This window comes from Winogradskyella sp. 3972H.M.0a.05 (assembly GCF_040493455.1).
Lineage (GTDB): Bacteria > Bacteroidota > Bacteroidia > Flavobacteriales > Flavobacteriaceae > Microcosmobacter.
Window position 1 is genome coordinate 230,686 of the sequence record NZ_JANFDA010000004.1, and the last position, 115,343, is coordinate 346,028.

107 protein-coding genes and 1 tRNA gene (2 of these 108 only partly in view) are annotated in these 115,343 nt (G+C 35.9%); 58 read left to right on the forward strand and 50 right to left on the reverse strand.

Translation table 11 applies throughout. The annotated features are described in order from the left end of the window. Both NCE97_RS10135 and NCE97_RS10140 read left to right on the forward strand, forming a co-directional pair. A protein-coding gene (locus NCE97_RS10135) for a hydroxymethylglutaryl-CoA reductase, degradative (RefSeq protein ID WP_353779010.1) crosses the window boundary here: on the forward strand, positions 1 to 1,016 show its 3' portion. The gene continues 277 nt to the left of window position 1, outside the view; only the last 1,016 of its 1,293 coding nucleotides appear in the window; its start codon lies off the left edge, out of view; the stop codon is at positions 1,014 to 1,016. A gap of 43 nt (positions 1,017 to 1,059) precedes the next feature. After that, entirely contained in the window at positions 1,060 to 2,337 is a 1,278-nt protein-coding gene (locus NCE97_RS10140) for a GYDIA family GHMP kinase (RefSeq protein ID WP_353779012.1), read from the forward strand. Positions 2,338 to 2,391: 54 nt separating this feature from the next. On the opposite strand, the gene NCE97_RS10145 is transcribed toward NCE97_RS10140, so the two are convergent. The 7 genes from NCE97_RS10145 to NCE97_RS10175 all read right to left on the reverse strand — a co-directional run bounded on the left by NCE97_RS10145 (position 2,392) and on the right by NCE97_RS10175 (position 10,116). Further along, positions 2,392 to 4,548: a peptidylprolyl isomerase gene (locus NCE97_RS10145; RefSeq protein WP_353779014.1), complete on the reverse strand. Its 2,157-nt coding sequence runs from the start codon at positions 4,546 to 4,548 to the stop codon at positions 2,392 to 2,394. A 97-nt stretch (positions 4,549 to 4,645) separates the two neighbouring features. Continuing rightward, entirely contained in the window at positions 4,646 to 5,935 is a 1,290-nt protein-coding gene (locus NCE97_RS10150; protein ID WP_353779015.1) for a hemolysin family protein, read from the reverse strand. A 3-nt stretch (positions 5,936 to 5,938) separates the two neighbouring features. Next, positions 5,939 to 6,130: a hypothetical protein gene (locus tag NCE97_RS10155; protein WP_353779016.1), complete on the reverse strand. Its 192-nt coding sequence runs from the start codon at positions 6,128 to 6,130 to the stop codon at positions 5,939 to 5,941. 28 nt (positions 6,131 to 6,158) lie between these two features. Next, complete coding sequence (gene lptC, locus NCE97_RS10160; protein ID WP_503066069.1) at positions 6,159 to 6,716, reverse strand: LPS export ABC transporter periplasmic protein LptC; 558 nt, start codon at positions 6,714 to 6,716, stop codon at positions 6,159 to 6,161. Further along, entirely contained in the window at positions 6,717 to 8,060 is a 1,344-nt protein-coding gene (locus NCE97_RS10165; RefSeq protein ID WP_353779020.1) for a hypothetical protein, read from the reverse strand. It lies immediately after the preceding gene. Between the two features lie 20 nt (positions 8,061 to 8,080). After that, positions 8,081 to 9,388, reverse strand: a complete 1,308-nt coding sequence (gene bamG, locus NCE97_RS10170) for a BamG family beta-barrel-assembly machinery protein (RefSeq protein WP_353779021.1) — start codon at positions 9,386 to 9,388, stop codon at positions 8,081 to 8,083. Next, complete coding sequence (locus tag NCE97_RS10175; RefSeq protein ID WP_353779023.1) at positions 9,385 to 10,116, reverse strand: type III pantothenate kinase; 732 nt, start codon at positions 10,114 to 10,116, stop codon at positions 9,385 to 9,387. The genes bamG and NCE97_RS10175 overlap by 4 nt, the downstream gene beginning before the upstream one ends. Before the next feature lie 101 nt (positions 10,117 to 10,217). Between NCE97_RS10175 and NCE97_RS10180 the strand changes: the two genes are divergently transcribed. Beyond that, positions 10,218 to 10,290, forward strand: a tRNA-Phe gene (locus NCE97_RS10180). A gap of 45 nt (positions 10,291 to 10,335) precedes the next feature. On the opposite strand, the gene NCE97_RS10185 is transcribed toward NCE97_RS10180, so the two are convergent. Genes NCE97_RS10185 through NCE97_RS10200 form a run of 4 tightly spaced genes read right to left on the reverse strand, consistent with a single transcriptional unit; the run spans position 10,336 to position 14,154 of the window. Then, positions 10,336 to 11,469, reverse strand: coding sequence for a TonB-dependent receptor (locus NCE97_RS10185; RefSeq protein WP_353779025.1), 1,134 nt, complete (start codon positions 11,467 to 11,469; stop codon positions 10,336 to 10,338). A 3-nt stretch (positions 11,470 to 11,472) separates the two neighbouring features. Then, a complete protein-coding gene (locus NCE97_RS10190) occupies positions 11,473 to 11,676 on the reverse strand; it encodes a hypothetical protein (protein WP_353779026.1) in 204 nt (67 codons plus the stop codon). Between the two features lie 46 nt (positions 11,677 to 11,722). Then, positions 11,723 to 12,586, reverse strand: a complete 864-nt coding sequence (locus tag NCE97_RS10195) for a sugar-transfer associated ATP-grasp domain-containing protein (protein ID WP_353779027.1) — start codon at positions 12,584 to 12,586, stop codon at positions 11,723 to 11,725. Between the two features lie 2 nt (positions 12,587 to 12,588). Further along, on the reverse strand, positions 12,589 to 14,154 hold the full coding sequence (locus NCE97_RS10200; protein WP_353779029.1) for a 7TM domain-containing protein: 1,566 nt from the start codon (positions 14,152 to 14,154) through the stop codon (positions 12,589 to 12,591). Positions 14,155 to 14,245: 91 nt separating this feature from the next. Here NCE97_RS10200 and NCE97_RS10205 point away from each other — a divergent pair, with 91 nt between their 5' ends. From NCE97_RS10205 to NCE97_RS10265, 13 genes are all read left to right on the forward strand, one after another. Next, entirely contained in the window at positions 14,246 to 14,755 is a 510-nt protein-coding gene (locus NCE97_RS10205; protein ID WP_353779031.1) for an RNA polymerase sigma factor, read from the forward strand. 53 nt (positions 14,756 to 14,808) lie between these two features. Next, on the forward strand, positions 14,809 to 15,732 hold the full coding sequence (locus NCE97_RS10210) for a FecR family protein (protein ID WP_353779032.1): 924 nt from the start codon (positions 14,809 to 14,811) through the stop codon (positions 15,730 to 15,732). A gap of 3 nt (positions 15,733 to 15,735) precedes the next feature. Beyond that, entirely contained in the window at positions 15,736 to 18,123 is a 2,388-nt protein-coding gene (locus NCE97_RS10215) for a TonB-dependent receptor domain-containing protein (RefSeq protein ID WP_353779034.1), read from the forward strand. Between the two features lie 101 nt (positions 18,124 to 18,224). After that, positions 18,225 to 18,560, forward strand: coding sequence for an arsenosugar biosynthesis-associated peroxidase-like protein (locus NCE97_RS10220; protein ID WP_353779035.1), 336 nt, complete (start codon positions 18,225 to 18,227; stop codon positions 18,558 to 18,560). A gap of 11 nt (positions 18,561 to 18,571) precedes the next feature. Then, the gene (gene arsS / locus NCE97_RS10225) at positions 18,572 to 19,636 is read left to right on the forward strand and encodes an arsenosugar biosynthesis radical SAM (seleno)protein ArsS (protein WP_353779036.1); all 1,065 of its coding nucleotides are present in this window, start codon (positions 18,572 to 18,574) and stop codon (positions 19,634 to 19,636) included. A gap of 6 nt (positions 19,637 to 19,642) precedes the next feature. Continuing rightward, positions 19,643 to 20,137, forward strand: coding sequence for a rhodanese-like domain-containing protein (locus NCE97_RS10230; protein WP_353779037.1), 495 nt, complete (start codon positions 19,643 to 19,645; stop codon positions 20,135 to 20,137). A 27-nt stretch (positions 20,138 to 20,164) separates the two neighbouring features. Then, positions 20,165 to 20,779 (forward strand): TIGR04282 family arsenosugar biosynthesis glycosyltransferase, encoded by a 615-nt coding sequence (locus NCE97_RS10235; RefSeq protein WP_353779038.1) that lies wholly within the window; start codon positions 20,165 to 20,167, stop codon positions 20,777 to 20,779. Continuing rightward, positions 20,772 to 21,584, forward strand: coding sequence for a purine-nucleoside phosphorylase (locus tag NCE97_RS10240; protein WP_353779039.1), 813 nt, complete (start codon positions 20,772 to 20,774; stop codon positions 21,582 to 21,584). The genes NCE97_RS10235 and NCE97_RS10240 overlap by 8 nt, the downstream gene beginning before the upstream one ends. A 1-nt stretch (position 21,585) precedes the next feature. Continuing rightward, positions 21,586 to 22,554, forward strand: coding sequence for an arsenosugar biosynthesis arsenite methyltransferase ArsM (gene arsM, locus NCE97_RS10245; protein WP_353779040.1), 969 nt, complete (start codon positions 21,586 to 21,588; stop codon positions 22,552 to 22,554). Between the two features lie 137 nt (positions 22,555 to 22,691). Further along, positions 22,692 to 25,823 (forward strand): TonB-dependent receptor, encoded by a 3,132-nt coding sequence (locus tag NCE97_RS10250; protein WP_353779042.1) that lies wholly within the window; start codon positions 22,692 to 22,694, stop codon positions 25,821 to 25,823. A gap of 19 nt (positions 25,824 to 25,842) precedes the next feature. Beyond that, a complete protein-coding gene (locus tag NCE97_RS10255; protein WP_353779044.1) occupies positions 25,843 to 26,724 on the forward strand; it encodes a sterol desaturase family protein in 882 nt (293 codons plus the stop codon). After that, a complete protein-coding gene (locus tag NCE97_RS10260; protein ID WP_353779045.1) occupies positions 26,721 to 27,596 on the forward strand; it encodes a DUF547 domain-containing protein in 876 nt (291 codons plus the stop codon). Before NCE97_RS10255 ends, NCE97_RS10260 begins: the two co-directional genes overlap by 4 nt. After that, positions 27,589 to 28,332 (forward strand): TIGR04283 family arsenosugar biosynthesis glycosyltransferase, encoded by a 744-nt coding sequence (locus NCE97_RS10265; RefSeq protein WP_353779046.1) that lies wholly within the window; start codon positions 27,589 to 27,591, stop codon positions 28,330 to 28,332. Before NCE97_RS10260 ends, NCE97_RS10265 begins: the two co-directional genes overlap by 8 nt. 5 nt (positions 28,333 to 28,337) lie before the next feature. On the opposite strand, the gene NCE97_RS10270 is transcribed toward NCE97_RS10265, so the two are convergent. Then, complete coding sequence (locus tag NCE97_RS10270; RefSeq protein ID WP_353779048.1) at positions 28,338 to 29,108, reverse strand: metallophosphoesterase family protein; 771 nt, start codon at positions 29,106 to 29,108, stop codon at positions 28,338 to 28,340. A gap of 231 nt (positions 29,109 to 29,339) precedes the next feature. Here NCE97_RS10270 and NCE97_RS10275 point away from each other — a divergent pair, with 231 nt between their 5' ends. Next, complete coding sequence (locus NCE97_RS10275; protein ID WP_353779049.1) at positions 29,340 to 30,641, forward strand: prenyltransferase/squalene oxidase repeat-containing protein; 1,302 nt, start codon at positions 29,340 to 29,342, stop codon at positions 30,639 to 30,641. A gap of 61 nt (positions 30,642 to 30,702) precedes the next feature. Here NCE97_RS10275 and NCE97_RS10280 read toward each other — a convergent pair whose 3' ends face one another. From NCE97_RS10280 to NCE97_RS10295, 4 genes are read right to left on the reverse strand one after another with little or no spacing between them, the layout of a single operon-like run. Further along, a complete protein-coding gene (locus NCE97_RS10280) occupies positions 30,703 to 31,968 on the reverse strand; it encodes a POTRA domain-containing protein (protein ID WP_353779050.1) in 1,266 nt (421 codons plus the stop codon). After that, positions 31,968 to 32,969 carry a glycoside hydrolase family 113 gene (locus NCE97_RS10285; protein WP_353779052.1) on the reverse strand — a complete coding sequence of 334 codons (1,002 nt, stop codon included), beginning with the start codon at positions 32,967 to 32,969 and terminating at the stop codon, positions 31,968 to 31,970. Before NCE97_RS10285 ends, NCE97_RS10280 begins: the two co-directional genes overlap by 1 nt. Positions 32,970 to 33,006: 37 nt before the next feature. After that, positions 33,007 to 33,882: a hypothetical protein gene (locus NCE97_RS10290; RefSeq protein ID WP_353779054.1), complete on the reverse strand. Its 876-nt coding sequence runs from the start codon at positions 33,880 to 33,882 to the stop codon at positions 33,007 to 33,009. A gap of 41 nt (positions 33,883 to 33,923) precedes the next feature. Further along, a complete protein-coding gene (locus tag NCE97_RS10295) occupies positions 33,924 to 34,631 on the reverse strand; it encodes a DUF547 domain-containing protein (protein ID WP_353779056.1) in 708 nt (235 codons plus the stop codon). Between the two features lie 207 nt (positions 34,632 to 34,838). On the opposite strand from NCE97_RS10295, the gene NCE97_RS10300 reads away from it, so the two are divergent. The 5 genes from NCE97_RS10300 to NCE97_RS10320 are packed head-to-tail and all read left to right on the forward strand — an operon-like array spanning position 34,839 to position 40,405. Beyond that, positions 34,839 to 36,143 (forward strand): NAD(P)/FAD-dependent oxidoreductase, encoded by a 1,305-nt coding sequence (locus tag NCE97_RS10300; protein WP_353779057.1) that lies wholly within the window; start codon positions 34,839 to 34,841, stop codon positions 36,141 to 36,143. A gap of 1 nt (position 36,144) precedes the next feature. After that, a complete protein-coding gene (locus tag NCE97_RS10305) occupies positions 36,145 to 37,734 on the forward strand; it encodes a 4Fe-4S binding protein (protein ID WP_353779059.1) in 1,590 nt (529 codons plus the stop codon). Further along, entirely contained in the window at positions 37,734 to 38,213 is a 480-nt protein-coding gene (locus tag NCE97_RS10310; RefSeq protein WP_353779061.1) for a toxin-antitoxin system YwqK family antitoxin, read from the forward strand. The genes NCE97_RS10305 and NCE97_RS10310 overlap by 1 nt, the downstream gene beginning before the upstream one ends. After that, on the forward strand, positions 38,210 to 38,914 hold the full coding sequence (locus tag NCE97_RS10315; RefSeq protein WP_353779062.1) for a glycosyltransferase family 2 protein: 705 nt from the start codon (positions 38,210 to 38,212) through the stop codon (positions 38,912 to 38,914). The genes NCE97_RS10310 and NCE97_RS10315 overlap by 4 nt, the downstream gene beginning before the upstream one ends. Beyond that, positions 38,915 to 40,405 carry a cellulose synthase family protein gene (locus NCE97_RS10320; RefSeq protein WP_353779063.1) on the forward strand — a complete coding sequence of 497 codons (1,491 nt, stop codon included), beginning with the start codon at positions 38,915 to 38,917 and terminating at the stop codon, positions 40,403 to 40,405. A gap of 1 nt (position 40,406) precedes the next feature. On the opposite strand, the gene NCE97_RS10325 is transcribed toward NCE97_RS10320, so the two are convergent. Further along, the gene (locus NCE97_RS10325) at positions 40,407 to 40,865 is read right to left on the reverse strand and encodes a COG2426 family protein (RefSeq protein WP_353779065.1); all 459 of its coding nucleotides are present in this window, start codon (positions 40,863 to 40,865) and stop codon (positions 40,407 to 40,409) included. A gap of 151 nt (positions 40,866 to 41,016) precedes the next feature. On the opposite strand from NCE97_RS10325, the gene NCE97_RS10330 reads away from it, so the two are divergent. Next, on the forward strand, positions 41,017 to 42,399 hold the full coding sequence (locus tag NCE97_RS10330) for an MptA/MptB family glycosyltransferase (protein ID WP_353779220.1): 1,383 nt from the start codon (positions 41,017 to 41,019) through the stop codon (positions 42,397 to 42,399). On the opposite strand, the gene NCE97_RS10335 is transcribed toward NCE97_RS10330, so the two are convergent. The 9 genes from NCE97_RS10335 to NCE97_RS10375 form a co-directional block, all read right to left on the reverse strand. Next, positions 42,380 to 42,682 carry a hypothetical protein gene (locus tag NCE97_RS10335; protein WP_353779066.1) on the reverse strand — a complete coding sequence of 101 codons (303 nt, stop codon included), beginning with the start codon at positions 42,680 to 42,682 and terminating at the stop codon, positions 42,380 to 42,382. The genes NCE97_RS10330 and NCE97_RS10335 overlap by 20 nt on opposite strands. A 311-nt stretch (positions 42,683 to 42,993) precedes the next feature. After that, positions 42,994 to 43,812, reverse strand: a complete 819-nt coding sequence (locus NCE97_RS10340) for a pseudouridine synthase (RefSeq protein WP_353779068.1) — start codon at positions 43,810 to 43,812, stop codon at positions 42,994 to 42,996. A 52-nt stretch (positions 43,813 to 43,864) separates the two neighbouring features. Beyond that, entirely contained in the window at positions 43,865 to 44,812 is a 948-nt protein-coding gene (locus NCE97_RS10345) for a carbon-nitrogen hydrolase family protein (protein WP_353779069.1), read from the reverse strand. A gap of 1 nt (position 44,813) precedes the next feature. After that, entirely contained in the window at positions 44,814 to 45,716 is a 903-nt protein-coding gene (locus NCE97_RS10350; protein WP_353779070.1) for a geranylgeranylglycerol-phosphate geranylgeranyltransferase, read from the reverse strand. 45 nt (positions 45,717 to 45,761) lie between these two features. Beyond that, positions 45,762 to 46,691, reverse strand: coding sequence for a mevalonate kinase family protein (locus tag NCE97_RS10355; protein ID WP_353779071.1), 930 nt, complete (start codon positions 46,689 to 46,691; stop codon positions 45,762 to 45,764). Positions 46,692 to 46,728: 37 nt separating this feature from the next. Further along, complete coding sequence (locus tag NCE97_RS10360; RefSeq protein WP_353779073.1) at positions 46,729 to 47,082, reverse strand: four helix bundle protein; 354 nt, start codon at positions 47,080 to 47,082, stop codon at positions 46,729 to 46,731. A gap of 15 nt (positions 47,083 to 47,097) precedes the next feature. After that, positions 47,098 to 48,225 carry a diphosphomevalonate decarboxylase gene (locus NCE97_RS10365; RefSeq protein ID WP_353779075.1) on the reverse strand — a complete coding sequence of 376 codons (1,128 nt, stop codon included), beginning with the start codon at positions 48,223 to 48,225 and terminating at the stop codon, positions 47,098 to 47,100. 43 nt (positions 48,226 to 48,268) lie between these two features. Then, entirely contained in the window at positions 48,269 to 48,808 is a 540-nt protein-coding gene (locus NCE97_RS10370; protein ID WP_353779077.1) for a DUF1697 domain-containing protein, read from the reverse strand. A 3-nt stretch (positions 48,809 to 48,811) separates the two neighbouring features. Beyond that, entirely contained in the window at positions 48,812 to 50,023 is a 1,212-nt protein-coding gene (locus NCE97_RS10375) for a BaiN/RdsA family NAD(P)/FAD-dependent oxidoreductase (protein WP_353779078.1), read from the reverse strand. A gap of 70 nt (positions 50,024 to 50,093) precedes the next feature. On the opposite strand from NCE97_RS10375, the gene NCE97_RS10380 reads away from it, so the two are divergent. Continuing rightward, positions 50,094 to 50,939: an SdiA-regulated domain-containing protein gene (locus NCE97_RS10380; RefSeq protein ID WP_353779079.1), complete on the forward strand. Its 846-nt coding sequence runs from the start codon at positions 50,094 to 50,096 to the stop codon at positions 50,937 to 50,939. Positions 50,940 to 50,946: 7 nt separating this feature from the next. Here NCE97_RS10380 and folK read toward each other — a convergent pair whose 3' ends face one another. Beyond that, complete coding sequence (gene folK / locus NCE97_RS10385) at positions 50,947 to 52,074, reverse strand: 2-amino-4-hydroxy-6-hydroxymethyldihydropteridine diphosphokinase (protein WP_353779080.1); 1,128 nt, start codon at positions 52,072 to 52,074, stop codon at positions 50,947 to 50,949. Positions 52,075 to 52,146: 72 nt separating this feature from the next. Between folK and NCE97_RS10390 the strand changes: the two genes are divergently transcribed. The 4 genes from NCE97_RS10390 to NCE97_RS10405 all read left to right on the forward strand — a co-directional run bounded on the left by NCE97_RS10390 (position 52,147) and on the right by NCE97_RS10405 (position 56,601). Next, positions 52,147 to 52,851: a queuosine precursor transporter gene (locus NCE97_RS10390; RefSeq protein ID WP_353779081.1), complete on the forward strand. Its 705-nt coding sequence runs from the start codon at positions 52,147 to 52,149 to the stop codon at positions 52,849 to 52,851. 73 nt (positions 52,852 to 52,924) lie between these two features. Beyond that, a complete protein-coding gene (locus tag NCE97_RS10395) occupies positions 52,925 to 55,534 on the forward strand; it encodes an AsmA-like C-terminal region-containing protein (protein ID WP_353779083.1) in 2,610 nt (869 codons plus the stop codon). 188 nt (positions 55,535 to 55,722) lie between these two features. Further along, the gene (rpsU, locus tag NCE97_RS10400) at positions 55,723 to 55,917 is read left to right on the forward strand and encodes a 30S ribosomal protein S21 (RefSeq protein ID WP_353779084.1); all 195 of its coding nucleotides are present in this window, start codon (positions 55,723 to 55,725) and stop codon (positions 55,915 to 55,917) included. A gap of 54 nt (positions 55,918 to 55,971) precedes the next feature. Next, the gene (locus NCE97_RS10405; protein ID WP_353779085.1) at positions 55,972 to 56,601 is read left to right on the forward strand and encodes a LysE family transporter; all 630 of its coding nucleotides are present in this window, start codon (positions 55,972 to 55,974) and stop codon (positions 56,599 to 56,601) included. Positions 56,602 to 56,677: 76 nt separating this feature from the next. Here NCE97_RS10405 and NCE97_RS10410 read toward each other — a convergent pair whose 3' ends face one another. Then, entirely contained in the window at positions 56,678 to 57,085 is a 408-nt protein-coding gene (locus NCE97_RS10410; protein WP_353779086.1) for a hypothetical protein, read from the reverse strand. A gap of 236 nt (positions 57,086 to 57,321) precedes the next feature. Then, positions 57,322 to 58,116: a DUF2797 domain-containing protein gene (locus NCE97_RS10415; RefSeq protein ID WP_353779087.1), complete on the reverse strand. Its 795-nt coding sequence runs from the start codon at positions 58,114 to 58,116 to the stop codon at positions 57,322 to 57,324. Between the two features lie 42 nt (positions 58,117 to 58,158). On the opposite strand from NCE97_RS10415, the gene NCE97_RS10420 reads away from it, so the two are divergent. Continuing rightward, positions 58,159 to 59,688, forward strand: a complete 1,530-nt coding sequence (locus NCE97_RS10420; protein ID WP_353779089.1) for a GH3 auxin-responsive promoter family protein — start codon at positions 58,159 to 58,161, stop codon at positions 59,686 to 59,688. A 135-nt stretch (positions 59,689 to 59,823) separates the two neighbouring features. Beyond that, positions 59,824 to 61,062 (forward strand): TolB family protein, encoded by a 1,239-nt coding sequence (locus tag NCE97_RS10425; RefSeq protein ID WP_353779091.1) that lies wholly within the window; start codon positions 59,824 to 59,826, stop codon positions 61,060 to 61,062. Between the two features lie 217 nt (positions 61,063 to 61,279). On the opposite strand, the gene NCE97_RS10430 is transcribed toward NCE97_RS10425, so the two are convergent. Further along, entirely contained in the window at positions 61,280 to 63,673 is a 2,394-nt protein-coding gene (locus NCE97_RS10430) for a sodium-translocating pyrophosphatase (RefSeq protein WP_353779093.1), read from the reverse strand. Positions 63,674 to 63,785: 112 nt separating this feature from the next. Beyond that, positions 63,786 to 64,313, reverse strand: coding sequence for an inorganic diphosphatase (locus NCE97_RS10435; protein WP_353779095.1), 528 nt, complete (start codon positions 64,311 to 64,313; stop codon positions 63,786 to 63,788). Between the two features lie 135 nt (positions 64,314 to 64,448). Here NCE97_RS10435 and NCE97_RS10440 point away from each other — a divergent pair, with 135 nt between their 5' ends. The 5 genes from NCE97_RS10440 (at position 64,449) to NCE97_RS10460 (ending at position 70,068) form a co-directional block, all read left to right on the forward strand. Then, a complete protein-coding gene (locus tag NCE97_RS10440) occupies positions 64,449 to 66,668 on the forward strand; it encodes a M1 family metallopeptidase (protein ID WP_353779097.1) in 2,220 nt (739 codons plus the stop codon). Between the two features lie 4 nt (positions 66,669 to 66,672). Next, the gene (locus NCE97_RS10445; protein WP_353779099.1) at positions 66,673 to 67,254 is read left to right on the forward strand and encodes a Crp/Fnr family transcriptional regulator; all 582 of its coding nucleotides are present in this window, start codon (positions 66,673 to 66,675) and stop codon (positions 67,252 to 67,254) included. Between the two features lie 54 nt (positions 67,255 to 67,308). After that, positions 67,309 to 67,704, forward strand: a complete 396-nt coding sequence (locus NCE97_RS10450) for a hypothetical protein (protein WP_353779100.1) — start codon at positions 67,309 to 67,311, stop codon at positions 67,702 to 67,704. Between the two features lie 137 nt (positions 67,705 to 67,841). Continuing rightward, on the forward strand, positions 67,842 to 68,573 hold the full coding sequence (locus NCE97_RS10455) for a DUF2268 domain-containing putative Zn-dependent protease (RefSeq protein WP_353779102.1): 732 nt from the start codon (positions 67,842 to 67,844) through the stop codon (positions 68,571 to 68,573). A 118-nt stretch (positions 68,574 to 68,691) separates the two neighbouring features. After that, positions 68,692 to 70,068 (forward strand): hydroxymethylglutaryl-CoA synthase family protein, encoded by a 1,377-nt coding sequence (locus NCE97_RS10460; RefSeq protein ID WP_353779103.1) that lies wholly within the window; start codon positions 68,692 to 68,694, stop codon positions 70,066 to 70,068. Here the strand turns inward: NCE97_RS10460 and NCE97_RS10465 are convergent. Both NCE97_RS10465 and NCE97_RS10470 read right to left on the reverse strand, forming a co-directional pair. Further along, on the reverse strand, positions 70,065 to 72,575 hold the full coding sequence (locus NCE97_RS10465; protein WP_353779104.1) for a DUF5686 and carboxypeptidase-like regulatory domain-containing protein: 2,511 nt from the start codon (positions 72,573 to 72,575) through the stop codon (positions 70,065 to 70,067). The genes NCE97_RS10460 and NCE97_RS10465 overlap by 4 nt on opposite strands. Before the next feature lie 66 nt (positions 72,576 to 72,641). Then, the gene (locus tag NCE97_RS10470) at positions 72,642 to 73,619 is read right to left on the reverse strand and encodes a pyruvate dehydrogenase complex E1 component subunit beta (protein ID WP_353779222.1); all 978 of its coding nucleotides are present in this window, start codon (positions 73,617 to 73,619) and stop codon (positions 72,642 to 72,644) included. A gap of 154 nt (positions 73,620 to 73,773) precedes the next feature. Here NCE97_RS10470 and NCE97_RS10475 point away from each other — a divergent pair, with 154 nt between their 5' ends. From NCE97_RS10475 to NCE97_RS10495, 5 genes are all read left to right on the forward strand, one after another. Next, positions 73,774 to 74,520, forward strand: a complete 747-nt coding sequence (locus NCE97_RS10475) for an electron transfer flavoprotein subunit beta/FixA family protein (protein ID WP_353779106.1) — start codon at positions 73,774 to 73,776, stop codon at positions 74,518 to 74,520. Positions 74,521 to 74,538: 18 nt separating this feature from the next. Then, complete coding sequence (locus tag NCE97_RS10480) at positions 74,539 to 75,501, forward strand: electron transfer flavoprotein subunit alpha/FixB family protein (RefSeq protein WP_353779107.1); 963 nt, start codon at positions 74,539 to 74,541, stop codon at positions 75,499 to 75,501. A 111-nt stretch (positions 75,502 to 75,612) separates the two neighbouring features. Then, positions 75,613 to 76,224, forward strand: coding sequence for a bifunctional nuclease family protein (locus NCE97_RS10485; protein WP_353779108.1), 612 nt, complete (start codon positions 75,613 to 75,615; stop codon positions 76,222 to 76,224). A gap of 11 nt (positions 76,225 to 76,235) precedes the next feature. After that, the gene (locus NCE97_RS10490; RefSeq protein ID WP_353779110.1) at positions 76,236 to 77,960 is read left to right on the forward strand and encodes a NupC/NupG family nucleoside CNT transporter; all 1,725 of its coding nucleotides are present in this window, start codon (positions 76,236 to 76,238) and stop codon (positions 77,958 to 77,960) included. A gap of 182 nt (positions 77,961 to 78,142) precedes the next feature. Continuing rightward, positions 78,143 to 78,967 (forward strand): thymidylate synthase, encoded by an 825-nt coding sequence (locus NCE97_RS10495; RefSeq protein WP_353779223.1) that lies wholly within the window; start codon positions 78,143 to 78,145, stop codon positions 78,965 to 78,967. Positions 78,968 to 79,023: 56 nt separating this feature from the next. Here the strand turns inward: NCE97_RS10495 and NCE97_RS10500 are convergent, their stop codons facing one another. Next, the gene (locus tag NCE97_RS10500) at positions 79,024 to 79,317 is read right to left on the reverse strand and encodes an isoamylase early set domain-containing protein (RefSeq protein ID WP_353779111.1); all 294 of its coding nucleotides are present in this window, start codon (positions 79,315 to 79,317) and stop codon (positions 79,024 to 79,026) included. 286 nt (positions 79,318 to 79,603) lie between these two features. On the opposite strand from NCE97_RS10500, the gene NCE97_RS10505 reads away from it, so the two are divergent. Genes NCE97_RS10505 through lspA form a run of 3 tightly spaced genes read left to right on the forward strand, consistent with a single transcriptional unit; the run spans position 79,604 to position 81,963 of the window. Then, a complete protein-coding gene (locus tag NCE97_RS10505) occupies positions 79,604 to 80,530 on the forward strand; it encodes a dihydrofolate reductase (RefSeq protein WP_353779112.1) in 927 nt (308 codons plus the stop codon). A gap of 35 nt (positions 80,531 to 80,565) precedes the next feature. After that, positions 80,566 to 81,459, forward strand: a complete 894-nt coding sequence (gene fabD, locus NCE97_RS10510) for an ACP S-malonyltransferase (RefSeq protein ID WP_353779113.1) — start codon at positions 80,566 to 80,568, stop codon at positions 81,457 to 81,459. Positions 81,460 to 81,462: 3 nt separating this feature from the next. Beyond that, positions 81,463 to 81,963 carry a signal peptidase II gene (gene lspA / locus NCE97_RS10515; RefSeq protein ID WP_353779114.1) on the forward strand — a complete coding sequence of 167 codons (501 nt, stop codon included), beginning with the start codon at positions 81,463 to 81,465 and terminating at the stop codon, positions 81,961 to 81,963. 61 nt (positions 81,964 to 82,024) lie between these two features. Here the strand turns inward: lspA and NCE97_RS10520 are convergent, their stop codons facing one another. From NCE97_RS10520 to NCE97_RS10555, 8 genes are all read right to left on the reverse strand, one after another. Beyond that, a complete protein-coding gene (locus NCE97_RS10520; protein WP_353779115.1) occupies positions 82,025 to 82,198 on the reverse strand; it encodes a hypothetical protein in 174 nt (57 codons plus the stop codon). 147 nt (positions 82,199 to 82,345) lie between these two features. Continuing rightward, positions 82,346 to 83,266 carry a hypothetical protein gene (locus NCE97_RS10525; protein ID WP_353779116.1) on the reverse strand — a complete coding sequence of 307 codons (921 nt, stop codon included), beginning with the start codon at positions 83,264 to 83,266 and terminating at the stop codon, positions 82,346 to 82,348. Between the two features lie 13 nt (positions 83,267 to 83,279). After that, positions 83,280 to 84,023: a hypothetical protein gene (locus tag NCE97_RS10530; RefSeq protein WP_353779118.1), complete on the reverse strand. Its 744-nt coding sequence runs from the start codon at positions 84,021 to 84,023 to the stop codon at positions 83,280 to 83,282. 19 nt (positions 84,024 to 84,042) lie between these two features. Then, positions 84,043 to 85,518, reverse strand: a complete 1,476-nt coding sequence (locus NCE97_RS10535) for a RagB/SusD family nutrient uptake outer membrane protein (protein ID WP_353779119.1) — start codon at positions 85,516 to 85,518, stop codon at positions 84,043 to 84,045. 9 nt (positions 85,519 to 85,527) lie between these two features. Continuing rightward, complete coding sequence (locus NCE97_RS10540) at positions 85,528 to 88,617, reverse strand: SusC/RagA family TonB-linked outer membrane protein (protein WP_353779121.1); 3,090 nt, start codon at positions 88,615 to 88,617, stop codon at positions 85,528 to 85,530. A 590-nt stretch (positions 88,618 to 89,207) separates the two neighbouring features. Then, entirely contained in the window at positions 89,208 to 90,773 is a 1,566-nt protein-coding gene (locus NCE97_RS10545; protein ID WP_353779122.1) for a helix-turn-helix domain-containing protein, read from the reverse strand. Positions 90,774 to 90,950: 177 nt separating this feature from the next. Continuing rightward, the gene (gene galE / locus NCE97_RS10550; RefSeq protein WP_353779123.1) at positions 90,951 to 91,970 is read right to left on the reverse strand and encodes a UDP-glucose 4-epimerase GalE; all 1,020 of its coding nucleotides are present in this window, start codon (positions 91,968 to 91,970) and stop codon (positions 90,951 to 90,953) included. Beyond that, positions 91,963 to 93,117: a DegT/DnrJ/EryC1/StrS family aminotransferase gene (locus tag NCE97_RS10555; protein ID WP_353779124.1), complete on the reverse strand. Its 1,155-nt coding sequence runs from the start codon at positions 93,115 to 93,117 to the stop codon at positions 91,963 to 91,965. The genes galE and NCE97_RS10555 overlap by 8 nt, the downstream gene beginning before the upstream one ends. Before the next feature lie 230 nt (positions 93,118 to 93,347). Here NCE97_RS10555 and NCE97_RS10560 point away from each other — a divergent pair, with 230 nt between their 5' ends. Both NCE97_RS10560 and NCE97_RS10565 read left to right on the forward strand, forming a co-directional pair. Then, the gene (locus NCE97_RS10560) at positions 93,348 to 94,508 is read left to right on the forward strand and encodes a 3-deoxy-D-manno-octulosonic acid transferase (RefSeq protein WP_353779126.1); all 1,161 of its coding nucleotides are present in this window, start codon (positions 93,348 to 93,350) and stop codon (positions 94,506 to 94,508) included. A 106-nt stretch (positions 94,509 to 94,614) separates the two neighbouring features. Beyond that, the gene (locus NCE97_RS10565) at positions 94,615 to 94,995 is read left to right on the forward strand and encodes a hypothetical protein (RefSeq protein WP_353779127.1); all 381 of its coding nucleotides are present in this window, start codon (positions 94,615 to 94,617) and stop codon (positions 94,993 to 94,995) included. 72 nt (positions 94,996 to 95,067) lie between these two features. On the opposite strand, the gene NCE97_RS10570 is transcribed toward NCE97_RS10565, so the two are convergent. The 5 genes from NCE97_RS10570 to NCE97_RS10590 all read right to left on the reverse strand — a co-directional run bounded on the left by NCE97_RS10570 (position 95,068) and on the right by NCE97_RS10590 (position 102,350). Next, on the reverse strand, positions 95,068 to 95,814 hold the full coding sequence (locus NCE97_RS10570; protein WP_353779129.1) for a succinate dehydrogenase/fumarate reductase iron-sulfur subunit: 747 nt from the start codon (positions 95,812 to 95,814) through the stop codon (positions 95,068 to 95,070). Between the two features lie 8 nt (positions 95,815 to 95,822). Beyond that, the gene (locus NCE97_RS10575; protein WP_353779131.1) at positions 95,823 to 97,835 is read right to left on the reverse strand and encodes a fumarate reductase/succinate dehydrogenase flavoprotein subunit; all 2,013 of its coding nucleotides are present in this window, start codon (positions 97,833 to 97,835) and stop codon (positions 95,823 to 95,825) included. Between the two features lie 15 nt (positions 97,836 to 97,850). Next, positions 97,851 to 98,510, reverse strand: coding sequence for a succinate dehydrogenase cytochrome b subunit (locus NCE97_RS10580; RefSeq protein WP_353779132.1), 660 nt, complete (start codon positions 98,508 to 98,510; stop codon positions 97,851 to 97,853). Positions 98,511 to 98,603: 93 nt separating this feature from the next. Further along, the gene (locus NCE97_RS10585) at positions 98,604 to 99,467 is read right to left on the reverse strand and encodes a hypothetical protein (protein WP_353779134.1); all 864 of its coding nucleotides are present in this window, start codon (positions 99,465 to 99,467) and stop codon (positions 98,604 to 98,606) included. Between the two features lie 39 nt (positions 99,468 to 99,506). Next, the gene (locus tag NCE97_RS10590; protein WP_353779225.1) at positions 99,507 to 102,350 is read right to left on the reverse strand and encodes a VPS10 domain-containing protein; all 2,844 of its coding nucleotides are present in this window, start codon (positions 102,348 to 102,350) and stop codon (positions 99,507 to 99,509) included. A 266-nt stretch (positions 102,351 to 102,616) separates the two neighbouring features. On the opposite strand from NCE97_RS10590, the gene NCE97_RS10595 reads away from it, so the two are divergent. The 3 genes from NCE97_RS10595 (at position 102,617) to NCE97_RS10605 (ending at position 104,559) form a co-directional block, all read left to right on the forward strand. After that, a complete protein-coding gene (locus tag NCE97_RS10595; RefSeq protein WP_353779136.1) occupies positions 102,617 to 102,829 on the forward strand; it encodes a hypothetical protein in 213 nt (70 codons plus the stop codon). Positions 102,830 to 102,955: 126 nt separating this feature from the next. Then, a complete protein-coding gene (locus tag NCE97_RS10600; protein ID WP_353779137.1) occupies positions 102,956 to 104,248 on the forward strand; it encodes an aminopeptidase P family protein in 1,293 nt (430 codons plus the stop codon). Between the two features lie 17 nt (positions 104,249 to 104,265). Next, on the forward strand, positions 104,266 to 104,559 hold the full coding sequence (locus NCE97_RS10605) for a DUF2188 domain-containing protein (RefSeq protein WP_353779138.1): 294 nt from the start codon (positions 104,266 to 104,268) through the stop codon (positions 104,557 to 104,559). Here NCE97_RS10605 and brnQ read toward each other — a convergent pair. Together brnQ and NCE97_RS10615 are read right to left on the reverse strand one after the other, a co-directional pair. Next, entirely contained in the window at positions 104,556 to 105,854 is a 1,299-nt protein-coding gene (gene brnQ, locus NCE97_RS10610) for a branched-chain amino acid transport system II carrier protein (protein WP_353779140.1), read from the reverse strand. The genes NCE97_RS10605 and brnQ overlap by 4 nt on opposite strands. Further along, entirely contained in the window at positions 105,855 to 107,405 is a 1,551-nt protein-coding gene (locus NCE97_RS10615) for a serine hydrolase (RefSeq protein WP_353779141.1), read from the reverse strand. Positions 107,406 to 107,491: 86 nt separating this feature from the next. On the opposite strand from NCE97_RS10615, the gene NCE97_RS10620 reads away from it, so the two are divergent. The 3 genes from NCE97_RS10620 (at position 107,492) to NCE97_RS15945 (ending at position 108,895) form a co-directional block, all read left to right on the forward strand. Next, positions 107,492 to 108,271, forward strand: coding sequence for an alpha/beta fold hydrolase (locus NCE97_RS10620; RefSeq protein ID WP_353779143.1), 780 nt, complete (start codon positions 107,492 to 107,494; stop codon positions 108,269 to 108,271). A gap of 57 nt (positions 108,272 to 108,328) precedes the next feature. Beyond that, the gene (locus NCE97_RS10625; RefSeq protein ID WP_353779145.1) at positions 108,329 to 108,613 is read left to right on the forward strand and encodes a DUF1660 family phage protein; all 285 of its coding nucleotides are present in this window, start codon (positions 108,329 to 108,331) and stop codon (positions 108,611 to 108,613) included. Positions 108,614 to 108,679: 66 nt separating this feature from the next. After that, positions 108,680 to 108,895, forward strand: a complete 216-nt coding sequence (locus NCE97_RS15945) for a DUF1660 family phage protein (protein WP_503066097.1) — start codon at positions 108,680 to 108,682, stop codon at positions 108,893 to 108,895. Here the strand turns inward: NCE97_RS15945 and thiL are convergent. Beyond that, the gene (gene thiL / locus NCE97_RS10635) at positions 108,879 to 109,931 is read right to left on the reverse strand and encodes a thiamine-phosphate kinase (protein ID WP_353779147.1); all 1,053 of its coding nucleotides are present in this window, start codon (positions 109,929 to 109,931) and stop codon (positions 108,879 to 108,881) included. The genes NCE97_RS15945 and thiL overlap by 17 nt on opposite strands. 141 nt (positions 109,932 to 110,072) lie before the next feature. Here thiL and NCE97_RS10640 point away from each other — a divergent pair, with 141 nt between their 5' ends. The 7 genes from NCE97_RS10640 to NCE97_RS10670 form a co-directional block, all read left to right on the forward strand. Continuing rightward, the gene (locus NCE97_RS10640) at positions 110,073 to 110,285 is read left to right on the forward strand and encodes a hypothetical protein (protein WP_353779148.1); all 213 of its coding nucleotides are present in this window, start codon (positions 110,073 to 110,075) and stop codon (positions 110,283 to 110,285) included. Between the two features lie 152 nt (positions 110,286 to 110,437). Beyond that, entirely contained in the window at positions 110,438 to 110,767 is a 330-nt protein-coding gene (locus NCE97_RS10645; RefSeq protein WP_353779149.1) for a HesB/IscA family protein, read from the forward strand. A gap of 11 nt (positions 110,768 to 110,778) precedes the next feature. Then, complete coding sequence (sufB, locus tag NCE97_RS10650) at positions 110,779 to 112,227, forward strand: Fe-S cluster assembly protein SufB (protein ID WP_353779150.1); 1,449 nt, start codon at positions 110,779 to 110,781, stop codon at positions 112,225 to 112,227. A gap of 11 nt (positions 112,228 to 112,238) precedes the next feature. Continuing rightward, the gene (locus NCE97_RS10655) at positions 112,239 to 112,649 is read left to right on the forward strand and encodes a hypothetical protein (RefSeq protein ID WP_353779152.1); all 411 of its coding nucleotides are present in this window, start codon (positions 112,239 to 112,241) and stop codon (positions 112,647 to 112,649) included. Continuing rightward, a complete protein-coding gene (gene sufC / locus NCE97_RS10660) occupies positions 112,650 to 113,402 on the forward strand; it encodes a Fe-S cluster assembly ATPase SufC (RefSeq protein ID WP_353779153.1) in 753 nt (250 codons plus the stop codon). It abuts the gene before it with no gap. A gap of 12 nt (positions 113,403 to 113,414) precedes the next feature. Then, positions 113,415 to 114,728, forward strand: a complete 1,314-nt coding sequence (gene sufD, locus NCE97_RS10665) for a Fe-S cluster assembly protein SufD (protein WP_353779154.1) — start codon at positions 113,415 to 113,417, stop codon at positions 114,726 to 114,728. A 34-nt stretch (positions 114,729 to 114,762) separates the two neighbouring features. Beyond that, positions 114,763 to 115,343 carry the 5' end (the start) of an aminotransferase class V-fold PLP-dependent enzyme gene (locus tag NCE97_RS10670; protein WP_503066095.1) on the forward strand. It continues 649 nt past the right edge of the window, so 581 of the gene's 1,230 nt are visible here — the first part of the coding sequence; the start codon lies at positions 114,763 to 114,765; the stop codon falls past the right edge of the window.

The window sequence follows — 115,343 nt, forward strand, 5'->3', positions numbered from 1 at the left end:
CAAAATTCTGGTTAGATCGAGGTGGTTTTAAGGCTGAAGTTTTGTCAACTACAAAAGTAGGGCAAGTCCATTTCACATACTCTGGAAACAGTGAAACATTATTCGACAGTTTCGAATCAATTAAATCCATAATCATTAGTGATGCTAAACCAATCACTAAGAACATGGAGGCCAGAGGTGGTGGTATACTAGACATTCAGCTTAAGGATAAAACGGTTTTGATGGCTAATTACTACCAATTGCATTGTACGTTTGAAACCTTAGATGCCATGGGCGCTAATTTTATTAATTCTTGCCTTGAGCAATTTGCAAAGACTCTAAAGCGTGAAGTAGGCTGTAGCCTTGATGGTGATCTGAATATTACTATGAGTATCCTATCTAATTATGTGCCTGAATGTATTGTTAGAGCCTCAGTGACCTGTAAGGTTGAAGACCTCAATGAAGACCCAAACATTACTGCTGAAGATTTCGCCACAAAGTTTGTACAGGCAGTCAAAATCGCAGAAGTTGAACCTTATCGTGCGGTGACTCACAATAAAGGTATTATGAACGGTATCGATGCTGTGATACTTGCTACAGGAAATGATTTTAGAGCAATTGAAGCTGGCGCTCATGCTTATGCGGCAAAAGATGGTCAATACAGTAGTTTAACACATGCTTCTGTTGAAGATGGTATTTTCAAATTTTGGATTGATATTCCTTTGGCGTTAGGAACTGTTGGAGGTTTAACACGTCTTCATCCTTTAGTGAAGTTCTCACTTCAGCTTCTAGGCAACCCATCGGCTAAAGACTTAATGAAAGTTGTTGCTGTGGCTGGTTTGGCTCAAAACTTTGCAGCATTGCGTTCTTTAACAACGACAGGTATCCAGCAAGGGCACATGAAAATGCATTTGATGAATATTCTTAATCAGGTTGAAGCTAATGATTCTGAAAAATCTACTTTACTTGATTATTTTAAGGACAAAACTGTATCTCATAGCGCTGTAATACAGGAGATTAATAAATTGAGAAATTGAGGACACTCGGTGTCTGAGCGGAGTCGAAGACACCATTAATTTTATGCCAAAAGGATTCGTATATATTCTAAAATGCTCAGATGGCTCTTATTATACAGGGAGTACAATTGATATTGAAAAACGTTTATTAGAACATCAATCTGGTCATGGTGCCAATCATACAAAAAAAAGACTTCCTGTTACTTTAGTTTATTTAGAAGAACATCAACGAATTGACGAAGCCTTTTTGAGGGAGAAACAGATTCAAGGCTGGAATAGAACCAAAAAAGAAGCTCTTATAAATAATAATTCACATAAACTCCCAGAACTATCCCTTGCATATAGAGATATCATCTCTAAAAAAGGAGGCTTCGAGAACCTCAGCCTCCAAGATCAGGAATACATGGTGACTGAGGCTCTCGAAGGCACTAATCAGAAAAACACCTTCTTTAGCAACGGCAAGTTATTACTCACAGGTGAGTATCTTGTTTTGGATGGTGCATTATCTCTTGCTTTACCAACTAAGCCAGGTCAATCTTTGTCTATTGAATCTCTAGATAAGCCTGAAATCCATTGGAAAAGCATTGATCAAAAAGCTAACGTTTGGTATGAAACTGTTTTCTCTATAAGTGATGACAGAATTCTAAGTCAGAATGACGATAAAGTTTCAAACAGGCTTGTTCAGATTTTTAAAGCTTTAAAAGTATTAAATCCTGATTTCTTTGATACAACTTCAGGTTTCAAAATTGAAACCCATTTAGATTTCAATCGAGAATGGGGACTTGGAACCTCTTCAACATTAATAAATAATCTAGCGACTTGGACTAAGGTTGATGCCTATGAGCTACTAAAACTTACTTTTGGAGGAAGTGGTTATGATATTGCTTGTGCTCAGCACAATTCTGCAATTACTTATCAACTTATCGATAATACTCCGATAGTTACTCCAGTTGAATTTAACCCTGAATTTAAGGAGCACTTGTATTTTGTTTATTTGAATACAAAGCGAAACAGTAGAGACGCTATAAATCAATACAAGCAAAAGCGACCTATTTCACCTTCTGTAATTGATGACATAAATAGTATTACTGAAGAAGTAATTCACAGTACTAGTCTCACCGAATTTGAAAGACTAATCAGTAAACACGAAAACATTATTTCCAAGATCATTGAACAAGACACTGTAAAATCAGTTTACTTTTCAGATTTTGATGGAAGCATTAAAAGCCTTGGAGCTTGGGGAGGTGATTTCGTTTTAGCAACTTCTAGAACTAACCCTGAAGCGTATTTCAAAAGCAAAGGCTTCAATACTATTATACCCTATTCTGATTTAATTCTATAATAAAAAAAGGCTCCACAAATTGTGAAGCCCTTTAAACTAGTGTTTAGTTAGTTATTAATAAAACGTTGCTCTATTGTCTTCGATATCCGCTGCATCTTTTAAAGCATTCAACACTTTAGATTGTGCTCCGTTTGCTCTGGCAGTTGTTAATCGTTTAACAATAGCTGAATAGTTATCTAGTTTAGTATAGTCATTAGCCTTAGTAACTTGCACTAAGTATACGCCTTTCTCACCATCAATAAGTTTAGAAGTTTCTCCTTCTTCTAGTCCAAATGCAGCACCAACAACTAATGGTTCTTTACCTGCTCCAGCTAGCGTTGGGTTCTTCATATTTAATGCTGCAGCCGTACGCTTTGGTTGCCCTTGGTTTTTAGAGACTTCCTCAATTGTACTAGCAGTAATTTTATCTCTAATAAGCTTAGCCTTCTTCTCGTTTCTGATTTTATTAAGTATAACTGGAGAAGCACTTTCTGGGTTCATTAAACCTTCCTTATTCTCTTTAACTAGTTGTACTACTACAAATCCTTTACCAGGAATAGAGAAACGCTTGTAGTCTCCTACTTTAGACTCATCTTCAAAAGCCCAACGTACAATCTGTCTTTGATTTCCAAGACCTGGAATATTTTCTTCCAATTCTTTAACCGTTACTGGTCTTACCGTTAACTCTCTTTCTTTTGCTAACTCTTGGAAGTCTCCATTTTGTAGTGCCAACTCAAACTTCTGTACATCGTTAAACACTTTATCTTCTGTAGCTGTAGAAGGCTCTATTTTCTTAGCTAGTGTAGCTAGTTTTAAAGCTCTACTCTTATTCTTTTGATCTAAGATTTCAATAACATGGAAACCGAAGTTAGTTTGTACGACATCCATATCTCCTACATTGTTTTCGAACTCAAAATCATTGAATGGCTTTACCATAGTACCTTTTGGGTGGAAATCGTATTCACCACCTTTATCTTTACTTCCAGGATCTGATGATAATTCTTTAGCTAAATCTGCAAACTTTGATCTGTCGCTTTTTACAACATTAAGAACACTATCTGCTAATTTTTCAGCTTCAGCTACAGTTCTTGTTACATCTGGACTTGGATTTTGTACGCCAATATGAGATATTAATATGTGTCTTACTTTAACCGAATCTGGTAATTGCTTTGACTCAATTACCTTAGTCAATTTGTAAAACTCTCCCTCTTTGTATGGCCCATAGTATTCGTCTACTTCAAGGTTGAATATGCTATCGCTAACTGCTGCAGGTACCTGAGATTTGTTAACATAATTATCAACGAATTTAATGTCAGAATTAAGGTTTATATAATCTGCGATATCAGTTGCTTCTAACATTCCTACGATAGTGTCCGTATATACAACGCCATCTTGCTCAGTAGATTCAACTCTCGTTTTTAAAGCATTAAGAATTCCTGCTTGGATATCTTGCTCATCTTGTTCTGAAGCAATTTCATTGAATTCAACGAAAGCAATTTCTCTGCTTTCTTCAACTTTGTATTCATCTTCGTTGTTCTTAATGAAATTAGTGAAGTCTGATTTAGTTACTTCAACTAAACTGTCATTAATTGTTGTATAAGGCACATAAACAAAGCTAAGATCTACAGTTTTAGATTCTGACTCATACTCTGCTTCTGCTTCATTGATCGTTGCAGAAACTCCTGCTTTGACCATGTTGTAGTAAGATGTTCTTAGTCCTCTTGAAGCAATGCTTTGCTCATTATTAACCCATTCGTCGTAGTTTATTTGAAAGTTTCCAAGTGGAGCTCTATTTGGCTTGATTTCCTGAAGGTTAGCTATAAACTCGTTCAATCTATTTTCATCAAAAACTCCTGCTTCATTTTGAAACTCAGGGTAAGAGGCAAAATTGGTTTTAAGCAACTCTCTCATTTGATCTTGCTCTACTGATAAGCCTAATTCCTCAAACTCTCCATTCATGATTGCTGTTTCTACCTCTTGATTCCAGATAGAGTTTACAGCTTGTAGGGAAGAACTGTTAGGTCCAAGACGTCTTTGAAAGTTCTCAACGCGCAACGCGAATTGATCTCTTTTTATATCTGTTCCGTTAACCGTTCCTACTACATCCTGAGAATTTCCACTGAATGCATCAGTATTTCTAAACAAGTCTGCTAATACAAAAGCAAATAATGCCATTGCAATTACCAATATTAAAACTAATGAACGCTGTCTAATTTTATTTAAAACTGCCATTGTATCGTATTAAGTTCATTTAAATAAGTGTGCGAAAATAGTATTTTCCAGCTAATTAAAAAAGCAGAATAACGGTTTTTGACCTCCTATTAACGTTTTATTCGAGGGAAAGTAATTCTAGTCTTACAACATCGATTTTTGTTGACGAAACCTCAACGATTCTAAATTGAAATTGTTCTATGGTAACAACATCATCTTTTTGCGGAATCTCTTCGGTTACATTCACTATAAGTCCGCCCAAAGTTTCATATTGCTCACTTTCTGGAAGCTTAAGTTTGTATGTTTCATTAATGTAGTCTACTTCTAACCTAGCCGAAAGCATGTACACGTTTTCTTCTATTTGTTGGTCTATAAGCTCTACCGAATCGTGTTCATCTTCAATTTCACCAAAAAGTTCTTCTATAATATCTTCAACAGTCATAATACCAGAAGTCCCTCCATATTCGTCTATAACCACAGCTATACTACGACGTTTCTTGGTAAGGATATTCATTACATCCTTTACATACATGGTTTCCGGCACAAACTCTACTGGTAATAAAATAGACCTGATACTTCTCGGTTTTTTAAATAATTCGAAAGCATGTACATATCCTAAGATATCATCAATTGAGTTTTTGTACACCAATATTTTTGAACAGCCTGTTTCGATAAACATCTGGCTAAGATTTTCAATAGATTCAAAAATATCAATCGCAATGATTTCTGTTCTAGGCACCATAACCTCTCTGGACTTCACATCCGAAAACTCAAGGGCATTTTGGAAAATCTGGATTTCATTATCTACCTCATCTTGTTCTTCAACAGATTCCATTTGCTCACTGATATAATTCCCTAGTTCTACTTTGGAAAACGCTAGCTCTACCTTATCGCCTTCTGTCTTAAAAAATTGTTTCAATACAGCATCCGAAATCCAAATGACAAAATCAGAAATGAGGTAGAACAATACATAAAATACATACGCTGGAAGTGCAAATAATTTAAGTAGTGTATTGGCGTAAATTTGAAAGAATACTTTTGGCAAAAACTCAGCAGTAAGTAGGATTACCATTGTAGATATTAGTGTCTGAGAAAACAACCTTAAATCCGTAAGTAGGTAATCAATAAATTGATACGATGTCGGCAACATACTTTGAAACCAATTCACCAGAACATCACCCATCACAAAGCCATAAACCACCAGAGCTATATTATTACCAATAAGCATAGTGGTAATAAATTTTGAAGGTTTGGCCGTTAGTTTTTGAAGGATTTTCGCAAGAAAGCCATCTTGCATTTTTTCAATCTCAATGTGAATCTTGTTGGAAGACACATAGGCAATTTCCATTCCTGAAAAGAATGCAGATAGCAATAAAGAAAGGATTATGATAAGTATACTATAATCCATGGCTTAAGGCTTTCGCCTATCTTCAAATTTTCTTCTGAATTTTCTTCTGAAAAAGAACATAAATATTGCCAATGCTGTAAATAACAATGACATGTATGATCGACTTCTATTCTCGCTCCAATGCTCTATAGCATCCCATAAAAACAATGCTGCGAAAAATATATATGCAAATTGAAAAAACTTTAAAAGTTTCATTGATTATTTTTTGATGGTACAAAGATAGCTAATTCTCTATTTGAAAATCACTATCATTCATTCCAAGTATTTGGATGTCCTTGAAATCGATATCCGAGTCTAAGTGAAGTCCTAATGTATTTTGTGTAGTAGAGCGCATACGGAAAGGCTTATCTGTAAAAATCCACTCCAATTTTTCGTTATAATACAACTGCTCTGTAAATAGTGTGTCTTTATTGTATGTTGCCAAAACGACATTTCCCCTTAGGTCAATAAGGTTCTTTTCAATATAGTTAACTGCATAATCAGACGTGACTACAGTTTGATTTTGGTCTTTATCAAATAGGATGAGACGAATACCTTCAGGAAATTCGAAATACCCAAAATCCATGTTGGAATAGTCGAGCATTTTTGGGCTTATTAGGTTCGCCGTGATTTTACCAGAATCTGTATACTTCAAGTTGATATGATCAGCAATTCCGACGGGTTCATTTTGCAAAACACCTATTTGCTGAACTTCTTTGAAGTTATTTTTACACTGAAAAAACAAAGCCATAGTGAATACCATGGCTAAGTTTTGTAATATGTGTTTTGTTTTCAATCTCATTTATAGGCTTGGTACTTTTACCGATCTTCCGATCCAGCATCCAATTTTGATTGTTTTACCAGCCATATCTTCATTGAAGATATCTGCTCTAGAAGGTGCTTTAGCTTCATAGTTACCAGCTTTTACGCCTGCTTTTTTAAGCTCATTAGCTGCTAACCAGAATACTGCTCTCTTGTTAAAGTTTGTATCTCCACATCTGTTAGCACTTTTAGCATACATAGCTGCAATAGAGATGTGAGGTTTTTTATCAGACGGGTTAAGCTTTAAAGCTTCCGTGTAATATTGTCTAGCTTTGCCATAGCTACCCTTATCCTTGTACTCTCTAGCAATCTTTTTGTAAAGTTTTGCTTTTTTGAAAGGATCTGTTTCTAAACGTACTGTTTCATCAAAATACTTTTGCTCTCCAGTAAGTAAGTATAGATAGAATGATGTACTAGCATTAGGCTCTAAGCTGTGCTTTTGCTCCACCAACTTTACAAATAAAGGATCTTCTTTACATCCTTTAGCATACATTCTGTTCATTGCACGTTGTAACCAAACGTTATCATTCTTATTGCTTTCAAAATTCTTGTCGTATAGTGGAATTAAAACTTCACAGTTAGCTCTGTCTCCAAGCTTTTGATCCATACTTCCAGAAATCTTAGCATAGTTTTCTAGGTAGCTTGAGTATTGCTTCTTGTATCCATTCTCTTTCTTAGTTAATGCTGTTCCAGCTTCTTCCTTTTGCATTAACTTGTTTAATCCATCAGAATTCTTTTTTACTTCTTCTTCTACCTTCTCATTAACATCATCGTACTTATCGAACATTGCCTGAGCAGGTTGTTTTCCAGCGTCAAAAAGATCTACCACTAAAGAAAAGTAAGTATACAATCTCTGCGGGTGCTTGAAGTTAGCTTTGTCTGTTTTGAATGCGCTATCAAACTCATCGTACAAGTTTTGGTCACTTAATCCTAAGTCTTTCTTGTACTTATACTTAATCTGAGCAATCTCACTTAAAACGTCTCCTTTTTTGTAGTACTTAGTAAAGTACTGATTTCCTTCTCCCAGTAGCTTCACAAGATCATTGATGTAAGCTACCTTCTCTGAACCAGAAGCATTTTTAATTTTGTGGTTTAATATCTTCTCACCATATTGATATATGGCTCTGTTGAATTTAGGGCATTTCTTTCTTACTGCCATCCATGGCTCATAAGCTTCATCATATCCTTTAGGATCTTTCTTTCCTTTTTTTGCAGCATCAGAGAACAGAGTAAGGTTCGTCATACATTCTTCATCCTGTTGTGCAAAACCTATATTAAAGGTTATAAGAAGGGCGGCTAATAATACAGTAATTCTCGTTTTCATCTTCTTAATTATTATTATCGTTAGTTAAATTTTCGTTTCATAAACCATCTATCATTCAAAGATAAACTTATATTAAGGTTAAAGAAATTCTCTTGTATTAAATTTTGGTTAGTAGTTCCGCGCTGTCCAAACTCAACACCAACATTTGCATTTGAGAATAATCTTCCAACTGGTAATCCAACTCCAAAAGATATGCCAAACTCATTTATGGACTCATTATTAATATTTAGACCAGTCCCTTCAAAACGGAATCCTGCTCTGTAAACCACTCTTTTAAAGTAACTTGAAAATGAATTATAATCTGGAATGTAAAATCCGCCAAAGGCTACAGAAGACGCATTCTCAAACGTTGAGTTTGCAATATTAAAGATTGGATTTGCAAACTTCGATGTGTTTTGATAGGTATATTCAGCTCCTGCAAACCACTTTCTAGGCTGACCAATTCCCGCTCCAACTGATAATCTTGAAGGTAACGTTAGGTCTGTTTTATTTAATCCGTTTGCAACTAAATCTGCGTCAATAGTGTTAAACACAAACTCCTGTCCTGTAATATCATTGATAACTATTGTTGAAAATGACCTGGTATTATTCGAAGTTAGGTTACTTTCTGGCGTATATGTAGCTGATGCCATTAATTCTAACTTCTCGGTAAGCATATCTGTATATGCGATACCGAAATTGACATTCAGTCCACTTAAGTCTGATCGGTTGTCTTCCCTAGTTTGAAACTGGGTTAATTCTCCTTGGTCATCATAAACAAACTCGATTACTGTATTCTGAACGTTACCAAAATTATAGCTCACATCTGCTCCTATCCTTAGGTTTTCAGTAATCTGGTATCCAAGCCCCACAAAGGCTTTGTTGAGACCTCCTTCGCCACGATATCTATTCTCTGCATCACCAGCATCGTTAAGCGATTCTAACTTATATCCTACAGAAGTATAGGGCAACAATCCAAAGCCTAGTCCAAATTTACCCATTGGAACATTTAGTGCTAAATAATCGAATGTTGTTGCATTAGCTTTCTCACTTCCTGAAGCGGCTTCAAGATTAAGATCACTATAACTAGCTCCGACAGCAAATTTCACTGGACGACTTTCATTATCAAAAAGCTTAATATTTTTCCCTGTATAATACGCTGGGTTTCTTAAGTTAAGGTGAATACTATCGGCATAAACGCTTAAACCTCCCATGCTTCTGTTTTCAACTGTTCCTCTAAACTTCAAGGAACCAATACCATAAAAAGAATAAGGAGAAGCTGTACCTTCTTGCGCATTGATATTGAGCGCAAAAACACATATAAAAACTACAATAAGTTTTTTGATCATTCGTCTAAGTTATATTCTAAAATAAAGTTCAAACCTTCCAAAAGAAAATTCGAGTTGGCAAATATGCCACTTTTTAATTGGTTAGACAAGAATTCGGCATCTCCGCCTGTTAAAATAACTGTTAAATCCTTGTGTTTTTGGGAATATTCTTTAACAATCCCATCAATTTCATTAACAATCCCATAGACCACACCAGAGTGTATTGAGTTAGCCGTTGAGTCTCCTATGAGATTTTTGGGTTGCTCTGTTTCCAATAACGGAAGATTTGCAGTTAAATTATTTAATGCTCTATATCGCAGCCTAATTCCAGGCGAAATTGCACCTCCTTGATATTCATTTTTACTATTAATAAAATCATATGTAATGCATGTGCCTGCATCTATAATAAGCGCATTGGTATTAGGGAACTGTTGTACAGAGGCACTTACCAAAGCGATACGGTCTACACCTAATGTCTTTGGTGTTGCGTAATTATTTTTGAAAGGGACTTTAGTGTTATTATCAAGAATTAAAACATTCAGCTCCCGTTGTAATGTATCGACTTTTGCTTTGGGTAATTTCCCGACGGATGAAATGATGGCCCTTTCAAACTCATCAAATTTTTTGAGTGTAGTTCTTAATCCTGAAATAAATCGCCTTGTTTTTGAAGTGATCTTATCTACTAATTGACCATCTTTAAAAACAGCAAATTTCACATAGGTATTTCCAACATCAATGATGAGATTCATATGTCTTTTGAAAGCTGTAAATTTACGAAAGCGATTTTTTATATTTTTATTTTTGCCAATAATAAAAATGCGCATATATTTGCATCCGCATTTATGCAACTGGTACCTTAGCTCAGTTGGTAGAGCAACGGACTGAAAATCCGTGTGTCCCTGGTTCGATTCCTGGAGGTACCACTTTAAAACCCAGACAAATTTGTCTGGGTTTTTTGGTATATAGTCTTAAAATCCCCACTTTAATCCTAGACCTATATAGTGGTTTTCATAACTTCTGAATGCAGTCGATGTTACTGCTGTTTGGTTAGAATCTCGATTAATGCTCGAAGCAGTAAGTGTTAGAAAAAGATTCTTATTTAGACGCCTTTCCAAGTCAACATAAGCCGTGAAATAATCATATTGAATATTTTCTGTTAATAGTCCTTCATTGGTATTGGCCTGCAAATCGTTGTAGACTCTATTACGATAACCTACTCTAGCCTTTAATTTCCAATCTCCTGTTTTATATGAAGTACTGAGTGTGGGTGACCATTGGAAATAACTTGCATTACCTTGAGTAGTATTATCATTTCGCTTCATAATACTAAACTCTGGCTCTACAGACCATTGTTTTGTTATTGGAAATTCATAAAATGCTGTTCCGGAAATATACTGCCACTTGCGATTAGTGATATTAGCTCCAGTCAGTGAACGCTCATCATAGATACGATTTTGATAGTTTAGTATTACTCCATACTTATGCAACTTATGATTACTCCAAAACACATTTTTTGTTTCTAGCATTGCAGTTAATGCATTGTACTGAAAATCTCTGGTTTCTGTTGGATCGTAATCTTTATGAATAAAACCAACTTCTAGATAAGTTCTATTTTGTTTTATGGGTCTAAAGTGCAACCCCGTTGTGAGGGTATAGCGTTTATAACTAAACGGAGTTCTCAAAAATGCTTCATCATTATTAATAATATTTTGCTCCTTAATCTGAAACTCTAAATCTGTTTCCCATCTCGTATGCCCAACCTCGCTCGACTTAAATTGATAGTTTAGTGCTGTCGTGAACTTATATCGATTAAAATCCTGTTGCTCAAAATATAATCGATTTCTTGTTGACGCATTCCAACGTAATTTGTTTTTAGAAGCCTTGTAAGTGTAGCTTACATATCCATTAACATCTTGATAAAAACTATTTTGCCACAGATCGTCTCTGTTCATTAGTTCATCTTCTATTTCTAAAGTTTTTGGATTCTTCAGAATATTAAACTCATATCCAGATTGTGTTTCTAATGAACCTTTCCAGTTCTGAGCATTGATCTTAAATGCAGATAGGCCAATCAAAGTAAAAAGGAGCTGTTTTGTATTCATAGATTAGTCATTTTTGGTATAAGCGATTACTGAACTATTTTTTTCATCAATCGAAACCACAACTTCAGATGATGATTGTTGTACATCTACTGTTACTACAATTGGACTATTAATTTTTTCATCCATTATGTTATGAGAACTAATCGATAAGCCTAGCACAATTACTAATAAGGCTAAATATGGTATTGGGGATTTTTTAAATGTCATGATTTGGTGTTTTATGATTTTACTCTTTAAGTTGTTTACTCTTATTTTACCCTACCTGCTGTAGTGTTTTTTTTAATCCTGTTTTATTTACTAGTTGAATTCCAAGACCTGGACGTACATTCACTTCCATAATCATAGGTCCTTTTTTTGCATCTAAAACAATATCTACACCCAAATAATTCAATGGGAAGTGTTTGGATGTTTCAATTGAGATTTTTAAAATTTCTTCCCAAAATGGAATTGCCTTTCCTGCAATTAGAGATTGACTGTCTGGATGTAAGTCCATATAGTGACTGCCATCATAACCTTGAGTTAAGACACCATTCTTCATGTCAATTCCAATTCCGATTCCTCCTTGATGTAGATTTGCCTTTCCATTAGACTTCTTAGTAGGCACTCTAAGCATAGACATCAAAGGCTTTTGATTGAGTAGAATCACTCTAAAATCTGGTACTCCAGATGGGTAAATCTCATGGAAAAATGGATGTGGCTCAATACATTCCTCTATAAGTACTCTATCTTTTCCGCCAAGTGAATAAATACCCATAATGATATTTGCCATGTGATGATAAACCTGTTCATCTTCAATTACTTTACCTCCCGAAACCCAACGTCCTTCTCCATCTTTCCTTAAAATCTTTATTCCGCCACCTCCAAAACCCTTTGAGGGTTTTATGGCCAAAGTATCATAAGCATCTAGAGTTTTCCATACGGACACAATATCACCTATCCGCTCTATAACTGCATAGGTTTTTGCACAGGGTATATTGTATTCATGTAGAATAGTTTTTGACATCACTTTGTCATCAGCAAGCTTATAATGCTTTCTCGGATTATTAGGATAAATAAAAGACGCATTGCGTTCATTAATCCCTAAAACTTCCTGAATTCGTTTCTTTTTAAACCACATACTCAACTAATTAAGAATTGAAATCTTTTGTATTCAGACAATCGCAATCCGATCCACTTACCAAGCAATAAGGTTATAGCCAATACAACAAAAACCATTTCTGGAAAGACAATAAAAAAAGACTCCACTGCTTTGGATACTATAATCACATAACAAAGTGTAGTAGCTAATAACGTTTGGAATAATATCTTGAATGAATCCAGATAACCCTCCTCCACCACAGAGCGTGTAAATTGCTGTGATACCAAGGCTAAAACAATAATTGGAAACAAAGTGAATTGGGTTAACGCTTCTATCTTAAAATAGGCGCCAATTAGTGTGCTAAATAAAATCCATAATATGGTAAAGGTTAAAATGATGGTAAGTTTGGGTGTGTATAAAATCCCCCAAAGATCTAACACATAAGATAGCAACCCAATGACGCCTATAGTAGCTACAAACAACAAGATTCCTATATAAAAATCTGTTGAGGCTAATGAAAACGCAATAAGAATAGATAAAAATGTTCCAAAAGTTTTAATTCCTAAAACATTTCTGAACACAGCAATTATAAGCCCACAAATAGGAAACAGTAAAAGCATCTTTAAAATATCATAAGAGATAATTTTTTCCTCTATCAGCATCCAAATTGGAGATACTTTTTTAGAAAATTCGGCACTATAAAAGGCATTGATATAAGTGTTGGTTGTTTTCTCTTCTATGGCATAATTGTAATTGAAGTCGGAATTAGCACTTCTAGTCAATAATACCTCATCTCCATTATAAATTTCCAAGAAATTAGCTGGTAAAAATGCAAAGTGCCCATTGAGTGTATCAAAAGGAATCCATTGATCACCCACTAAAATCTCTGCCCAAAGGTGTGAAGTTTTCTTATTAGCATTTTCCAAAATAAGCCCTCCTTTAGTTCGCGCAGAAATTCCTAAACTCCTAGCTAATGCAACAAAAAGTCTCGACTTTCCATTACACGACGCTTTATTTGACTTTAAAGTTGCTAACGCTCCTGTAGATTTACTTACAGATATTTTTGGTATTGCATAGCAGTAATCAAATAGAGCTTTTAACGTCGATTTTAAGTTTGGTTTATCCTGAATCAAACGTTTTGCCAAAGTTTCAATCTCTAGATGGTCGCTTTCAATTAAGTGTTCCGATGCTATATAATCGCTATTAGAACTATAACCCGATAACAAAAGAGACTCATCCAATTCATACTTTATGGCTTTTCCTTTATACAGAAACTTATAAGCTATAGTGCTAAATTTATCAGAGGTCACTGAACGCCAGATAGCTCTTGAGTTTTCAGCATGCTCCTCTTCAAAATCAAAATAATCGGACTGTACATGAACTTCAGAAATCTTCTGACGCTGATTGCTTTTCGGTATAAAGGTTTTTAAGGATAGTGGTTTATTGTCTTTGGGATTGATATAAAACTGATACGTGACTTCATAGATCTTTTGTGGAAGAAATTTATCATAAGACCCATAAAGTTTTACGCCTTTATAGATAAAAACAGAAAGCGGAAGGATAATAAAAACCCAAACCGTTAGTGTATACATTTTTTTTGAGATCATGGTTAGATTCATTTTTGACCTTAAAACCGTCATCTGCTTTTTTACCCTACCCCTTTGAAAAAAAATTATCTTTGTTTCAAAAGAATCACCTTTGAAAGAATCATCTGTTTGCGAAGAGCATGTTTATAATGCTGTTTACGAAGAACATTCGCAATACTTATACAATTTTGCGTATTATAAATGTGGCGATACAGCTAAAGCAGAAGATATTGTTCAAGAAGCTTTTATACGATTATGGAATAATTGTGCTAAGGTTATTTTCGAAAAAAGCAAGGCTTATCTTTTTACGGTAGCCAATAACTTGTTTCTAAATCATGTTCAGCATCAAAAAGTAAGACTCAATTATCAAAGGCAAGCAACAAGTACTTCTAAAACTAACGAGAATCCAGAGTTTTTAATGGAAGAAAAGCAGTTTATGCATAAGCTAGAAGCTGCGATTTCTGAACTCACTGAAGCCCAGCGCGAAGTGTTTTTAATGAATAGAATCGATGGCTTAACTTACAAAACCATTGCTGAAACGCTCAACATTTCTCAAAAAGCTGTAGAAAAACGAATGCATAAAGCACTGGTTCAACTCAGGGAAAAAATTGGAAATATTTAGCACGAGGTAGGGTAAACCGAGTTTAGACAGTTATAAGGTCAAATAACAGGCGTATGAATAAAAAAATACATAACGATGATACTTTTTTAGCACGTTGGCTCTCTGGCGAACTATCGCCTGAAGAACAAGAAGCCTTCGAAGCGTCTGAAGACTTTAAAGCATTCAATGCTATTGCAGAACGCTCGCAGCAGTTTTCGATTCCAAAGTTTGATAAGAACAAAGTAAAATCTCAAATAGATAGTGCACGATCTTCTAATAAGAGTACGCCAAAAGTAATTAAACTAAGACCATTATATTGGACAAGTGGTATTGCAGCATCTATCGTGCTTTTCATCACTGCATACGCGTTATTCTTCAATAACATTGAGCACACTACTTCTTTTGGGGAGCAAGATACCTATGCTTTAGCAGATGGAACTACAGTACAACTAAATTCTGGCTCTACTCTAAGTTACAAACGTTGGAATCCTTTTGGGAATCGTAATGTTTCTCTAGATGGGGAAGCTTATTTTAAAGTCACTAAAGGCGATAAATTTACAGTAAAAACCGACCAAGGTTCTGTCTCTGTGCTAGGAACAGAATTTAATGTTCAGACACATGATCAAAATTTTGAAGTCAATTGTTATGAAGGTAAAGTTCAGGTAACGACTACTCTAAAACAGGTGATTTTAACTCAAAACAAAAACTTCAGACTGAGTAACAACCAAACTGAAGAATGGATTTCCCAAGAAGCGCAACCAACTTGGATCAGTGGCTTAAGTTCATTTAGGGATTCAAGTTTAGAAGCAGTAATAAAAGCACTAGAACGTCAGTTTGATGTCAAATTCACTTATGACGATTCTATAAGACCAGAACAATTGTTTACTGGGAGTTTCAAGAATGATAGTTTGGACATTGCTTTAAAAACCGTTTTTGTTCCTTTCAACATTTCTTATGATGTTATAGATTCTAAAACCATAAAATTGTCTTCAAATTAATCTATGAAGCGTTACTTATTGATTTTATTCACAAGTCTGTCTTTCGCCTTAACCTTTGCTCAGAAAAGTTTTCAGTACACCATGGAAAACAAGCCTTTGACATTGGTTCTAAAGGTCATTGAAACCAACTTTAACGTTACCTTTTCTTATAGCAATGAAGTTGTGAAAGATAGTTATGTTACTATAGTTGGTGACTTTACTTTAGATGAAATTATAGACAAGCTTAATGCTGAAACTCCTTTTACTTTTGAAGCTGTAAGAGCCAATAGCTATATCATATACAAAACTAAAGAAAATGCTTTCCCAGATGATGAACTGAGCTTAATCGCTCTAGACAATGTATTTATCAGCGCCTATATTGCCCAAGGTATTGACAGGGAATCTAGCGGAGCTATTAATGTTAAAACCGACAAACTCAATACGCTTCCTGGAATGGTGGAACCAGATGTAATGCAAACGGTTCAACTTCTTCCAGGAATTATCAGCAGTAACGAGTCTGCAACAGATTTACAGATTAGAGGTGGAAGCGCTGATCAGAATCTAGTACTCTGGGATGGTATTAAGATGTATCATACAGGTCACTATTTCGGAATGTTTTCCGCATTCAATCCATATGTAACCAATAGCATAGATGTCTATAGAAGTGCTACTCAAAGTCGATTTGGCGATCGTGTTTCCGGGATTGTAGATATTCAATCCAAAAACGATATTCCTGAAAATATTAAAGGTGGATTTGGATTTACTATGACTCATGCTGATGCGCTTTTAGAACTCCCAATAGAACAAGAAAAGTTAGCAGTAATTGTATCTGCAAGACGCTCTTACAACGATTGGATATCAACCTTTACAGCAGACAACTATTTTGATCGTGTGTTTCAAAGTACACGAATTTCCACAAACACTAATCTTGTTCAAGGAGACGAGCAGTTTAGAGAACTTAATAATGAAGTCACTTATTTAGACAGCAATTTGAAAGTACTCTGGAAACCAAGTGATAAAGATGATATCTCTGTCAGTGCCTTGTATGTCAAAAACGATTTGGATTATGCTATCGAAGATGTAGAAGATGAAAACGTATCTTCAGATCAATTAGATCTCAAAAATCAAGGCGCTTCATTGCATTGGAAACGCCAGTGGAATAACAAATGGCAGCATCAATTTCAAACTTATATTTCTGACTATAATTCTAATTATGTTTTTAATGAGAATGAAAATTCTGTGTTAACCGAAAGCAATAGACGTTTTAATCAAGTTAAAGATTTTGGTATTGCATTAGAAACCCAATACAAACTTTCCGATAATGATAATATTTCTGGAGGCTACCAATTTTATAACACTAAGATTGATTATACATTGTCTCAATTAGATGATATTGAAGAAGACTTTCAAGATGCATCTTCTAACTCCCTAAATTCTCATAACTTGTTTGTAAACTATGAAAAAAAATGGGAGAATTTTATTCTAAACTCTGGTGTAAGAAGTACCTACTTATCATCCTTAGAAAGGGTCTATATCGAACCAAGAATTAATTCCACATACAGCTTCAATAAGCATTTTAAGTTAAATGCATCTGCCGAAGTAAAACACCAAGCAATTAGCCAATTTATTGAGTTTGATGCGCCTTTACCTCTAGAAAACACTATCTGGACGGTAGCTGATAATGAGGATAACTTTGTAATTCGCAGTAAACAATTCACTTTAGGGTTTCTTCTGAATAAGAACAATTGGCGAATCGATGTTGAAGGCTATTATAAGAAGCTCGACAATCTGTCTTCTTATCTGAGAGGTTTTAATAATGCTAATGCAGCAAATAATGATGTCTTCTCTAAGGGTGATGGTGAAACTATCGGTATAGACATTTTGGTGAAGAAAAAAATTAACGACTACAATACCTGGGTAAGTTACACCTTAAGTAGAACACGTCAACAATTTCCAGAAATTCAAGACGGTAAGTTCCCAAGCCTATCGGACAAGACACATAGTTTTAGGTGGATACATCAATACAAATGGAATAGTCTAGAACTCTCTCTAGGATGGCAGTACAGTTCTGGAAACCCATTCACGAGAGCTCTTAGTATTGCCGAAGATGATGACAACGATTTCTTTATCGAGTATGAAAGCAGGAATAACTCGAGATTAAAAAGTTATCATCGTTTAGATGCTTCAATAATGTATCATTTTGACATGTCTAAAAACAACAATCTTAGAGGACAACTAGGTCTTTCGTTTATAAACATCTTGAATCGAAAAAACGAGCTTAACAAAACTTATCAGATTGACGAGGTTGATAACGCTCCAGATCCTGTTACTATTAACGATTTGCAAATTCAAGAAGAAACTAATTTTGGACTCAAATTCACACCAAACATTGTCCTTAGAGTTTGGTTTTAAAATCGCTTAGTAAAGTTTTTACTTTTTCTGTAAACATTGCCATTTAAAATCGACATTATATTGTATATTGATTTTTCGTTCAAAAGTCAAAACAATTAATTATGTCAAAATCATATTACGACCCAGCAGATCTTAGAAAATTTGGAAACATTACGGAATGGAGTGAAGAGTTGGGCAACAAGTTCTTTGATTACTATGGCAAAGTCTTCGAAGAGGGTGCTTTGTCTGCACGTGAAAAGTCTTTGATTGCATTAGCGGTAGCCCATACCGAACAATGCCCTTATTGTATAGATGCCTATACAAAAGATGGATTACAGCGTGGTGTTACTAAAGAAGAGATGATGGAAGCCATACATGTTGGTGCAGCTATAAAAAGTGGTGCTACATTAGTTCATGGCGTTCAAATGATGAATAAAGTAAATAAACTAGACGGATAATTTTATATCTGATGACTAAACTAAAAACACAATCTTTACGCAAACGCGAAAGCGAACTCGCCAATAGTAAACGACAATTAGAAATACTATCTAATGGTATTTTTCAAAATGGTGAGTTACCAACTTTTAAGGATAAGATAGCCGAGACCAATCAATTTCCGTTGAAAGCTCAAAAACTGGAAATCCTTCAGATTAATGTTGGATACATGTGCAATCAGGTTTGCGAACATTGCCATGTGGATGCAGGTCCAGATCGAAAAGAAATAATGACACGTGAGACTATGCAAGAGTGTTTGGAAGTCATCAAAAAAACAGGTGCGCATACACTAGACCTTACTGGAGGTGCTCCAGAAATGAATCCAGATTTTAGATGGTTTGTTGAAGAAGCTGCCAAGGCTGGAATCAAAGATTTCATTGTGCGTTCTAACCTCACCATTATTAGAGCCAATAAAAAATATTACGATTTACCTGAATTCTTTAAGAAACATAACGTCCATGTTGTGTCTTCAATGCCTCACTGGACAAGAGGCAAAACTGATAAGCAACGTGGCGATGGTGTTTTTGATGCATCAATACAGGCCTTAAAGGATCTCAATGCAGTGGGTTACGGTATGCCAGATAGTGATTTAAGACTCGACTTGGTTTACAATCCATCAGGAGCGTTTCTACCAGGAGATCAAATGTCCATGGAAAAAGATTTCAAAAAGGCTTTGATGGAAGATTTTGGAATTCAGTTTCATAATTTATTCGCTATTACTAATCTACCAATTTCAAGGTTCCTAGATTATCTTATTGCTTCAGAAAACTACGAAGATTATATGTATCAATTGGTTGATGCCTTTAATCCTTCGGCAGTGGCCAATGTAATGTGTACTAACACGCTTTCTGTGAGCTGGGATGGTTATCTATACGATTGCGATTTCAATCAAATGTTGAATCTCCCTGTAAATAGTAAAGCAAAACACATTTCAGAATACAATGAAGAACTACTAGAAGGTAGAAATATCGTTATCTCTCAACACTGTTATGGCTGTACTGCTGGAGCAGGAAGTAGTTGCCAGGGAACTGTAGCTTAATTCTCTTTGAAAACACTTTTATTCTACATATTCACAGCGCTTTCATTTATGAGTTTCTCCCAAGAATCCATTAATGATATCTTAAAGAAGTTCAATTCTGAACGTATCCCTTATATTTCTGTTGAAGAATTGGCAAAGTCAAACACCAATACTATTATCTTGGATGCTCGTGAAAAAAGAGAGTTTGACATCAGCCATATTAAGAACGCTGTTTTTGTCGGATACGATAATTTTGATTTAGAAGCAGTAAAAAACTCACTACCAAATAAAGATCAGCAAATAATTGTGTATTGCACATTGGGTGTTCGGTCAGAAGATATTGCAGAAAAGCTAGACAGTATCGGTTATACTAATATTTATAACCTTTATGGAGGAATTGTAGAATGGAAAAATAAAGATTTTAAGGTTTATGATTCCAAGGAAAAAGAAACAGAAAATGTCCATGTCTGCAATGAATATTGGAGCCAATGGTTGAAGAAAGGAATAAAAGTCATTGATTAGCACCTAATGCCTAATGCCTAATGCCTAATGCCTAAAAATAATCTAATAATAATATTCACGAGAAACCCAGAGCTTGGTAAAGTAAAGACAAGGCTTGCTAAAACTATTGGAGACGAATCGGCTTTAAACATCTACCGCTTTTTACTCGAGCACACGGAGAAGGTAATTAGAAACATTGATTCCGATAAAGCTGTTTATTATTCAGTTAGTATTCGAAGCAATGATATGTGGCAGGATGATTTGTATTTAAAATACAAACAAGATGGAAACGATTTAGGTGAGCGTATGCTTAACGCCTTCCAAAATGCTTTCAACGATAATTATGATAAAGTAATCATTGTAGGCAGTGATCTTTTCGACTTAGAAGAAAAGCATATTCAATCCGCTTTTAACGCTTTAGACAATAATGATGTAGTCATTGGACCTGCAGAAGATGGTGGCTACTATTTGCTTGGCATGAAGACTTTACACGCAAAAGTCTTTCAAAATAAACAATGGGGAACAGAAACGGTTTTTAATGACACCATTGATGATTTAAAAAACGAAAGCGTATTTTTGTTAGACGAATTAAATGATGTTGATACTTACGACGATATTAAAAACAACAAAACACTAAAAAACTTCATCTTACAGAATGATTAAATATATAAACGAGACTGTAGAATACTTACAGGAAAAAGGGTTCGAAAACCCTGAAATCGGAATTATATTAGGAACTGGCTTAGGACAATTGATAGATCACTTAGACATCATCAAAGAAGTAAGCTATAATCACATACCAAATTTCCCTACAGCAACTGTAGAGTTTCATAAAGGGAGACTCATTTACGGTACTCTTGAAGGTAAAAAAGTAGTCGTCATGCAAGGACGCTTCCATGTATACGAAGGCTACACCTTACAAGACGTAACTTACCCAGTTCGAATTATGGAAAAACTTGGTATCAAAACACTTTTGGTATCGAATGCAGCTGGAGCAATTAACCTTGATTATAAAAAAGGTGAGTTAATGCTTATTGAAGACCATATCAATTTACAAGGTAGTTCTCCATTAGCATTTAAAGGCGTTGAAGAACTTGGCGAGCGTTTTGTAGATATGAGCGAACCTTACAATGTTGAAGTAAATTCGAGATTCAAGAGTATTGCAAAAGACAAAGGCATCACACTACATTCTGGTGTTTATGCTAGTGTTGTAGGGCCACAATTAGAAACCAAGGCAGAATACAGAATGTTGAGGATTATTGGCTCAGATGCTGTGGGAATGAGTACTGTTCCTGAAATTATTGTTGCCAATCATTTAAAATTAAATGTCGCTGCTGTGTCAGTTTTGACAGATGAATGCGACCCAGATAATCTGGAACCAGTTAGCATTCCAGATATAATGGCTGCCGCTGCTGAAGCAGAGCCTAATATGATAACACTATTTAGAGAATTAATTAAGACCTTATAATATGAGTTATTTAGAAACCACTCACGATGTATATAAAGAAGCTGCATTGACTCCAGATGTTGGATTATGCTGCACTACAAATCCTATTTGGGAACTACCTGGATTGAAAATTCCAAGGATCATGCAAGAGATGAATTACGGATGCGGTAGCACTGTACATGCTAGAGATCTTACGAATAATCCCAAAATGCTTTATGTTGGTGTTGGAGGCGGAATGGAATTGCTTCAATTTTCATATTTCAATCGTCAAAAAGGTGGTGTTATCGGTGTAGATGTTGTTGATGAAATGCTTGAAGCATCTCGTAAAAATTTCAAAGAAGCCGAAGCACAAAACGATTGGTTCAAGAGTGAGTTTGTAGATTTAAGAAAGGGCGATGCTATGAATCTTCCTGTTGAAGATAATAGTATAGATGTAGCTGCTCAAAACTGCTTGTTCAACATTTTTAAAGAAGAAGACCTTAAGAAAGCTATCGCTGAAATGTACCGCGTCTTAAAACCTCATGGTCGTTTGGTAATGAGTGATCCAACTTGCGAGCAAGAAATGAACGAAGGACTTCGTAATGATGAACGTCTTAGAGCATTGTGCCTAAGTGGTAGCCTTCCGATAAAAGACTATGTGAAGATGCTTACTGATGCAGGTTTTGGCACTATAGAAATTAGAGCTCGCAAACCTTATCGTATTCTTGACCCTAAACATTACGACACAGACGAATTAATATATATTGAATCTATAGAAGTCGCTGCAATCAAAGATCCTATGCCAGCAGATGGCCCATGTGTATTTACCGGTAAAGCTGCAATTTATTTTGGTGATGATGATTTTGTAGACGATGGTAATGGTCATATTCTTTTAAAGAACCAACCTCTTGCCATTTGTGATAAAACTGCCAATGCTTTAGCATCACTAGGTAGAGACGATATTTTTATCAGCGAATCCACGTATCATTATGATGGTGGCGGTTGCTGCTAAACAATTAAAATACTTTTCATTAACCTCTCCTGTATTATCTTGGAGAGGTTTTTTTGTGAAAATTTTATAGGAATTAGTGTAAGGTCACCCTGTGAGCTTTGACTATATTTTCTAGATTCAAAATCAAAAACCTTTTAATGAGATTTAACCATTTTTTCTTTGCTCTTTTTTTATGTTTTACCGTTTCCAGTTTTTCTCAAGAAACTACAGGGCGTTTAGAAGGAAAAGTTACAGATATAAATAATTTAGCTATTGAAACCGCAACAATTTTGGTTGTTGATACGGATACCAACTTCAAGTACGGTAGTGTTTCACAAGCTTCTGGTTATTACTTAGTAAATAACCTTCCACCAGGTAATAATTATAAAATCGAAGTAAGCTTTCTGGGCTATAAAACAGAAGTAAAAGAAGAAGTTACAATAAGTCTGGGCGCTACAACGATTAAAGATTTCATCCTTAAAGAAGACAATGAATCTCTGGATGAAATTGTCATTGAAGTCGACCGTAACGGATTGAAAAAGGATAATGAGCAACTAATCTCAAAACGTCTTATTGCACAGACACCAACAATTAATAGAAGCATTCAAGATTTAACCAGAAATCTACCTGAAGCTAACCTCAATTCTTTTGCTGGTGCTAGTAACCGTTTTAATAATTTGAACATCGATGGCATTGCTAATAATGATGTCATAGGATTTCAGGAACCCGCTAGTGGTGCAGCAGGATCATCTGCTAATGGAACTCCAGGCAGCTTATCTAGAACTCAACCAATAGGCTTTGGTGCTATTAAAGAGTTGTCTGTAAAAACTACTCCTTTTGATGTTAGTATTGGTAATTTTATTGGTGCAAACATCAATTTGGTTACCAAAAATGGAACCAACAAAACCAAAGCAGATGTATACGCATTTGGAAATAACCAAGCTGTAATTGGTAAATATGCCGATGGTATTAGGCAAGATGTGGAAGACTTCTATGACGTACAGTTTGGAGCAAGTGTTGGTGGCGCTATTAAAAAGGATAAGCTATTCTACTTTGTCAATTTTGAACAGGCGTTAAGCAACCTTCCTGTATTGAATGCTCCTGGTAGCTCATCTTCAAATATTAGTTTAGAAACTATAGAACTCATTTCTAACACGCTTCAAGATCGCTATGGATATGACCCTGGAACATTTACTTCTTCGGAATTAAAAACTGCCAGTACAAAACTTTTTGCAAGGTTAGATTATAACTTATCCGATAAGCATAAGCTTACATTGCGTAACAACTACGTGAACAGTTTCTCGGATAATTTGGAATGGAACGAATCTATTTTCAATTTTGGGAATCAAGGTTACAGACACAATAGTGTTGCAAACAGTTTAACAGCCGAGTGGAATGCTAATTTCAGCAATACAAGTTCCAATACACTTTCGTTTGGGTATAACAGAGTAGTTGAAGATAGAGACTTTGACGGACGTGTTTTCCCACATCTGGAAATTCAAGATGCTTCAAACAGAATTTTTGCAGGAACATATCGTGAAGCTTCAGTTTATAATACTAAGCTGAATACTTTTCAACTCACCAATAAATTCACCTTTAATAGAGACAAACATACTTTTACGATTGGAGGCTTATTACAATACAACGATATTGATTATGGCTTTCTCTCTGCATGGAATGGTCGTTGGCAGTATCGATCAGTTGAGGACTTTATTAATGACAATCCATCTCGTATTCGAGGTGTTTATAGAACGAGCAATAACACGTTTGATTTTGTAAGTAGTACACCTTCAGCAACGGTAGATGTGCTCACAACAGGGTTTTATATTCAAGACCGTATTCGTTTTAATGACTACCTAACTGTTTCTGCAGGTATTCGCTTAGATAATCAAGCATTTTTGACTGAATTACCAGTTAGTGAGGAAGTGAGAAATACGCCGGAATTTAGCCGATTTGACAATAAAATTAGTGCTGCGCCTCATATAAACCCTCGATTAGGTTTTAGTTACTATCTCAATGAAGATAAGAAGATTCAGCTTCGTGGCGGAACTGGTTTATTTACAGGGCGAATGCCTTATTTGTGGTTTGCTTATGCTGAATATATTTCTGGAACGGATTACTTTAATGTTGATATCAGACCTGACAGCCCTACTCCAATTGTTGAAAATGTAGAGGATTTGGCTGCGCAGCAGCCTGGTTTGACGGAAATAAACTTAATTGACAATGATTTTGAACTTCCTAGAGATTGGAAAACTAACCTCGCAGTAGACTTCAAGCTTCCTAATAAGTTCAATCTGACTCTTGAAGCATCATATACAGATGTTGTTAATGGTATTTTCTTTCAATCCATAAACAGGCAAGATAATCTTGGCAACTTCTCTGGAGCTGATAATCGCCCTTACTTTCTGGAAACTGGTGATGCTGTAAAGATCAATCCTAATTTCACGAATGTTTTCTTAATAACAAACACGGACAAAGGGTATCGTTATAACTTAACAGCTAGTTTGACAAAGAGGTCTGAAAATTATAATGGATTTTTAGGGTATACTTATGGAAAAAGTAAAGACATTTCAAGTACTGTGCGAAGTTCACCTGCAGCCAATTTTGAATGGAATCAAGCTATAACTTCAAATGATCCTGGATTGTCCTTTTCTAATTTTGATTTGAGGCACAAAATAGTGTCTTCGCATAGTTATAATTTTAGACTATCTTCAAAAAGCAACTTATCTGCTTCATTGTTGTACAATGGTACTTCAGGGAGTCCTTTTTCTTTCGTTGCACAAGGTGATGTCAATAGAGACGGTTCTTCTAGAAACGATTTGGTTTATGTTCCTAGAGACGAAAGCGAAATAAATTTAGTAGATATTACTGATGAAAATGGCGCTGTGGTAGTTACTGCACAACAGCAATGGGTTAACTTGAATAATTATATTAACAACAATGATTATTTGAGTGAAAGACGTGGGCAATATGTAGAGCGAAACGGCGCAAAAACACCTTGGAATCACAGACTAGATGCTAGATTGGAATATGGATTAGATATCAATGGGACGCAACGTCTAAACTTCTCGTTAGATGTCTTTAATGTTCTTAACTTAATAAATAGAGATTGGGGACGCTTAGTATTTGTTCCAAATGTGGTAAACTCTAGCTTCAGTTTGCTTAATTTCAGAGGTATAGAAAACAACGAGCCTACTTATCAATTTAATGTTACTGATCGAACGCCTTGGGTTGTTGATGCCGAAAACTCTAGGTGGAAAGCACAGTTTGGAGTTACTTATTCTTTCTAAATAAGTATCTTTACCTGTGATGGAAAAGTATCTCGACATTATAAAAAACTCCTATTCTGGGTATTGGAACTACCTAAAATATGAGCTTGTAGACCTCAATCATTGGGACAATTATTTCTATGGGCTTTTGATCGTGTCTTTCTTGGTTTGGATACTAGAAATTGCTTTCCCTTGGCGAAAAGAGCAGGCCATTTTTAGAAAGGATTTTTGGCTAGATACTTTCTACATGTTCTTCAATTTCTTTTTACTGAATTTAATTGTTCTCATTGCTTTATCTAATACTGCTGCTGAATTTTTTAATGATATCCTGAAAGCTGTTGGACTTTCTGTCTCTAGTTTTCAATTGTTCGATGTAGATGCCTTACCCAAAGTTCTGGGCTTATTTATTTTCTTTATTATTTCTGATTTTGTGCAGTGGAATACACATCGTTTATTGCATCGCGTGCCATTCCTATGGAATTTTCATAAAGTGCATCATTCTGTAAAAGAAATGGGATTTGCTGCGCACCTTCGCTATCACTGGATGGAACCTGTTGTTTATAAATCTCTACTCTACATTCCTATTGCTATAATTGGAGGATTTGACGCTCAAGATGTCGCTATTGTTCACTTTTTTGCGTTAGCCATTGGACACCTCAATCATGCCAATTTGGGTTGGGATTATGGATTCTTAAAATATGTGCTCAATAATCCAAAAATGCACATCTGGCATCATGCCAAAGATTTGCCAAAACATGTAAGGTATGGTGTTAATTTTGGACTTACTTTAAGTCTTTGGGATTACCTTTTTAAGACCAATTATATTCCACATAGCGGGCGAGATATTGAATTGGGTTTTCCAGGTGATGAAACATTCCCGAAGGATTTTATAAGTCAGGAATTATATCCCTTAAAGAAATGAGATCAGTCCTAATAATACTCTTAACCTTAATCATTGTTTCCTGTTCAGGTTCAAAAAAAGTAGTTGAAAACACAACTCAAGCTTCTACGCAGACCAAAGCTCCCGAAGTTACCGACACAGATTCTAAGACTGAAGAAACAGAGCAGACCACATCTGAGAATTCTATAGAAAATAATACTTCTGAAGAAGAAGAAGAAGAGCCTATCGTAGAACACGAAACTACTTTTGAATTGTTTGATCACTCGGCTTATAACACTCTATTGGAAAAGTATGTAAGTAATGAAGGTAATGTAGATTATAAAGGCATTAAATCTGAAATCAACGTATTAAAATCATATTTGGCCTCCCTTAGTGAAAACATGCCAGATGACACTTGGACTAAAGAAGATAAACTTGCCTATTGGATTAATGCTTACAATGCCATGACCATAGATTTGATCTTAAGACATTACCCAATAAAAAGTATAAAAGATATAGACAAACCTTGGAAGCAACGCTATTGGAAGCTGGGCGAAAAGTGGTATAACCTTGATGAGATTGAACACCAGATCATTAGAAAAATGGGAGAGCCTCGTATACATTTTGCTTTGGTATGCGCTGCTGTGTCGTGCCCAAAACTTTATAATAAAGCCTTTTATGCTACATCTTTAGAAGACGATTTAACCTTGCTTACCAAAGCATTCTTGAACGACACTTCTAAAAATTCGATTTCAGAAAATGACTTACGTTTATCTAAAATTTTCTCTTGGTTTGCTAAAGATTTCAAACAAAACGGTAGTTTAATTGACTTTTTAAATCAGTATACTGAGATCACTATTTCAGACAAAGCCAAGAAACGTTTTAATGACTATAACTGGGAGCTGAATGAGTAAAATTTCCATTGTCATTCCTGTTCTTAATGAAGAAGAAACCATTGAAAAGTTACTTCAACATCTAATAGCTAACTCCTCTAAAAAAAATATTGCAGAAATCATAGTCGTTGATGGTGGAAGCAGTGATGACACTTGTGAGGTTGTGAAAGCTATGTCAGGTCGAGCGCAGTCGAGACCTAGCCAAGACCTCTCGACTGCGCTCGAGGCGACAATAAAGTTAATTCATTCACCCAAAGGCAGAGCTAAACAAATGAACACTGGAGCCAAAGCTGCCACAGGAACTATTCTTTATTTTTTACATGCAGATTCCTTTCCTCCAAAAAATTTCGACCAATCCATAATTACTGAAATTGAACAAGGTAATCCTGCAGGATGTTTCCGAATGCAATTCCGGAGCAATCATTGGTGGCTTAGATTAGCCAGTTGGCTTACGCAGTTTCGATGGCGTGCTTGTAGGGGTGGCGATCAGAGTCAGTTTATAACCAAAGACTTATTCAACGAGATTGGTGGTTTTGATGAAAGTTATATTATCTATGAAGACAATATGTTGATCAATGAACTTTATGCTCGAAACACATTTGTTGTGATTCAGGATAAAATAAAAACCTCAGCACGTTGCTATAAACGCAACGGTATTTGGCGTCTACAATATCATTTCTGGACGATCTATGTTAAAAAGTGGTTTGGAGCTACTGCTGATGAACTGTATGCGTATTATAAGAAGCATGTGCGTTAATCAGGTTATAATCTCCTCTTGAAATTAATTATCCGGTTTTTATAAGACACCTGATTTCTACCTATTTCGTCTGGATAGAGTGTCATCACCTCATCGCTTTGAAATATTTCCTTGGTATCAATATCTATTGCTGATAGTTTTCCTGAAAAAGCAGCTCCAGTATCTACATTCCATACATTAATAGCTTTGATAGGTAAGTCACTATCGTAACGCACTGTTGGTGTATGTCCAATATAAATTTCTTTATAAAGTTTTAATCGATTTGGATATAAATGTGCATGTTCTTCAACTCTCTTATCCATTGTGAATGCCATATCCCAGAGCGTCCTGTCTCTAAATAAATTTTCCCTCGGAAATTCATTAAAGACTCCATCTTCAGAAGTAAACCCGGCATGAATAAATAACTTATTTTCATCATCTACGTGACACATAGGCATGCTTTCGAAAAATTTGAGATGTACCTTTTTTTCCTCATTAGTAAAACCTTGATAACTTTCAATAGTTTCCTGTCCTCCATGTGCTAACCATACTCCTGGACTCAGTCCTGCTCTTAACCAATCTTCACACCATGCATCATGATTTCCTTTAATGAACACACAATAGTTTTTTTCAGATAATTCGATTAAAAACTCAATGACTTGAGCTGACTCACTCCAACCATCGACATAATCTCCTAAAAAAATCAATCTATCCTTACTGGTTAAACCAATCTTATCTAATAGTTGCTTTAATGCTTTAAGACCACCATGTATATCACCTATAGCTATAGTTCTCATGCCTTTTTTAATTCTAAAAGAACAATATTAGTAAGATTTAGACTTGTAATAGCAATTAATGAATTGTTTTTAAAGAAAACATAAGCATTACTTAACAACAAATACTTCCTAAAATAACAAACTCACCCAAAAGTACATTTCACTCATCAAAATGGTACTTATACTCAATGGCTGTTTTAAAACCTTCATATTAAGAATAGCTTTAAGTGAATCTTTTAAACATTCTCAATCATGATGAAAACGAAAATATTAATATTGGGTGCGTCTTTGTTGGTTTTGGCGGCATTCATTATTAATGGAGAAATTAGTGAGGCTCATGCCAATGATCGAATACTAGCCGTCACGGACGGTTGTGTATTTCAGACCTTAATGGGGGAACAATCCTCTAAAGATTTCAATATTTATAAAAATGGCGATAACCTGTCTATAGCTGTTAATGATGGACTGGAATGGATCTCCAAAGCTCAATTACCCAATGGTGGCTTTGGTGCTGGTAGCCATAATGCTCAGCATGTTAGAGATCCTCATGCTGTAAAAGCAGATCCTGCTACAACATCTATGGTGGTAATGTCATTACTGCGAAGCAATATCTCACTAAAGGATAGAGATTATGGCGAGACCTTAAAAAAAGCCATAAACTATTTATTGGAAACTGTTGAAAACACTCCTGAAGATGCTTCATACATAACAACTATTAGAGGCACTCAAATTCAAAGTAAGTTAGGCCAGAACATTGATGCCGTGCTTACAGCGCAATTGTTTTCAAACTTAATAAGTAGAGACCTTAGAGGCTTGGATAAAAAACGTATTGAACGTTGCTTAGATATTTGTGTTGCTAAGATTCAGCAAGGGACAGACAATCAAGGACGCCAAAAAGGCGCAGGATGGGCAGGTGTCTTACAAAGTGGACTAGCTAATAGTGCTCTAGAATCTGCTCAATCTGTAGGCATCGAAGTAGATAATGATCTCTTGGAAAAAGCTAAAAACTACCAAAAGGCTAATATGGATGACAAAACTGGCTCTGTAAGAACAGAGGATGGTGCGGGTATTATGCTATATGCTGTTAGCAATACTGCTAGAGCTAGCGCTAAAGATGCGAGAAAAGCGAAAGAAGCAATTATTACAGCTAAAGCTGAAGGCAAGGTTGATCAATTAGAAGAAGTAACCGTAGATAACTTAAAAAAGGCAGGATTTTCTGAAGAAGAAGCCATTAAATATAATGCTTCATACAATGTTTACAACTCTGCAAAAGTTGCAGCTCAGCGCGACGATGTTATGAAAGGGTTTGGAAACAATGGTGGTGAAGAGTTTTTGAGCTTCTTACAGACTGGAGAATCTTTAGCAGTAAATCAAGACGAAGATTGGAAAAAATGGTACGACAATATGAGTGGAAGAATTCTTAAAATTCAAAATGAAGATGGAAGCTGGAATGGGCATCACTGTATTACCAGTCCAGTATTTTGCACAGCAACTAGTTTGATGCTCCTAACTATTGAAAACGATATTGAATACTTAAAAAAGGTAGGTGAATAGTTAGACTAGTTTGACTAATTGCTCAAGGCTTGTACTGTTGTGGGTGCAAGCCTTTTTGCATCTAGAAGTATTGTCCGATACCAAATACAAAACCATTTGTAGCTTCTTCCGTAACACCATAACCATAGTCTATTCTAAAAATGGCGTTAAAGATTTTCTTATGAATAAAACGCAAACCTAAACCTGGATAAATTCTAACATTTTGAGAGTCGCTAAAATCCCCGAAATCTCCTCCAGGGTTACGCCAGCTACCAGCATCGACAAAAGCATTACCCTGTAATGAAAACCAACCTTTTTCATAAAGTGTATGACGATACTCAGTATTGAGGACTATAACTCCTGTACCTCTATCGATTGTGTTGCCAACGCCTCTTACATTAAGGTTATTATCTACAGAAAATGGTGCAAAAGGCGAATCATCATTAGATGAAAGTCCAAGCCTCAATCGGCTAGCCCAATTCCCTTTACCACCTACGCGATGAAAGTATGAAAAGTCGTTCCAACCTATCAAGAATTTAGGTAAGATATCATTTCTGGTAGTAACATATTGAAAATTCAAAACACTCCTGAAACCAGATAAATATTGGTAATCGTAGTTGATATTGTTGTACTCATAAATAAGCTTATACAGCAACTTTTTTACTTCAAAATTTTGAGGCACATCAGGATTTGTGGCGCCTGCTTTGTAATCGTATCGTTCTGTAAAGTAATTGATTCCTAATTCAAAACGATTATTGAAATTGAGTTGGTATAATCCAAGAATCTCATAAGACGTGTTATTGTACTTATAATCTGCAGTAGTATTATCAAAGAACACAGGCTCTTGAGTGGTTAAGTTCTGATGGTTTAACGCCAAACCTAATTGTCTTGAAAATAAGAATGGTGCTCTAAAGTTGATGGCATAAGAACTATATATGTCCTTTTGATAAAATCCTCCAAAGGTCATATTTTGTCCAAAGAGATTAAACTCATAAAGCCCTAATCGATATGCGAATTCATCATCATTAGTCGTGTATACATTCGCTGAAGGAATGATTGTAAAGTTCTCCTCTATATTGTAGAAGACATTATATTGGTTGGGTTCTTCTGCTGGAAAGATTTGGTAATATGCATGCGAAATAGAAGGTAATCGTTTCAGTAGCTTTATATCTTCTTCTATAAGTAGAGAATCTAAAGGAATACCTGGTTTAATTTTAGATACCTTTTTTACGAAACTGCTTTTTAGCTTCTTATTACCTTGAACTTTGAGGTCTGCAACTATTTTTTGTTGCGATTGTAGGTTAACTGAAAAACAAAGTAGTGTTATAAAAAAGGCTAGTCGGTTCATTATTGTGAATAATATTTCTGTATGACCTGTTCTGCAGGCTTATTTTGTGGTGTAAATCTGTTGTTGTTTTGTCCTCCTACGTTCTCATAATTATGAAACCACTTCCAAACGAAACCTCCTGCAAACCATTCTTCTTGCCAAAATGTTTCAAAAAGTGCTGTCGTTGTGTTTACTTGAGCGACCATGTTTACATCATTTTCGCTGCGATCAACTTTCCAAGGCTCCTTACCAGAATAATCTACACTTCGGTATCCAAACTCTGTAAATAGTATTGGTTTTTGATGTTTGTCGTACAAACCTTTAATAACTGACTTATGAGCTTGCCATCCTTCTAAGCATCGTTCAACAGATGGTGTTTTTTCTTCACTAACTGGGAAATAAGCATCAACTCCGATGTAATCTAATTGATCCCAAAAAGGTGTTCGTTTAAACTCATCCCAATTGGCTGCATAAGTCAATTTTCCTTTATAAATAGTTTTAATTTCCGAAATCAAATTATTCCAATAGTCTGGTCTATGCTCTATAAATTTTTCAAGTTCTGTTCCAATACATAAAATTTCAACTTTTGCCTCTTCAGCAACTTCAGCAAAATCCAAAATGAAATTAGAATATGTTGTCTCTAAGGTTTTCCAGTCTTCTTCATTAGTCATTTCAATATATCCTGTAAACTCTCCATGATAGACCCATATTTGTGGTTTCAGCATTGTTTTTATACCTTCTTTTCTAAGCTCATTGATATACTGTTTAGCGCCTTCTTTTGTTTCTCCAAACCATTGTCCTCTTGTGCTATACCTTATCTCTGGATGCTCCAAATTTCTTATAAATCCGAATGGCATAATCGCAGCATAATTCGCATTGACATTTACTACAGGATTTACATGGGTTGAATCAATTGCAACGCCAGAAGCCACAAAGCTTATCCCATTTATTTTTTTATTTTGACCAGAACAGGATACTACGGCTAGGCTCAGCCCTAAAATTAGGAGTCTATAAAATTTCATAATTAATTTCTTTTGACTCCTAATTTAAAGCTAATCCCTAGAATAATGCTCTTAAGCCAATGTTAAATGTTTCGCCTAAGCCTGTATTATTCCCTCTAACAAAATTGGTATATAAAGTCTCTATATTGAGTACTTTGCTAAGTTGATACTTAGCGCCTCCACCAAGTGCTGTAAAATCTTGTTCAAAGTCGTTACCTAAGTCCAATCGTTGCGAATGTTGAGCTAACACTAAGACTGTAAACTTACTACTCGGGAAATAGCTAAGAAATACGCCTGGTGTTAAGTTCAAACTATTATTGGCAAAACTTTCGTCCTTATCTCCAAAGTTATATTCTGCATTCAGCTCTGTAAAGATTTGCCACTTATCGCCTGGAAAAGTATAATCGTAAAAGAATCTATTCTGAAAAATGAATCCTTTCTGATCCAAAAACACACCATCTTCGGTTTCATTATCTACTAATGGGATATGAAATGCAGACTGAATCGTGAAATTCCCAACTCCTTTGATAGGATTAAACTTTACTGCTGGTGCAAACGACGTAAATCCTGAACGTGCTGTGCCAGCTTCACCATCAAATTGAAAAACATCTAAAGCATTACGGTCATTAATGACATTAGAACGGAACTCTAATAAAAGTCCAACGTTGAATGTGCTGTTTTCAGACACTCCAGTAAATATATCTACCGTAGACGTAAAAAACGTTTGCCTTGGTTCTCTACCATCACTAAAGGTACTTTCTGTCTGAGTATATAAATTATTAAACCACTTTATATCCCATTGTCCTTTACTCAATAGTTTTGATGGCGTATATGTTTGGATGTTACTTTTTCCGTTATTATCATCTGTATCATCTTGCGAAAATCCTGAAAAGGAAACAGTAAAAATTGCTATTAATAAAATTATCTTTTTCATCATTTTTTATTGATTAGTATTAACTAAATGTCCTTTGTAGACTATTGTTTATTTAAGTTCCAGTTATAAGAAAAGTAGGTTAGTTTATAGTTATTTGGGATTTTTTCGGTTCTGTATTTATTTATGAAATCGATCTCGGTTCCATTCTGCACAAAGTCTTCTTTGTACCACTTTAATATTTCAGAACCTTCAACTCTTTTTTTCTTAGAATTTACCTTAAGGAAGTTTCCGTTTAAGGCTTTTTTAGTTTGAATTTCTAGCTGGTTTTCTAACGTACTCGGTAAGTAAGCACCATTGATTATTGGAGGGCATCCTATGGCGCCACATACTAATACAAAGTGAAAACGGGCATCATTGAATTTTGCTCTCAGAAGTTTGTTTTCAATATCATTTAGTGTGATGGATTTCCCAGCTAAATCATAAGTGGTTTTATCGAAAAAACCTGCTTTATCTAATGGCGACTTTATCGGATAATTATCAATAATCCCTTTAATCACTGATAAGTTATATGCATTAATCCAAAACGCTTGATACGTTTTAGCATCGCTTGGGGCTACTGAGATTTTTGAAGCCAGACTTAATAACTCATTCAGTTGGCTTGGATCTTTATGAATCTTACTGTAAGCGATTCTTCCATTAGCTACAGTGGCTTTGAAAAAATCATCTGCCTTTGAGAAGTATGTATTTATATCTTGCGAAGCACCTTTAAAAGCGATTAGTGCTACTATAATAATTACTATTTTTTTCATGGTCATTTATATTTTCAATTGCAAATTAATGACCGTTCTGTCGAATAAAATGTTAGCTAGCTTACAGTGTTGAAAAAAGATTTTTGGCGTCTTTTTTTAGGTGAAATCCTTACACTAAATCTCTAATTTAAACCAATTCTAAATTGAAAGACTAGGCATAAGTTATTATCTTTAGTTTCGACAGAACAGCCAACAACAACCAAGCACATGGAACATATTGTTATTATTGGCAATGGTATTTCTGGAGTTACAGCTGCAAGGCATATCCGTAAGCTATCAGATAAGAAAATTACCATTGTCTCAGCCGAAACCGATTACTTTTTTTCAAGGACTGCACTCATGTACATCTACATGGGACATATGAAATTTGAACATACACAACCTTACGAAAACTGGTTTTGGGAGAAAAACAGAATCAACCTTAAAAAAGGTTTTGTAAATACTATTGAAACTAAAAGTAAGACACTTCACTTTGAAGGTGGTGATACACTGCAATATGACAAATTAATAATTGCTGTTGGTAGTAAACCAAACAAGTTTGGTTGGCCTGGGCAAGATTTAGATGGTGTTCAAGGCTTATATCACAAACAAGACCTTGATAATCTCGAGGTTTATGCTCCAAATAATGAAGTTTGTAAACGCGCTGTCATTGTAGGCGGTGGCTTAATAGGAATTGAATTGGCAGAAATGCTCAACACAAGAAATATTCCCGTAACATTTTTAGTGAGAGAAGATAGTTTTTGGAATGGCGTATTACCAGATGGTGAAAGCGGCATGATAAATAGACATATCAAAAATCATCATATAGATCTTCGTTTGTCTTCAAACTTAAAAGAAATTATTTCTGATGAAAATGGTAAAGCCAAAGCTGTTGTTGTTGCAGAAACTGGTGAAGAAATCCCTTGTGACCTAGTTGGACTAACCGCTGGTGTTTCACCAAACATTGACTTCTTGAAAGACTCCAATATTGAAACTGGAAGAGGCATAAAGGTGAATCGCTTTTTAGAAACCAACATACCAGATGTATACGCTATTGGAGATTGTGCCGAGCAACACGAAGCTATTGGCAATCGTAGACCAATAGAAGCAGTATGGTATACTGGAAGGATGATGGGAGAAACCGTTGCGCAAACCATTTGTGGCAATCGTTTAGAATACAAACCAGGACATTGGTTCAATAGTGCCAAGTTTTTGGATATCGAATATCAGACTTATGGTTGGGTACATGGTACCAAAGGAAAACCAGATTACGAAAAACATTTCCACTGGATACATAGTGATGACACCAAATGTGTTACTATATCCTACCATAGAGATACCAACGAGTTTTTGGGCATTAATACTTTTGGAATACGAATGCGTCATGAAACTTTTGACCGTTGGCTTACCGAAAAACGTGATGTAGATTACGTAGTCGAACATTTAGCAGAAGCTAATTTCGACCCAGAACTTTACAAACATTATGAGAAGGAGATAAAATCTGCATTTGCTAATCAATTACAAACTGTTTAAAATGAGCAATAAACTAAATCATAGTATGTCTTTAGCAAAACCAGATGCTCAAGACTTATCCATAAAACAAAAAGTTGCTGTTGGATTAGGCGTTACTGGCTTATTTATTCTTGCCTTAGCGTTATTCAACACAAACTTCCCAAACCAAGGCGTATTCTTAACTCTAGCACTTGGATTGATTATTGGCGGAACCATAATTTTTGCAAATGATGCTTACCTCACAAAATTAGAAGGCATCAAAAACGATGGTGTTTGGTTCAAATCAATATCTTCACGAGGGCTTCTAGGCTGGGTGACTGGTGTTATATTGACAGCATTCTACATAGTATTATACTTTTATCCTCATCTATTAGGTTTAGGAAAAGATGGCGCGGCAAATACTGGCTTAGTAAGCCTATTTGATCCCTTATCACAATTATTGAGTGGTCGTCCTGCAAGCCAGTGGTTTGTATATGGAACTTTATATACAGTAGCTATACTAGCATTTGGATATAAATTCATTCTGAAATATCGCCATAATCGCTATCAACAAATAAGAACTGGTTCTGTGATGTTCTTTCAATTAGGGTTTGCCTTTTTGATCCCAGAATTTATGTACCGCTTAAATTCTGGCTTACCTTATTACGATTTAAAGAATGTTTGGCCTTTGAATTATTACATTTTCGACGAGTGGTCCATAAAAGGCTTCTTGTCTAATGGTAATATTGGATTGGCTTTAATACTTTTTGGAATTGCTTCAATTTTTATAATCACACCCATTTTAACCTATAAGTTTGGTAAGCGCTGGTATTGTTCTTGGGTTTGTGGTTGTGGTGGATTAGCTGAAACTATTGGCGATCCATTCAGACAATTATCTTCAAAAAAACAATCGGCCTGGAAACTAGAACGATGGTTAATTCATACCGTGCTTGTATTCTCCGTTGTGATGACAGTAGCCATGGTCTACTCCTACTTGGGATATGATCATAATAACTTTTGGTTAACAAGAGAGTTATTCATCATTTTAGTCATCGCATTCTTAACATTGGTTTTTGCTGGTGTAATGATTTTCAAGCGTAAAGAACTTGGTAAAGATGCGCGCTATGGAGCAATCGGTTATTTTGTTGTGATTGCATTGCTTTTAATAATGCATTTTACAGAAACTACAAACGAGTTATTCTACATAAAAAGCGGGACTCTTAGATCTGCTTACGGATTCTACATTGGTTCTATTTTTTCTGGTGTTATCGGTACAGGTTTTTATCCAATACTTGGCAGTAGAGCCTGGTGTCGTTTTGGATGCCCGATGGCTGCGATATTAGGATTTCAGCAACGTCTGTTCTCTAAATTCAGAATAACAACCAATGGAGGTCAATGTATTTCCTGCGGAAATTGCTCTACCTATTGCGAAATGGGAATCGACGTAAGAGCTTATGCTCAAAAAGGTGAGAACATAGTACGCTCTAGTTGCGTAGGTTGCGGAATCTGTTCTGCTGTTTGCCCTAGAGGTGTTCTCAAATTAGAAAATGATTCCATGAAAGGTCGTATTAACCCAACCGACGTATTATTAGGCAACGATGTTGACCTAATGAATTTGGTAAATCAAAAATAATGAAGCAACTAACCCTATTACTATTCGCATTCTTATTATCCATTTCGGCCAATGCAGAAAAAATGTACCAAAAAGTTTATTATGACAATGGTACTATTAAAGCTGAAGGTTGGACAAACAACAACACTAAGCATGGCTATTGGAAATTTTATCATGAAAATGGTGTCTTAAAAGAAGAAGGGCATTTTAGAAATGGTAAGAAAATAAAGTATTGGTATTTTTACACCGAAAATGGTAAAAAGAAGAGTGAAGGTCATTATGTCGATGGCATAAAAAGTAAATGGTGGTTGTTCTATGATGATATGGAACAGGTAAACCATAAATGCCAATTAAAGAATAATCAGAAAAATGGCTATTGCCTTCGTTATAAAAACAAAAAAATAGTGAAAGCTGAAAAATACGAAGCAGGAAAAAAGGTTAACGAATGGACAGACTTCAGGTCATTCAAAAGAGATAATAAACTTTCAGATCTAAGATGACCTTGATTAAAGTCATTATTCCTGCTTATAATGAAGCAGACTCCATAGCAAAAGTTATTGATGAGATTCCGGATATTGTTGATGAAGTTATTGTTGTCAATAATAATTCTTCAGATAGCACAGTAGAAAATGCCCAAAATGCAGGTGCCACTGTACTTACTGAAAATAGTAGAGGCTACGGATATGCTTGCTTGAAAGGCATGGATTATATCGCTACGACTTCACAGAGCGACCCAAATAGAAAGCCAGACATAATCGTATTCCTTGATGGGGATTATAGCGATTACCCTGAAGAATTAACCAAAATAGTTGCTCCTATAATCAACAATGATATTGATTTTGTGGTTGGTGCTAGAGTAAAAGAGTTGAGAGAAGATGGTTCCATGACACCCCAACAAGTATTTGGTAATTGGTTAGCAACGTTCTTAATGAAGTTGTTTTTCAGGTCTCGATTTACTGATCTTGGTCCTTTTAGGGCGATTAAGTACGATAAACTTCTGGCACTTAACATGGTAGACAAGACCTACGGATGGACTGTAGAAATGCAGTTGAAAGCGCTAAAACAAAAGCTAAACTATGAAGAGATTCCTGTACGTTATAAAAACAGAATTGGTGTCTCAAAAGTTTCAGGAACCGTAAAAGGTAGTATCTTTGCAGGCGTGAAAATTCTAGGTTGGATTTTTAAATATAGTTTTAAATAAATGATCTGGCAGACAACAATAATAATCCTATATACAATAGCTATTGTGCTCATCTTCATGTATGCATTGGCACAACTCAACCTATTATTCAATTATCTATCTGCGCAAAAGCGAAAAAAAGATAGCCCAAAATTCGACCTTACAAATTCAGATGAAGTTCCTTTTGTAACAATTCAGCTACCTGTTTTTAACGAACTCTATGTAATGGAGCGTCTTTTGGATAATATTGCTGAAATAGAGTACCCAAAGGACAAACTGGAGATTCAGGTTTTAGATGATTCAACAGATGAGACTGTAACAACTACTGCTGCTCATATAGAAAAGCTTCAAAAAACAGGATTAGACATACAGCATATCACAAGAACTAATCGTGAAGGTTTTAAAGCTGGTGCATTAAAAGAAGGCTTAGAAATTGCTAAAGGTGAATTTATCGCCATCTTCGATGCTGATTTCCTTCCGAAAAAAGATTGGTTACTGCGTACGATTCCTTTCTTTAAAGACGAGGAAATAGGTGTCGTTCAAACTCGTTGGGGGCACATTAATAGAAACTATTCTTTACTTACGAAGATTCAGGCATTTGCCCTAGATGCTCACTTTACTCTAGAGCAAGTAGGTCGTAATAGTAAAGGACATTTTATTAATTTCAACGGTACTGCTGGTATATGGCGAAAAGAGTGCATTATTGATGCTGGGAACTGGGAAGGTGATACTCTAACAGAAGATTTAGATCTTAGTTATAGAGCACAGCTCAAAAACTGGAAGTTCAAATATCTTGAAGATGTGGAGACTCCTGCGGAACTGCCTGTAGTAATTAGCGCTGCTCGATCACAACAATTTAGGTGGAATAAAGGTGGTGCTGAGAACTTCAGAAAAATGCTTTGGCGTATTCTAAAGTCTAAGAATATTTCTCCTAAGACTAAAATTCATGGCTTACTGCATCTACTAAATAGCTCCATGTTCTTGAGCGTCTTTATTGTGGCAGTTTTGAGTATCCCGATGCTATACATCAAGAATGAATATGCGCATTTGAGATACTACTTCTACATTATGAGTTTCTTCGTGGTGAGTACTGTTATTTTCTTTGTATGCTATTGGTTTATGTATAAGCGGATATATGGTGATGGCTTCAAAAACTTCTTTGGCTACATAGGCATGTTTTTTACTTTCTTCTCAATAGCTATGGGCTTTTCATTGCACAACTCAATTGCAGTTCTTGAAGGCCATATTGGGAAACGAAGTGAGTTTGTGCGTACACCAAAATTCAATATTAAGTCTTTAAAAGATTCTTGGAAAGGCAATAAATATTTGAGAAAGAAACTATCCTTGAATGTAATTGTTGAAGGTGCGTTGATGTTCTATTTTGCCTTTGGACTTTATAGTGCTTTTATTGTTGGTGATCAAGGGGGAGATTTCGGATTGTTCCCATTTCACTTAATGCTCTTCTTAGGTTTTGGATATGTCTTCTTTAAATCCCTAAGCTCTAAGGTTTAATTTAAACACTTGCATTCATAGACAGTAATGTAGCTGTCCAGATAATTATTGAAGATAGTGTGATTCCTATGGTATTTGCTATAAAAGCTTTTTTCTTTTCTATATTGAAGAGATACGATGCAATGCTTCCTGCATAGACTCCGGTTCCTGGTAAAGGAATCATTACAAAAACAATTAATCCCCAGAATCCATATTTTTTGATCTTATCTCCAGAACCATTTTTTGCTCTTTTGGCAACCCAAAGCGCACTTTTCTTATAGAATCGCCATTTTAGAAAATGCGTATTCACATAATCTAAAAAGAACATCATAATAGGAAAGACTAGAATATTAGCCGCAAGACACAGCACAAACACTATATATATATTCGCTCCACTTAGCATTCCGTAAGGAATACCAACTTTTGCCTCACCAAATGGTGAGAGACTCCACAATACCGCTACGAAAATGTCTTGTATCAAAGTAGGTTAACATTAAAGGAAAGGCAAAGATAAGCTATAAGTCATCTTGCATCAAGATTTTATAAGAAAAATAACATCTTATTTTCCAGTTATTTTTGAGTTGTTGGTAAGACTTAGAATTAATTACGACTTTAAAGTATATTTGTTTGCAATGACACTAAATCCAACCTTTCTAAAACTCATTAAAGCTCCTGCTCTACTGGCAATTATTAGTTTTGTTCTGTATTGGGTTATGGCTTATGATTTGGAGCGCACAAATACTCTAAAATTACTGAGTATTTATACTACGGTTTTTTTACTTTTTTATCTACTCATACAGTATACAAAACATAATCTAAAACTACTCACTTGGCTAGCATTTGGGTTTAGGGCTATTTTTATTTTAGCTATACCAAACTTATCTCAGGATTTCTATAGATTTATTTGGGATGGGCGTATGATTTTGGAAGGGTTCAACCCATATCTATACACTCCTGAATCATTTATTACAAGCAATCAATTTCCTGTTGCACAAGCTCAAGAACTTTACAATGGTATGGGCGAACTTAATGGGAGTCATTTCACCAATTATCCTCCTTTAAATCAGTTGTGCTTTGCAATAGCTGCATTGTTTGCTAGTAAAAGCATACTATATTCTGCAACGGTAATGCGATTAATAATAATCGCTGCCGACTTTGGGACACTATATTTTGGAAAAAAACTACTAAAAAAACTGAACCTCTCAGAGCACAATATATTCTGGTATATCCTTAATCCTTTTATTATCATTGAGCTTACAGGCAATCTGCATTTTGAAGGTGTCATGATCTTCTTTTTGATATGGAGTTTATACCTATTGCATTCTGGTAAGTGGAAATGGGCAGCGGTAATCTTAGCATGTTCCATCTCCGTGAAGTTGATTCCGTTAATGTTCTTACCACTATTTTATCAGTGGTTTGTAAAAAACGATTCTTCTTTAAAATCAGGAATAGTAAGGCTATTAAGTTTTTATTCGATTGTAGGGGGTTCAATCTTAATTCTGTTTCTGCCTTTCTTCGATACTCAATTCATTTCAAACTATAGCAAAACGGTTGGACTTTGGTTTAATAATTTTGAATTCAATGCAAGCATATACTATCTGGCTAGAGAAATTGGGTATTTATTCAGAGGCTATAATGAGATTGCCGTGATTGGAAAAATACTTCCTGTTATTGTTATTCTGTATATATTGATTGTAACATTCTTTAGAAAAAACAAAAGCACTAGACAGTTAATCTCTGCAATGCTTTTCACCATAAGTATTTATCTTTTTTTCAGTACTACTGTGCACCCTTGGTACATTGCCATGCCATTGGTTTTAGCTGTTTTCACGAATTATAAGTTTCCGATACTATGGAGTCTTGCGGTTGTATTGAGCTACCTTGCTTACACTAATAAAGATAATACTGAAAACCTTTGGGTTATAGCCATAGAGTATTGTATCGTATATGCATATTTTATTTACGAAGTACGTTTTAAAAAAAGCGGACTAGCAACTAACCAGCTGCAGGGCTAATTCCAGGATCTTGTTGTACAATTGGCACATCACTTGGCAATTGCTCATTCTCCTCTTCATCGTAATTCCTCATTGTTGCTTGTAATTTGGTACTCACTTTTACCAAATATTTAGTGTCATCGGTAGATACCTCTACCGCTTCGATAAGATCATTCTTAGCATTTCTAAATGAAATGATGTGATCATCATCGTAACCATCTGGATAACGTTCTACAAGCAATGTCAAGATCTCAGGAGTAAGCTTTTTATAGTCAACAATAACTCTCCTCTTGTTATCTTTCATATTAATAGTAGGTTGTCTTAATACTACTCTAATATACGACCTAATCTTTTACAAATGCAAAAAACTCGATGTTATGAATGTGTAAAGATTTACAGTGTGTTTGTAGGTTTTATATTAAGTCTTGAGTTAAAAAACGTTCAATAAAAAAGAATCCGTAATCTTATAGTAACATTAAACGATTAAAATTTAGTATTTTTGAACTATCTATTAATCAATCCATTATGGCCAACTATCGAAGTTCAGCAAACCGAAATATTATAATTTCTGCTGCGGTGGTTTTATTGACAATTGCTGCTTTAATGATACTCTAATTAGAGCATTTTTAATGTATTAATTTCCTGTAAAGTAAGATGCTTCCAATGCCCTCTTGGTAAGTCCTTTTTTGTGAGGTGAGCAATTGCTACACAATCAATTTTAGATATCCCGTAATTAAAATGCTCAAAAATAGTTCTGATAATAGAGTTCCCTGTGTTCTTTATTTTCAGACCAATTTCTTTCTTACTAGCACCTTCTACATAGCTAATTTCTTCAACCGAAATTTCTTTTCCTTGAATTTTGAAGCCATCCTTAATAGCTTTAAGGTCTTCGTATTTCAAATTTTTATCCAATTCAATATGAAATAATCGAGCTACACCATTCTTAGAATTGGTGAATTTTTTCACAACCTCATCATCATTAGTGAATAATAATAGTCCTAAAGAGTTTCTACCCAAACGCCCAATTGGCTTTATGTTAGCATTGGTTGCATTAGCAACTAAATCCATAACGGTTCTGCCCTTGCTTTCACTAGTAGTCGTTGCAAACCCTTTTGGTTTATTCAACAATACATAGGTCTTTTTTTCTGGAGAGATACGCTGTCCATCGAAACGAACTTCGTCGTTGAGCTTAACGCGATAGCCCATTTCTGTAACGACTTTACCATTAACAGTGACTAAGCCAATCGCTATATTCTCATCAGCTTCCCTTCTAGAACAGATACCAGAATTTGCAATGTATTTGTTTAGACGTATAGCGTCTGGATTAGAATCTTGCTTTGCTGTACTTTTCTTTTGAGATGTACTCCCTTTTGAAAAACGCCCTTTAGAACTGCTAAATTTCCCTTTACCTCTATTACCTTGTTGACGACTCATAATCAGCCTCTTTTACTTTTGGCTGCAAAGGTATGACAATCCTCGTCAAAAACTACTCTAATTCTACAGTTGTTTGTCGTTCTGTATTTACGGTAAGTTTAGTTACATCTGGTCTGGAGTAATGGCCTACAGGGTCAAAATTTTGACGTTCTTCTAGCACACGATTAAAATCTAATGTTGCTGTTATTAAACCTTCTTCATGCAATACTGGTTCAATCACCCATTCGCCATCTGGTCCTGCGATACAACTTCCTCCATTGGCAAGTATATCTGGTGCTTTTTCTAAGATACGGTCTATATGAGGTGTTGTCTCAGGAAAATCAGTTTTTTGCATTAAGCTTGATACGGAAAGTACATAAGAGCGAGACTCTCTAGCTATAAAACGTGTAATATCTTTTGTATTATGATCGCTTCCTGGCCAAACTGCGATATGCAAATTTTCACCTTGACCATACAAAGCAGTTCTTGGCAAAGGCATCCAATTCTCCCAACAGTTAAGTCCTCCAACTGAAAATTGTTTTAATGGATGCACTTGTAATCCATGCCCATCGCCTGGAGCCCAAGTAAGACGCTCATCATAAGTTGGTTGCAGTTTTCTGTGAACAGATTTTATCTCTCCTTGCTCATTTATGTAAACCAATGAAGCATAAATACTATGTCCACCTCTATCTAAGGGACGCTCTATGATTCCTAAGTATACTGCTATTTTGTGTTTTTTAGCTAATGCACACACACTATCTAAATCGCCTTTCTCAATAGTTACAGAGTTAGATACATAATGCGCATGTATTTCTTTGTTTACGTCTTTATTCCATTCGGCTCCACCTGTTAAAGCCAGCCAAAAAGGATATCCTGGCATTAAGCCTTCTCCAAAAACAATCAATTCTGCTTTAGCTTCGGAAGCTTTTACAATAGAGTCTTCGACTTTTTTTAGTGTAGCATCTTTATCTAACCAAACTGGTGAAATTTGTGCTAGTGCAACTGTGAGTAAGTTATTCATCTTAAATTCTGTTTAAAACCACATCTACATCCAATAATACTATAGAGAAAACTCCTGCGACGATAATAAACTTCAAAATATTATGTAACCATACATAATGTGTCTTCTCTTTTGATTTCCATAGCAATAGTAGAAAAATCAGTAGTAACATTACACTCAAATAAAAGTAATAATGCATATGTCCTATTTTGAAATCATTCACCAGTAGATAAACAGGAATAGTAGTAAGTCCTACTAAAACCGTTAGCATTACTTTAGACATTCGCTCTCCATAGACAACTGGAATGGTTCGATAACCCAATGCCATGTCCCCTGATATGTTTTCTAAATCTTTTGTCAATTCTCTAATTGATATCAATAAAAACAGGAATACAGCATGTACAAAAATTACTGTTTCGAAATTTTTGTAGTACATAAAAATGGCAAAGAATGGTAAAATCGTTAGTACCGCTGAAGTCAAGTTACCAACAATTGGAAGTTTCTTCAGCTTATGCGAATAGAACCATATTCCAAAGATATATACCGAAAAAAACAAAACGGCATTAAACGATACATAGCTTGCACAGATTACTGCCAAGAAATTGAGCACAAAATAAAATGATAGCTTAGTATTCTGACTCACCAAACGGTCTAGCATTGATTTTTGTGGTCTATTGATTAGGTCTTTCTCTGAATCGTAAAAATTATTGATGATATATCCTCCTGCAATCGATGCTGCTGAGGCCAGAACTAGCATGAGTAAGTTGATATCAAAAAGAACTTTTCCCAACGGTTTATTATGTGCCAGTATGAATATTGAAGTTAAATACTGAGCAAGAATAATGATGAGAATATTATATCCTCGTACGACAGAAAACATACTGAAAAACTTAAGCAGGATATGTTTTTGTCTTCTGGTTAGCATAATAAAAGGGTGAGATTCTGAATTGAGTTCAGAATGTGCTCTTATTTAGAAGTTGTAAACCACCTCTAATTTATAATCTGAAAGTGATTTTTGAGCCTTATCAAAATCTTGAGTAAATCCTAAGATATAACCTCCTCCTCCAGAGCCACAGAGTTTTAAATAATACTCATTGGTTTCAATACCTTTCTTCCAAAGTTCATGAAACTGTTTTGGAATCATTGGTTTAAAGTGATTGAGTACTACTTTAGATAACTGTTTTGTATTTCTGAACAGGGATTTAATATCGCCTTTTAGGAAATCGTCTACACAAGCATCTGTATGTTTAATAAATTGATCTTTGAGCATACTACGGAAACCTTCTTGCTTCATGTTTTCCATAAAAATGCGAACCATTGGTGCAGTTTCTCCTATGATACCACTATCTAATAAAAACACAGCGCCTTTTCCATTGGTTTGCTGTGATGGAATTCCTGTAGCTTCAATATTATCCTTAGAATTGATAAGAATTGGTATGCTTAAGTAACTATTTAAAGGATCTAAGCCCGAAGACTTACCGTGGAAGAATGATTCCATTTCAGAAAAAATAGTTTTAAGCTTCAACAATTTTTCTCGGGTAAGATTCTCTAAAACAGTGATTTTATCTTTTGCGTATTTATCGTAAATCGCTGCAACTAAAGCACCACTACTCCCAACACCATAGCCTTGCGGTATAGAAGAATCGAAATACATTCCTGCTTCCACATCACGTTCAAGTGTTTCAAAATCGAATGCTACAACTTCTGACTCAATCGTTTTGAGATGCTCTACAAATAACTTTAAACCGTTATTAGAAGCTCTACCTTCATCTGAATTATCGTCATTCATCTTTAAAGCACCATTATAAAAACTATAAGGAATCGATAATCCTTTAGAGTCTTTAATGATACCATACTCACCGAAGAGTAGAATTTTTGAATAAAAAAGTGGTCCTTTCATTGTTTCAAGTTTTCAATTGAAAATGGACAATTGATAATTAGTTTTGTTTAGCTGCCTTTACTATACTTATCAAAAGTTTTAATAACTCTTTAATATCAGATTGAATACTAAGATATTTATTCTTTTTCAAATAATTCGTTTCGTTTAGCAAATCTAACCAATATTCTGTTTCATTAGCCTCTTTTAAAGCAATTGATAACTTATGAATAAAGTCTGCTTTACTTTCAGCTTGTTCTGATTCTCTTATATTAGCGCCTATCGACGTACCTGAACGCAACAATTGCTTAGACATTATAAATTCTCTTTTTTCTTCAGTTAGGAATTGATATAATTTTACAATTCTAACAGAAAACCGAAAACTCTTGTTTTTAACAATGTTATCCTTCTTCATTTTCCATTATCAATTCTACATTGTCAACTTTTTTGCGCCAAAACCAATTCTATCGCAAAGATAATGACCATTTTGGCAAAACGCAACTAACTCGTTATTAATGAATTCGTAGACTTTTTCTACCTCATTTTCAGGATAAAGCACATGCACATTTGCTCCTGCATCTAGGGTAAAACATACATGAGACCCAGTGTCTTGTCTATACTTCCAAATTCTATTGATAATCTCCAAAGTGTTTGGCTTCATCAAAATAAAATATGGCAAACTTGTCATCATCATGGCATGAAGCGTTAAGGCTTCGCTCTCTACAATTTCAATAAATGTTTTTAAATCTCCTTCTTTAAATACGTCTATGAGTTGCGAAAGGTTGTCGTGTGCTTGTTTAAAACGAGTTTCAGCAAACGGATGATTATGCATTAAATTATGCCCAACACTACTGCTTACCTGCTTTTCGCCTTTATCGACTAGTAAAATTGTATCGTGGTAATTCTTAAAATTCTCATGGACTTCATAAGGGTATTTTATTCCAAATAAATCTGAACTCCCTTCAATCGCTTTATGACTTCCCCAAACAATTAAATCACCTTCAATACTTCTGCATGCGCTACCAGAACCTAGTCGCGCCAAGAATGATGCCTTTTGGTAAAAATAATGTTCTTGAGATCCTTCGATTACACTTCGACTCCGCTCAGTGTCCAAAGTTTGGTCTGATGTCAGATTTACTTCAACACTCATAAGGCATAAAGCCAAAGCACTCATCCCTGAAGCAGAGGATGCAATCCCAGAGCTATGCGGAAAGGTATTAGACGTTTCAATTATGAAATGATAATCCTTCAAAAAAGGCATATATCGATAAATGCGCTCAAAAAAGGTTTCAATCTTTGGCTTAAAAGCTTCATTCTTTTTACCTTCAAAAAACACATCTATAGAAAAAGACTCTCCAGGATTCTCTAATTTCTCATACCGAAGTGTCGTTGTTGTTTTACAAGCATCTAACGTAAAACTCACTGATGGATTGGCAGGAATCTGATTGTCTTTTTTTCCCCAATATTTGACTAAGGCTATGTTGCTTGGTGAAGACCATGAATGGCTGCCACTGTCTATTTTAGAATATCGTTCAAGGACAAAATTTGTTTCTGTCATGTAGTGTTTAAATATTAGCAAAAATAGTCAAAATCCTATCGTTTCAATTCTCTTCCGAGGACATTTCTATGAGCTTCACCATGGTATTATAATTTCTGGTTGTGCCTGTCGTGTTTAGCTTTCGTTCAAAATAATTCATATTGAACTTAGCCTTGGCATAACCTTTCTCACAGTAGTAGTAAATACAGTCGTCTATGATTGTGTATTCTTCATTCTCATAAATCTTTTGTGACGCTTCAGCTATCATGTCTTCACTTGGCGAAGAATGTAAGATTGTAAAGTAGCTGCTTTTCTTTTTTTCTTCTGAAAATGGGCAATTATCAAAAATGCGCTTAAGATCGTTTCTGGTTTTTATCATTACAAAAACTTCAAAGCCAAAATGTTTCGCTATCGCTTTTTGAATACTATCCTCAATGGCTTCGTTACTCTTTTCTGAAGATTTCAAAACTACATTCCCACTTTGGATATAGGTTCTTACATCTTTGAAACCAACTTTAGCCAAAAGCTCTCTAAGTTCAGCCATTGGCACTTTTCTGTGCCCTCCGACATTAATCCCTTTTAGTAATGCTATATATGTGTTCATGATTTATTTTGAAATTGCTTGAGCTGCGATAAATGCTCCTGTCCATGCATTCTGAAAGTTGAATCCTCCAGTGACTGCATCGACATTCAACACTTCGCCTGCAAAATACAGATTCTTATGAAGTTTGCTTTCAAAGGTTTTAAAGTTTACTTCTTTCAAGTTTATTCCTCCGGCTGTAACAAACTCTTCTTTGAAGGTACTTTTTCCATGCACTTTGAATACTGCTTTTGTAAGCTGATTAGCGAGTGCTTCAGTTTCGGCTTTATTAATATCTGCCCATTTTTTGTCTGCTTCTATGCTTGAAGCCATTACAAGCTTTTGCCACAAACGTTTTGGCAAATCAAATTGAGAAGTTCCAAATACTGTTTTCTTTGGATTTATCTGTTTTAAAGATTTCAATTCCTCTAAACAGTCTTCATGTGATGATTTAATGAAATTAACTTCAATGTCGAAGTTATAATTTCGTTCAGCTAACTCAATAGCACCAAATGCTGAAAGCTTTAGAATTACTGGCGCACTCATACCAACATGCGTTATTAGCAAAGGACCTTCGGATGTTAAGCTCGTTCCAATAACGTTTACCTCAACACCTTTGGCTACGACGCCTGGAATATCCTTAATACGTTCATCATTGATATCGAAAGTGAATAATGATGGCACAGGAGAAACGATAGAATGTCCTATTTGCTCCATGAGTTTCCAAATTTTGGTATTACTTCCTGTAGCCACTAAGAGTTTTTCACAAGAAAAATCACCTTGATTGGTTGACAATTGCCATATATCTTCATCTTTTTGAATCGTTTTTACAGTATGTCCTTTCAAAACTTCAACATTATGCTTTTCGACCTCATTAAGAAAACAATCAATAATGGTTTGGGATGAATCTGTAACCGGAAACATACGGCCATCATCTTCGATTTTTAGAGACACCCCTCTACTTTCAAACCATTCGATAGTATCGCCAGTCATGAATGTATGAAAAGGACCCAATAGTTCTTTCTCTCCTCTAGGGTAATGTTGTACTAATTCTGAAGGTATAAATTCTGCATGTGTTACGTTACATCGACCTCCTCCAGAAACCTTAACTTTAGTCAATACAGCATTGCCACGTTCAAGAATAGCAATGGACAAATCTGGTCTTTGCTGTGCAATATTTATAGCAGCAAAAAAGCCTGCAGCACCACCTCCAACTATGATGACATTATAGTGTTTCAAATTTTATCTAATTATTAGGAGTCTCTTCATTTCTACTGCGTAAATTTACCATAATAAATTTCTACTACTAGTGACAAGATACGTTTTACTTCTGTTCGTTTTAATTACTGGGTGTGATACTGGAAATCTGAAAGTCATCATGGATATTCCTATGGAATTAAACGAAGTTTCTGGCTTGGCTTATGATGAAGAACGACAACTATTCTGGATGATTAATGATAGTGGCAATAAGCCTATTTTGTACGGCTTAGACGAACATGGAAGCATCTTGAAAACAATAAAAATAAAAGCCAAAAACAGAGATTGGGAAGACTTAACGATGGATACCATTGGCAACGTTTACATTGGTAATTTTGGCAATAATGATAACGACAGTAAGGGGTTATCAATTCTGAAAGTCTCAAAGGATTCAATTGATGCAAATCTAGAATCCATTAAACCTGAAAAAATTTCATTCAGTTATCCTGAGCAGAAAAAATTTCCGCCTAAGAAAAGTAAACGTCATTTCGATTGTGAATCTTTCTTCTTTTATAGAGACAGTTTATATCTGTTCACAAAAAGCAGAGCTCCTAAAGAGCGAGGAAAGACGAACTTGTATCGATTACCAACTACTGCTGGAGAATACAAAGCGGAGTACTTGAGCACTTTCAATACTTGCGAAGATAGTGGCTGCTGGGTTACTTCGGCAGATATTAATAACAACGGTAACAAAATGGTACTGCTTACCGAAAACAACTCTTATATTTTTACAGATTTTAAAAACACCAAATTCTTTGAAGGGACTTATAAAAAGTTCGATTTTGACTATAGTTCACAAAAAGAAAGTGTCGTCTTTAAAAACGATAGCACACTCTATATTGCTGATGAATACCTTGGTGTCGAAGGTGGTAACTTATATGAGTTCCAACTAAAATAAAGAAATACTATTGACAAATTTCTCCCAGAAGCCATAGATAATCTTCTCTTCGTTTTACGAAGTCTTTATCCGAAATATCTATGATTTTTACGTTGAGCTCGGTCTGTTCCTTTAAGAATTCCAGATAACCTGCATTAATCTTGTCGAGGTAAGAATCTTCGATATGTTTCTCGTAACTGCGACCTCGTTTCTTTATATTCTCTTGAAGGCGTTCTGTGTTTTGATATAAATACACGTACAACTCTGGCTTAGCAATGTCTTTATAGACTTGATAGAATAGCTTTCTATACAATCTGAACTCATCTTCTGGTAAAGTGATTTTTGAAAATATCAATGATTTAAAGACATCATAATCACTAACGATAAACTCCTTGAATAAATCGAACTGAGCTAAGTCATCACTAATCTGTTGATATCGATCTGCCAAAAACGACATCTCTAAAGTGAAGGCATAACGCTCTGGTTCTTTATAGAACTTGGGCAAAAAAGGATTATCGGCAAATCGTTCTAGAATCAACTTGGCATTAAAATCGTTTGATATTTTGGTTGCCAGACTGGTTTTTCCTGCTCCAATATTTCCTTCAATAGCAATGTAATTGTATTTGGAAAAATCGTACTGTTTGCTTGGATTCTTCAACCAAATATTCTGTGCTTCTAAATCGGTATCTACTTCACATTCTGAAAGCAATTCACTTACAGATTTACCAAACACGGAATGTTCTACTCTTGCTGCAATATCGTTGAGCGGCTGTAATACGAATACGCGCTTGTGCGCTTCTGGATGTGGAACAATTAATGATTTTGTATCGATAATATCATCATTGTAAAAGATGATGTCCAGGTCTATTACTCTAGATTGATATCCTTCGTCCTTAGTTCGTTCCCTACCTAAATCTACCTCAATGGAAAGTAAATCTTTCATGAGTTTTTTAGGCTTAATATGCGTTTCAACACCTATACAAATGTTTAGAAAATCATCGCCTTCAAACCCAAATGCTTCAGACTTATAGACTTTAGAGATACTCTTTATAGTCCCAACATGGTTATGAATAGCATCTAAGGCATCTTGCAAGTTCTTAAACTTGTTTCCTTTGTTTGTACCGAGGGCAATATAAACATGGTTAGGTGTCTCCATAAGCAAAGGCAAAATAATGAAAACAAATTTTAATCCTTTATATTTACAAGAGCGAATTATTCACAATTTTAGATGACCGAAAAAGACAAGCTATTAGCGCAACGTATCTATTTGTTTCTGGGTGCTTTGTTTATTACCTCATTGGTAGTTTCTAATCTTATATTTCAGAAATTTTTCTACTGGTATCCTTTCGACGCTAAAGTGTTTGATACTAAATTGTTCGAAATTTCGGTTGGTATTCTACCTTACCCAATTACGTTTTTGATTACTGACCTTATTAGTGAGATTTATGGTAAAAAGCGTGCTAACGATATTGTGGTTGCTGGGATTTTTGCTTCGTTTTTCTCAATGATTATCGTCTACGTTGCTAATGCTGCTCCTGCGACAGCTTGGTCGCCTGTGAATAATGATTTATTTTCTACTGTTTTTGGAGCTACTGCTATTGCTGTGTTTGCTAGTATGATGGCGTACTTATTAGCACAGTTTATTGACATACAGATTTACCATTTCTGGAAACGACTAACCAAAGGAAAGCACTTATGGTTGCGCAATAATTTTTCAACATTTTTATCTCAATTTGTAGATACGTTTACAGTACTTTTCTTGCTATGTTCTTTTGGAAAAATTGAATGGAACCTATTCACAGGCTTGCTTATTGCAGGGTTTTTATTCAAGGTATTAATCGCTGTTGTAGATACACCATTCTTGTATCTGGGTGTACATTTGTTCCGAAAGCGATTCAAATTAGGAATCAATGAGGAGATAAAACTCTTATAAATTTATCCTAAACTTTACCTGTAGTACAACTTTTCGTACGATTTTTGCGTATATATTCTCAAATCTACTATTCATGAAAAAGGTTTTTAAAGTTATAGGTATCCTATTACTTATCATTATTGCTTTATTGGCTGCTACGCCTTTAGTGCTAGAATCCAAAATTGATGAGATCGTACAAGCTTATGCAGATGAAAACATCAATGCCAAAGTTGAGTTTGAAGACATTAATCTTAGTCTTTTAAAAAGCTTTCCAAAAGCTAGCGTCACTGTAGACAATTTAAAAATTACGAATTACGAACCTTTTCAAGGAGATACACTTGTTACTGCAACATCAATTAATCTGGAAATGCCAATTGGTGAGCTTTTAAAGTCCGAATCCGATGGACCTTTAGTAGTCAATGAAATTGCGCTCGATGGCGCTGTAGTAAATTTGAAAACCAACAAAGATGGCATCACAAACTATGATATTCTTAAATCTGATGCTTCAGACAAAGAATCTTCAGAAGCTTCAAACAGTGGTGGTTTTGCTTTCGATATTGAAGATTATTCCATAAGCAATAGTGCATTTTCGCTAAGTGATGAGACTAGTGGAAATACGATTCAAGTTACAGACCTTAACCATTCGGGTAAAGGGATATTTTCTGGAACAACTTCAGAATTAGATACTGATACCGAAGCCAAGATGACTCTTATAGTTGATAATACAGCTTACCTCAAAAACACAGCTATACAACTGGATGCTTTAATTGATTTAGATTTAGAACAAAACAAATATACCTTCAAGGAAAACAAAGGGTTTATTAATCAGTTGCCTTTAGAGTTTAATGGCTATGTAAAACTGCTAGAAGATGCTCAAGAAATCGATATTACTTTTGAAAATCCTGAGTCTTCTTTTAAAGATTTTCTCGCAGTAATCCCAGAAGCTTATTCTAAAGATCTCGACGATGTACAAACCTCAGGAGACTTCAAAGTAAAAGGTCTCATAAAAGGTATAGCTTCAGATGCAACCATTCCAAATCTAGATATCAATGTTGTCTCTAATAATGCGTCGTTTAAATATCCTGATTTGCCAAAACAAGTGGAAAACATTTTGATCAATGCTTCAATAAAAAACGATAATGGTAAGGCTGATGACACCTACGTCAACATCGATAAACTCAACTTTAAGATCGACGATGATGTCTTCAAATCTTCTGCGACTTTAAGACAACTCACCAGTAACATGCTTGTCAATGCCAATGTGGATGGCACACTAAATCTGGCTAATATTTCCAAAGCATATCCTGTTGAATTAGAAAATGAATTGAGTGGTATCCTCAAAGGAAAACTCAATACGTCTTTTGACATGAATGCCATTGAAACCAATGCTTACAAGCGCATTAAAAATACTGGTAATGTAAGCATCACTGATTTTGTGTTTTCATCTGAAGACATTGTGAATCCTATTTCTATATCAAAAGCTGATATCGCTTTTAAACCTACTAAAGTCTCACTAGAAAGTTTTGACGCTACTACGGGAACGTCTGATTTAAAAGCTACGGGTAGTATTGATAATTTGCTTGGTTTCTTATTGAGTGATAAAAACCTAAAAGGTAATTTTAATGTGAATTCGGATCAGTTCGTGGTAAGTGATTTTATGGTTGAAGATGAATCGGTTTCAGAAGACAATAAAACAACTTCGGATAGTGAATCCCTTAAAATCCCTGACTTTTTAGATTGTAGTATTAATGCTAATGCCAAGACGGTAGTGTATGATAACTTGAAGCTGAACAATGTTAAGGGGCAACTCATCATCAAAGACCAAAAAGCGGATTTAAAAAATATGACTTCAGATATTTTTGATGGGAAGCTGGCTATTGCTGGTAATGTTTCCACAAAAGAGGCAACACCAACCTTCAATATGAATCTTGGTGTCGATAAATTTGATATTGCAAAATCTTTTAAAGGCTTAGAGTTATTACAAAATCTGGCTCCGATTGCTAAATCCTTACAAGGAAAGTTGAACACTACGATTAATCTGAAGGGAAAATTAGACGAAACCTTTTCGCCAAATCTCACTACTGTTTCCGGAAATGCTTTGGCAGAAGTATTAACCTCAACCATAAATCCATTACAAGGTGACGTGCTGGAAAAACTTGGAGGTGCTTTAAACTTTATAGATTTTAAGAAACTAGACTTAAAGGACTTGAAAACCAAACTAGAATTTAAGGATGGTCAGGTTAGTGTAAAACCTTTCAAGCTAAAGTATGATGATATTGATATTGAGATTTCGGGCTCTCATGGTTTCGACAAAAGCATGAATTATAGTGCAGTATTTCAAGTACCTGCTAAGTACTTGGGTAATGATGTTAATGGGTTATTATCACAGATTAATGATGATTCCCTAAAAGAACTTACTGTTCCTGTAACAGCAACAATAGGTGGTAGTTTTGCTCAACCTACTGTATCGACAGACCTTACTTCGGCTGTTTCTGCCCTTGGTGAACAACTTGTAGAAATTCAGAAGCAAAAACTTTTAAACCAAGGTAAAGACAAACTCAACGACTTGCTTGGAGGTGCACTTGGCACTGAAAAAGAGACAGATTCAACCAAAACTGACACTGGTAATGTTGTAAAAGATGTTCTTGGTGGTTTACTTGGCGGAAAGAAGAAAAAGACAAAAAAAGATTCGGTGAATAATTAAATAATTGAAGTGTTATAAGCTAGTCTCACTTTTTAGTTGTTTCTTTGTCCCATATTTTAGTTGAACTGTTGTTCAGACTTTTCGGTTTTTAAAGCCATAACTTCTGTACCTTGTATTTAACTAATCCCTTACAATATTTAATAATTTAAAACCAACTGATAGTAAGGGTCAGTTAAACAATTACATCTATGATCATTATTAATGTAAAAGAAGGCGAAAGCATTGAAAGAGCTCTAAAACGTTACAAACGTAAGCACAGAAACGTGCAGACGATGAACAATATTAGAGAGAGAAAGCAGTTCACCAAAAAATCTGTAAAGCGTAGACGCGAAATACAAAAAGCGGCTTACATCCAAAAGCTTAGAGACCAAGAAAATATTTAATATTCTTTAACACCTCTTTTGTAAGCAATTGTAGTTCTCCACTACAAAATGCTTATGATTGTCATCTACTTACTTGTTGGAATTTTTGCAGCTATCATAGGTGCCTTACCTCTTGGTGCATCTAATGTTGCTGTTATCAATACAACTATAAAGCAAAACGCCAAGCAAGCTTTCAAAATTGCCATTGCCGCTGGTATTGCTGAAGTCATTCTATCTTATTATGCGTTGCATTGCAATATGGTAGTTCGCGATTTTTTTAATGAAAATCTTTGGATACAGATTGTTATTGCTATAGTACTTTTCGGAATTGGTTTATTCTTGTTCTTTAATAAAAAGTTGACTAAACCAAAATCAAATAAAACATTAAAAATCACCAAATCAAAGTATGCTACAGGTTTTGTATTGGGATTACTCAATCCACCAGTTTTAATTTATTGGGTGATTGCTTATGGGATTATTAATAACAATGACCTTATGTTGTCTCTACAGTCTTCGCTTTCAGTCTTATTCCTGTTTTTCTTTGGTGTCTATGTCGGAAAGCTTCTAACGCTTTTCTTCTACAGTCGTTTTAGTACTGTCATTAAAAACAAAGTTCAGAACATTAATCTCATCGTTAACAAACTAACAGGTGTCTTATTTGTAATTATTGCTTTAGTGCAAGCTGTGAAGTTGTATTATGTATAGACTAAAAAAACAGTAATCTTTAATTAAAGGTCACTGTTTGGATATTCTTTGATGCAAATTATTAAGCCCTACCTGTTTAATTTCCATACATTTTATTATACTTTTCTTTGTCATAGAAATCTATCTCATCTATTATCATTTTATGGAATTCTTCGTCATCTTCCATTACTGTTCCATTTAAGAAAATGCCCCTGAATTCACCAATACAAAGAGTATCAATGTTTCCATCTTTATAATTTATAAGCATGAACACTCTACTATCTACAGTCAGATCTTGATTAGAAATAATTAGTCTTTTTATTTGATAATCAAAATTCTTTAAGAACTTTTTGTTGTGCAAAGTCTTTTTTCTGATATTCTCCCCTTCTTCAAACAAATAATCAACACAGAAAGATGGATAAGGAGTTGAAATTCCAGGATTTCTATAATAAACTTTTATTGAATTAATATTATTAGAATCGCAGGATAAAATTATTGTTGCCAACAACATTAATACGCTTGACCTCATAAAATTCATATGTTGCATGTTCTTCTTATTAACTCAATAATGCCGATTGGCAATCCATTCATTCAATGGTTTGAGTTTATCTAATCGATTACATTACTACGATTAAATGTTTGGTTTATTGTAATTTTTAAGAAGAAACAAATAATTAGAAAATGTAAGGAAGTATTTAAAAATATCCTTAGATATATTTTCATTCAACTTTTATAAAGGACTTAAATCACAGTAATACTCACCACCAGACCTTCATTAGCTCTGATGTTAAATACAGTATCATCTTCAAAAATGAAGTATTGCCCTTTTACACCAACTAATTTCCCTGTGTAGCTTTGCTCCTTTTTAATATTCAAGGACTTAGGTTTTTCAGGATACTTAGAGACCGGGAATTCGAGATGGGTCTCTGTACTGTTATCTATAAAGTAGTTTTTAACTTCTTCGGGAATAAAATCTTTTAATTTTTGTTGCCATTCCGCAAGGTCTGCATCTTCAATCTCATTCTTAAGCATTTTTCGCCAGTTAGTCTTATCACTGACTTGGTCTTTAAGAGCAACTTCAGTAATTCCGGCCAAGTAACGATTTGGTACTTCAACAATTTCTATGGCTTCGTGAGCGCCTTGATCTATCCAACGTGTAGGTACTTGGGTCTTTCTGGTTACACCAACCTTAACATTACTCGAGTTAGCTAAATACACAATATGCGGCTGCAATTGCACCTCTTTTTCATAAGCCAAATCCCGATCTTCTTTACCAAGGTGTGCGGTACTCAACTCTGGTCGCATAATCCACTCACCTGCTTGTGGCGCATCAAAAAAACAACTCTTACAAAATCCTTGTCTGTAAATTTCCTTATTCAGTCCACAACTCAAGCATTGATAACCAACAAACTCCATAGTAATGGTTTTATTGAGTAATTGATTAACATTGATAAAGTCATTTTCAAAAACAAGATAATACTGAATTGGTTCTAAGAATTCGGTTTGCATTTTAGTGAGAACACCTTGATACTTCATAAAGATTTTTATTATTTTAGGCGTTATAAAGATAGCTAATCCATGCCAATTCCTTTAGTAAATTCTATTGCTTCTTGGTTTTTGAAAAAACGGTTTCATCAAATCGAATTGTTTTTGAAATATCCTAACGAAGTACAGGAAGAATTACTCTTCAATTTGCTTGACACTGCCAAAGAAACAGAGTTGGGGAAGCTATACGATTTTGAATCAATCTCTAGTTATGAGGCCTTCAAAAATCGAATTCCGGTGTCATCCTATGAAGATATTCAGCATCTTATTGAGCGCTCAAGAAAAGGAGAACATAATATCTTTTGGCCAACGCCTATAAAATGGTTTGCTAAATCAAGCGGAACTACAAATGCAAAGAGCAAGTTCATTCCTGTTAGCGTCGAATCTTTGGAAGATTGTCATTATGCAGCTAGTAAGGATCTCCTTTGTATGTACCTAAACAACAATGAGGATTCGCAATTGTTTACAGGCAAAAGTTTACGCTTAGGCGGAAGCAAGGAACTATATATGGAGAATGGTACTGTGTTTGGAGACCTTTCGGCAATTCTCATAGACAATATGCCATTTTGGGCAGAATTCTCTAGTACACCAAGTAGTAAAGTCTCTTTGATGAGTGATTGGGAATATAAGATGCAAGCTATTGTAGACGAAACTATAAATGAAAATGTGACGAGTCTGGCTGGTGTACCATCATGGATGCTGGTGCTTCTGAACAATGTTCTTGAGCATACGAACAAGAATAGTCTTTTTGAAATATGGCCAAATCTTGAAGTTTATTTTCACGGCGGTGTAAGCTTTACACCATACATGGATCAATACAAAGCTATACTTCCGAAGCAAGATTTTAAATATTATGAAATCTATAATGCTTCTGAAGGCTTTTTCGCTATACAAGATCAAAATAACTCAAGTGAATTATTATTGATGTTGGATTATGGAATCTTCTATGAATTTATTCCGATGGATACCTATGGCACTAAGAATGAAAAAGTAATCCCTCTTAGTGATGTTGAAGTTGGTAAAAACTATGCGGTTATCATTACGACTAATGCTGGTTTGCTTCGTTATAAGATTGGAGATACCATACGTTTTACCTCAACCAAACCTTATAGAATTAAAGTTACAGGTCGTACAAAGCATCATATCAATGTGTTTGGTGAAGAGCTTATTATCGAAAATGCTGAAGATGCGTTAAAGACAGTATGCAAATCCACTAAGGCTGAAATTATCGATTTTACTGCTGCCCCAATTTTTATGGAAGGTAAATCTAAAGGCGCTCATGAGTGGCTAATTGAGTTTAAAACACCTCCTGAAAACCAAGAACAGTTCAATGACCTTTTCGATAAAACGCTTCAATCCTTAAACTCCGATTATGAAGCAAAACGCTACAACAATATGACTTTGAATAAACCTAAAGTTAATGTTGCGCGGCAAGATCTATTCTATGATTGGCTAAAGATTAATGACAAGCTTGGTGGACAGCACAAGGTACCAAGATTGTCGAATACCAGAGACTATTTAAACGAGCTTCTTGCATTGAATGGAGCTCCAGTTCATCGATAAAAGTTTACAAATTCTATTTTTCGTCGGATTTTTCTTATCTTCGTCTAGAAAAGTTTACGAAAAAGTGATGTTATATTAACTCTTCTGTAACTTTAAGGAAAAATAATTAGATAATTAATCCAAACCCCTCGGATCATGAAAACTTACCTCCAAGTCCTCGTTGGTGGTGCTTTATCGGTTATGGTTACACTCTCAAGTTTGTCACCAGACCACACACTACCCCTCAACAATTCAAACGATTTTGATAAATACAATGAAAGTGGATTAGACTTTACATTGAATCATGCTAAAGTGAATACCAAGTATTCCGATTTTGGTTCAGCAGTATTTAAGAATAAACTCATCATTGTGTCTTCAAAAAAAATAGGTGCAATCGGTAATGGTATAAATAAGCTTACCAATGAACCTTATACAGATTTGTTTTGTTTAGATTTTGACAAAAAAGGATCTGTTTCCTATCCTCTATTATTTTCAAGAATATTGAATACTAAAAATAATGAAGGATCGGTGTCATTCTCGCCAGATGAATCGACAATATATTATACTCGAAGCAGTAGAAAGACACCACATATATATCAACTCTACAAAGCCGAATTAGAGGCAAATTCTCATGGCAACTGGATAAATCATGTTCAGCTGACGAAAAACAACAGTTATTCTGTAGAGAATCCATTTGTAAGTAGAGATGGAAAGAAACTGTACTTCTCTTCGAATAGAAAAGATGGTTATGGTGGTTATGACTTATATGTTGCCGACATAAATAAAAAAGGGACTATCGGAACTCCAAAAAATTTAGGCCCGCTAATCAATTCTGAAGGTGACGAAAAGTATCCTCACTATTCGTTAGATGGTAAATATTTATTTTTTGCTTCTAATGGACACGACGGTTTAGGCGGCTTTGACATCTTTGTGAGTAAACCAGTATTTGGCATTTACAAATCACCAAGAAACCTAGGACAAACTGTGAACTCTGATAGTGATGAATTAGCATTTATGTTTATGGACAATAATAAAGGTGTATTCTCTTCTAATAAAGCAGATGGATTAGGAAGTTATGATCTTTATGAGTTTGACGCCAAGCCTATTTACAGAGATCTTGAAGGTGTTGTTCTGAATGAGAATGATGCTCCGTTATCTAATACAACCCTGATACTACTTGACGAAGAAGGTAATGAAATAGCAAGACAGAAAACAGATAAAACTGCTAGCTATAAATTCAAAGTAAGAGCATTTGAAAGCTATATTATTAAAGCTGTAAAGCAAGGTTATGCAGATAAAGAACTGAAGTTAGCTATTAATGATTCACAACGTTTAGTGTTTAGTGAAAACCTAAAATTAGCTAGCGCTGATGATAGTGCGGTAGTTAAAAAATAACCTGCGTTTTATCGTTAAAAAAAGTAGCGCGAGTTCTTACAACGAAAATAAACTCTACTTAGTCTAAAAAGGGAATTAGTAGTTTTTATCTTACACAGTAAATACTATATTTACAAAGCAAACAAACAAAACATTGTTGCGCAATATTACATTAATCAATCCAGCATAAAAAAACCACGCCGAAGCGTGGTTTTCATGTTTTATATGGATATTGAAGTTATTCTTTTATCACTTCTACTTTCTCAATGATTTTTTCAATTTCACCATTCTCTCCGATAGTAGATTTTTCGAATTCCTTAATAGCTTCTTCTACTTCAGCTTCAGTACCTTCAAAAACTCTTTCGTTGGTAACTGTCTCGCCATTTTCTACAGTAGTATATACTACAGTTGCTTGAGCCATATCTTCAGAAATAGACATCTCTACTTCAAAAGTATTTTCGTCTGCTAGAGCTGTTTCAGAATCGTGTCCTCCTAAGATTGGAGCAATAACTAAACCTACTAAACACGTTAACTTAATTAAGATGTTCATAGATGGTCCAGAAGTATCCTTGAATGGATCTCCAACTGTATCTCCAGTAACTGCTGCTTTGTGCGCATCAGAACCTTTGTATTCCATTTTACCATCAATCTCTACTCCAGCTTCAAAAGATTTCTTAGCGTTATCCCAAGCACCTCCAGCGTTGTTTTGGAAGATTGCCCACATCACACCGCTAACACAAACACCAGCCATATAACCTCCTAATGGTTCAGCTCCAAATAAAAGACCTATGATAATTGGTGTAATAATCGTAATCAATCCAGGTAAAAGCATTTCTTTAAGAGCAGCTTTAGTTGAAATATCAACACACTTAGCATACTCTGGAGTACCTGTTCCTTCCATAATTCCAGGAATCTCTCTAAACTGACGACGTACTTCTTGTACCATTTCCATCGCAGCTTTACCTACAGATTGCATTGCTAATGCTGAGAAGATTACAGGAATCATTCCTCCTACAAATAACATTGCTAATACATCTGCTTTAAAGATGTTAATTCCGTCAATTCCTGTAAACGTAACATAAGCAGCAAATAATGCTAAGGCAGTTAATGCTGCAGAAGCAATAGCAAATCCTTTACCAACAGCTGCAGTAGTATTACCTACTGAATCTAATATATCTGTACGCTCTCTAACATGAGGCTCTAGTTCACTCATTTCAGCTACACCACCTGCATTATCTGCAATAGGACCAAATGCATCGATCGCTAACTGCATCGCAGTAGTTGCCATCATTGCAGAAGCTGCTAATGCTACACCATAGAATCCTGCTAAAGCATACGATCCAAAGATGGCCGCAGCAAATAAGATAACAGATAAGAATGTAGATTTCATACCTACTGCAAGACCTGCAATAATATTAGTTGCAGCTCCAGTAGAACTATTTTTTACAATATCTAAAACAGGTTTCTTTCCTAAAGATGTATAGTAAGCCGTTACCACAGAGATCAAAGCACCTACGGCAAGACCAATACATGCCGCCCAAAATACATTCATAGACGATACATCTCTTAGACCTTCTCCAAAGAAGTTCATTTGCATAGTTTCTGGCAACATCCACTTAATTAAGAAGTAACTAGCAATTAGTGTTAATATAATTGAAGCCCAGTTTCCAGTATCTAATGCTTTTTGAACTTGAGATTCTTTAGCTTCATTGTTAGACACTTTTACTAAGAATGTTCCGATTATGGAAGCCAACACACCAACACCAGCAATGACTAGTGGTAGAAGAATAGGCCCCATATTATTGAATGCGTCTGTAAACTGAGTCGTTGCAGACATATCTTTAATCACATAATTTCCAAGTACCATAGCTGCTAATACAGTAGCTACATACGACCCAAAAAGGTCTGCTCCCATTCCTGCAACATCACCAACATTATCACCTACGTTATCAGCAATGGTAGCTGGGTTACGAGGATCATCTTCAGGGATACCAGCTTCAACCTTACCTACTAGGTCAGCACCTACATCGGCAGCTTTTGTATAGATTCCACCACCTACACGCGCAAATAAAGCAATCGATTCAGCACCCAGAGAGAATCCAGCTAACGTTTCTAGAACTACAGTCATGTTCCCATAGAAACCGCCTTCAGCTCCCATAAACTGCCCTAAAAAGAACCAGAATAATAAGCTCAATCCTAATACAGCTAAACCAGCAACACCAAGTCCCATTACTGTTCCACCACCAAAAGATACTTTTAGTGCTTGAGGTAAACTTGTCTTTGCAGCTTCTGCTGTACGCGCATTAGCATCAGTAGCGATACGCATTCCAATGTTTCCTGCTAAAGCAGAGAACACAGCACCTATAATAAATGCAGGAACAATCATCCAGCTTGTAGACTCTACTATTGTAGATATTCCAAATAAAGCAGCTGATGCGATTACTACGAATATTAACAGTAAACGGTATTCAGCTCCAAGGAATGCCAAAGCACCTTCTTTGATAGCTTTAGAAATGCCTTTCATCTTGTCACTACCTGCATCTTGTTTCTTAACCCAAGACATTTTGATGAACATAAATAAAAGTCCTAAAATCGCCAATGCTATTGGCACGAAAATCATATTTGATTCCATAAATATTTCAATTAGTTATTTAGCTGCGCAAAAGTAGTAAAATCAACGAGAACTAAAAAAACCTTTCGCTCTGTGAGTGAAAGGTTTTCAAAGATTTAATATAGAATGTCTTTTAGATCGTAAAATCGCCGTTGGCTTTGTGTTCGCTATTTTCGTATCGCTCAACACATTTATTTAAAATATCGTACGCCTCTTTTGCGTCACCCCATCCACCAACATCGACCTTCTTCTTTTCTAGATCTTTATATACTTGGAAGAAATGCGTAATCTCTTTCTTCCTATGCTCATTAAGGTCTGTAATATCTTGATATGTATTCCAAATTGGGTCAGAAACCGGTACGCATACTAATTTTTCGTCTGGCCCTTTTTCATCTGCCATGTGGAATACTCCGATTGGCTTTACTTCCATTACGCACATTGGGAAAGTTGGTTCTGTACTCAATACCAATACATCCAATGGATCTCCATCCAAAGCTAAAGTTTCTGGGATAAAACCATAATTCCCTGGATACACCATGGATGAAAACAACATACGATCAAAACGGATTTTATGTAAATCGAAATCGTATTCATATTTGTTTCTACTCCCCTTTGGGATTTCTATTAGTACATCAAACGTCATTTTTCCTTTTGGACTCATAATTATCTCATCGTTAAATTAGGGCTGCAAAGATACACCTTTACCAAGGCTGCACAATTCTCAGCGTCTATATTTTACAATTTTTTTAAGAACTAAATACTGTATCTTGCGTCAACTAATTTAATCAGAATAATCATGCGTTTTATTTTAGCTATTGTATGCCTTTGTTTTACTGTAACTTCTTTTTCTCAAAGTCAACCCTGGAAAGGAAAATTTGAACCTATCGATGACCTTTTACCAACACCAAATTCATATAGAACAGCTAGTGGTGCTCCAGGAAAAGCCTATTGGCAACAACGTGCCGATTATAAGATTAAAGCTACTCTCGACGAAAAAAACAACACCATTAGTGGTGATGAAACCATAACCTACTACAATAATTCTCCTGATGACCTATCGTATCTATGGGTTCAATTGGAACAAAATGTAAACAAAAAAGGCAATGAAGATTTTGGTTATGCCTTTGGTGGAGTAAGAGATAACATGAATACTCGACACATGCAGTTTTTGACCAGAGCTATCGATTTCCCTGCTGGGTATTCAATTAAATATATTAAGGACGAAAATGGCAACAATATAAAGTCATTGGTTAATAACACCATGATGAAAGTATTGCTAGACAAACCACTAAAGTCTGGTGAGTCTATGTCATTCTCGATAGGATGGTCCTATCCTGTTACAGATCGCAGTATGTATTTATTGTCTCGTGAAGGATATGAATATTTCCCTGAAGATGATAATACTGTGTATCTGATTGCACATTGGTTTCCTAGAATGGCTGTGTATAACGACACAGAAGGATGGCAGAATAAGCAATTCCAAAAACTAGGTGAATTTGCCTTGGAATTTGGCGATTATGATGTAGAGCTTACTGTCCCAGCAGATCATTTGGTAGCTGCTACTGGGGAATTGAAAAATCCTAATGATGTTTTAACAAGAAAGCAACGCCAACGACTTGAAGAAGCTTCTAACTCATTTGATAAACCAGTAATGATTGTGACGCCAGAAGAAGCTAAAGAGAATGAAAAAGATAAAGCTTCAAAAACTAAAACCTGGAGAATGGTTGCCAAAAACGTACGTGATTTCGCTTGGGCTTCGTCTCGCAAATTCATTTGGGATGCACAAGCTGTGCAGTTACCTACTAATAAAGTTATGGCAATGTCTTTCTACCCTAATGAAGGATTACCTGTTTGGAGTGAAGAATCTACAAAAGCTATAATGCATGCATTAGAGGTATATTCTGAAGCGACTTTCGATTACCCATATCCAGTTTGTATCTCTGTAAATACATCAAACATTGGTATAGAATTTCCAATGATAAGTTTTAATGGTGGACGTCCAAGAAATGGAGAAATGAGCCAAGCTGCAAAAGCAGGGATGATTGGCACAATTATCCATGAGGTAGGTCATAATTGGTTCCCAATGATTGTGAGTTCTGATGAACGTCAATGGATGTGGATGGATGAAGGTTTAAACACTTTCCTGCACCAACGCACTGTTGAGGAGCGTTATCCAGATTTTAACCATACCACGCCAAAGAGTATTGTCAATTTCATGAAAGGTGATAAGAATATCCTAAGACCAATCATGACGACTTCGGATAATGATTTATTGAGCCAATTTGGAGCTAACTATTATCAAAAACCAACGGTCGGATTCCAAATGTTGCGCAATTCTATTGTTGGTAAAGAATTGTTTGATCAGGCTTTTAAAGAATATGCTAACCGCTGGAAGTATAAGCATCCAAATCCTGCAGATTTATTTAGAACTTTAGAAGATGCCACAGCTGTGGATCTAGATTGGTTCATCAGAGGATGGTTTTATACTACGGATAATGTTGACATAGAATTGGCTGACGTTAAATGGTTCCAAGTGCAACCTGAAGTAAGTATTGAGGACAAGCAGAAACAGGGCAATCTTAATGTTGCTGCAGAAAATGAAGGCGAAAAAGCTAAAGACTTTTCATCTGGCCCAGAGATGATTAATATGGTAACAACTCCAGATGCCAGTTATGGTCAGTTCTTATCTAGAATAGATGAAGCTGGTGTAAGAAAGCAAGTTGAAGGAAAGAACATTTATGAAATCACTGTTAAAAATAATGGTGGTTTAGTAATGCCAGTTGTTATAGAATGGCAATACACCGATGGCACTACAGAAATAGACCGTCTGCCTGCTGAAGTATGGAGAACTAACGAGTACCAAACAACGAAGACTTTTATAAAGGATAAAGAAGTTGCCAAAGTTGTTGTAGATCCAAATGGTGAGTTTGCAGATGTTGACAATGCAAATAATAGCTTCCCGAAGGTGGATGAAGCTTCAGATTTTGATAAATTTAAAGACAGTAAGAAGAATTAACTTAATGTCGTCATCGTTACAAGAGTGTATATCTAGTCAAATAAGCATAGACAAATTATCATTGGATGATATTTTGTCAAACTTCGAAACCGTTCATCTTAAGAAAGGTGATTACTTGCTTCAAGCTGGTTCTATTTGTAGAGAGATGGCCTTTATAGAATCTGGCTATCTCAGAATGTATGATATTGCAGATGGAAAAGAAATAACGTTCTGGATTGGCAGTTCAGGGAAATTTATCACCTCGCTTTCAAGCTTTGTGTTTCAAACCAGCAACTTTTGGAATATCCAAGCCGTGACTGATTGTAAGCTACAAGTCATTAATAGAACGCAGCACTTTCAGCTATGTGAAACTCAACCAAAATGGTTAGAGTTCGATAATCTGTTGTTAGCACATTCTTTTGCTTTGCTCGAACAAAGTATGTTTGCACAATTGCATACCACTGCGCAGCAACGATTTGAAAATCTGCTACACAATGAGCCCGATCTTTTCAATAATGTTCCGCTTCAATATATAGCTTCGATGATTGGTATTACGCCTGAGTCTCTAAGTAGATTAAGAAAAAACCTATCCAATTCTATTTCTTAACATTTGTCAAGAGTAATCTGACTCGTAATCATAAACTTTGTCAAAAGTTATATTATGAATCAGTTACAAAAAGCATTGACCATAAATGCTATCTTTTCGGGATTATCAGGAGTTATTTTAGTAATCACAAGCACATACATTGCTCAGCTTTTTAAGGTTGAAAACAATACTCCTTTTTGGATTATTGGACTAGCATTAATCTTCTTTTCGGGAACTATAGTGTATGAAATAAAACGACTCAAGCCTTCAGGTGTATTATCAATAATCATCCAAGATATTATTTGGGTTATTGGCAGTATTGTGCTTTTAATGTTTCAGCCTTTTGAAATCTCTAAAACTGGGAATGCCATTATCGCTATTATTGCCTTCATTGTATTACTCATGGCAATACACCAGGCCGTTGCTCTAAAAAAATCATCTCGGATTGAAAAACAGTCTGCGAGCAGTTAGAAACCCCATTAATTCAAACTCAACATTTACAGCAGATTAAGTACAGTTTTTTCTTTGTTAAAAGCGTTAAAAATCTTAGCATTTATCCTATAAATTAGTATTTTACAGAAAAGCAATATTTGATAAATCAATTTAAGATGAAGACACTACTCAAATTTTTTCTGTTTGTGCCATTACTTCTTGTGGGTTGTTCCTCTGATGATAGTAACCGAAACGCTGGAGAAAGTGTTGGCTTTGATAGTTTTTTGTCCTTCTCTTTTGAAGGGAATACAGATACAAAAGACGCTATTGAAACCGTAGTTAGAGAAACTCTGATTTTGGTAAACGCAAGGATGTCTTTAGAGGACATCAACATTATAGTAAGCAGTACACCAGCCAGTATCATTCCTGAAATCGGTATTGGTGGTTCCAGTCCTAATGGTTTCGATATATTAATGTCAGTAGATTTAGACTTTCCTAATTTGGCAAATTCCATCGCTAATGAATTTGGTCCCTTGTTAGCGCATGAAATGCATCATGCTAAACGACAACGTTCCACTGAAGGATATGGTACTACATTATTTGAAGCCTGTGTATCCGAAGGACTTGCCGATTGCTTCTCTATGGAAGTGTTTGATATAGATCCACCAATATGGTCAGTAGCACTTGCCGAAGCAGATTTAGAAGCTTGGATTAATTCGGCTGAGCAAACCTGGGATGATGATAACTACAATCACCCAGAGTGGTTTTTTGGAACCAGTGCCAATATTCCGAGGTGGACAGGCTATTCCATAGGTTACAAACTTGTGAAAGACTATCTTGTCATCAATACAGACCAAGAACCCTCTGATTTGTATGATGAACCTGCAGATTCTTTCTTGGAAGATTGATCATAAAACGTCTTTTACAACAGTGAATTGACGAAATCGTTTTCGACGATTTTTTTAGCATTTTAGGGTGATAAACCAAAAAATTGTCTCTAGTTTTACAATACCAGAACACGAGATTATGGAGACAACTTTTGGTATAGATGCTATAGATTATTACGTTCCGCAGTTAGTATTACCTATCGAAAAACTGGCGATAGCCAGAGATATTATTCCTGCTAAATTAGAAAAAGGACTTGGGTTAAAATCTATGGCTTTGGTCGATGTCAATGAAGATGCTGCATCGATGGCAGCAAATGCACTTCTAAATTTAATTGAGAATAATAATATCGACCCTACTACGATTGGTCGTGTTTATTTAGGTACCGAAAGCGCCGTAGATGGTTCCAAACCCACAGCGACATATGCCCTTGGTACTGTTGAACAAAAACTTAGCGACAAGTATGGTGAACGCTGTTTTAAGCATTGCGATGTTGTAGATTTAACTTTTGCCTGTGTTGGTGCCGTGGATGCTATGGAAAATTGTCTGGACTGGGTTAGAGCGAAACCTTCTCGGAAAGCTATAGTCATTGCTTCAGATATAGCGAAATACGAATTAGCTTCTTCTGGTGAGTACACGCAAGGTGCAGGTGCCGTTGCTGTTTTAATCACTAGCAATCCAAAGATTTTAACCTTTAGTGACACCATAGGTGTTAGTATGGAACATGTTGGGGATTTCTTCAAACCGAGGCGAAGTGTATCCAATAACGAATTGCAAAGTTTAAGCGTTCAAGAGATTACAAAAAGCTCTAAGGAACGTATGGAACTTTTCTTTGAAGAACCTGTTTTTGATGGGTATTATTCCAATGAATGTTATCAAAATAGAATTCATGAAGCACTAGAACATTTTCAAACACAAAAAGAGGTCGATTTCTTGACGGATTGGGATTACTTTGTTTTTCATTTGCCGTATGCCTATCAAGGCCGTCGTATGATTTTAGACATTTGGCTACAATGGCTAGCACAAAAAGGTCTTATGAGCACTCTAGAAACTGAGATAGGCGCTAAAGACTCCATGGAACATAAAGACTGGAAACGAGCAGCATCAAAGTCTTCATTGTATCGTCAATTTGTGAATGATAAAATAGCGGATGGTGAAGTGGCTTCTGGAGAAATAGGAAACATGTACACGGCTTCAATTTTTATGTCTCTTCTTAGCGTTTTACAAGTCTCACTAGAGAATGACAAGGCTATTACTGGTAAAACCATTGGGTTCCTTAGTTATGGAAGTGGTTCAAAATCTAAAGTATTTGAAGGCACAGTATCTCCTGAATGGAAATCTCGAATTAAGCACCTCAACCTGTTTAAGAATTTAGAAGGTCGACAAGAAATAGATTTCGACACTTATGAAAAACTTCATAATGCTTCAATTGCAAACCCTGTAGCTTTAGAAAAACAGATTGTGCTTTCCGAAATTTCTAATGAAGCGAATAAGGAAGGGTTTCGGTATTATAATTAGAAGTAAAACCCAAAGCTTCCTGTAACACCAAAGCGTCTGGCACCAGGATTGTCTAAATAGTTTCCTCTAAAGTTGAAGTCTATTCTAAAGACTTTGAAGATGTTTCCGATACCGAAGCTATATTCATAATAAATTCTATCGTCTGGTGCTATCAACGGAAACTCTTGTGGATTTCCTGTAGTACTCAGGTTGATGTTATCTTGAGACAATTCACCCCAAACACCTCTTAATCCAAGTATGGCTCTAAGATTGTATTTCTTTAGGAATGGAATTCTAGAGAAAATGCGTCCATTAAAGTTATGCTCTATGTGCATTGACGTATACGTATCTGTCACAAATTCGTAGAAGTCTAACTGCGGAAAGGTATTATAGATAGAGAAAAACGTTTGGTTTCCTGGCACCACACTAAGCAGTCCAAGAGGTACATCGCCAAAGGTTTTCCCGGCTTCAATAGTAGTATACAGCCTACCAAATCCTCCGACTTGCCAAGGTTGTAAATAAGAGAACTGAACTTTGGTATAATCGAAATCACTATTAAACCAATTTCGGTCTCCTCTACTAATTTGTGCAAATAGTCGAGCAAAATTATCGTTCGCTTCTTTTCGCTCTACACCAAATCCTGTCATTTTTCGCTTCGGAAAGTAGGATAAGGATATTGACGATTCAAATTGCTTAATCTCTGAAGATACTCCTGTAGGCGATTCTGGGTCATTGTAAGCTAAACTAAAGGTTGGAGAAGCGGACTCTAATGTTCGATAGTTATTGCTCCACCTAACTACAAAATTCCGGACAGGTTCTAATTCTACTGACAACGTCGTTAAGTTAATACTAGTTAACTTATCGTTAGCACCTGTACCAACGACTGAAGACGAGGCGAGACTTCGACCAAGTACATCCGTAGATGTTGTTAAACTGGCACCAATTTGTTCGACGTCCCTTCGATTTCCACCAGAAATGATAAGTCGGTTCTTTTTGTCTAGTAATACTTTACCAGAAATACCGTACTTAAATTTATCATCCTTAAACCCATAAGCCACAAACCCTTCTAATCTCCATAAATCATTTGGTCCAAAATAGGTACGTCCTCCTGTGCGTAATCTCAATCCTTCCACCTCGTTAAACCCAAATGTTGAAAAGATTGGTCCGTAGTCAAAATTGATACTTGGGAATTCAATATATCCTGAAGCTAAAATGCTACCAATATTATAGAGTGTTTTGAACTTCTTTACGGTCTTTAAAGTGTCCAACATCTTATAAACACCACGTTCATCTTTATTAAGCTCTTCTAATCGATTCTTCTCCCAAAACTCATCGTCTCTATTATAAACATCCTGATCATAATTGTAAACCTCTTCATCATAGAACTCTTCATCCTTGGGCTGATCAAAGACATAATTATTGTAAAGCGTTGTTCTTTTACCATAAACTCCTCTAGACTTTTCTTTCTTATTCAAAGCGAAGTCAGAGAGCATGTAATCGCGTTTTATCAGGAATAAAGAATCATTCAACACATCGAACTCTTGCTCTATATAGATTTCTTTTACCCAGTTGATGTTAGCACTTTTTGAAGCTTGAAGATTAATATCTTTAATCGCATAGGTAGAATCGCTCACCCAAAAATCACCTTTAAAGGTCAGTTCGTTTTTACGTCTTGGATAATAGATAATATTATAACACCACTTATTATCGATATAAGCACTATCTGAAAGCACATAATTATAGGTTTGAACACCAGCCTTCCCAACTGGACTTACAAAGCTTTTATCGAAAAACTTTAAGTAATTATCGTAGACATTAAAATCTGAATACAGGTCACCAACAAAATCAATAATCACCTGATTATTACTGAATCCAGAATTCTTATTTCCGCGCAAGTCTATTTTCTCCTTGTTGATTGTATTATCACCATAAACAGTACTTACAGCTTCATTGATAAAAATTGGCAAGTATGTTTTTCCGGTTACTCTAGAGGTATCAACTTCTTCGAAAACAAACTCCATACCTCTAAAGAGCCTACTCTTTATCAAAGCACTATCTATAGTATTGAGATCGAATTCTACTTTCTCATATTTATCATACTGATACTGCTTAAACTGTTTGAGTCCATTTTGCCGTTTGCGTTCCCACACTTTTTTTAGAAGCGCAATTGCTGGGTTTTCCGAGGCTTTTTTGGATTGCTTTCCTGCAGCAATAACTACTGCATCTAGTGCTTCTGCTTCTTCCTTTAGCGTGAAATTAAGATCATAATTAACCTTCTTGTCTAATGCAATTTCTAAGGTTTCATATCCTAGAAATGATACCACTAATGTCGTCCATGTATTTTCTGATTCTAAGTAAAAGCGACCATTTTCATTGGTAATCGTTCCTTCGGTAGTATCTTTGAACAGTACATTAGCAAATGCCACAGGATCGCCATTTTCGTCGTAAACGTGACCACTAACTTTAGTCTGGGAAAAAACGGAACCAATTCCGAAGCAAAAGAAAAAAAGAAGTAAAAAATTCCTCATATAGCAAAAAACTTCATCAACAATCATGCAAATGAAGTTTACATAACGCAAAAAATTGCAAATTATTTATTTGTACATCACTTTTTTGACCGCTTTGATAACATCATTGTGGTTTGGCAACCACTCTGCCAGCAATACTGGCGAATAAGGTGCTGGCGTATCTGCGGTATTTATTTTTTCAATTGGTGCATCTAAGTAATCAAAAGCTTGAGATTGTACTTGATATGTAATCTCAGTTGCCACGTTACCAAAAGGCCACGCTTCTTCAAGAATAACTAAGCGATTTGTCTTTTTAACCGAATTCAAGATAGCATCATGATCCATCGGGCGAACTGTTCTAAGGTCGATAATTTCACAAGAAATACCTTCTTTTTCTAATTCATCAGCAGCTTTATAAGCTTCCTTAATAATCTTCCCGAAGGATACAATCGTTACATCAGTTCCTTCCCGCTTAATATCAGCCACACCAATAGGAATAGTGTACTCTCCTTCCGGCACTTCACCTTTATCTCCATACATTTGCTCACTCTCCATAAAGATAACTGGGTCGTCATCTCTAATTGCAGATTTTAATAAGCCTTTTGCATCATATGGATTTGAAGGCACGATAACTTTCAAACCGGGTGTGTTGGCATACCAACTCTCAAAAGCTTGCGAATGCGTTGCTGCCAACTGACCAGCAGAAGCCGTTGGACCTCTAAAAACAATCGGACATTTAAATTGACCTCCAGACATTTGTCTGATCTTTGCCGCATTGTTTATGATTTGATCAATTCCAACCAGTGAGAAGTTAAACGTCATAAACTCTACGATTGGTCTGCAACCGGTCATTGTTGAACCAACACCAATGCCAGCAAAACCAAGTTCTGCAATTGGTGTATCGATAACACGCTTTTCTCCAAATTCATCAAGCATTCCTTTAGATGCTTTATAAGCACCATTATATTCCGCTACTTCCTCTCCCATTAAATAGATACTCTCATCTCGGCGCATCTCTTCGCTCATTGCTTCAGCTATAGCTTCTCTAAATTGAATTGTTTTCATCTGCAAATTTTAAGAAGAACAAAAATAGTAGAAAAGAGTGTCTTATTAAAGTTGAATGATTTAAAAATTTATTATGCATGCATAGTATTTTTTACAAATAAAATAAGTACCTTCGTAGCCTCTTAAAAATTACTTATCAAAAAACTATATTATAATGAAAATTTTAGTGTGTATTAGTCACGTTCCTGATACAACTTCTAAGATCAATTTTACAGATGGTGATACAAAATTTGACACCAATGGTGTGCAGTTTGTAATCAACCCAAATGATGAGTTTGGTCTTACAAGAGCTATGTGGTTTAAGGAAAAGCAAGGTGCTTCTGTAGATGTTGTTAATGTTGGTGGTCCAGAAACTGAGCCAACCCTAAGAAAAGCATTGGCTATTGGTGCTGATGGTGCTATTAGAGTGAATACTCCTGCTACTGACGGTTTTGCTGTTGCAAAGCAATTAGCAAATGTTGTTAACAATGGTGGTTACGATTTAGTCATTGCTGGTCGTGAGTCAATTGATTACAATGGAGGTATGGTACCTGGAATGTTAGCTGGTCTTATAGACGCCAACTTTGTAGCGAATTGTATTAGTCTCGAAGTTGATGGAACTTCTGCAAAAGCAGTTAGAGAAATTGATGGTGGAAAAGAAACGGTAAATACATCGCTTCCATTAGTTATTGGAGGTCAAAAAGGATTAGTCGAAGAAAGTGATCTTCGTATTCCTAACATGAGAGGGATTATGATGGCACGTAAAAAACCGTTAAATGTGGTCGAGCCTGTTGATGCTTCAGAAGAAACAGCTTCAGCTAAGTTTGAAAAGCCAGCGCCTAAAGGTGCTGTTAAGCTTGTCGATGCAGGAAATATAGATGAATTAGTAAGCTTGCTTCACAATGAAGCTAAAGTGATTTAACATATTAAAAAAGAACACATGTCAGTTTTAGTATATACAGAGTCCGACAAAGGACAATTCAAAAAAGTAGCTTTTGAAGTTGCGTCTTACGCTAAAGCCGTTGCAGATCAGTTAGGCACTTCAGTTACAGCAGTAAGCATTAATGCAAACGACACTAGTGCTTTAGGAAATTACGGTGTAGATAAAGTATTAGAAATCAATGATGGTGGTTTAGACACTTTTAACGCTAAAGGATACGCCTCTGCAATTGCTCAAGCGGCAGAAAAGGAAGGTGCACAAGTCGTAGTGATAAGTTCTACAGCAGACAGCAGGTATCTAGCGCCTCTATTAGCTGTAAACCTTAATGCTGGTTATGCATCAAATGTTGTTGAAGCGCCTTCTAGTACAGCACCATTTACGGTAAAGCGCACTGCATTCACCAATAAAGCATTCAATCATAGTACTATAAACACAGCTGTAAAATTAGTTGGTGTTTCTAACAATTCTTTTGGTCTTGTAGAAACTTCGGGAAGCGCTTCATCTGAAGCATTTTCACCTTCAATATCAGGTTCTGGAGTTACTGTTGAATCTGTAGATAAAGCTACAGACAAAGTGACTATCGCTGATGCAGAAATCGTTGTTTCTGGTGGTCGTGGATTAAAAGGTCCTGAAAACTGGGGAATGGTCGAAGAACTTGCAGATGTCCTTGGAGCAGCTACAGCTTGCTCTAAGCCAGTAAGTGATCTTGGATGGCGTCCTCATAGCGAGCACGTTGGACAAACAGGTAAACCAGTAGCTTCTAACCTTTATATTGCTATTGGTATTTCTGGCGCTATTCAGCATTTAGCAGGTATTAACGCTTCCAAAGTAAAAGTCGTAATCAACACTGATCCTGAGGCTCCGTTCTTTAAAGCGGCGGACTATGGCGTTGTTGGAGATGCTTTTGAAGTGGTGCCAGCACTTATCGAAAAATTAAAGGAATTTAAGGCGCAAAACGCATAAATTTATTAACTTGTATAAGTAAAAGGACTGTTTAGATAGGTAAAAATTGCCAATTCTGTTTAGGCAGTTGGTAAAGTCCAAATTTAAACAGTTCTTTGCATTTATCGAATTATGAGCTTAGTGCGTCTAAATATAAAGGGGATTTCTTATAGCCAAACCCAAAATGGTGCTTACGCACTTATTTTAAATGAAGTTGATGGCGAGCGTAAATTACCAATCGTTATTGGTGCTTTTGAAGCACAATCCATTGCTATCGCGTTAGAAAAAGAAATAAGACCTCCTCGCCCATTAACCCATGACCTTTTCAAGAATTTTGCTGATCGATTTGACATTGTTGTAAAACAGGTCATAATCCACAAATTGGTCGATGGTGTATTTTATTCTAGTTTGATTTGCGAACGCGATAAAATTGAAGAGATCATTGATGCTAGAACGAGTGATGCTATAGCATTAGCGTTGCGTTTCGATGCTCCAATTTTCACTTACAAAAATATTCTTGATAAAGCTGGCATTTACCTTAAGGTGAACCCGAAATCTGAAGAAGAAACTCAAGAAGACAGTATTCTTGTGGACGATCTTGTTGCTGAAGAAGTAGACGCCAGTCTTAATGAAGATTATAAAGACAAAACACTCAAAGAATTACATACCTTGCTCAACGAAGCGGTTGCCAATGAAGACTACGAAAAGGCTGCCAAGATAAGGGATGAAATTTCCAAACGTTAATCCAAGACTCTATGAAACATGTTTTTTTAGCCTTTGTTGCTATTTTTTTTGGAATTACCTCAAACCTCGCACAAGATCTAAACAAAACATGGCAATTCGATGCTATTGAAAATGCTTCTGGGGAATCTCTTTTCTCAATTAGTGATAATGATAGTATATCATTCAATAATGGTGAATTCTCTTATTTCTTAGAAGCAAAAGATAACCTCAAAGCTTCAGGAGACTATATACACCAAAACAATCTTTTGGTGTTTTACTATACAAAGCCAACAGATACCATACGACGATATAAAATCACTGAACATACAGATTCTACGCTCGTATTTACTGAAAACAATGTTGCTTATAAGTTTAAGACACTACACCCTAAAACTGTTTTAGTCGAGGATAGTAAAAAAGAAGATGCTACCGTAGCATCCGTAATTCCTAGCCAAGGCTTTTCCCTTAATAGTTTATGGAGAGGCGCTTTAGGAATGATTACTTTAATTTTCATTGCCTTTTTGTTCAGCAGTAATCGTAAAGCTATAAATTGGAAAGTAGTAGGTCTAGGTCTTTCCTTCCAATTACTTATTGCTATTGGTGTTTTGAAAGTGCCTTTCATCAAAAAAATATTTGAGTGGGTTGGAAGCCTCTTTGTAAGCGTGCTTGATTTTACTAGAGCTGGTAGTAAGTTTTTATTTGAAGGTTTGGTGGTAGACATGGATACATTCGGGTTTATTTTCGCCTTTCAAGTATTGCCAACCATCATTTTCTTCTCAGCCTTAACGTCTTTATTATTCTATTTGGGAATTATTCAGAAAGTAGTAAAAGCTATGGCGTGGCTACTCTCTAAGGCATTAAAGATTTCTGGAGCTGAAAGTTTGAGTGTCGCTGGTAACATATTCTTAGGTCAGACTGAAGCGCCATTATTGATTAAGGCGTATTTAGAAAAAATGAATAAATCTGAAATCCTATTGGTAATGATTGGTGGAATGGCCACAGTGGCTGGTGCTGTATTGGCAGCTTATATAGGATTTTTAGGTGGTGAAGATGAAGCCTTGAGATTATTCTATGCCAAGCATTTATTAGCCGCTTCTGTAATGGCTGCTCCTGGTGCGATCGTAATTTCAAAAATATTATATCCACAAACTGAACCTGTAAACACGGATGTAAGAGTTTCTCAAGAAAAAATTGGTGCTAATATACTCGATGCTATTGCTAACGGTACTACGGAAGGGCTTCGTCTAGCGGTTAATGTAGGTGCAATGTTATTAGTATTTGTGGCGTTTATTGCTATGCTTAATGGTATTCTTGGATGGGTTGGAGATATTACCTCCCTTAATGATATAATTGCAGCTAATACGCCTTATGATAGTTTATCATTAGAATTACTTCTGGGTTATTTGTTTGCGCCATTAATGTGGCTCATCGGTGTTGCTAAAGAAGATATGGCCTTGATGGGACAGTTACTTGGAATTAAATTAGCGGCAAGTGAATTTATTGGCTATATACAATTAGCCGATTTGAAGAATGTAGCAAACGCCACTCATCTTACTTATAATAAATCTATTATCATGGCGACTTACATGTTGTGTGGATTTGCCAACTTTGCCTCTATAGGAATTCAAATTGGTGGTATTGGGTCTCTAGCTCCAGGTCAACGCAAACAATTATCTATTTTTGGAATGAAAGCCTTAATTGGTGGTACTATAGCCTCACTGATTTCTGCAACTATTGCAGGAATGATTATTGGATAAAACAGTTAATAACTTTTAATATCATTAGAAGCCTTAAGCAGTTCTGTTTAAGGCTTTTTTCTATTTTAGCATCATGTCATGCTGAACTGTTAGACTGAGCATAGTCGAAGTTCAGATTCAGCATCTTTTCCTCAAAACATTGGTTTAATTTAATGAGATTCCTGCCTTCGCAGGACATGAATATGAAGCAATATCACGACTTAGTAAAACATGTTTTAGAACATGGTAATGAAAAAGGAGATCGCACAGGAACAGGTACTAAAAGTGTGTTTGGGTATCAAATGCGTTTCGATTTGAGCGAAGGATTTCCAATGGTAACTACAAAAAAACTACACCTTAAATCTATCGTATATGAATTGTTATGGTTTTTGAAAGGTGATACTAATGTAAAGTACCTTCAAGAGAATGGTGTCCGCATCTGGAACGAATGGGCTGATGACAATGGTGATCTTGGTCCTGTCTATGGTCACCAATGGCGTAATTGGAATAGTGATGATATAGATCAGATTAAGGAGGTAATTCACACGCTAAAACATAATCCAAACAGTAGACGTATGCTAGTGTCTGCTTGGAATCCTTCAGTATTACCAGATACTTCTGTTTCTTTTAGTGAAAATGTAGCCGACGGCAAAGCTGCTTTACCACCTTGTCATGCATTCTTTCAATTTTATGTAGCAGATGGCAAGTTGTCTTGTCAACTCTATCAACGTAGTGCAGATATCTTTTTGGGAGTCCCTTTCAATATTGCTTCTTACGCATTATTCACGATGATGATGGCACAAGTTTGTGGTTACCAACCAGGTGATTTCATCCATACATTTGGAGATGCTCATATCTATAGCAATCATATGGAACAATTGGAGCTGCAGTTATCTCGCGATCCTCGTCCGCTTCCAAAAATGGTTTTAAATCCTGAAGTAAAAGATATTTTCAATTTCAAGTTTGAAGATTTTACACTTCTAGATTACGATCCGCATCCACACATAAAAGGTGTTGTTGCTGTATAGAAATAAAAAAAGCACCTTTTTCAAGGTGCTTTTTCTTTAACTTAAAACTCCAGTCCTTATAGGTTAAGTACACCGTTTTCGGTAGCAAAAGTGTTCCAAGCATAAGCATCAGCTTGCTCATCGTTTTGCCATTCGCCATCAACTACATATTTGAATTCGTATGATTTTCCAGATTCTAAATCTACTGTAGTTTTGAATGTTCCGTTCTTTAGTTTTTTTAATGGTTCTGCTGTTGCATTCCACTCGTTCCAGTTTCCAGCTACTGTCACTTCACTGGCTTCCTCTGCAGGAACTGTAAATGTTACTTTACAAACTGGTTTACTCTTTAAGTATTGCTTTTTAATTGCCATGATTTCAAGATTGAATTCAGAGCCAAATGTATATAAGAAAACTAGCCCTTCAAACCAATTGTAAAACTAAAATCTGAGAATTATCATTTTGACAAAATAGAAATCATATTTTTTTAAAATCAATAAAATTACCACACCAAAAATGGCATATTATCAATAGTCTAACGTATTGATTTTTAGTGTTTTTTAAACGAAAACGTTTGCGAAAGTTCGAAGATTTCCTGATCAAAAAATCATTACAACGTTTGCGTAAAAACCTTTACCTTTATCGTAAGATTTTATTGATATGTTTGGTAAGAAAAAACACGTCCCTCAAATAGATAAAGAACAATTAGAACTCATTCAAAATGCTCAAAAACGCATTAAGCAAAAAAAGCGTTTATATGTTCATTTTGTTATTTTCTTAATCGGAGCTGTTTTCCTTTTAATAGCGCAGACTGTTCTTGGTATTGGGGAAGACACTAAGATTTTTGGAATCGAATGGTTTGTCTACGCCATCATGGCTTGGTTATTCTTATTTGTCTATCATCTATTTAATGTTTTTGTAACTCATAAGTTTATGGGCAAAGCATGGGAAGAACAACAATTAGATAAATTGGTAGCTCAACAAAAGCAACGTATAGAGAAGTTAAAATCTAAAGTTGAAAAAGAGCATCTTATCCCTGAAGCAACAGTCGAAGTAGAACCTGAAACTCCTCAACTTTCTAAGGAAAAAAAAAGATCTGAACTAACTATTATTGTCGCTGCTGGTGAAAACAACGCCATAGGTAAAGACAACCAATTAATATGGCACTTAAGTGATGATCTTAAGAGGTTTAAGCAACTCACTTCTGGTCATCATATCATTATGGGAAGAAAAACCTTTGAAAGCTTTCCTAAGCCGCTTCCCAATCGTACTCACATTGTAATTACACATCAGGATCATTATAAGGCTCCTGATGGTGTTATCGTGGTTAACTCTCTTGAAGATGCTTTAGATGCTGCAAAAAAGGATAATCAACCCTTTATTATTGGTGGTGGCCAAATATACAAGCTGGCCTTGCCTTTAGCTGACAAGATCGAATTGACACGTGTGCATCACAGTTTTGAAGGTGCTGATACGTTCTTCCCAGACATAGATACTTCAGTTTGGAAAGAAATCAATAATACATTTCATAAGAAAGATGACAAGCACGATTATGAGTTTTCGTTCTTAACTTATGTAAGAGCATAAATATTCTTATTTTTGCAGCACAAAATTACTAGCTTATGAAAGCCTATATTTTTCCTGGACAAGGAGCACAGTTTAGCGGAATGGGATTAGACCTATATGAATCTAACCCAAGTGCACAAGAATTGTTTGAAGATGCCAATGATATTCTTGGTTTTAGTATTACAGATATCATGTTTGAAGGTTCTGCTGAAGAATTAAAACAAACTAAGGTTACGCAACCTGCAATCTTTCTGCATTCTGTAATTCTTGCTAAATCATTAGGAGATTCTTTCCAACCAGATATGGTTGCTGGTCATTCTCTTGGTGAGCTTTCTGCACTTGTTGCGAATGGAACCTTGACTTTCGAAGATGGTTTAAAATTAGTATCTCAAAGAGCTCAAGCCATGCAAAAAGCTTGTGAATTACAGCCTAGTACAATGGCTGCAGTTCTGGGCTTAGATGATGATATTGTAGAAAAGGTATGTGCAACTACAGATGGTGTTGTTGTAGCTGCTAATTATAACTGCCCTGGACAGTTAGTAATTTCTGGCGAAGTTGATGCTATTAATGCTGCTTGCGAAACTTTAAAGGAAGAAGGTGCGAGACGTGCTTTGGTATTGCCTGTTGGTGGTGCTTTTCACTCACCATTAATGGAACCTGCTAGAGAAGAACTTGCTGCTGCTATTGAGAATACAGTTTTTAGCAAGCCTAGTTGTCCAATTTACCAAAACGTTACTGCTAACGCTGTGATTGATGAAAATGAAATAAAGGCTAATCTAATGTCTCAATTGACTGCTCCTGTAAAATGGACACAATCTGTACAGCAAATGATTGTAGATGGCGCTACACTATTTACAGAGGTTGGTCCAGGTAAAGTTTTACAAGGGTTGGTAAAGAAGATCAATAGAGAGGCTGAAACTGCTTCAGCTACAATACAAACTGAAGCATAATACATGAAATTATCCCGTTCAGCTAGCATTGGTTTACTTATTGCTGTAAATATTGCTATAGATCAGATTACTAAAATTATTGTACGTTCTAAATTAGCTTCAAGAGAAGTTATAGAAATCTTTGGCGATAAATTTATCTTAACCAATGTTGAGAACAAAGGTGCCTTTCTCGGTATTGGCAGTGATCTTAGTGATACGCTCAGAATCCTCTTGTTATGGATATTACCAATAATCGTGTTGGGATATGTAACTTATTATATATTTAGGACTAAATCATTAGATAAGTGGAGTCTAATTGCCTTTTGCTGTATTATCGGTGGTGGTATTGCTAATGTCTTTGATCGTATCGCATTTGGGTCAGTAACCGATTTTCTTCATATCGATTTAGGTGGTGTTTTTAAAACAGGGATTTTTAACCTCGCCGATGTTTCTGTAACAACAGGAATGATTATTCTAATCTTCGGAAATTTTTTAAGCAGAAAAAAGCAGCCAAAAGTTGCTTAATCAGGTTTACTGTTTATAGATTTTTCCCTTCTTTCATTTACAAAGACCACATTCATGGTTTTCAATTCTGGGTAGGATCATAGCCGATTGCGACAATATCAGAAATAAAGCCTGGTTTTATCTGGCCTATTTTATCTTCATCTGCCGTAAATGCAAACTCTCTACCACTATTAGTACGTTTGAAAACACCTGAATCCATACCAAATGAGATATTTAAAAAAATAAGTATCTTCATTTTTGATATAGAATTTAGGTTATAGAAGCCTGTGTTTAAGAATTTGAAGTTAGTTTAAAAGCCAATTCAAAAAAATAGCCCCTTTGAAAATCAAAGAGGCTATCAACAACAAATTAATTGAAATAATTAATTATTAATTAAGTTAGGTTATAACTTAGTAAGACTGAAAGATGATCCTGCGAAAGGTCCTCCACATGATGATATAGCATCTTCAGTATATATTATTGTAATCGAATTGTCATTACAAATATCCCATGGTGTACTATCAGCTGGCAACGCTGCGTCGTAGCCAAACTCAATTCCGCCACCACATCCAATTCCTGTTCCAACGTATCCTCCAAGAGTAACATAGTCATCTGGAGAAAACTCTAGCGATACAGGTACTGGAGCTCCTCCAGTAAACGCTGGTAACACAGCCGCTGAAAATAATCTGCGGTTTGGATTTGTTGGATCTACAGTTAAAGTAACTGTTCCTGCTCCAAAATTTTCAGTACCATTCGCTGGACCTAAGTTTGCATTTACATCTGCAATAGCATAGTCACCTACGAAAAAGTCTGCTGGTAATACATCTGGATTAGAACAAGGAATATTTACTCTATATCTTGTACTGCTAGAAGTACTGTTAGCATCTACTCCAACTCTTACGTTACTATCATCTGTTGCTGTTAATACAACATCAAATGAGTTTACAATTAGACGCTCTTGGTCTAAGTTCTGAAACGTAATAACAATATTAGCTATTCTATCCGTAGCATTTGGTGCATTAGGATCTGCGAAAACACTTCCAGTAGTCGCTGTAACGAATGGAGTGAAATCTCCTGCTACACCTTCTAACTGATAGCTGATATTAAATCCGTTTGGATAAGAAGGAACATTAATTTGTACAGGAACATCTAAAGTAGCTTGTCCTCCTGAAATTGTTGTTTCATCCGTACTTGCATTAAAGTCAACCCATCCAGTTTGTGGATTTTCGTTAAATCTGCCATCATTAAGTCCATCGGCATCACATCCGTTGAATAGAACCAACACTAATAATGAACAGATAAGGAATTTTATAGTTTTTTTCATAATCAAATTTTTATTATTGGTTAATACAGAAATTTGTAGATTCTTCTGCTCCAAACTCCGCTCCAGTGGCAAGTGTTAACACACAAGACAATTCATAGAAGCCATTACCATAGTTACAGCAAATACCATCTCCAAATGCGTCAAAAATGGTGAATGTATAACATCCATCTTCCAAGAAGATCGTTTCACTAATTGTTGATCCATCTGGCTCGTCCCCGTAAGGTCCTCCAGATGCAATTACAGAACCATCTGCCTGGCTAGTAATTTCCCATGATGTTTCTTCTGGATATGTATCTAACAATAATGTTAACTCAACATCATTACAAATAAATTCCTTTGTAAACGAGAAAGTTGTAGATGTAGATCCAGAAACAAAAACACTGTCATCTAAACTAAGGTCTACTATCAACGTTTTTGTAACAAAATCTTCTAAGTTCTCTGACAAGAACATAACGTCTAATGATCCTACGTGTGAATTCGCAGGAATTGTTACCTGACCAAGTACATAATCTTCTGGATTAGCAGTAGTTCCTGCATTTACTACAGTAGCAAAAGTTCTATCTGAAGAAGAAATTGTACTCGATAGTACTTCAACAGATCTTGTTACACCTTCAGCAGGCACTGTAAACGATTGAAAACTCGATGAGAACCCAATACCAGTTTGACCGGTAGCTGGATCGTATATCGTTGGATCTACAGTCTCATCACAAGAGACTAATATGACTGAAAGTATAAATATGTATAGTATTCTTTTCATTTCATTCATTTTTTTAAGATTAATAACCTGCGTTTTGTTCTACCAAAGTATTTCCTTCAAACTCTGAAGTAGGAATTGGTAATGTCAATCTGAAATCTCCAGCTGGTAAAGAACATGGCGCTGAGAAAGACTCACAGTCTACCGTTTCTCTTTGGATACCTACTCCGATCTCTGATCCAATTCTCTTGATATCTATATATCTGTGTCCTTCAAAGCAAAGCTCAACTCTACGCTCAGCCAAGATCTCATTTAAGGCATCATTCAAACTACCAAATACTGGCATCGCTGGTGGTGCTCCTAAAAATCTTGCTGTTCTCAAGTCTTGGATCGATTGTGCAGCTTCAGTCAACATACCACTTCTGGCTTGTGCCTCAGCTCTAATCAATAGCATCTCTGATGCTCTGAACAATTTGATATCATTGATTAATGGTCCGTCTGCAGATCCTGGGTACTTATTGATCAACAATAAGTTTGTTGGATCGTTAACTCCATTGATAACACTCTGTGCATTAACGTTTACAGCAAATCTGATATCGTTAGTATCTAATTGGTTCAATAGACCATTACCTAATTCAATGTAAGCACCTCCATCTGGAGCTACTAAGTTGAAGTAGTACAATCCAGCAACCTGACGGTCTCCAGCTACACGAGATAACTTGAAGATCACCTCTGTATCATCAGCATCGTTAAACATGTTGAAGTACTGAGTTGGATTTGCCAATGGGTAATCATTTACCAACTGGGTTGATAAGGTCATTGCTGTACTAACATCTCCTGTCATGATCGCAAGTCTTGCTCTGATGGCCTTTACTGCATCATTGTTCAGGAAGATATTGTTTGCAGAATCACTGTTGTTTGGATCCAAGAAAGAATCTGCTAAATCCAAGTCATTTTGTATGAACGCGATAGTCTCAGCAGCCGTATTTCTCGGTGCAACACTAGTTGGCTCTGTTACAAAATCAATATTGATTGCTGACAAAGCACTAGGATCTTGATAGTCTGTAGTGTAATATGTAAATAGATCAAAGTGAGACAATGCTCTCAAGGCGTATAATTGCCCTTTGATGTGATTGATCTCAAGCATTTCTGCTTCTGTGAATTCTAAACGCTCAATAGCATCTAGAACAATATTGATCTGAGTAATTACTCTATATCTGCTTGTCCAGATTACACCTGGAGTTGTAGATCCTGGCTGTAAGATAAAGTTATATGTCAATGAGGCTTGTCCTGCATTGTCGATTCCTCTCTTGATGTTATCTGTGAAGATATCATTGAAGTAGACGTAATCTACACCTGCATCATTCCCTCCAGCATCTGGCCCATATCTGTTATAGGCAGCACTAAGTCCAGATCTAATATCGTCTACACTCTGGAAGGCTTGTAATACCCCTAATTCTCCAACTTGAACAATCTCTGTGGCATCGTTACAGGAAAAATTCACTGTCAATACCGAAACTGCTAAAGCTAATCGTATTGTATTATATATTCTTTTCATTGCTTCTTTTTAAAAATTAATTGTAGTACCAAATGTTAATATCTTAGGCGTTGGGAATTGCCCTCTATTAGTAGTTCTAAAACCATTCTCAGCATCCCATCCTCTGAATGAAGTAAAGGTTACTAAGTTTTCTCCTTGTACAAAGAATCTTAAGCTACTGATTGGTAACTTCTCCATGATTTTCTGTGGAAGAGTGTATCCAACTCTTACGTTTCTCAGTCTTAAGTAAGAAGCATCTTCTAGGTATCTGTCTACAGCGTTGATGTAGCTAATCGCATTGAATGGGTTACCAACTCTTGGGATGTCTGTTACATCACCAACGTTTTGCCATGCTCTAAATACAGAAGTTACCCTGTTAGTTCCATCTCCTACAAGTTGTGTCTCTTCTAATTGTGCTAGATCAAGGTTGTTCAACCAGATATCAGCAACAAAACTCCATTGTGTCGTAAACTCAAAGCCTTTATATCTTACATCTGTACCAAAACCTCCTTGCCACACTGGGAACGATGTCTTGTCTGTAAAACGTCTGTCAGCATCTGAGAACGTCTCTGATAAAGATCCATCTGCGCTTACGAAAAGTGGGTTACCATTGGCTGGGTTTACACCAGCGTAAGGTACTACGTAGAATGAGTTAACTGGATGTCCTTCTGCGATAATAGTCGATCCTCCTAAGAAGTTTTGACCAGTCGAAGACGCTACTTCGTTAACTGTGTTCTTGTTGTATGATCCATTTGCATTAACAGAAATTTGCCAGTCGTTTTTATCATAAACCACATAACGAAGACTTACTTCTGCTCCTTCATTATCCATTGTTCCAGTGTTTACAGAAAGTGCTCCGAAACCTGAAATTGCAGATAACTGTCTAGAATCAAATAAACCATCTGTGGTCTTTTTGTAAACATCTATAGAACCAGATAATCTGTTGTTCCATACTCCGAAATCCAATCCAAAGTTTGTTTGCTTTGTCTCCTCCCAACGTAAGTCAGTGTTTGCTGGTTGTGCGATAAATGTACCTACAGTACCGTTATATCCACCACCTGATCCGAATAGGGTTCTTGTTAAACTATTTCCACCTACATCTTGGTTACCGTTTACACCGTAAGAAGCTCTAAGCTTAAGTAAGCTGAATGCCGTGTTTTGCATGAAGTCTTCTTGATCGATGTTCCAACGTCCAGATACAGACCAGAATGTACCCCAAGCGTTATCTTCAATAAATCTAAACGAGTTGTCACGTCTTAACGTTCCAGAGAATCCATATTTCCCATCGTACTCATAATCTAACTTACCGAATACTGAGAATAGACCTTCTTCAACTGTAGTAGCTCTAATAGTAGGAATGTATGGTAATTCTCCAGCACCATCGATAGTACCGTTACCATTTAAATCCTCTGTAGTGTTTCCTGCGATAAAAGCAGAACCAGTTCCTAAAATTCTAGGATCTAAACCACCTTGGGTAAACCCTAGGTTATCTGCATGACGCTTGTTGTACTCAACAAAAGCCGTAACATCTACTAAGTGCTTATTGGCAAAAGTGTTGTTATAGTTAACCTTGGCTACAGAGTTGAATCTGAAATCTCTAGTATAGTCTTCTTGTTGTTGACCACCAAACTGTGTCTGGTTAGTACCATTAGCTTGGAAAGGTCCTAAGATACTTTCTGGGTGAAGGATCTCTAAACGCTTTTCTGAACTAAAGTCAGCACCTAAAGTAATACCTGCTGTTAAGTTTTTAGCGAAATTGTAGTTCGCTGAAAAGCTTCCTAATAATTTTACTTCTTCTTCTCTATCTGTATTAAGTGCTACAGAATTTAAAAGGATATATGGTACAGCTGCATTTTGGTTTGCAGTAATCGCTGCAATATCTCCCGGTGCAATACCACCATCGATAGTTTGTGTACCATCTGGGTTTAATATAGATAAATATGGTAATCCTGATAAGGCTGCCGTAAATGGCGCAAAGAAAATCGCGTTAGATCCTGCTCCATCAATCTCGTTGGTTTTAGAAAAACCTACAGAAAGATTCAATGCATAATCTAATTTACCATTATCTGTTCTACCGTTAAAGTTGTTTCTGATGTTGAATCTCTTAATGTTAGAGTTAAGGAAGATACCATCTTGCTCTGTATAACCAACAGATGAGAAGTTTGAGAAATTCTCACTTCCCGATGTCATCGAAAGGTCATGAGACATTGTAGTTCCTCTTCTAAAGAAAACATCTGTCCAATATGTGTTTGTTTGACCAGAGATCGCTGCAATCTCAGCATCTGTAAGTCCAGCTCCTAATGCAACATTGTAAGTTCTCTCTAGTTCAAGTATTTGTCTAGAGTTCATCAGCTCAAGATTCGCATCCTGAAGCTCGTTGTATCCAAACTGTGTTGAGTACTGAAATTTCAAACCTTCGTTAAACTTACCTTTCTTAGTGGTAATGATAACGGCTCCGTTGGCACCCCTGTTTCCATAGATACCCGCTGCTGCACCATCCTTAAGTACTGTGAAGGTTGCAATATCATTTGGGTTGATACTTCTAAAGTTGTCACGGTCAACGAAAATACCATCAACTACAAAAAGAGGCTCTATCTCACCATTAATAGATCCAATTCCACGAAGTATGATCGTACTATCTGCTCCTGGTTGTCCTGTACCTGTCAAGACGTTAAGACCAGCAACCTGTCCTTGTAAATTTTGAAGTACCGAAGCGTTTGCTCTATCTTCTACTTCGGTGGCACTTAGTTGGGTAACAGAAGCTGAGTTGGATTTTAAGCTTGTAGTACCATAAGCGACTACAACTACTTCATCTAATTGGTTGTCTGCTTGCATTGATACATCAATGACACTGCTGGCACCAACAACTCTCTCAACTGATAAAAGTCCTACGTAAGAGAATACCAAAGTTTCTCCCGATTGGACAGAGATGGAATATTGACCGTCGAAATCCGTCTGGACACCTCTGGTCGTTCCTTTAACAATTACATTGGCACCTGGTAATGGTAGTCCATCAACTGCCTGAGTAACTGTACCTGTGATAGTCCTCTCTTGTGCAAAACCTAAAGCCACACTGAAAAATAAGAGCACTAACACTAAACCATAATTTTTTACTTTCATAAACTTAATTTTTAAAATTACTACGAGTTAGTTTTAGTGCAATTAGGAAAGGCAGGCAGTGTGTTAATTTTAAAGACTAATTCAAAATAATCACTTCTATGAAATATGAAATTAAAGTTAACATGGTTATTTCATAAATAAAGTAAGACTCACACCGCCTTACCTTTGCAATTGCTGATGTAAAAAAATGAAGAAAGCCAAGTAAAAACGGTAAATCCTATAATAATTTACCTGTCCGAAGATTACTTACCGTTTGATTACCAGTTATTTAACATTTTTTTATGTTAATATGGGCTATTAGCTGTTATAGTCAGCCTTCGCCCTTACTTTAGAGCAGGGGCGTTTGCAAATGTTAAAGTCAATAAATCTATTAGTATTTACTAGTCTGTTTTAGTTAATTTATTTTGTAGGAAGAACAAAACCATCTTGTAGGAAAACAAGTGAAAAAGAGTACATTTTTATATCAAAAATGGGTAATAATTATGTCAAAATCACGCAGTTATAACTCATAAAAATATGATGCAAATATGACTAAAAATAGATAAGGAAGATTATAGATGAATTTCTAACATAGAGGTTATTATTCTCTTCTATGCTCTTTTTAAGTAGTTTTCTTTAGAGGGGTTTTTTTTTAGCGAACGTATGTATTCTGTAGGAGTAAGCTCAAGCTGTTTCTTAAAAGCTTTATTAAACGTCACCTTATTGTTATAACCCACTTCATAGGCAATATCAATAATATTGAAATTACGGTTTTTATCTGCTTCGAGTATGCGCTTCGCTTCATTAATCCTGAAATAATTAATGAGATCGTAAAAACTCATATTAAAGTGCTCATTAATAACTTGAGAAGCATTATGTCTAGTAGTTCCCAACATTTCTGAAAGCGCATCTAAACTTATATCGTTTAGTTTATAGACTTGCTCTCTATCCATAAGAGTCAATAAGTTTTCCTTTAACTCATTAGAATATGATTCTGTTAGTCCAGATTTCTTGTATTTATTAAATAATTTAGAGATGTCTTCTAACTGAACATCTCCTCTAAAAATGTCTGGTTGTAAAAATGAAATGGTTGCAATATAAAATACCATAATAACCATAACAATAATCTGTAAATTCAAAAACGGTGGGTAATCAATTACTCTTGTTACTGCCAAGGCATAAAGTAAATAGGCAACTACGTACGCCGTGAAAATTGTAAGGATATTTCTTTGCCAAATAATTCTAACATTTACATTATCATTATTGATTACTCGTACATCTCTATAATGATTATTATAAATTCTGAATGTCGCCCATGCATATAGTCCTAATGACAATATTTTTATAGCAATTATTGCATTAGTTCCAGGTAATGTAAACTTAGCCTGTTCAAACATAATTAAGAACTTATCGTATGAGCTCATACCATAATAAGGTATCAAATAAATGACCAGGCCAACCGAAGGTAACAAGTGAATTAAATCCTTCCATGAAAACCTATACTCTTGAACAACACGCTTAAAATAAAAATACAGCAATGGCCCATACAGAAATGAAAAAGGTGTAGATGCAAATAATGCGTGTGGAAACTTCAAATTATATCTAGATACATATAAACTTAAATGCAGTATAAAAAGCGAATGAAATAAAACAAATAAGCTAATTAACAGCACACCAACTTTATCTGAATTCTTTTTACTGTTTAAAAACACAAAGATGAAAAAGCCAAAAAAACCAGTAAATGCGTAAATAATAGGAAGCAGTCCTAACTTGGGTTGATAAGTTCTCTTCAGCTCCTTGAACTGATCGGTATTTTTAATGTCAGAAAATATATGATCATTCATTATCGACAGATCCTGAGTAGCCTTCATATATTCTACTGCATGCTCTGATGCTTTATCAGCATCTTTTTTCTTACTATATAGAAGCGCTAATGATTTGTGCAAAGCATTAGAATCGGACACCTTGTTCTTTAAGGCTGCTTCATTAAGAGTAATAAGCTTTTCAGTTTTTAATGAGTCTTCAGCGACCTGAACTTGCAATAAACTATCTAAAGATTCTTTTAGTGAAGAAATATCTAAACCAGGTTCTTTAAAACTATCAAATGCAAAGATCGTAGTTACATTAAATAATGTAGCCACAAAAAATAGAACTATTTTTTGAGTGATGAGGCGCATTTTGATTGAATTAGTCTCCCTAATGGTTAACGTTAGGTCTAATTTATTGTCATTAACGGAGAAAAGTCTTAAAACCTTCTTAAAAAACCTACAAATCCGTAAGTCCCGATAATAATTTACCGTTAAAAACCAGAATTCTTGGGTGATTTAAAAGTAAAGCGTGCTAAATAAAAAAGATTACTTTGGTTGAGATTGTTGCCATCGCCAGGCGGAAAGTAAAGCATCATCAAGCGAAAGCTCAGTTTTCCAGCCTAGGACACGGTTAGCCTTAGAAGTATCCGCATAAGCAGCACTGACATCTCCAGATCTTCGCTCAACTATTTTATAATTGAGTTTCATATCTGAAACGCGTTCGAAAGATTCAATAACGTCCAATACCGAACTACCTTTACCTGTTCCTATATTATAAACTTCAAAGTTGTTTTGGTTATTTTTTTCTATAAGTCTTTTTAAAGCAACAATATGAGCCTTAGCGACATCAATAACATGTATGTAATCTCTAACGCAAGTTCCATCTGGTGTAGGGTAATCACCACCAAACACAGATAATTGTTCTCTTATTCCGATTGCAGTCTGAGTAATATAAGGAACTAAATTTTGCGGCACGCCAATTGGAAGTTCTCCTATTTTTGCTGTTGGATGCGCTCCAATAGGATTAAAATAACGTAATGAAATTGCATTGAGTTTATTAGACACCTTACATACATCTTGTATTATTTCTTCTCCTATTTGTTTTGTGTTACCGTAAGGAGATTCTGGAAGTTTTACTGGTGCGCTTTCTGTTATTGGTAATTCATCGGCTTGGCCATAAACAGTACAAGAAGAGCTAAAAATAAAGTTCTGTTCTGTTTGCTTACTCAATTCGTTCAGTATATATATGAGACCAGTAATATTATTTTCATAATACATTAGCGGTTTCTCAACACTTTCACCTACAGCTTTATTTGCTGCAAAATGAATAATACCTTTTAGGTTTTTATGCTTTTCAAAAAACGAAATGACTTCACTCTTATTCTTTAAGTCAATTTTTTCAAATATGGGCTTCTTTCCAGTAATTTCATTAATGCCATCGAGGACATCAATTGAAGAGTTAGATAGATCATCAATGATCACAACTTCATAACCTTCATTAAGAAGCTCAACTACTGTATGAGAGCCTATAAACCCAAGCCCTCCCGTAACTAAAACCTTATCCATTTACAAAATCTAACACTTTACTGGTGATGAAATCAATTTGCTCATCGTCCAATTCGGTGTGCATTGGTAATGAAATAACTTCATCAACTAATCTATTTGTAACAACAAAATCATCTTCATTATAACGTTCATCTAAATAAGCCTTTTGTCTATGAAGCGGAATAGGATAATATACACCGCATGGTATTCCATTTTCATTCAAATGCTTAACGAGAGCATCTCTATCAGCGCCTTTTATTTTTAGCGTATATTGATGAAACACATGGCAATCACAAGTATCGCAAACACCATCGCAACCCGCTACGGTTTTTGGAGTAATTATCTTGTTATTATCCTTAAAAGCTTCATTATATTTTTGGGCAGCCTTTTGTCTTGCGTTACTATATTCATCCAAATGCTTAAGCTTAGCATCCAATACTGCAGCCTGTATAGAATCTAATCGAGAATTCACGCCAACCACGTCGTGGTGATAGCGTTTATACATCCCATGATTAACAATTCCTCTAATAGTATGCGCTAATTCATCGTCATTGGTGAAAATAGCACCACCATCTCCATAGCATCCCAAATTCTTGGACGGAAAAAACGAAGTCGCCGCAACATGACCAATGGTTCCTGCTTTGGCTTTTCTACCATCAGAGTAAACGTAGTTAGCACCAATAGCTTGCGCATTATCCTCAATAACATAAAGGTTATGCTCTTCAGCTATTTGCATTATAGCTTCCATATTAGCACACTGTCCAAATAAATGAACTGGCACTATGGCTTTAGTTTTTGGTGTAATCGCCTTCTTAATTGCATCTATATTAATATTGAACGTATCTTCGTCCACATCAACCAAAACAGGAGTTAATTTCAAAAGCGCTATAACCTCAACAGTAGCTGCAAAAGTAAAATCCGCAGTAATTACTTCATCTCCTTGCTCTAAACCTAAGCCCATCATTGCAATCTGTAAAGCATCTGTACCATTAGCACAAGGTATAACATGTTTTACATCCAGATAGTCTTCTAAATTCTTTTGAAACTCGTGCACTTTTGGTCCATTAACAAATGCTGCGCTTTCTAAAATTTCCTGGATTGATGGATCTACTATGTGCTTTATATTTTGATATTGACTTTGAAGGTCAACCATTTGAATTTTTCTCATGAATTCTCTTTTGAACGGGAAATCTTATTAATTATGAAAGCTTAGCGCATTTATAATTATAAACCCATAATTTTGAGGAACGAAAATACAAAAATTAGTACTTTAGGGCTAATCATTTATCATAAAGAACAGTATTTTAGCACAAACATCTTTGGTTGAGAACACTATATAACATTCTTACTTTTTTTTCTGTTTTTGTATTGAAATTTGCCTCGGCTTTTAATAAAAAATTGAAACTGGGTATTGTCGGTCGATCTGAGACATTTCAAAAGCTATCGTCATCTATACAGTCGTCAGATAATGTTATTTGGTTTCACTGTGCGTCTCTGGGCGAATATGAGCAGGGCTTTCCCTTGTTTGAAGTTTTAAGAGTCGACTACCCCAATCATAAAATTGTTTTGAGCTTCTTTTCTCCTTCTGGCTACGAAGTAAAAAAACACACATCTGTTGCTGACATAGTTGTTTATCTGCCTTTTGATACTAAAGGTAATGCTAAGCGATTTATAGATATGATTAATCCTGAACTGACCATTTTTGTTAAGTATGAAATCTGGCCAAACTACTTGGAAGAACTCAAAAAAAGAGAGTTAAAAACACTTCTTATTTCAGCTTTATTCAGAAAGGATCAGTTGTATTTTAAATGGTATGGTAATTTCATGAAGCATGCATTAGAAAGCTTTGATCATATTTTCACTCAGGATAGAAGTTCTAAAGATTTGTTGGCTTCAATAGGTATAACTGATGTTTCTGTTAGTGGAGATACTAGATTTGATAGAGTTTCTAAACAGTTAGAAATGAACAATACTCTAGACTTCATTTCTAGCTTCAAACAGAGTAAATTATGCTTCGTGGCTGGTAGTACCTGGCCTGCCGACGAAAACATACTTATTCCCTATATTAATTCAGAATTAGCGCCTAATACAAAAGTTATTATCGCTCCTCATAACATTAAGAAAGAAGGCATTTTAAAACTCAAAAATGCCATAAATAAAGAGGTTGTCTTGTATTCTGAAAAAGAAGGAAAAGATGTTTCTCAATATGATGTTTTCATCCTAGACACTATCGGCTTATTATCGAAAGTATATAGCTATGCTGATATTGCATATATCGGTGGAGCTATGGGTTCAACAGGGCTGCATAACACATTAGAAGCTGCAGCATTTGGGATTCCTATCGTTATAGGGAAACATTACGATAAATTTCCTGAAGCAAAATCTATGATAGAAAACAAAGGCATGTTTTCAGTTACAGATCAGGTAAAATTCAATACTATCCTGCAAAAACTTACTTCTGACCCTGAGTACAGAAAATCTAGCGGTAAAAGCAATGCTGATTATGTAGAACAAAATAAAGGCGCTGTAATCCAAATACTTAATTACATTCGTAAATAAGACATATAGGAATTGTTATAATAAAGAAATGTTAAAAAAATTTAACATTTTTTGCAATTAAGTTCCTACATTAGCACTTTAACAATTAACACTAAAACACAAACGAATGAAAAAAGTAGTATTGAGTATTGTAATGGTACTTGCCCTAACATTGTCATTTACATCTTGTAGAGAAACTAAAGAAAAGACTGAAGATACAGTTGAAAATGCTGAAAAAGCAGCTGATGATGCAGCTAATACTGTTGAGGACACTGCAGAAAAAGCTAAAGATGCTGCTGAAGAGACAGCAGATGATTTAAAAGAAGCAGGAGAGGAAATGGCAAAAGATGCTAAAGATGCAGTAGACGGAGCTGTAGAAGATGCTAAAGAAGCTGGAAAAGATGCTATCGACAAAGCTAAAAAAGCTGGAGAAGACGCAGTTGATAAAGCTAAAGAAAAAGGATCTAAAGAGTTAGATAAAGCTGCTGACAAAATAAAAGGCAACTAAAATCAGCTTATACTTTTATAACAAAAAAGCCCAATCTCTAGATTGGGCTTTTTTGTTTATTGTTATAAGAGCTTATCCTTTAAGACTAGCTTTAAGATATTCTCTATTCATACGTGCAATATTTTCAAGTGAAATGCCTTTAGGGCATTCTACTTCACATGCTCCAGTATTGGTACAGTTACCAAATCCTTCTTCATCCATTTGTTTTACCATGTTAAGAACACGATCTGTAGCTTCTACCTGTCCTTGAGGTAATAATGCAAACTGAGATACTTTAGCAGAAACAAATAGCATCGCACTAGAGTTTTTACAAGACGCAACACATGCTCCACAACCAATACAGGTAGCAGCATCAAATGCAGTATCAGCATCGTGCTTATTTACTGGAATAGCATTAGCATCGATAGTATTTCCTGACGTGTTTACAGAAATAAACCCTCCTGCATGTTGAATGCGATCGAACGAACTTCTATCCACGACCAAATCCTTTATCACAGGAAAAGCTTGAGCTCTAAAAGGTTCAATATAGATTGTATCGCCATCATTAAACATTCTCATGTGCAACTGGCAAGTAGTAACGCCTCTATCTGGACCATGAGCTTCTCCATTAATGTATAACGAACACATGCCGCATATACCTTCACGACAATCATGATCGAAAGCAACAGGCTCCTCGCCTTTGTTGATCAATTGATCATTAAGCACATCTAACATTTCCAAAAACGACATGTCTGGAGAAACATCACTGATTGGATAATCAACCATTTTACCTTTGTCGTTAGCATCTTTTTGACGCCATATTTTTAAAGTAAGATTCATATGCTTTATTATTTATAACTTCTTTGTTTCAACTCTATGTCATTAAACTCTAACTGCTCTTTATGCAGTACAGCATCACTTGGCTCGCCTTTGTATTCCCATGCAGCTACATAAGTAAACTCATCATCTTTACGTTTAGCCTCTCCCTTTTGCGGTCCATCTTCTTCTACAGATTCTTCTCTAAAGTGACCGCCACACGATTCTGTTCTATGCAAAGCATCTTTGGCAAATAATTCACCTAATTCTAGGAAGTCTGCAACACGACCTGCTTTCGCTAATTCTTCATTATACTCATTTGCAGATCCTGGGATTCTAACATCATTCCAGAATTCTTTTCTCAATTCAGCGATCTCAGTAATTGCTTCCTTTAAGCCTTTTTCATTACGAGACATTCCAACTTTATTCCACATGATTTTTCCTAATCGTTTGTGGAAATGATCTACAGATTTTGTCCCATTATTGTTAACCAACTTGTCTATAGTTTCACGAACATTTTTCTCTGCTTCATCAAACTCTTTTGTCTCCGTAGAGATTGGTCCTGTTCTAATATCATCAGCTAAATAATCTCCAATTGTATATGGTAATACAAAATAACCATCTGCAAGTCCTTGCATCAAAGCCGAAGCTCCTAAACGGTTGGCACCATGATCAGAGAAATTAGCTTCTCCGATACAATATAATCCTGGTACAGTTGTCTGAAGGTTATAATCTACCCAAACACCTCCCATTGTATAGTGTACAGCAGGATAAATCATCATTGGTGTTTCGTATGGGTTTTGATCAACGATCTTCTCATACATTTGGAAAAGGTTTCCGTATTTGTTCTTCACGACTTCTTTTCCTAGAGGTAGATAAACATTGGAATCGTTCTCGTCTAATCCTTTTATATGTGCTTGCTCTTTTCCATAACGCTCTATTGCAGACGCGAAATCTAAGTACACTGCTTCTCCAGTAGCATTAACTCCATAACCAGCATCACATCGCTCTTTTGCTGCTCTAGATGCAACGTCACGTGGCACTAAGTTTCCAAAGGCCGGATAACGTCGCTCTAAGTAATAATCGCGTTCGTCTTCCGATAAATCTGTTGGTTTCTTTTTCCCTTCTCTAATCGCAATAACATCATCCATGTTCTTTGGCACCCAAATACGACCATCATTACGAAGCGATTCAGACATCAGTGTCAATTTAGATTGATGATCTCCCGATACAGGAATACATGTTGGGTGAATCTGCGTATAACATGGATTTGCGAAGTAAGCACCTCTTTTGTGTGCTTTCCAAGCTGCAGTTACATTGCTTCCCATAGCATTAGTAGATAGGAAGAATACATTTCCATATCCACCTGTTCCCAATACTACAGCATGAGCTGAATGTCTTTCTATTTCTCCAGTAACTAAATTTCTTGTGATAATTCCTCTCGCCTTTCCATCTACTATTACAACATCAAGCATTTCATGACGATTGTACATCTTTATCTTTCCACGGCCTATCTGGCGGTTCATAGCGGAATATGCTCCAAGTAATAACTGTTGTCCTGTTTGACCTTTAGCATAAAATGTTCTGGATACTAGTACACCTCCAAATGAACGGTTGTCTAAAAGTCCTCCATAATCTCTCGCAAAAGGAACACCTTGAGCAACACATTGGTCAATAATATTTGCAGATACCTCAGCCAAACGATATACGTTTGCTTCACGAGAACGATAATCGCCTCCTTTTACAGTATCATAGAATAATCTATAGGTTGAGTCACCATCACCTTGATAGTTCTTCGCTGCGTTAATTCCTCCTTGAGCCGCAATAGAGTGTGCGCGTCTTGGAGAATCCTGAAAGCAAAATGCTTTTACATTATAACCAAGTTCAGCTAGCGTTGCTGCTGCTGATCCGCCTGCTAATCCTGTACCAACAACAATAACATCAATTAATCGCTTATTGGCTGGATTTACAAGGTTAATTTTATTTTTATGATTCGTCCACTTATCAGCTATTGGACCTTTTGGTGTTTTAGAATCTAAAGCCATGTCTTAATTAATGAATTAGTGAGCTAAATGGTGAAACAATGCTATAAAAATGAAGCCTAAAGGAATACCAATCGCATATACCTTACTGAATGCCTTAAGTCCTTTAGTGTATTTGTTGTTCGCTCCAACTGATTGGAATGCCGAATTAAAACCATGTAATAAATGCAATGATAAAAACACAAATGCTACAACATAAATAGCTACTATTACCGGGCTTTGAAAATGCTCCACAAGTTCATGATAATAACGTGTTGGATCAGGTTCTTGAGGATCAATATATTTTACCTTCATTTCGTGCCACCACAGATTAGACATGTGTACTATCAAAAACGCTTCGATAAGAAGACCTGTCCAAATCATGTTTCTACTCATCCAAGTAGAGTTAGCTGCACCATTATTCTTAGCGTATTTTATTTGACGTGATTTCCTGTTTTGCAATTCTAGAATAATACCCATTGTAAAATGGAATAAAATTCCAATAATCAGAATAGGCTGAAGAATAAACTGCACTGCCCAAAACGTTCCCATAAAATGTGATGCTTCGTTAAAAGCAGTTTCACTGAATACTGATAGGATATTTATGGCAAAATGTTGTAGAAGGAAAATCATAAGGAAGAATGCTGATAATGCCATCGCAAACTTCCTACCAATTGAAGAATTAAAAATTCCACTCATCTTGTTGTAGTTAGTTTTTTATCCTTGCAAAAATACGCCTCAATTAGATGCTAGACAACCAATGGAAAACTTAAATCTTTATTTAGAATGATTTTAATTAGAAACCATAGGAATCAATCCTCGTAACCCCATATCTACAACTTGTTCACCTGCTTCAGGCTCATACTTACCGTCTGCATTAACCTCTGTCCATTCAAAGCTATTATTAACTGAAAATGATAATGTAACCTCAACATCTTGGGTTTCATTTCCTGTAATGATAAGACCATTGGCAAATTCACCTGTAACCACACAAGATCCTTGCGGTATTGGTGATGTAGCAAATAAAGGATTCGGTACTGTAGTAGCTCCTTCTGGAGCTTGTCCTTGAGTCGTAAAGCCTAGTGCTTCAAAAGCCCAAAAACCTTGCAACACGTCATCATTTACTGATATAGTGCTTCCGTTAAGATCAAACGAAGTGATGTAGTTATTGTAACCCACAAAACTTCCGAGAGTTCCGGTAATATCATTCCCACTAACCAAAATATCAATATTCCCTTCCTGATAAGCCAATGATACTCTTACCCATTGGTAATTGCCAGATGCTACTTGAGATAATGGAATCGTCAAAAAGACTTCATCATCACCTGCAAATCGTGAATTCTGAAAGTCAATCGCCATTGCACCACCAGCGTTGGTTTCTGGTCCTTCATAGATAATCTCACCCAATCCTAATGCTGTTAATTCATTTGGAGCAAACTCAATATAATTAGCACTCATTCTTTGAAAGTTTGGGGATTGTGCTGCATTTCCCAAGGGAATAGTTGCTGGTTGACCTAAATTATTCAAGCGCTCTTGAGTCGGATCGAATTTAAACTTAATGATAAGATTTGGCGAACTGGCAGTGTTGTTATCAGAATCTGAACTACATCCAGAGAACAATAGGATACAGCAAATAAGGCGCACTATATTTTTCATGACTTGGAGTTTATTTTCAATAACGAGGAAAGTCAATTTTTATTTAATTTCTAAAACTTTTGTAGCTCCATCAATAGCAATATTATAGCTTCCCCTTGGTAAATAGTATTTACCATTTTTCGCCTTATTAATGTCAATAGTAGTATTCTCTTTCAACAATGCCTTTCTACCCTTTTCAGTCATAGACATATCATAATCTACATAATTAAACCCTTTCACAGCATCTACCTGAATTGCATTCAGTTCTGACCCTCCTTCACTCTTTATCGTTATTGTTTTTTTACCTTCTGAATTACTGAAAAATTTAATAGCTGTTGAAGGCTGGTAAGGCTCCAACCATTTGCTCCAGGAGCTTCCCCAACGTCCAGAATGCCTTACTGAAGCAACATCGTACAGTTTTATGGAAACATTAAACTTATCGCGTGCATAATCTTGTAGTGGTTCGATATCTGTTTTATAAATACTTCTTCCATGCGTACCTAGCAGCAAGTCTTTTGCTTCTGGCTGAATCACAATATCATGAACCGCTACATTAGGTAGCCCTTTAGAAAAAACACTCCAGCTATTTCCTGTATCAAAAGATACATAAGCACCATTATCAGTCCCTAGATAGAGTACATTTTCCACTTCGGAATCTTCTCTGATAACGTTAACTGGAGACATTGGAATATTGCCACTAATATTTTTCCATGTTTGTCCATAGTCATCACTCATATAAACATAGACTTTAAAGTCATCCCAACGATATCCATTCAAGGTTACATAAACACGTTCTTTTTTGTGCTGTGAAGCAACTACTCTGCTCACCCAAAGATCCTTCGGAAAACTATCGGAAATGCGTTCCCAACTACCTCCTGCATTCTTTGTAACGTGAACATAGCCGTCATCGCTCCCAACGTAAATCAATCCAAACTGAAAGGGACTTTCGCTAATTGTAGTGAGTGTTCCATAGGCTACATTTCCTTTCTTACCACCAGTTGTAAGATCGTCACTAATGGCTTCCCAATCATTACCTTGATTCATGGAACGCATTAGTTTGTTTCCTCCCAGATACAAGATATCTTGATTATGCGGTGATAATAAAATCGGAGTCTGCCAATTGAATCGATATGGACTTTCGCCTAATTGATGTTTTGGCTGAATGTACTTTCGATTCCCAGTCTCTCTATTAATTCTGAAATAATTCCCAAACTGATATCCTGTGTACACGATATCTGCATTACGATTATCAATCTGTATTTTCATACCATCGCCACCCATAATACTTTCCCAAGGATATTGTCCGCTTTGATGCCAACCTTTATTTTCTGGTGCATTGTGAGCGCCTACCCATACTCCATTATCTTGCAAACCTCCATAGACTCGATAAGGCGTTTGATTATCGACATTGATCGCATAAAATTGCCCAACGGAAGGAGAATTGTTTTTTATCCAGCTTTCACCATCGTCATAAGTAATATTCACACCACCATCATTTCCATCAATTAAGTGGTCTGGATTGTTTGGATTTATCCATAATGCATGATGGTCTGCATGCACATTTTCAGCACTAATAGAGGTAAAGGATTTTCCTCCATTTTTAGATTTTAAGATTGGTACACCATAGATGTAAATATTGTTTTCATTGTTTGGCGCTACATAAATATGTCCAAAATAATACCCATAGCTGTAGTATAAATCATCGAGATAATCATCATGCGTCTTTTTCCAGCTTCTACCTCCATCTGAGCTTTTATAAACTTCTGCACCAATAACTGGTGTATCAAACAACATAGAATTAGCATTTTCCAAATATGTTGCTAGGTCTATAGGTTTCACATTACCGCTTCTCACCATCTGCTTCACGTTTTCTGCTCTGTACTTTTCCTGAAAACCGTTCATCTTCAAATATGTGTTTAACTTCTTGTCTTCAAGCTTCAGAAAGGCATCGACAGACATGGTTTTAAAATCATCTTTTGTCAATCCTCTACGTGCTTCTTTTTTTCCTTCTGAAGGTCTCCGGAATTGACTATCGTGTATAGCATAAACAGTATTGTCATCATAAATCGCCAATCCTATTCTACCTACACCTTGCCCTGTAGGAAATCCACTAGCTTCTGTTGAAACCTTAGTCCATGTACTACCCGCATCAGTACTTTTATATATCGCTGAATTGTTTCCGCTTCCATCAAAATTCCATGCCTTTCTATCTTTGGTCCAAGACGAAGCAAACATCACATTAAAATTATTTGGCGAATGTTGTAAGTCAATAATTCCGCTGACATTATCCACAAACAATGTTTGCGCCCAGGTTTTTCCTCCATCTGTAGTTTTATATATGCCACGTTCTTGGCTCGGGGAATATAAATGCCCTGTTACACCAATAACGACCTCATCTGGATTTGAAGGATTGATAAGGATACGACCAATATGATGCGAATCGTGAAGCCCAACATTGCTCCATGTTTTCCCATTATCACTGGATTTCAAAATCCCAATTCCGGCATAGGATGAGCGTGAAGAGTTATTCTCACCAGTACCTACCCAAATTGTTCTTGTTGGCCAATGCACCGCTATGTCTCCAATATTTTGAGTATCCGAATTATCTAGTATCGGCATAAAAGTGGTTCCGTTATTTGTAGTATGCCAAAGCCCACCTGAAGCATAGGCAACATAAAATTCTGAAGGTTTATCTGGATTGACAGCCAAATCTACAACACGACCACTCATCACTGTTGGCCCTATATTCTCGAAAGGAACATTTTTTACAATAGAACTCTCTACCATTGCTCTTTTTTGATTTAGAGCATCTTGAACGAGGTTTGAAGATGTTGCTGATTGTTGTGCAAAGGATACATTAACTAGGAATACCAAGCCTAGAAAAATTGGAGAAAATACTTTCATCATGGTTAGTTTTTAACACTAGAAAATTAACCATTAAGCTTGAGTCATCAAAGCGAGTTACTGGATTTAACAAAATCACAATAATGAATAAAAATAAATTTGTTAACAATTTTGTTATTGATTTTCTATTTTTTTAACATTTTTTATGAATTTTCTTATACTTTTGACGCGATTAACTAATAACTATTTTTAAAATGGAAGATTATTTACCTTTAATTATTCAACTCATTAGTGGCGCAATCGGCGGAAATATTGCTGGCTCATTAATGAAAAAGTTCACTATGGGCTCATTGTGGAATTCTATAGTAGGAATTCTAGGTGGTGGCCTAGGTGGTCAAGTGTTAGGTATGCTCGGTATTGGTGATGGTGGCGGAGAAATGGATCTAAGTGGTATACTCGGTAGTGTCGGTAGTGGAGCAGTTGGTGGAGGAATTGTAATGGCCGTTATTGGAATGATAAAAAAAGCTATGAATAAGTAACAATAATTGAATGAATGAAAAAAGCGCTTCCCGTTTGGGAGGCGCTTTTTCTTTAGAACTCATTCTTAGTTCGATTTGATAGAATTATATAATCTAACTACCTTTAGCCTCTAATCTTTTATTACAATGAAATACGACCTTATTGATCGCCAACTTTTTATAAAAAATCGTAACAACTTCGCAGCTCAAATGCAGCCCAATAGTTTAGCTGTTTTCAATAGTAATGATATATATCCTGTTAGTGCTGACAGCACAATGCCTTTTGAACAGCATAGAGATATATTTTACCTAAGTGGTGTCGATCAAGAGGAAAGTATTTTAGTGATTTTCCCAGATTGCCCTAAAGAGAAACATCGCGAGATATTGTTTCTCAAAGAAACCAACGAACATATTGCAGTTTGGGAAGGTGAAAAATTAACGAAAGAAGCGGCTTTCAAAACTTCTGGAATTAAGACTGTATACTGGCTCCAGGATATGGAAAAGATTATGTTCGAATTGATGACGCAATGCGACACTGTGTACATTAATACCAACGAGCATTATCGCGCTAATGTAGAAACCGAAACTAGAGAAGACCGCTATACAAAATGGTTAAAGGAAAAATATCCTGCGCATCGTGTCGCAAAGAGCAATCCTATTCTGCAAAGACTACGTTCGGTGAAAGATCCTATTGAATTAGCTCTAATGCAAAAGGCATGCGATATTACCGAAAAAGGCTTTAGAAGGATTTTGAGCTTTGTAAAACCTGGCGTCTGGGAATACAATATCGAAGCAGAATATATGCACGAGTTTTTAAACAATCGCTCCAAAGGTTTTGCTTATACTCCTATCGTAGCTTCAGGAAATAATGCCAATGTATTACACTATATAGAGAATAACAACCAATGTAAAGCTGGAGATTTATTACTTATGGACGTAGGTGCTGAGTACGCCAATTTCTCAAGTGATATGTCTCGCACTATTCCTGTATCTGGTCGTTTTACAGACAGACAAAGAGCCGTTTATAATGCTGTAAATCGTGTTAAAGATGAAGCCACTAAAATGCTTGTTCCTGGTGCATTTTGGGAACAATATCATGTTGAAGTTGGTAAGCTTATGACTTCAGAACTTCTAGGTCTCGGTTTACTAGACAAGGCTGATGTTCAGAATGAAAATCCAGATTGGCCAGCGTACAAGAAATACTTTATGCACGGCACAAGTCATCATATTGGTTTAGACACACACGATTATGGTTTATTGCATGAACCTATGCAAGCTAATATGGTGTTTACTGTTGAACCTGGAATTTATATCCCAGATGAAGGCTTTGGTATTCGTTTAGAAGATGACGTAGTCATTCAAGATTCTGGAGAACCTTTCAATCTTATGAAAAACATTCCTATTGAAGCTGATGAGATTGAAGATTTGATGAATTCCTAGTTTATTCCATTTTCAAAATGACTAAAACCAAAACTTCTTGGGCAAAGGATATTCAACGTCTTATCGAAGCTATTCTCAAAGCGCTAGGTTATGGTAATAGTAGAAAGCGAACGTGGCACCAGCATGTTGTCCCTTATGAGGAAGGATGGGCAGTACGACGAGAAGGCAATAAAAAAATAACTTCAAAACACCGCAAACAGAGTACTGCGATTAATAAAGCAAAAGTTATAGCAAAACGTTATGATTCGGATGTGATTATCCACAGAGAAGATGGCACTATACGAGATCGAATTAGCTACAAAGAGGATTAGTTGAACTGCTCCATCTCTTTTTTAGTTAAAAGATTTACAACTACAGAAACTACTAAAGCAGGTAACACCCAACCCAAATGATACTTAGCCAAAGGAATGTAAGCTACAACAGATGCTAACGCTTCTGAAGGCCAGATAAATCCAACAACATCTGGTATACTAAAGATAAATGTGGTGATGACTGTAGCTCTAAACACTAGCGGAGTTGCATGTCGATTTGACAAAACATTTAGCAGAATAAGGATAATGGTTATAGGGTAGATGAACAGCAACACTGGTACTGCAATAACAATAATAGAATGAAAATCTAGTTGACCAACTCCAACTCCAAACACACAAGCAATAATAGCAGTAAGCTTATAAACCAATTGCGAATCTCCCAACAAACCTTTGAAATAATCAGCTGTTCCTGCTATAATCCCAACCGCCGTTGTAAAGCATGCTAATGCAATTAAAATACTCAATGCGCTATTACCAAAATCTCCTAAGGCTGACAGACTAATACCTCTCAACAAATTAGCACGCTGCATATCACTACTCAAAGAATTATCTATAGCTATTTCACTACCATAATAAGCGCCTACAGCGATCAATCCTGCATAGATAAGGAACAACCCTAAGCCTGCTATAATTCCTGACTGGCGAATGAGTTTTCGTTTAACTTCAAAAGACCCTTTGTTACGTAAATTAACTGAGATGATAATGAACGCACCTACGACTACAGCACCTATAGCATCAAATGTTTGGTAGCCTTCCAAAACACCTTCGACAACAGGAGTTTCTAGTGTTCCTGTATTTGGCAAGCTACTGTGATATAGACCTATCCCTATCACCAGCAAAAGCATGATAACAATCATTGGTGTCAAAAACTTACCGATAATGCTGAGAATCTTAGATCGATTCAACACAAAAAGTAAAACCAAAGCAAAATAGACAAGACTCGTTAACAATGGACTAGTTCCAAAAGCAGGATGTATCGCTATTTCATGAGTCGCAGAAGCTGTTCTAGGTGATGGTATAGCTACCGAAATAATGTATACAATAACACAGTAAACCAAACTAAATGTAGGAGATACTTTTTTTCCAAAATCATACATCGTTCCCTGAAGCTTGGCATGAGCAAAAATTCCAATAATAGGAATAACCACGGCTGTGAGCATAAAACCAAGTGCTACCCAAAACCATTTCTCCCCTGCATTGTATCCTAGTAGAGGTGGTAACAATAAATTGCCTGCACCAAAAAACAAAGAGAATAATGCAAAGCTGGTTATGAAAAGTTCTTTTCTAGAATTCAATTAGTTGGTTCTTTTAAGTTCTAAATCATGAAAATCAAAACTAAAGTCGGTAATCGGAGCAATATATTTCATTGTGGCGCTTGTAGCATTACCTTTTTCATCAAACGTAAACTGCACAAACACATCAGCATCATAGCTTCTATCATTCCATTTCGCTACATAAGTCGTAGCATTATAAGGCAATAATTCTCCAAACAATCTAGATGATCTATCACAGTTTATTTTGTATCCATTACCATCGTGCTTTATAATAATATCTCCAAACCAATCATCTGTGTACGTTCCTGTAATCTGATCTGGCTTAGGTAAACTAGAACTATTTTTCATAGCTTCTACTTTCTTATAAACCTCAACCTTCAAACTATCATTATATTTCAGATAGTTCGCATTGCGTTCACCCAATCGCTTCAGCCAGCCTCTGTCTTCATAACCTAAATAACTATCTTTAATCGTATTGGTTATTGTTCTAAATGCCGAACCATTCATTTGGTTAGTAAGCACAACGATGGCTAAATCTAATTCTGGAATCATCGTAAACTGAGTTACCGTTCCTATCAAACCACCCGTATGCGTTACTTGCTTATAACCGCCTTTGACATCGCTAACAAACCATCCTAAACCATAGCCTCTAAAGTTAGTAGCGTAGCTATCATTTGCCCTTACCCTTAGTGGCGTTTGCAGCTGCCATAATTCATGGAATTGAGCTTCGCTCAAAAGACGCTCACCGCTTTCTGTAACCGCATCATTCATTAAAAATTTTGCCCAGGTAAGCATATCGTGCACATTACTAACAATACCTCCTGCTGCATTTGCAGTTTCACTCCAATCGTGCGGAATTTGAATAACTTCACCATCTGCTCTAGTGTGCGCATCAATAATATTCGACCTATCCGTTACACGATTGTAAGACGCTTTACTGTTAATCATCCCAACAGGTTTCATTATTCTGGTTTCAATAAATTGTTCCCACGACATTCCGCTAACACGTTTAAGGACTTCTCCAGCCACGATAAACATGTTATTGTTGTATGCAAACCGACTCCTAAAAGAACTTTCTGGCTCCAAATAACGAACATTGTTAATGATATCCTGAACAGTAAAATTATTCCCTTCAGGAAAAAACATTAAGTCTCCAGCACCCAATCCCATACCACTTCTATGGGTAACCAAATCTCTAACTGTAAAATGCTCCGTAACCCAAGGATCATGCAATTGAAACTCGGGAATATGTTTCCTGACAGGATCATCCCAACTAAGTTTTCCTTCATCTATGAGCATCGCTAAAGCAAAACACGTAAACCCTTTACTATTAGACGCAACACCAACCAGAGTGTTGGCATTCATCTCCTTTTTGTTTGTCATGGAACGTATACCATGACCTTTAGCGTAAACGACTTCACCATCTTTAAATACCCCAACTGAAATACCTGGAACTTCAAATGTTGTTAATGTTTCTTGTACGAGTTTGTCTATTTTGTCTTGAGGCATTTGTGCCTGAATGGAAGTAAAGCTAAACAACAGTGTAGCTATAACAAACAGTCTCATTTTCATATTAGGATTTTTTTTGCGAGCTATCAAATATAGTAAAATCACCCACCAATATTTCTTAAGACAATCAAATACTATCTTTGCAGCTTATGGTTTTAAATCACAAAGGCGTAGATATTCATTATGAAGATCATGGAAACGGTGAAGTAATCATTTTACTTCATGGGTTTTTAGAGGATCAAAGCATGTGGAATGATATAGTACCACATCTCTCCGTATCCAATAGAATAATCACATTAGATCTTCTTGGTCATGGCAAAACAGGTTGTCTTGGCTATATCCATACAATGGAAGATATGGCGGACTCTGTCTTAGCGGTTTTAAAACATTTAAAGATAGATAGCACAATAATCATTGGACACTCCATGGGAGGCTATGCAGCCTTAGCCATTGCCGAACAGCACCCAGAACTCATAAAGGGGCTATGCTTAATGAATTCTACTTTTGAAGCTGACACTCAAGAACGAAAAGATATTAGAACCAGAGCCATAGCAATGGCTAAACACAGTTTTGAAAATTTAATCCGAATGTCTTTTGCCAATCTCTTTGCTCCTGAGAGTAGGAAAAAATTCAAATCAGAATATGAAAGTGCTTTAGCAGTAGCACTTCAAACTTCAGTTCAAGGTTATATTGCCGCACAAGAAGGCATGAAAATAAGAACAAATAGATTTGAGGTTTTAAAGTCTCTTAAAGCAAAAAAAATTATCATCTTAGGAAAGAAAGATTCTATAATTGATGGCAAACATCTTTTGAAAAAAATAGAAAATACTGACATTTTTTATGAAGAATTTTCTGAAGGACATATGAGTCATATTGAAAATAATAAGAATTTACTCTCATTTTTAAAACACTTTATCGAAAACTTGTAGCGTTTCAGCGTTTTTATTTGTTTTTTTATCTAAGTTAGACATCCAAATCTAATCGACATGAAAAAGCCTACTTCTAAAGTTCCATTGACCTCAAAACTATATTGCGCGATCTTCGGTCATAGGTACGAAGTCTCTAAGAAAGTAACCTATCATGTAAAAGAGTATACTTGTAAGTGCTGCAAACGTCAACTAACTACCAACAGCAACGGAAGACTTACCGAACTAACTCCCAAGTTCAAAGAGATTAACTCTATCCTAGAAAAGATTTATACAAGGCGAATGATGCATTTACAGCAGAAATCTTTCAATTCGTCGATTTACCAGCTAAAAAACTCAGCATAATCAAGGAATTTACTATATTTAGAATCCCTCTAAATTATACGCTAAATTTAAAAGATTGTGAAACATATGTATTGCTCAATTGTTGGGCATCAGTTTAAGATTTCTAAGAACGTTACTTACGCTGTCAAAGAATACAAATGTAAACGCTGTGGAATGCAAGTTACCACCAATGGTAACGGAAAGCTTACATTGCTTACACCAAAGTACAAGGAAATTAATTCTATCCTTGAACGTATTCATACACGACGTCTCGAGCGAAAACAGGTTATGCTTGATCGTTAAGTGAGTTCCAGCCTCTAGCAATTAATGGCACTAGAGCCTCTGCTCTGGTGACCAAATTCATCCCCTTGGACAATTCTGTCACATAGCCAACTACTGTAAGATTTGGATTTGCCTTTATTTTTGGATAATCCTCTTGCGAAATTGTCATCAACAACTCATAGTCTTCTCCACCACTCAAAGCAATAGTGGTACTATCTATATCAAATTCTTCACAAGTAGAAATTACTTGAGGGTCCAACGGAATTTTATTTTCGTACAATTCGCAGCCAACATTACTTTGCTTGCACAAATGAATAACTTCAGAAGACAGACCATCACTAACATCAATCATCGACGTAGGTTTTACTTCCAAATGCTTTAGCAATTCCACAATATCTTTTCGAGCTTCAGGTTTTAGTTGTCGTTCCACGATATACGTGTACATGGATAAATCTGGCTGATTATTTGGGTTTACCTTAAAGACTTCTTTCTCGCGCTCCAGAACTTGCAAGCCCATATAAGCACCACCAATATCTCCAGTAACAACTATTAAGTCGTTTGGTTGTGCACCATTTCTATATACAACATCTTTTTTATCTACCTCACCAAGCGCAGTAATGGAAATTAACAATCCAGTAGTTGAAGACGTTGTATCACCTCCAATAACATCCACGCCATATATTTTGGCAGCCGTTTCAATTCCTGCATACAATTCTTCTACAGCCTCTAAAGGAAATCTGTTAGAGATTGCAATGGAAACTGTAATCTGTGTCGCATTAGCATTCATTGCATATACGTCAGAGAGATTTACAACAACCGCCTTGTAGCCTAAATGCTTTAAAGGCATATAGCTAAGATCGAAGTGCACATTCTCCACCAAAAGATCTGTTGTAACAACAACCTGTTTATCAGTAAACTCTAAAACCGCTGCGTCATCACCAATGCCTTTTATGGTTGATTGATGTTTTATGTCAAAATTCTTAGTTAAGTGTTCTATAAGACCAAACTCTCCTAGCTCGCTTATTGATGTTCTTTGTGGGTTCTTATCTTCTAACATGTTGCAAAAGTAATGGCTTTTGCGAGAATAGATACTAATTAGTGCATTTTCAAGAGATGCATTTCGTCGAAAAATCATGCATTTCTTCGGTAAGCCAATTATTTATTAGTATGTTTAAAATCCCTAAATCTAATAAACCAAATGACCCCAAACTTAACCAGCACGCTATCTTGCGCTGTTTTTGGACATAACTTTGAACGCTCTAAAAGTAAGTCAGAATTTATCTGCACTGCTTGTAAGATTAAAGTTGATATAGACCAAAATGGCGACTTTGAAGAGCTTCCTTCTCAAAACAAAGAAGTTCATCAAACCATAAGGCAATTGTTCCTTTTAAGCAGACGAAAAACCGCATAGAATTTTTCACCGTTTAGCTGTTCAATCAACGCTGATTCTTATCATAAAATAAACCTATAGAATTATATGCTAATATAATGTTAGGTTATATGGTTATACCCTACTTATATCTTATATTTGCAAACTATTTAGAATTAATCTAACTTTATTATATGATTAAAGTTTCTGAAACAGCTAAAAATAAGGTAGTTGACCTCATGAAAGATGATGGCTTTAACCCTTCTACGGATTACATCCGAGTAGGCGTTAAAAGTGGTGGATGTTCAGGGCTATCTTATGACTTAAAATTTGATAAATCTCAAGTAGAAGGCGATAAGGTTTTTGAAGATAATGGCATTAAAATCATTGTTGACAAAAAGAGCTTTCTTTATCTCATAGGAACTACATTAGAATATTCTGGTGGTCTTAATGGCACTGGCTTCGTATTCAATAATCCTAATGCTAACAGAACTTGTGGCTGTGGCGAAAGTTTTTCACTCTAAATCTTATTAAGATGAACAAGTATACAGAAGACGATTTAAGAGAAGAGCTTAAAACCAAAGAGTACGAGTACGGATTCTATACAGACATTGAGTCCGATACGTTTCCAGTTGGATTAAATGAAGACATCGTAAGAGCTATCTCTAAAAAGAAGAATGAACCAGAATGGATGACCGAGTGGCGCTTGGATGCATTTAGAATTTGGCAAGATATGATTGAGCCTGAATGGGCTAACGTGAAATATCAAAAGCCAGACTTCCAGGCAATCTCTTACTACTCTGCACCAAACAGCAAACCAAAATACGATAGTCTAGATGAAGTTGACCCTGAGTTGCTAGCGACTTTCGAAAAGCTTGGTATTTCTCTAGATGAGCAAAAGAAATTAGCTGGTGTAGCTATGGATGTCGTTGTTGATTCTGTTTCTGTAGCAACGACGTTTAAAGAAACGCTAGCTGAAAAAGGCATCATCTTTATGAGTATTTCTGAAGCCATTCAAGAGCATCCGGAACTTGTAAAGAAATACATTGGTACCGTTGTACCAAAAACAGACAACTTCTATGCAGCATTGAATTCTGCTGTATTTAGTGATGGTAGTTTCTGCTACATTCCAAAAGGCGTTCGTTGTCCAATGGAATTATCTACATATTTCAGAATAAACCAAGCAGGAACAGGACAGTTCGAAAGAACTTTAGTGATTGCAGATGAAGGCAGTTACGTAAGTTATCTTGAAGGCTGTACTGCACCAAGTAGAGACGAGAATCAGTTGCATGCAGCCGTTGTAGAGCTTATTGCCTTAGATGATTCAGAGATCAAATATTCAACGGTTCAGAACTGGTATCCAGGTAATGCTGAAGGAGAAGGTGGAGTATTCAACTTTGTAACCAAAAGAGGTTTCTGTGAGACCAATGCAAAAATTTCCTGGACTCAAGTAGAAACTGGAAGTGCCGTGACATGGAAATACCCTTCATGTGTCTTGAAAGGTGACAACTCAGTTGGTGAGTTCTATTCTATTGCTGTAACAAATAATTATCAGCAGGCAGATACAGGAACAAAAATGATTCACCTTGGCAAGAATACCAAGTCTACAATTATCTCAAAAGGTATTTCTGCAGGAAAGTCTCAAAACAGCTATAGAGGTTTAGTTCAAATAAGCCCAAGAGCTGAAAATGCCAGAAACTTTTCACAATGCGATAGCCTTTTGATGGGTAACGAATGTGGTGCACACACATTCCCATACATCGAAGCAAAAAATAAATCTGCTCAAATCGAGCACGAAGCGACTACTAGCAAAATTGGTGAAGATCAAATCTTCTATTGTAACCAAAGAGGTATCGATACCGAAAAAGCAATCGCTCTGATTGTAAATGGATTCAGCAAAGAAGTGTTGAACAAATTACCAATGGAGTTTGCAGTAGAAGCTCAAAAATTATTAGAAATAAGTTTAGAAGGTTCAGTAGGTTAAAATTAAAATTCATGAAAAAGTTATTAGTCTTTTTATTGTCCATTACACTATTTACAGCATGTAAAAATGATGCTAAAACAGAAGAACAAACTGTAGAAACAGAAACAAACTCTTACAATCAAAATGATGGCTTAGTCACTATGAGAGGTGAGTTTATATACGTAGCCAAAGACGATGCTGCAGTTTTACAAACTTCGAATGAAATTTATGGTGTTGTTGTAGATGATAAAATGCACGAATTAAATAACCAACTGGCTGAATACAAAAAAGAAGAAACCGATATGGTTCCTGTAACGGTTAGAGTAAAGCGTTTTGAATCAAACGATACCAATACATGGAAATATCGTGTAGAGATAAAAGAGATTTTAAAAATTGAAGAACCATCCGAAAACAAGGATGATGTTATAAAACTTGGATCATAAATGTTAAAGATCAATAATTTACACGCAAGTGTTGAGGATAAAGGAATTCTAAGAGGTATTAACCTTGAAGTGAAGCCAGGAGAAGTACATGCTATTATGGGACCAAATGGTTCTGGTAAAAGTACTTTAGCTGCTGTGATTGCAGGAAAAGAAGATTATGAAGTTAGTGAAGGTGAAATCATTTTGGAAGGTGAAAATATCGACGAGCTCGCTGCAGAAGAACGCGCTCACAAAGGTATTTTCTTATCATTTCAGTATCCTGTAGAAATTCCTGGAGTTTCTGTAACTAACTTCATGAAAACAGCAATCAACGAAACTCGTAAGGCAAAAGGCTTAGAAGATATGCCAGCCAATGAGATGCTGAAAAAAATTCGTGAAAAGTCAGAACTTTTAGAGATCGACCGTAAGTTCTTATCACGTTCGCTTAACGAAGGTTTCTCTGGTGGTGAAAAGAAGCGTAATGAGATTTTCCAAATGGCAATGTTAGAGCCAAAATTGGCTATCCTAGACGAAACCGATTCAGGATTAGATATTGATGCCCTTCGTATTGTAGCCAATGGCGTTAACAAGTTGAAGAGTAAAGACAATGCTGTGATTGTCATCACGCACTACCAACGTCTTTTAGATTATATCGTACCAGATTATGTTCATGTTTTACATCAAGGACGTATTGTAAAGTCTGGATCTAAAGAATTAGCACACGAGCTGGAGGAAAAAGGATACGATTGGATTAAAGAAGAAGTGAACGCTTAATATAGTAAGCAAATGGAATTAAAAGAAAAACTCATATCATCTTTTCTAGCATTCGAAAATCAAATTGATATAGATTCTCCAGTTCATGATGTTAGAACAGAAGCTATCAAGGTTTTTGAAGACGAAGGGTTTCCAACTAAAAAGCAAGAAGCTTGGAAATACACCTCGTTGAACAAAATCCTTAAAGAAGACTATAGTGTTTTCCCAAAACAAGAAAACGCGCTTACATATCCAGACGTAAAGAAGTATTTCATTCATGATATAGACAGTTACAAAATTGTTTTTATCGATGGTAAATACTCTTCGCATCTATCGCAAACCACACACGATGGTATAGATGTTTGCTTAATGTCTGCGGCATTAAATAAGCCTAAGTATCGTTTAGTTATTGAAAATTACTTCAATAAAATTGCTTCAAAAGATAGTTTATCATCTTTGAATACAGCATTTTCTAGCGAAGGTGCCTACATTCATATCACAAAGAATAAATTGGTTGAGAAGCCTATCCAGGTGATTCATTTTGCAACTGGTAGCGAAAGTGCTTTAATGCTTCAACCTAGAAACTTGATTGTCGTAGGTGAAAATTCGCATGTTCAAATTATAGAGCGTCATCAAAGTCTTACTGACAATCCAGTATTAACAAATAGTGTTACTGAAATCTTTGCCAATAAGCGTGCAATTATTGATTACTATAAGGTTCAGAATGATCATCAGAATGCTTCATTGATTGACAATACGTTTATCAGTCAAAAACAAGAAAGCCACTGTTCCGTACATACATTCTCTTTTGGAGGTCAATTAACACGCAACAATTTGAATTTCCACCAACATGGTGAACGTATCGATTCAACCTTAAAAGGTATTACCATTATTGGTGATAAACAACATGTAGACCATAGCACCTTAGTACATCATATTGAGCCTAATTGTGAAAGCCACCAAGATTACAAAGGTATTTTTGGCGATAATGCTACAGGTGTATTCAACGGAAAAGTTGTTGTTGAAAAAGAAGCGCAAAAGACAAATGCATTTCAAGCCAATAACAACATACTCCTCAATGATAAAGCAACGATCAACACAAAACCTCAACTAGAGATTTTTGCTGATGACGTTAAGTGTTCTCATGGTTGTACAGTTGGTCAATTAGACGAAAGCGCAATGTTCTATCTACGCTCTAGAGGAATTCCAGAAAAGGAAGCTAAAGCCTTATTGATGTATGCTTTTGCGAATAATGTGTTGGAGAGTGTAAAGATTCCAGAAATCAAACAGCGTATTACTAAAATCATCGCCAACAAGCTAGGCGTAAATATTGGGTTTGATTTATAATTTTTGATAAGACCTTTATTTCCTGCTCAACCGTATGGATTCAAACCTTATGTTAGATATCGCAACCATCAGAAAAGATTTCCCGATTCTTCAACGAGAAGTTAACGGTAAACCTTTGGTGTATTTAGATAATGCTGCAACATCACAAACCCCTCAACAGGTCATTGATGTTATCGTAGACTATTATCACAACTATAACGCGAATATCCACAGAGGTGTGCATAGTCTGAGCCAAGAAGCAACGGATGCCTACGAAGCTGCCAGACAAAAAGTTCAGCAACATTTTAATGCCAAACATCCAGAAGAAATCATATTTACTTCTGGCACAACTCATGGTATTAATATGATTGCTAATGGATTTGCTTCAATGTTGAAAGCTGGCGATGATGTTATAGTCTCTGCATTAGAGCATCACAGCAATATAGTACCTTGGCAAATGCTTTGTGAAAAAACTGGAGCTACGCTCAAGGTTATTCCTATGAATCTTGAAGGGGAACTGGTACTTTCAGAATATGATAATTTACTTACCGAGAATACTAAACTGGTTTTTGTAAATCATATTTCAAATGCATTAGGAACCATAAACCCAATAGATACGATCATCAAAAAAGCGCA

Coding starts and splice junctions, on each gene's coding strand:
- NCE97_RS10140 (WP_353779012.1), top strand. CDS start 1,060: ATGCCAAAAGGATTCGTATATATTCTAAAATGCTCAGATGGCTCTTAT.
- NCE97_RS10145 (WP_353779014.1), bottom strand. CDS start 4,548: ATGGCAGTTTTAAATAAAATTAGACAGCGTTCATTAGTTTTAATATTG.
- NCE97_RS10150 (WP_353779015.1), bottom strand. CDS start 5,935: ATGGATTATAGTATACTTATCATAATCCTTTCTTTATTGCTATCTGCA.
- NCE97_RS10155 (WP_353779016.1), bottom strand. CDS start 6,130: ATGAAACTTTTAAAGTTTTTTCAATTTGCATATATATTTTTCGCAGCA.
- lptC (WP_503066069.1), bottom strand. CDS start 6,716: ATGAGATTGAAAACAAAACACATATTACAAAACTTAGCCATGGTATTC.
- NCE97_RS10165 (WP_353779020.1), bottom strand. CDS start 8,060: ATGAAAACGAGAATTACTGTATTATTAGCCGCCCTTCTTATAACCTTT.
- bamG (WP_353779021.1), bottom strand. CDS start 9,388: ATGATCAAAAAACTTATTGTAGTTTTTATATGTGTTTTTGCGCTCAAT.
- NCE97_RS10175 (WP_353779023.1), bottom strand. CDS start 10,116: ATGAATCTCATCATTGATGTTGGAAATACCTATGTGAAATTTGCTGTT.
- NCE97_RS10185 (WP_353779025.1), bottom strand. CDS start 11,469: ATGAATACAAAACAGCTCCTTTTTACTTTGATTGGCCTATCTGCATTT.
- NCE97_RS10190 (WP_353779026.1), bottom strand. CDS start 11,676: ATGACATTTAAAAAATCCCCAATACCATATTTAGCCTTATTAGTAATT.
- NCE97_RS10195 (WP_353779027.1), bottom strand. CDS start 12,586: ATGTGGTTTAAAAAGAAACGAATTCAGGAAGTTTTAGGGATTAATGAA.
- NCE97_RS10200 (WP_353779029.1), bottom strand. CDS start 14,154: ATGATCTCAAAAAAAATGTATACACTAACGGTTTGGGTTTTTATTATC.
- NCE97_RS10210 (WP_353779032.1), top strand. CDS start 14,809: ATGAATAAAAAAATACATAACGATGATACTTTTTTAGCACGTTGGCTC.
- NCE97_RS10215 (WP_353779034.1), top strand. CDS start 15,736: ATGAAGCGTTACTTATTGATTTTATTCACAAGTCTGTCTTTCGCCTTA.
- NCE97_RS10220 (WP_353779035.1), top strand. CDS start 18,225: ATGTCAAAATCATATTACGACCCAGCAGATCTTAGAAAATTTGGAAAC.
- arsS (WP_353779036.1), top strand. CDS start 18,572: ATGACTAAACTAAAAACACAATCTTTACGCAAACGCGAAAGCGAACTC.
- NCE97_RS10235 (WP_353779038.1), top strand. CDS start 20,165: ATGCCTAAAAATAATCTAATAATAATATTCACGAGAAACCCAGAGCTT.
- NCE97_RS10240 (WP_353779039.1), top strand. CDS start 20,772: ATGATTAAATATATAAACGAGACTGTAGAATACTTACAGGAAAAAGGG.
- arsM (WP_353779040.1), top strand. CDS start 21,586: ATGAGTTATTTAGAAACCACTCACGATGTATATAAAGAAGCTGCATTG.
- NCE97_RS10250 (WP_353779042.1), top strand. CDS start 22,692: ATGAGATTTAACCATTTTTTCTTTGCTCTTTTTTTATGTTTTACCGTT.
- NCE97_RS10255 (WP_353779044.1), top strand. CDS start 25,843: ATGGAAAAGTATCTCGACATTATAAAAAACTCCTATTCTGGGTATTGG.
- NCE97_RS10260 (WP_353779045.1), top strand. CDS start 26,721: ATGAGATCAGTCCTAATAATACTCTTAACCTTAATCATTGTTTCCTGT.
- NCE97_RS10265 (WP_353779046.1), top strand. CDS start 27,589: ATGAGTAAAATTTCCATTGTCATTCCTGTTCTTAATGAAGAAGAAACC.
- NCE97_RS10270 (WP_353779048.1), bottom strand. CDS start 29,108: ATGAGAACTATAGCTATAGGTGATATACATGGTGGTCTTAAAGCATTA.
- NCE97_RS10275 (WP_353779049.1), top strand. CDS start 29,340: ATGATGAAAACGAAAATATTAATATTGGGTGCGTCTTTGTTGGTTTTG.
- NCE97_RS10280 (WP_353779050.1), bottom strand. CDS start 31,968: ATGAACCGACTAGCCTTTTTTATAACACTACTTTGTTTTTCAGTTAAC.
- NCE97_RS10285 (WP_353779052.1), bottom strand. CDS start 32,969: ATGAAATTTTATAGACTCCTAATTTTAGGGCTGAGCCTAGCCGTAGTA.
- NCE97_RS10290 (WP_353779054.1), bottom strand. CDS start 33,882: ATGAAAAAGATAATTTTATTAATAGCAATTTTTACTGTTTCCTTTTCA.
- NCE97_RS10295 (WP_353779056.1), bottom strand. CDS start 34,631: ATGAAAAAAATAGTAATTATTATAGTAGCACTAATCGCTTTTAAAGGT.
- NCE97_RS10300 (WP_353779057.1), top strand. CDS start 34,839: ATGGAACATATTGTTATTATTGGCAATGGTATTTCTGGAGTTACAGCT.
- NCE97_RS10305 (WP_353779059.1), top strand. CDS start 36,145: ATGAGCAATAAACTAAATCATAGTATGTCTTTAGCAAAACCAGATGCT.
- NCE97_RS10310 (WP_353779061.1), top strand. CDS start 37,734: ATGAAGCAACTAACCCTATTACTATTCGCATTCTTATTATCCATTTCG.
- NCE97_RS10315 (WP_353779062.1), top strand. CDS start 38,210: ATGACCTTGATTAAAGTCATTATTCCTGCTTATAATGAAGCAGACTCC.
- NCE97_RS10320 (WP_353779063.1), top strand. CDS start 38,915: ATGATCTGGCAGACAACAATAATAATCCTATATACAATAGCTATTGTG.
- NCE97_RS10330 (WP_353779220.1), top strand. CDS start 41,017: ATGACACTAAATCCAACCTTTCTAAAACTCATTAAAGCTCCTGCTCTA.
- NCE97_RS10335 (WP_353779066.1), bottom strand. CDS start 42,682: ATGAAAGATAACAAGAGGAGAGTTATTGTTGACTATAAAAAGCTTACT.
- NCE97_RS10340 (WP_353779068.1), bottom strand. CDS start 43,812: ATGAGTCGTCAACAAGGTAATAGAGGTAAAGGGAAATTTAGCAGTTCT.
- NCE97_RS10345 (WP_353779069.1), bottom strand. CDS start 44,812: ATGAATAACTTACTCACAGTTGCACTAGCACAAATTTCACCAGTTTGG.
- NCE97_RS10350 (WP_353779070.1), bottom strand. CDS start 45,716: ATGCTAACCAGAAGACAAAAACATATCCTGCTTAAGTTTTTCAGTATG.
- NCE97_RS10355 (WP_353779071.1), bottom strand. CDS start 46,691: ATGAAAGGACCACTTTTTTATTCAAAAATTCTACTCTTCGGTGAGTAT.
- NCE97_RS10360 (WP_353779073.1), bottom strand. CDS start 47,082: ATGAAGAAGGATAACATTGTTAAAAACAAGAGTTTTCGGTTTTCTGTT.
- NCE97_RS10365 (WP_353779075.1), bottom strand. CDS start 48,225: ATGACAGAAACAAATTTTGTCCTTGAACGATATTCTAAAATAGACAGT.
- NCE97_RS10370 (WP_353779077.1), bottom strand. CDS start 48,808: ATGAACACATATATAGCATTACTAAAAGGGATTAATGTCGGAGGGCAC.
- folK (WP_353779080.1), bottom strand. CDS start 52,074: ATGGAGACACCTAACCATGTTTATATTGCCCTCGGTACAAACAAAGGA.
- NCE97_RS10390 (WP_353779081.1), top strand. CDS start 52,147: ATGACCGAAAAAGACAAGCTATTAGCGCAACGTATCTATTTGTTTCTG.
- NCE97_RS10395 (WP_353779083.1), top strand. CDS start 52,925: ATGAAAAAGGTTTTTAAAGTTATAGGTATCCTATTACTTATCATTATT.
- rpsU (WP_353779084.1), top strand. CDS start 55,723: ATGATCATTATTAATGTAAAAGAAGGCGAAAGCATTGAAAGAGCTCTA.
- NCE97_RS10405 (WP_353779085.1), top strand. CDS start 55,972: ATGATTGTCATCTACTTACTTGTTGGAATTTTTGCAGCTATCATAGGT.
- NCE97_RS10415 (WP_353779087.1), bottom strand. CDS start 58,116: ATGAAGTATCAAGGTGTTCTCACTAAAATGCAAACCGAATTCTTAGAA.
- NCE97_RS10420 (WP_353779089.1), top strand. CDS start 58,159: ATGCCAATTCCTTTAGTAAATTCTATTGCTTCTTGGTTTTTGAAAAAA.
- NCE97_RS10425 (WP_353779091.1), top strand. CDS start 59,824: ATGAAAACTTACCTCCAAGTCCTCGTTGGTGGTGCTTTATCGGTTATG.
- NCE97_RS10430 (WP_353779093.1), bottom strand. CDS start 63,673: ATGGAATCAAATATGATTTTCGTGCCAATAGCATTGGCGATTTTAGGA.
- NCE97_RS10435 (WP_353779095.1), bottom strand. CDS start 64,313: ATGAGTCCAAAAGGAAAAATGACGTTTGATGTACTAATAGAAATCCCA.
- NCE97_RS10440 (WP_353779097.1), top strand. CDS start 64,449: ATGCGTTTTATTTTAGCTATTGTATGCCTTTGTTTTACTGTAACTTCT.
- NCE97_RS10445 (WP_353779099.1), top strand. CDS start 66,673: ATGTCGTCATCGTTACAAGAGTGTATATCTAGTCAAATAAGCATAGAC.
- NCE97_RS10450 (WP_353779100.1), top strand. CDS start 67,309: ATGAATCAGTTACAAAAAGCATTGACCATAAATGCTATCTTTTCGGGA.
- NCE97_RS10455 (WP_353779102.1), top strand. CDS start 67,842: ATGAAGACACTACTCAAATTTTTTCTGTTTGTGCCATTACTTCTTGTG.
- NCE97_RS10460 (WP_353779103.1), top strand. CDS start 68,692: ATGGAGACAACTTTTGGTATAGATGCTATAGATTATTACGTTCCGCAG.
- NCE97_RS10465 (WP_353779104.1), bottom strand. CDS start 72,575: ATGAGGAATTTTTTACTTCTTTTTTTCTTTTGCTTCGGAATTGGTTCC.
- NCE97_RS10470 (WP_353779222.1), bottom strand. CDS start 73,619: ATGAAAACAATTCAATTTAGAGAAGCTATAGCTGAAGCAATGAGCGAA.
- NCE97_RS10475 (WP_353779106.1), top strand. CDS start 73,774: ATGAAAATTTTAGTGTGTATTAGTCACGTTCCTGATACAACTTCTAAG.
- NCE97_RS10480 (WP_353779107.1), top strand. CDS start 74,539: ATGTCAGTTTTAGTATATACAGAGTCCGACAAAGGACAATTCAAAAAA.
- NCE97_RS10485 (WP_353779108.1), top strand. CDS start 75,613: ATGAGCTTAGTGCGTCTAAATATAAAGGGGATTTCTTATAGCCAAACC.
- NCE97_RS10490 (WP_353779110.1), top strand. CDS start 76,236: ATGAAACATGTTTTTTTAGCCTTTGTTGCTATTTTTTTTGGAATTACC.
- NCE97_RS10495 (WP_353779223.1), top strand. CDS start 78,143: ATGAAGCAATATCACGACTTAGTAAAACATGTTTTAGAACATGGTAAT.
- NCE97_RS10500 (WP_353779111.1), bottom strand. CDS start 79,317: ATGGCAATTAAAAAGCAATACTTAAAGAGTAAACCAGTTTGTAAAGTA.
- NCE97_RS10505 (WP_353779112.1), top strand. CDS start 79,604: ATGTTTGGTAAGAAAAAACACGTCCCTCAAATAGATAAAGAACAATTA.
- fabD (WP_353779113.1), top strand. CDS start 80,566: ATGAAAGCCTATATTTTTCCTGGACAAGGAGCACAGTTTAGCGGAATG.
- lspA (WP_353779114.1), top strand. CDS start 81,463: ATGAAATTATCCCGTTCAGCTAGCATTGGTTTACTTATTGCTGTAAAT.
- NCE97_RS10520 (WP_353779115.1), bottom strand. CDS start 82,198: ATGAAGATACTTATTTTTTTAAATATCTCATTTGGTATGGATTCAGGT.
- NCE97_RS10525 (WP_353779116.1), bottom strand. CDS start 83,266: ATGAAAAAAACTATAAAATTCCTTATCTGTTCATTATTAGTGTTGGTT.
- NCE97_RS10530 (WP_353779118.1), bottom strand. CDS start 84,023: ATGAAAAGAATACTATACATATTTATACTTTCAGTCATATTAGTCTCT.
- NCE97_RS10535 (WP_353779119.1), bottom strand. CDS start 85,518: ATGAAAAGAATATATAATACAATACGATTAGCTTTAGCAGTTTCGGTA.
- NCE97_RS10540 (WP_353779121.1), bottom strand. CDS start 88,617: ATGAAAGTAAAAAATTATGGTTTAGTGTTAGTGCTCTTATTTTTCAGT.
- NCE97_RS10545 (WP_353779122.1), bottom strand. CDS start 90,773: ATGCGCCTCATCACTCAAAAAATAGTTCTATTTTTTGTGGCTACATTA.
- galE (WP_353779123.1), bottom strand. CDS start 91,970: ATGGATAAGGTTTTAGTTACGGGAGGGCTTGGGTTTATAGGCTCTCAT.
- NCE97_RS10555 (WP_353779124.1), bottom strand. CDS start 93,117: ATGAGAAAAATTCAAATGGTTGACCTTCAAAGTCAATATCAAAATATA.
- NCE97_RS10565 (WP_353779127.1), top strand. CDS start 94,615: ATGAAAAAAGTAGTATTGAGTATTGTAATGGTACTTGCCCTAACATTG.
- NCE97_RS10570 (WP_353779129.1), bottom strand. CDS start 95,814: ATGAATCTTACTTTAAAAATATGGCGTCAAAAAGATGCTAACGACAAA.
- NCE97_RS10575 (WP_353779131.1), bottom strand. CDS start 97,835: ATGGCTTTAGATTCTAAAACACCAAAAGGTCCAATAGCTGATAAGTGG.
- NCE97_RS10580 (WP_353779132.1), bottom strand. CDS start 98,510: ATGAGTGGAATTTTTAATTCTTCAATTGGTAGGAAGTTTGCGATGGCA.
- NCE97_RS10585 (WP_353779134.1), bottom strand. CDS start 99,467: ATGAAAAATATAGTGCGCCTTATTTGCTGTATCCTATTGTTCTCTGGA.
- NCE97_RS10590 (WP_353779225.1), bottom strand. CDS start 102,350: ATGAAAGTATTTTCTCCAATTTTTCTAGGCTTGGTATTCCTAGTTAAT.
- NCE97_RS10595 (WP_353779136.1), top strand. CDS start 102,617: ATGAAAAAGTTCACTATGGGCTCATTGTGGAATTCTATAGTAGGAATT.
- NCE97_RS10600 (WP_353779137.1), top strand. CDS start 102,956: ATGAAATACGACCTTATTGATCGCCAACTTTTTATAAAAAATCGTAAC.
- NCE97_RS10605 (WP_353779138.1), top strand. CDS start 104,266: ATGACTAAAACCAAAACTTCTTGGGCAAAGGATATTCAACGTCTTATC.
- NCE97_RS10615 (WP_353779141.1), bottom strand. CDS start 107,405: ATGAAAATGAGACTGTTTGTTATAGCTACACTGTTGTTTAGCTTTACT.
- NCE97_RS10620 (WP_353779143.1), top strand. CDS start 107,492: ATGGTTTTAAATCACAAAGGCGTAGATATTCATTATGAAGATCATGGA.
- NCE97_RS10625 (WP_353779145.1), top strand. CDS start 108,329: ATGAAAAAGCCTACTTCTAAAGTTCCATTGACCTCAAAACTATATTGC.
- NCE97_RS15945 (WP_503066097.1), top strand. CDS start 108,680: ATGTATTGCTCAATTGTTGGGCATCAGTTTAAGATTTCTAAGAACGTT.
- thiL (WP_353779147.1), bottom strand. CDS start 109,931: ATGTTAGAAGATAAGAACCCACAAAGAACATCAATAAGCGAGCTAGGA.
- NCE97_RS10640 (WP_353779148.1), top strand. CDS start 110,073: ATGACCCCAAACTTAACCAGCACGCTATCTTGCGCTGTTTTTGGACAT.
- NCE97_RS10645 (WP_353779149.1), top strand. CDS start 110,438: ATGATTAAAGTTTCTGAAACAGCTAAAAATAAGGTAGTTGACCTCATG.
- sufB (WP_353779150.1), top strand. CDS start 110,779: ATGAACAAGTATACAGAAGACGATTTAAGAGAAGAGCTTAAAACCAAA.
- NCE97_RS10655 (WP_353779152.1), top strand. CDS start 112,239: ATGAAAAAGTTATTAGTCTTTTTATTGTCCATTACACTATTTACAGCA.
- sufC (WP_353779153.1), top strand. CDS start 112,650: ATGTTAAAGATCAATAATTTACACGCAAGTGTTGAGGATAAAGGAATT.
- sufD (WP_353779154.1), top strand. CDS start 113,415: ATGGAATTAAAAGAAAAACTCATATCATCTTTTCTAGCATTCGAAAAT.